The sequence below is a fragment of the Ochrobactrum chromiisoli genome, from assembly GCF_026241335.1.
Lineage (GTDB): Bacteria > Pseudomonadota > Alphaproteobacteria > Rhizobiales > Rhizobiaceae > Brucella > Brucella chromiisoli.
Genome location: NZ_JAPHAV010000001.1, coordinates 402,436 through 517,778 on the forward strand (window position 1 = coordinate 402,436; position 115,343 = coordinate 517,778).

Sequence of the window (115,343 nt, forward strand, 5' to 3'; positions counted from 1 at the left end):
ATTGATCGTGCAACGGCCTACGCAGCCGAAGATGCCGATGTGACGCTGCGCCTCTGGCAGGTGTTGAAGCCACGTCTCGCCGCAGAAGGCCTTGCATCGGTTTATGAACGTCTGGAGCGGCCGCTGGTCGATGTGCTGGCCCGTATGGAAGAGCGCGGCATTTCGGTTGACCGGCAGGTTCTCTCGCGCCTGTCCGGCGATCTCGCGCAGTCTGCTGCGCGTTATGAAGATGAAATCTACGAACTGGCTGGCGAAAAATTCAACATTGGATCGCCAAAGCAGCTTGGCGATATTCTGTTTGGCAAGATGGGGCTTCCGGGTGCCTCCAAGACCAAAACCGGTCAGTGGTCCACGTCGGCGCAGGTGCTCGAAGATCTGGCTGCGGAAGGTCTGCCTCTGCCGCGTAAGATCGTTGACTGGCGTCAGCTGACCAAGCTCAAATCCACCTATACCGATGCGCTGCCGGGCTTTATTCACCCACAGACCAAACGCGTGCATACCTCTTATGCAATGGCGTCCACATCAACGGGGCGGCTGTCTTCGTCTGAGCCGAACCTGCAGAACATTCCGGTGCGCACGGCTGAAGGCCGCAAAATCAGAACGGCGTTCATCGCTGAACCGGGTAACAAGCTGATTTCTGCCGATTACAGCCAGATCGAATTGCGTGTTTTGGCGCATGTTGCTGATATTGCGCAGCTGAAACAGGCTTTTGCAGATGGCATCGATATTCATGCCATGACCGCTTCGGAAATGTTCGGCGTTCCGGTCGAAGGCATGGCTCCCGAAGTGCGCCGTCGCGCCAAGGCGATCAATTTCGGTATCATTTACGGCATTTCGGCTTTTGGCCTCGCCAATCAGCTTTCCATTCCGCGTGAAGAAGCAGGGCAATATATCCGCACCTATTTCGAGCGCTTCCCGGGCATCAAGGATTATATGGAAGCGACCAAGGCTTTTGCGCGCGAACATGGTTATGTCGAAACCATCTTTGGCCGCCGCGCGCATTATCCTGATATTCGGGCTTCCAATCCGCAGGTTCGCGCCTTCAATGAACGCGCAGCAATCAATGCCCCTATTCAGGGCTCGGCTGCCGATATTATCCGCCGTGCTATGATCCGTATGGAAAATGCACTCAGCGATGAGAAGCTCAGCGCACGTATGCTCTTGCAAGTCCACGATGAATTGATCTTCGAAGTGCCTGAAAATGAGGTCGAGAAGACAATCCCTCTCGTGCGGCATGTCATGGAAAATGCCGCCATGCCTGCCGTGTCGCTTTCTGTGCCGCTACAGGTCGATGCGCGTGCAGCGCATAACTGGGATGAAGCGCATTGAGGGCTTAGCCGGTTGACCTGAGAGGTCTGACACGATAGGTAAGCGGCAATTCTGTTGCTTCGGTAGTCGTCAGTGGGTTTGTGGCCAAAGGGTTTGCGGCCAAGGGTGTCGACTTGTGAAGCTTTTTTGAAAGTTAATCATGTCTCTGCCTGAATCCATTGCTCCGGCTCTCTCCGGAGCATTAACCGCTCGCGGTTACAACACACTCACCGCTGTTCAGAACGCTGTTCTGGCACCGGAAACACTTCACGGCGATCTGCTCGTTTCCGCACAGACCGGCTCCGGCAAGACCGTTGCTTTCGGTCTTTCCATGGCTTCCACAATCCTTGGTGATGAGCTGCGCTTCGCGAATGCGGGCGCACCACTTGCCATGATTATTGCGCCAACGCGTGAGCTGGCTTTGCAGGTTCAGCGCGAACTGGAATGGCTTTATGCCGATACCGGTGCGCGTATCGCTTCCTGTGTTGGCGGTATGGATATCCGTTCTGAGCGCCGCGTGCTCGAACGCGGTTCGCATATTGTTGTCGGCACGCCGGGCCGTCTGCGCGATCATATTACGCGCAATGCGCTGGATATGTCGCAGCTGCGCGTTGTTGTGCTTGATGAAGCCGACGAAATGCTCGATATGGGCTTCCGTGAAGATCTCGAATTCATTCTGGGCGAAGCACCGGCAGACCGTCGCACATTGATGTTCTCGGCAACCGTACCAAAGCCGATTGCACAGCTTGCCAAGCGTTTCCAGAAAGATGCGCTGCGCATTTCTGCTGCCGGTGAAGCCGGACAGCATGCGGATATTGATTATTTTGCGATGCCGGTTCCACCGCAGGAACGCGACCACGCGATCATCAATACGCTTCTTTATTATGATGCACAGAACTCGATCATTTTCTGCTCAACCCGTGAAGCGGTGAAGCATATGGCGAGCCGCCTTTCCAATCGTGGCTTTGCAGTTGTGGCCCTTTCGGGTGAATTGAGTCAGGCCGAGCGCAACAACGCGCTCCAGTCGATGCGTGATGGCCGTGCCCGCGTTTGCGTTGCGACCGATGTTGCAGCCCGCGGTATCGATCTGCCCAATCTTGATCTCGTGATCCACGCTGATTTGCCAAACAATGCGGAAACCATGTTGCACCGTTCGGGCCGTACCGGCCGTGCGGGCCGCAAGGGCACATGCGTTCTGGTGGTTCCTTTCTCGCGTCGCCGCATTGCAGAACGTCTTTTGCATATGGCAAAGCTTGATGCCCAGACTGTTCCGGCTCCCGGCATTGCAGCAGTTCAGGCCAAGAATTACGAACGCATTCTCAACGGCAGCGCTCTCAGCCAGCCCGTGGAAGAAGAGCATCAGGATCTGTTGAAGGCATTGACCGAGCGTTATACGCCCGAACAGATCGCGAGCGCTTTCCTTAATCGTGAACTCGCAGCACTCCCTGCCGCCGAAGAAGTTTCTGATGCACCGATTCATCCGGTTGGCAGCAAGAAGCCGCGCGAGCGCGGTGATCGTCCAGAACGGGGCGAGCGCTTTGATCGTGGCGAGCCGGGTGAACGTTTCGACCGCAATGCGCGTTTTGATGGCGTTTGGTTCTCGGTTTCTGCCGGTCGCAAGCATCGTGCCGATCCAAAGTGGCTGTTGCCGCTGATCTGCAAGGCTGGCGATGTTTCCAAGCGTGAAGTCGGTTCGATCAAGATTTTCGACAATGAAACCCGCTTTGAAATCGTCGCTTCAAAGGCTGATGAATTCCGTCGTTCGGTTGAAGAACGCGGCACGGGTGAAAAGGGTCTTGTCATCCGCCCAGCCGTTGCAGGCGCTGGTGGTGATGCAACGCCTCGCGAAGGCAAGCGCGATTTCAAGCCGCGCAGCGACAAACCAAGAAGCGATTTCCGTGATGGCGCAAAAGGTGGCTGGTCAAAGCCAAAGGGCGACTTCAAGAAAGATGGTTTCAAGAAGGACGGCAAGAAATCCGGCGAAGGCTTTTCCAAGAAGCCACGTAGTGCCTGATTGTTCTCAATGAAAAGGCCCCGCTTGCGGGGCCTTTTCATTGATCCAATATGCAAAAAGCCCCGGAAGATTTTGTCTTCCGGGGCTTTATTTTTAACTACACGTCCAGATTGGCAACGCTGAGTGCATTTTCCTGAATGAACTCGCGGCGCGGCTCGACTTCATCACCCATCAGGCGTGAGAACAGCGAATCTGCATCGGTCGCGTCATTGACCTTAACCTGCAACAGCGAACGAACATTTGGATCGAGTGTGGTTTCCCAAAGCTGTTCGGCGTTCATTTCGCCCAAGCCTTTGTAACGCTGCAACGTCAGGCCCTTGCGGCCTGTTGCGAAGATCGCGTCCAGCAGCGCCATCGGGCCGGAAAGCGTTTCCGACTTGTCCTTGCGGCGCAGAACTGGCGGTTCGGCAAAAATTTCCGATAGGCGCGAAGCCACGCGGTCGATCTGACGGGCATCGGCAGACCCGAGCAGGGCCATATCGAGAATGGCAACATCCTTCACACCACGCACCATGCGCTCAAAGCGATAGCCGCCGTCTTCGGTGACATGCGCCGTCCAGCCACGCTCGGTTTCTTCCGAAATCATGTCGAGGCGCTTGGCAACGATATCTGCGGAAGTGTGCGACGTTGTGTCGTTTGCGCTGGCACTCGGGTTGAGCAGGCCGGCAATCGCGGCCTGTTCAACGACACTGCGGTCATAGCGCGTATGCAGACCCGAAAGAAGCTGACGCAGCGTGCGCGCATCATCAACCACCGACCGAAGGTCCGGTCCGGCGCGGACTTCGCCGCTGCTGATCGCAAGCGCCGCTTCTTCAAGACCGGTTTCGATGAGGAAATCCTCAAAGGCCGCTTCGTTCTTGATATATTGCGAGGACTTGCCGCGCGACACCTTATAGAGCGGTGGCTGTGCGATATAAATATGGCCGCGTTCAATCAGCTCGGGCATCTGACGGAAGAAGAAGGTCAACAGCAGCGTCCGAATATGCGCACCGTCGACGTCAGCATCCGTCATGATGATGATTTTGTGGTAGCGCAGCTTGTCAGGATTGAAGCCGTGCGCCTCATCCTTGCCGATCGACGTGCCAAGCGCTGTGATCAGTGTGCCGACCTGATCGGACGAGATCATGCGGTCAAAGCGCACGCGTTCCACATTGAGGATCTTACCGCGCAGCGGCAGAATCGCCTGATTCTGGCGCGAACGACCGCTCTTTGCGGAACCGCCAGCGGAATCACCCTCGACGATGAAGATTTCTGACTTTGCAGGATCACGTTCCTGACAGTCGGCCAGCTTGCCGGGAAGCGACGTCACGCTCAGATTGCTTTTGCGGGTGATGTCGCGTGCCTTGCGGGCTGCTTCGCGAGCGGCGGCTGCCTGAATAACCTTTTCAACAATGATCTTGCCGCCGGATGGGTGCTCTTCCAGCCAGGTTGAAAGCGCTTCATTGACGAGGCTTTCCACCACTGGACGCACTTCCGAGGAAACCAGCTTGTCCTTGGTCTGCGACGAGAATTTTGGATCGGGAACCTTGACCGAAAGAACGGCGGTCAGACCTTCACGGCAATCATCGCCGGTCAGGCTGACCTTTTCCTTCTTGGTCATGCCGGACGAATCCGCATAGCCCGTCACCTGACGTGTCAGTGCGCCGCGGAAACCGGCCAGATGGGTGCCACCATCGCGCTGTGGAATGTTGTTGGTGAAGCACAGCACCTTTTCGTGGTAGGAATCATTCCACCACATCGCGACTTCAACGGTCATACCGTCTTTTTCGCTTTTGATATAAATCGGTGTTTCCAGAAGCGATTTCTTGCTCTGGTCGATATATTTCACGAACTCAACAACACCACCGTCATAGTGCAGTTCCTGCTCCTTGACGTCGGCATGGCGGCGATCAGAAAGCAGGATGCGCACACCGGAATTCAGGAATGCCAATTCACGCAGACGACGCTCCAGCGTGTCATAGTCAAAATCAACCATGGTGAATGTTTCAGGCGAGGGCAGGAAGCTTACTTCGGTGCCTGTATCGCTGCCAGCATCACCGGTAACGATGAGCGGCGCATCGGCAACGCCATGTGTGAAGGCCATTTCGTGAATTTTGCCAGCGCGGCGGATTTTCAATCTCAGCCAGATTGAAAGCGCGTTCACAACCGAGACGCCAACGCCGTGCAGACCACCGGAAACCTTATAGGAATTCTGGTCGAACTTACCGCCAGCATGGAGCTGGGTCATAATGACTTCGGCAGCCGAAACGCCTTCTTCCTTGTGAATGTCAGTCGGAATGCCGCGACCGTTATCGGTTACGGTGCAGGAGCCATCGGCATTGAGTGTGACGGTGACAAGCGTTGCATGTCCCGCCAGCGCTTCGTCAATGGCGTTGTCCACGACTTCATAGACCATGTGATGCAGGCCTGAGCCGTCATCCGTATCACCAATATACATGCCCGGACGCTTGCGAACTGCGTCGAGGCCTTTCAGAACACGAATGGAATCCGCGCCATATTCGGCGGGGGCTTCGGAATTCATCTCTGGAGTCTCGCTCATGAAAATCTTTCGAAAATGCGCCGCGAATGCAGCCTTAAAGCCTGCTGCAATGGCAGCATCAAATACCCTGTCGAATCACACGACAAACATGGCTTTAATATAGGCGTTAACGGCGATTTTTCCAAATTTTGGGGTCAAATTTGCCGGGGATTCCACTCATTTGGTGCAGGATGAAGCGTCAGGGTGGTGCGCAATCTCTGGAAGTGCCACAATTGCCCCTTATATGCTTATCTGACGGGGACATTCTCGACACGAGGAGCACGTCATGGAAAGCAAAATTGCGATGAAAAAAGCCGCCAGCCCTTTCGTGCCGCCCGCACCGCGCCCGCGCGAAAAGCCGGTTGGGCGCTTCGAGATGATGCGTGTGGTTTACAAGAACCCGCTCGAATTGTGGGGTGAGCCTTCCTATAACGAACCTTGGGTTTCTGTAAGCTGGCTGGGTATCAAAACCATCATAGCCAATGATCCCGGCCTCATCCGTCATGTGCTGGTCGATAATGCTGCAAACTATCCAATGTCTGCCATCCGCCAGCGCGTGCTCCGCCCGCTTCTGCGCGATGGATTGCTGACTGCCGAGGGCCAAGTCTGGAAGCGCTCGCGCAAGGCAATGGCGCCGGTCTTTACCCCGCGTCATATCGGCGGTTTTGCGCTCGCCATGCGCGATCGCTCCCGCCAGTTTGTCGAGCGTTACAAGACCAACGGCATCATCACCGATGTCGCGCACGACATGACGCTGCTCACCTATGACATTCTCGCGGAAACGTTATTCTCCGGCGAAATTGCCGGTGATCCGAATGATTTCGCCCGCCAGATCGACAAGCTTTTTGAAACCATGGGCCGCGTCGATCCATTTGATCTTCTTGGCTTGCCCGAATGGCTGCCACGCTTCACGCGATTACGCGGCAACAAATCGCTGAGTTTCTTCCGCGAACTGGTTTCTGATACAATCGCCTTGCGCAAAACACGCATGGATAAAGGCGAAGACGTTCCGAATGATTTCCTGACCTTGCTTTTGCGCGCCGAGGGACGGGACGGTTTGAGTCGCTCGGAAATTGAAGATAACATCATCACTTTCATTGGGGCGGGGCATGAGACCACGGCCCGTGCGCTTGGCTGGACGCTCTATTTGCTCGCCAAGGCACCGCAGGAACGCGCGCGTGTTGAGGCTGAGATCGATGCATTTTTTGCAGGTGGTGGACATGATCTGCCGCCGCAGGAGTGGCTGGCAAAATTGCCGCTGACGCGTGCAGCTTTTGAAGAAGCAATGCGGCTTTATCCGCCAGCGCCGTCAATCAACCGCGAGGCCGCAACGGATGACACCTATGGAGATTTGAAAATTGCCAAGGGAACGGCTGTTCTGGTGATGCCGTGGGTGATCCACCGTCACAGGCTTTACTGGGATCAGCCGGATGCCTTCATGCCTGAACGCTTCTGGCCCGAAAACCGCGACAAACTTGATCGCTTTCAATATCTGCCATTTGGTGCAGGTCCGCGGGTCTGCATCGGTGCAAGCTTCGCGCTTCAGGAGGCGGTTATCGCGCTTGCAACCTTGCTTGATGGCCGTCGTTTCGACGTGCTGGAGACGACAAAGCCATGGCCGGTGCAGAAACTCACAACCCAGCCACAGGGCGGTCTGCCGATGAAGGTGGTGAGGCGTTAGGCGACGCCAATGGCGATCCGGGCAAGACGCGGATATTCGGGATCAGCCAAATTACTGAGGCTTTCAAGGTCATCGGGACTGAACCATCCAAGCTCAGAATGTTCATCGCAAACGTTTCGCGGTTCGCCACCGTCCCATTCCGTAATCTGATAAATATGGCTGATGGAATCGCCGTATAGGTCCGGCCTTTTCTCATCCACTGCGCCGATCTTCTGAAACTGCGTTGGACGAATGCCGAGTTCTTCGCCCATCTCCCGAACCAGCGCCTGTTCCAGTGTTTCACCGGGCTCAACATGACCTCCCGGCGCATCCCAATGATTGGGCCACGCCTTCTTCCACGGTGAGCGCAGGCCCATCAGAATTTTTCGCTCGTCATTGACCAGCATGGCACCTACCGTGACAACTTTATCCTTCATCCTGGCGCTCCTGTCATAGCGATGCGTTTGTCAGTCAACTTAACAGCGGGCTTACCAACGCACATCGCCAATTTTTAACGGCCAAGATGTTTGGAATGCCATTGGAGATGCTCATCCATGAAGGACGAGATGAAGAAATAGGAATGGTCATAGCCTTCGCGCATATTGAGCGTGAGTGGGATGCCAGCTTTCTTGCAGACTTCTTCCAATAGCCAAGGACGCAGACCTTCATCGAGAAAACCATCTGCGGTTCCCTGATCGATCAGAAATTCTGAAAAGCGCGCGCCATCCTCAATCAGCAACGTCGCGTCATAGGCGCGCCATGCGCGTTTTTCAGAACCGAGATATTTTTCAAGCGCAGGCTTTGACCAGTCGGCTGTTGAAGGCTGCACGATGGGAGCGAAAGCAGATGCAGATTTGAAGCGCTCAGGATTTTTCAACGCAATCGTTAATGCACCATGTCCGCCCATCGAATGGCCGGTGATGGCCTGACGCGCCATGTCGAGCGGGAATTCTTGTGCCACCAGCTCGGTCAGCTCCTTGGTGATGTAGCTATACATCTGATAGTTCTTGGCAAAAGGCTCCTGCGTGGCATCGACATAAAAGCCAGCACCTTTGCCAAACTGCCAGTTCTGCGGCTCGTCAGGGACATCTTCACCGCGTGGGCTGGTATCCGGGCAAATAACGGCAATTCCCAATTCGGAAGCCATTTGCCGATATTCACCCTTGTCCATTACATTCTGATGCGTGCAGGTGAGGCCGGAGAGATACCACAGCACAGGCACCGGACCGTCCTTGGCCTGTGGCGGCAGGAAAACGGCAAAGGTCATTTCGCACTGATTGGTTTCGCTTTTATGACGATAGACGCCCTGTGTTCCACCAAAGCATTTTGCAGTTGAGATCGTTTCCATGAATAATCCTAACTCCCAAGCGCCACGACCACATTCACCGTCGCCGCGACAAGGACCGTATTGAAAAAGAATGAAACGACGCTGTGCAGAAGCGTTACTTTTCGCATCGCGGTCGTCGTGACATTGGTGTCGGAAGTCTGTGCCGTCATGCCGATGGTGAAGGCGTAATAGGCGAAATCCCAGCCGGATGGCGCGGGCGTCTCAGGAAATGCAAATCCACCTTTCACGCGGCTGGCATGGGCTGAATCTTTTCCGGCGGGTTCTGTTGGTTGCCAAAACATATGAGCGTAGTGAATCGCCGTCATCATGTGGATTGTGCACCATCCCAGCGGTACCGCGGCAAGCGTCATAATCAGCGAAAACAGATCGGCTTGGGGTTTCTGATTGATCAGAACGAACAGCGACACGATCGCCACAACAACGGTGGCAAAAGTCACCAGAAAAATGATCCAGGTAGGCTCATCCGCTATTGCTGCATGTTTTTTAAGATAGGACGCTGTGAGCTTGGGTAAAGCCACAAGCGCCAGAACGAGATAGAGCACAAAGAAACAGTTGGCCCCGATGACCGGGGCGAGCGGACTGTTTAAAAGCCAGGCAATAATGAAGATTGCCGCACCGCCAATGGCTGCCAGATAAAAGGACATATGGCGGTGTAGCAAAAGCATCAGGCGGCACTTTCCTGTGGTGTAAGCCGCATGTCGACATGCGGAATACCGTCTTCGAGATATTCTTCCGAAACAGCGACAAAGCCGAATGAGCCATAGAATTTCTGCAAATGGCTCTGTCCGCCAAGCTCGATGGCAATGCCCGGAAAACGCGCCTGTGCAAAGACAATCGCCTCTTTCATCAGCCGCTGACCAAGCTTGTAACCACGATAATCCCGCGCCACGACGACACGTCCGATTTTCACCGGCTTGCCATCCTTCTCTGGCGGCAGAACCCGCAAACTTGCTGCAAGTTCTTCACCATCGAGAATGCGTAAGTGAAACGCGTCGTAATCCTTGCCGTCGATTTCGGGGTATGGGCAATTCTGCTCCACCACAAAAACGTCCACGCGCAGCTTCAGCATCGCATAAAGCGCGCGCGGGGTCAGCTGGTCGATTTCATCCCAATGGGAAATGAAACGCTTTTCACCCATCAGTACACAATCACCGAGCGGATGGACTTGCCTTCATGCATCAGATCAAACGCCGTGTTGATCTCATCAAGCGGCATGGTGTGGGTGATGAGGCTGTCGATGTCGATCTTGCCTTCCATGTACCAGTCAACGATTTTCGGCACGTCGGTACGACCGCGTGCGCCGCCAAACGCCGTACCCTTCCAGACGCGTCCGGTGACGAGCTGGAATGGACGTGTCGCGATTTCCTTGCCGGCTTCGGCCACGCCGATGATGATCGATTCACCCCAGCCGCGATGGCAGCATTCCAGCGCCTGACGCATGACATCGGTGTTGCCGGTGGCATCGAACGAATAATCGGCGCCGCCGTCCGTCAGGTCTTGAATGGCTTGCACGACCTTGTCATTGCCGATTTCGCGCGGGTTGATAAAGTCGGTCATGCCGAATTTCTTGGCCATTTCCACCTTGGATGGATTGATGTCCACACCAATGATCTTGTCTGCACCAACCATGCGCGCGCCCTGAATGACATTGAGGCCAATGCCGCCAAGACCGAACACAACAACATTGGAACCCGGACGAACTTTTGCCGTGTAAATAACCGCGCCAATGCCGGTGGTGACGCCGCAACCAATATAGCAGATTTTGTCAAAAGGCGCGTCTTCGCGAACCTTGGCAACTGCGATTTCCGGCAGAACGGTGAAGTTCGAGAAGGTCGAGCAGCCCATATAATGGAACACTTCGCCGCCGTCGCATGAAAAGCGGGTGGTGCGGTCTGGCATCAGGCCCTGACCCTGCGTTGCGCGGATCGAGGTGCATAGGTTCGAACGCTGCGACAGGCAGGTTTTGCACTGGCGGCATTCCGGCGTGTAAAGCGGGATCACGTGATCGCCCGGTTTGACCGAGGTCACACCGGCACCCACTTCGCGCACAATGCCAGCACCTTCATGGCCTAGGATTGCCGGAAACTTGCCTTCTGAATCAAGACCGGAAAGCGTGTAGGCGTCGGTATGGCAAACGCCGGTCGCCATGATTTCGACCAGCACTTCGCCAGCGCGTGGGCCACCGATTTCAACGGTTTCGATGGTGAGCGGCTTTTTTGCCTCCCAGGCAACGGCTGCGCGTGATTTCATGTTTGCAATCCTTTTTTCCGTGCGACCTATTTCAGATAAGTGCGCAAAATCCGCATGATTTCGTCGATCTCTGCATCGGGATCAGCCACAGCATTTTGCGCTATCGTTTCGCGTGCTTTTCCGAATGTCTCGCGAAAATGGCTTTCCAGCACTTCCGCCATCAATCCGTTGGCAGCCCCGCGCATTGCTGCAATCTGCTGCAAAAGGGCCGCACATTCCGTACCTTCTTCCACCGCACGCTCCAGCGCCTCGGCCTGCCCTTTAATACGGCGCAGGCGCGTCAAAGCGCGCTTCTTGTCTTCCGGTGAATGCGGCATGGAATCTCCCGATTTTCACGAAGCCTATATACTATAGGGGAGTATGTCAATTGCTCCCGAATTGCCTTTTGTGAGCATGGTTTTCTCAGCAATTGGCGTGGCCCGGATTTTATAGCATTTCCAGCAAAAGTGCGAAGTGGTTTTGCATCGGATAATGCGTAAAAACAAACAGTTACAGCGGTTCAATCTTAACTGGAGCTGCTGTAAGCCTCAAGCTTGAGATGCAACAGCGGATAAGGGCGTCCCTGATCATCCGTTTCCGAACGACCTGTTTCGACAAAACCCACATGGCGATAAAAGCCTAAGCCTTGCGTGTTCTGCTCGTTCACATCAACGGTTAGCGTGCCGCGTTTTTTCGCGTGCGCAATCATATGTTTGCCAATACCCTTGCCGCGCTGATCGGGCGAAATGAACAGGCTGTCGATATTGTTATCGGTCATGCCCATGAAGCCGACCGGTTTGCCCTCATCCTCGATAACATCGACTTCCACATTTGGCAGATATTGTTCGCCGACCAGCTTTTCGATCTCATCGAAATCTTCACGGCTGAGAAAATCGTGCGTTGCCAGCACGCTTGCGCGCCAGATAGCCGTAAGGGCAGGGGCGTCGGCAGGTTTGGATTTTCGGATATGGATCATCGTCGCTCCTTGTGTGATAAGCACCAAAGCAACGCCTTTATAATACGGAATTTCATTTGACGAGTCTGCCCGATCTTCCCGTTATCCGCATTCTGCCGCAACTGGATGCCGCTTTTGCCAATGATGCAAGTGCAGTTCTGGTTGCCCCTCCCGGCGCGGGTAAGACAACGCTGGTGCCACTGCATTTTTTAAATGCAAGCTGGCGCGGCGATGGCATGATTGTGCTGCTTGAGCCGCGCCGACTGGCAGCACGCGCGAGCGCCCGCCGTATGGCGCAGATCTTGGGTGAAGAGCTGGGCGAAACGGTCGGCTATCGTATGCGCCTTGAAAGCAAGGTCTCGGCCAAGACCAAAATCCTCGTCGTTACCGAGGGCGTTTTCGCACGCATGATCCTTGATGATCCCGATCTTAAAGGTGTCGCCGCAGTCCTGTTTGATGAGTTTCACGAGCGTAGCCTTGATGCTGATTTTGGTCTGGCGCTGGCGCTTGATGTGCAGACCGCTCTGCGTGATGACCTCAAGATACTCGTCATGTCGGCAACGCTGGATGGTGCGCGGGTAGCCTCACTTTTAGGTGATGCGCCGATTATTGAGAGCGAAGGTCGCGCGTTTCCTGTCGATATTCGCCACCGCGAGCGCAAGCCGGATCAGCGCATTGAAGATGCGATGGTAAGCGCCATCCGTGAAGCGCTGGCGGACGAAACGGGCAGCATTCTCGCTTTCCTTCCCGGTCAGGGCGAGATCGAACGCACCGCAGCAAGCCTGGAAAAATTCCTGCCTGCCAATATCATTCTCGCGCCGCTTTATGGCGCAATGGAGGGCCGAGATCAGGATGCGGCAATCAAGCCAGCGCCCACAGGTTTCCGCAAGGTCGTGCTGGCAACATCCATTGCCGAAACCTCCATCACCATCGATGGGGTTCGGGTGGTGATCGATTCTGGCCTTGCCCGCCTGCCAAAATACGAACCTGCTACGGGCCTCACGCGTCTTGAGACGGTGCGCACGTCACGCGCAAGTGCTGATCAGCGGGCTGGTCGCGCCGGTCGTACCGAGCCGGGCATCGCTATTCGCCTCTGGCATCAGGGTCAAACGGCGTCACTCCCTGCTTTCTCGCCGCCCGAAATTCTGGAGGCCGATCTTTCCGGCCTTGTGCTTGATGCGGCTGCTTGGGGCGTGACCGATCCAGCAACTTTGTCGCTGCTCGATAAGCCACCCGCACCCGCGCTCAAAGAAGCCAAAGCGCTGCTCGTGCGGCTTGGTGCGCTGGATGATGACGGACGCCTAACCGCCGATGGCGAGGCCATGCGCTCACTGGCACTCCCTGCGCGTCTGGCGCATATGGTGGCGGAAGCGGGAAAACGCGGCGAGGCTTTGCGGGCAGCAGAACTCGCCATGCTTTTGACCGAGCGTGGTCTTGGTGGCAATGAAACCGATCTCGATACGCGCATGTCGCGGTTCCGCAATGATCGTTCTGATCGCGCGCACCGCGCAAAAAATCTCGCGAAGCGACTGACAACCAATGTGCCCAACAAAGGCGAAGCAGCAGGTTCAAGTGTTGGTCGTATGTTGATTGACGCCTATCCAGACCGTATCGCTAAGGCGCGTGGCGCAACGGGGCAATTTCTGCTGGCCAATGGGCGTGGTGGCGAAGTCGATCCAGCGATCAGCCTCAGCCGTGCGCAATGGCTGGTGGTGGCCGATATGTCGGGTAAAGCAGGCCGTGCGCGTATCTTGTCTGCGGCAGAAGTGTCAGAGACGGAAATCCGTGCAGCCCTCGGCAATAAGATCGAGAGCGGACGACAGATCGTCTATGATGCGGACAAGAACGCGCTGCGTGCGCGTGAAGCCGTGCGCATCGGCGCGATTGCTTTGTCGGAGAAGCCATTGGCTGCGCCTTCGGGTGCGGTTGCTGATGAGGGCGTCATCGCTGCCGTGCGCGAGCATGGTTTGCAGATTCTGCCATGGGGCAAAGAAGCCGAAATTCTGCGCCGTCGTCTCGGCTGGCTTTATCGCGGGCTTGGCGATCCATGGCCATCGATGGATGACGACAATCTTGTTGAACGTCTTGATGACTGGTTGCTGCCATTTCTCACAGGCGAGGCGCAACTCGACCGCATCCCGGCGCATGTGCTGAAAAACGGTTTGATGAGCCTTGTGCCGTTTGACCTGCAACGCAGCGTCGATCAGCTGGCACCGACGCATTTTGAGGTGCCGACCGGCTCGAATATTCCGATCCGTTATGATGCGGATGAGCCGATCCTGGCCGTTCGTGTACAGGAGTTATTCGGGTTGAGCATTCACCCGGCCATTGCCAATGGCAAAGTACCGCTCCTGCTGGAGCTGCTTTCGCCTGCCCATCGACCAATCCAGATCACGCGCGATCTTCCGGGCTTCTGGGCTGGCTCATGGGCCGATGTGCGCACCGACATGCGTGGTCGCTATCCGCGTCATGTCTGGCCGGAAGATCCGGCCAATGCGCAAGCGACGCGCAGAGCAAAACCGCGCGGCACTTGATGACGATCAAGAATGCAGAACCACGTGAACCTCATCCTGATCGCGGATGTTGAGGCTTTCACGGATACGCTTTTCTGAGATCAGCTCAAGGCAATCGTGCATATGCGATCCGATACGCCGGAAAACCCACACATTCATGGAATGGGAATGCGCGTGAAGCGTGGCCCGCCAAGCCTGCCCTGTGCCGCGGCGCGGCTTGAAAAGCTTGCGCCGCAGGCTGTTGTTCGCAATTTCGTGCTGTGGGATAACGATGCTCGGTGGAACGAGGCCGCGATCCAGCGCCTTTAGCTGTTTGCGATGGCTTCGCAGAATGGGTGGATATTCCACGATCTGCACATTCAATGAGCCGGAAGCAAACCGATCCGGCCAGTCGCTAGGTGCATTCAAAAGTTTTTTCTTACCCGGAATAACAAGCTCTGAATGCCTGCCCAAGCCTGATGATATCTTCCCCCTGAAGATAACCATGCGTGCCCTCCTACGCTTGTTATTGGGTGTTATAAATTATTCACAAAATTGACACAATTTATCTGGGCGCGCCCTGAAGGCAACGTGATTGCGCTTAAAGCCCAGTAAACTAAGGGGTATCCGTCATTGCTTGTTAAGCTGCGACTGGATGACACAGTTCTGCTTGCATGAATATTTGCGCTGTCGCATAAGAAGCCAAAAGCGGTTTTGTTCTCGTCAGCTTTTTTGATCGGTATTTTTGAGCACAAAACTGTTTCACATTTTCTGGAATGTCTGGGAGTGGCTATGCACGCAGAATTCGATAATCGCGCTTCCAATCTCTCACGCAGGCCACGTCTGACTACATTGGTGCGTTTGCGCTGGTTGGCTATTGCGGGGCAGACAGCGGCAGTTTTGTTCGTGGCGCTTTATCTGCAATTCAGCTTCGCAATCAGCATTTGCCTCGCCTTGATTTCATCTTCAGCCTGGCTCAATCTCTATCTGGCTTTTCGCTTTCCAAACAATCATCGGCTCAATCCCGATGCTGCAAGTCTGGTGCTGGCTTTCGATATTCTGCAATTGGCGGGGCTGCTTTATCTCACCGGTGGTTTGCAGAACCCGTTTATCATTTTGATGATTGCGCCTGTCATTATCTCGGCGACATCGCTTTCGGTCAGGCATACCTTGGCGCTGGCATTGCTGGTGGTTTTTTGCACCACGTTTTTGTTGATGCATCACCGCCCTTTGCCCTGGTATCCGGGTGAAACACTGGTTTTGCCGTTTCTTTTTGTGGGCGGCATCTGGTGCGCCATCATTTCGGCGCTGGGCTTTACCGGCGTCTACGCCTATCGCATCGCCGAAGAAACCCGACAGTTAGGCGACGCTTTGACGGCAACGGAACTCATACTCCAGCGTGAGCAGCATCTGACCGCGCTTGACGGGCTTGCCGCTGCTGCCGCCCATGAACTGGGAACACCCCTTGCCACCATCACACTTGTGGTCAAGGAAATGCAGCGCACCTATGCAAAAAAGCCCGATAGCGACCCCGCATTGGCGGAAGATATTGCGTTGCTGCAATCGCAGGCAGCGCGCTGTCGCGAAATTTTGCAGCGACTGACCAGCCTGTCTTCGGAAAATGAAGAACATATGTCACGTTTGCCGTTCTCGTCGCTGATCGAGGAAGTGATTGAGCCGCATCGCAACTTTGGTGTTGCGCTTGAGGTTACAAAGATTGATGGACCCAAGCCTGAACCGGTTGTGCGTCGCAACCCGGGTCTGCTTTATGGACTTGGCAATCTGGTGGAAAATGCCGTCGATTTTGCAAGCGACAAGGTGAGCGTGACCTGGGGTTGGACCGACGCTCATGTGACAGTGACCATCGAAGATGATGGCGAAGGGTTCAAGCCGGAAATTCTTGACCGAATCGGTGAGCCCTACATGACCAGTCGCGACAGCACGCATAATGGCGGTGGCGGACTTGGTCTGGGGCTATTTATTGCGAAAACCTTGCTGGAGCGTTCGGGCGCGCAGATCAGCTTCAGAAACCGCAAGAATCCGGGACAGGGTGCGGAAGTGAAGGTGGTTTGGCCACGCGCCGCCTTCATTGTAAGCCAATGAAACCATTCAATATTCTATAAACCTGCGCCGTGAATTTCTTTTATATAAAAAGAAAAGGCTGTTTTGATCTTTGAGTCTTTGCTTCAAAAGCACGTGTAAATACAAGGATTTGCCTGCCTCTAATATGGCATTTTTTTGTTCGGATTGCCTCAACAATTCAATGGCTATTTGACTTTTTGACGCAGGGGTATCAATAAGGGAATAAAAATACAGGCAGGAAGCACCCATGGAAGACTTGAAGCAGGAAGACACCGAAGCCATTGGCAACGATCCCACCCTCCTTCTGGTTGATGATGACAAGCCTTTCTTGCAGCGTCTGGCGCGTGCCATGGAAGGCCGTGGCTTTCAGGTGACGACTGCAGAATCGGTTGAAGAAGGTATTGCTGCAGCGAAAGCCGCAGCACCCGCTTATGCTGTGGTCGACATGCGCCTTGGCGATGGAAATGGCCTTGATGTCATCGAAGCCATTCGTTCGCGCCGCACCGATACGCGTGCAATCGTGTTGACCGGCTATGGCAATATCGCGACGGCTGTGAACGCAGTGAAGCTTGGTGCAATCGACTATCTTTCCAAGCCTGCCGATGCCGATGAGGTTTTCGCGGCTCTGACCCGGCGTCCGGGCGAAAAAGTCGCGCCACCGGAAAATCCGATGTCTGCCGACCGGGTTCGCTGGGAACATATTCAACGCGTTTATGAAATGTGTGAGCGCAATGTTTCCGAAACGGCGCGCCGTCTCAATATGCATCGCCGTACTTTGCAGCGGATTCTGGCCAAGCGCGCGCCGCGCTAGTCAGTTGGGTTAATCAATGTCTGTCTCGGGGACATTGAGACCTGCAAGCTCTGCTATCGTCAGGCGTGCAGCACCCGCTCGTGCGAAGCGCAGCATCAGCGCCTTGCGGGTCGCGCCGGGAAGCTTGTGTTCCGGCGCATCGCGTAGAATTTCAGCCCCATAACCATCCGATAAGATAAAGCCGCAATCGTCCGGGAAGATGTCGCGTGGCACAGATGGATGTGTCGCAAAAAACAGCCGGTCGCAATAGGCGCGATAGTCCGGCCATTTCCGATCTGCCTTCCAGTCTTCGATGGATGATTTAATCTCAACAATCCAGATTTCGCTTTTGCGACTGACAGCGATCAGATCAGCACGCCGTCCTGAAGCAAGTGGCAATTCGGGCAGCGTTGCCAATCCCATGTCCAGAAACAGGCGTTGTACACCGCGACGCACGAGCATCGCGTTTTCAGATTGCCTTCCATCGGAAAGCGGGTGGGTTTTGTGGGGAATCACGATTGGCATGGCTGTATTGTGCGCTCCTGCCCGCGTGTCGGGCAAACACAAAACACAACCGCGAGGAAAATGGCAAAAAAGAGGCTGCTCATAAATTTTTAAATCACGGTTAACGGCTGGTTAAGAATCCTCCCGCATATTTGCGACCAAGAGAGCAATGCGCTCGTGTTTTTGCTATTTTGGTCTGGGGGAAATTCATGAAGTCTCGCGTCTTGCAACTGGCCGCAACGCTGCTTCTGGGCGGAATGCTCGCCGGCTGTTCCACTGTTGGTGGCACATTCTATACGGCATCCTATTCGTCGGTCAGCGATGCTGGTTATACAATTCCCGCCATTCCGAATGAAAAAATCCCGCAGCAATATCGTCGCCAGATCGTCAAATATCAGACCAACGAAGCGCCGGGCACGATTATCATCGATACGGGCGAGAAGTTCCTTTATCTGGTGCAGCCGGATGGCAAAGCGATGCGTTACGGCATCGGCGTGGGTCGCGAAGGCTTCGGCTGGTCGGGAACAGCGCGTGTTGCCATGAAGCGTGAATGGCCGACATGGACGCCACCAGCGGCTATGATCAAGCGTCAGCCGGAGCTGGCGAAATATCGCAACGGCATGCAACCCGGTCTCAAGAACCCGCTGGGTGCACGTGCGCTTTATCTCTACAATAAGAGCGGCGACACCGGCTATCGTATTCATGGAACGCCGGAATGGTGGTCGATCGGCAAGGCGATGTCATCAGGCTGCGTTCGCATGATGAATCAGGATATTCTAGATCTTTATGAGCGTGCCGAACAAGGAGCCAAGGTTATCGTCCGATAAGATAAGATATAAAAAGGCCGCTGAAAAGCGGCCTTTTCGTTAGCAGTTATAAAGACTTAAATCTGCTCGACCTGCTGCACTTCCGGTACGAAATGGCGCAGAAGGTTCTGAATGCCGTGCTTGAGCGTCGCCGTCGATGACGGGCAACCGGAGCATGCACCCTTCATGTGCAAAAACACGGTCCCGTTTTCAAAACCGCGGAAGGTGATATCGCCGCCATCCTGTGCCACAGCCGGGCGGACGCGGGTTTCGATCAGCTCCTTGATCGTTTCAACGATCTCAACATCGGCTTCATCGAAGAATTCTTCTTCATCATGAGCATCCCCGGCGGCTGCACCGGCATTGCCAGCCATGGCAGCTGCGCCCGACATGAAATGTTCCATGATCGTGCCCAGAATAGCCGGTTTCAGATGCTGCCATTCGCCGTCTTCCTTGGTGACTGTGATAAAATCATAACCAAAGAAAACGCCGGTGACGCCCGGAACTGCGAACAGCTTGGCTGCAAGCGGCGATGTATTGCCTGCGCTTGCGGCATCGCGGAAATCCGCAGTACCCTCTGGCATGACCACTTTACCCGGCAGAAACTTGAGGGTTGCCGGGTTTGGTGTAGTCTCGGTCTGGATGAACATCGTCGTTCTCCGCTTTCACTGTCTGAAATTTTTCGTAAACATGGATAGGCGTAAAGGCAGATTTTGCCAAGAACGGTCCTACATAATCTATCATCAATATAGGGTGATTAGGTCACCGCATCAATGTCTTCATCGGAAAGACTGGATGGAATGACGGTCACAGGGATCTGGAACTGGGCGCGATTGGCAATAGACTGGACGAGAGGGCCGGGGCCGTCTTTGCCGGAACCTGCCGCCAGCACAAGAATGGCTATGTCTTGATCTTCTTCAATGAGGCTAGGCAATTCATCACTGATCAACCCTTCGCGGATGATCAGCTCCGGCTCAATGCCCTGTTCTTCACGCACTTTGGCTGCGAATTTTTCAAGCGTCGAGCGTGCACGTTCTTCAGCTTCAGCACGCATAATTTCGCCAACGCCCAGGATTTGTTGAAAATCGGAATTGTCGATGACAAAAAGCATGACCAACGCGCCATTTGAGTTTTTGGCGCGGCGCGCGGCATAAGCAACGGCACGCCCGCATTCAGGCGTCTCGTCAATCACGGCAAGAAACTTGCGGCGGTGACCGGCTTCCCGGCTAAGTCGTTTTGATACCATGGCGATAATGTGGCATTCTAAGACGTCGCCTGCAAGCAGGCGACGTCAGAATATTACACGTCATATTTATCAGTCTTGCAGCCAGCCGATGATGTCGCGCACATGACGCATATTGGTTTCTGCAACCGTTCTTGCGCGTTCGCCACCATCTTTCAGAACACTGTCGATATAGGCAGGATCAGCCACCAGACGACGCATTTCATGGGTGATTGGCGATAGTTTTGAAACAGCCAGATCAGCAAGAGCTGATTTAAATTCGGAGAACTGACGTCCACCGAATTCACCCAGAATGTCTTCCTTCGACTTTGAAGAAAGGGCTGCATAGATACCGACAAGGTTGTCCGCTTCCGGCCGTCCGGCCAGGCCATCAATTTCCGAAGGCAAGCCTTCCGAGTCGGTCTTGGCCTTGCGGACCTTCTTGTTGATGGTGTCTTCGTCATCAATCAGATTGATGCGCGACAGATCCGACGGATCAGATTTCGACATCTTCTTGGTGCCATCGCGCAGCGACATGATGCGCATGGCCGGACCCGAAATCATCGGCTCGGTCAGCGGGAAGAAGCCGGAAACCTGCTCGTCTCCCACCTGCATATCCACGCCGATACCGAGTGACGCGATGCGGTCGGAATAATCATTGTTGAATTTTTGGGCGATGTCGCGCGTCAGCTCCAGATGCTGTTTCTGATCTTCGCCCACAGGCACATGCGTTGCGCGATAAAGCAGAATGTCAGCCGCCATCAGGCTTGGATAAGCGAAGAGGCCGAGCGAAGCATTTTCGCGATCCTTGCCAGCCTTGTCCTTGAACTGCGTCATGCGGCTCATCCAGCCGATGCGCGCCACGCAGTTGAACACCCATGCAAGCTCGGCGTGCTGCATCACGCGGCTCTGGTTGAAAACGATGCTACGCTTGGGGTCGATACCGGCGGCAAGGAAGGCAGCCGTGACTTCGCGTGTTGACTGAATGAGTTCGAGCGGATCGGGTGAGACGGTCAGCGCGTGCATATCGACCACGCAATAAATGCATTCCTGTGTTTCCTGCACCTCGACCCACCGCTTGATGGCACCCAGATAATTACCAAGGTGAAGGTTTCCGGTCGGTTGAACGCCGGAGAAGACAAGCGGCTTAAACGTGCTCATGATATGATCCTGATGTTGGCCTTCGCCGGTGGAGAGCGAAGGGTATTTATTATGATGCGGTGTTTTCGCAGAGCTGTGATTGCCTTTCAAGGCAATTATTCTTGATTGTCAGACTGTTTCTTTGTGCCACCACGCTTGATGCCGCGACGGATCATAGCCGTGTTCGCGCCGCCCAGTCCGAAGGCCAGACTAAAGTAGACGACCATGGCGCCTGCAACCATTGCCGCGACAGTTCCGGCGCGCACGCCAAAAGACGATGCCGATGACAACTCATGGGCAAAATAGCCAAGAGAAAAATGAATGCCCAAAGCCATGACAGCGGCTGCAATCAACAGGCGTGGAATACGCGTGAGAAGCGCAACATCATTGCCCCAATGACCGCGCTTCACCAGCGTTGCAAACAAAAGCGCTGCATTCACCCAGCCTGCGGTGATTTCTGCAATGGCGATGCCGCTCGGCCCCATGCGCGAAAACAGCGTGATCGCAAGTGTGATGTTCACAGCAACCGAAATGGCTGCGAAGATCATCGGCGTTCGGGTATCTTCGCGGGCAAAGAAGCCCGGAATAAAAGCTTTGATCAGCACATAGGCAGGCAGGCCGATGCCATAAATTGCCAGAATATTGGAGACGACAAGTGTCGATTCCGCACTGAACTGCCCGCGTTCAAACAGCAGTCGAACGATTGGTTCCGACATCACCAAAAGGGCTGCTGCTGCGGGAAGCGTGAGAAACAGCGTGAACTCGACCGAGCGATTTTGTAGGTTTGCGGCCTCCTGCATATGCCCGCCGCGCAACGCGCGCGACAATTCCGGCAGAAGCACGGTTGCAACCGCAATGCCCACCACGCCAAGCGGCAACTGATAAATGCGATCAGCATAGACAAGTGACGAGACAGCCCCTTCCATGCCTGACGCAATATTGGTGTTGATCAGCAGATTGATCTGCGTGATGCCGCCGGTAATAGCGGCAGGAAGTGCGAGCACCAGCAGTCGTTTGACACCGGGTGTGAGGCGCGGACGACGAAAGCCGATTTTGATGCCAGCAACGCGCACATCGATCCAGACAATGGCAAGCTGCACAAGCCCCGCCGCCATCACCCCCCACGAAAGCGCATAGCCGACAGCCAGCGCGTCATAGCCCTGCCACCATGCGAAAGCCAGAACAGCAATCAGGATGATGTTGAGAAAGACTGGAGCTACGGCTGCTGCAAAATAGCGATGCAGCGAATTGAGCATACCTGCCATCATCGAAGCCAGCGACATACAGGCGAGATAGGGAAACATGATGATCGCCAGCCGCACCGTATTGTCGAATTTTACCGGATCATCGGTGAAGCCCGGCGCAATGACCGTGCGCACGATAAATGGCATGGAGATTTCCATGACGATGGTGATGAAAAGCAGCACCGTGAACAGAACGCCGAACACTTCTTCGGAAAAGCGGCGCGCGCCATCCATGCCGTTTTTTTCGATTTCCTTGGCAAAAAGCGGCACGAAGGCGGCGTTGAATGCGCCTTCGGCAAACAATCGGCGAAATGTGTTCGGGAAACGGAAAGCCGCATTGAACGCATCCGCAACCGGTCCGGTGCCAAGCGCTGCCGCCATGAACATTTCACGCGTGAAGCCGAAAATGCGGCTCATCAGCGTGCCAGACGCAACGGTTGCGAATTTCTTGACCAAACTCATTGACTAAAAAACCTATGCTGCTGCGCGACCGTTGGTCTTGGCGGTGTTTTCGCCGCTAAGCACGGCAATAAGCTTGCGCCTGATATTGCCCTGACGCGTTGCGTTTGAAATTTTGTGTCCCACGAGATCCGTGACATAGAAACTATCGATGACCTTCTCGCCAAAGGTGGTGATGTGGGCTGAAGCAATATCCAGTGACAAGTCGGAAATAAGGCCAGTCAGTTCCGATAAAAGACCGGGCCGGTCAAGACCTTCCACTTCGACAACAGTGAATTTGTCGGAGAGTGTGTTGTTAATCTCCACATGCGGCTCGACTTTGAAGGCTTTGGTGCCCCTCTTGGGCTTTGTGCGTTTGGCCAGCACATCCGGCAGATGAGCTTTGCCGGACAGCACATCTTCGATCACCTTGCCAACCCGCTCCGCACGGCGGCGTTCGTCTTCGTCGGTATCGAATTCGCGGCTGATCAGGATCGTATCAAGCGCGCGTCCATCGCCGGTGGTGAAAATCTGCGCGTCGACAATATTGCCGCCAGCCGCCGCGCAGGCACCGGTGATAATCGACAGAAGGCGTGGATGGTCGGGTGCAAGGACGGTAATTTCCGTCACTGCCTCAAATGTGTGTGGTTTGGCCATCGTGGCAAGGACGCGACCATTGCGATCTGTTTCGCGGATGAAATGCGCATGGCGCACCTGATCGTCGAGGCTGACGGTCAGGAAATAATTGGTGTAATGCAGGCCAAGATAGGCATCGCGCTCGGCTTCTGGCCAGTCGGCAAGCTTTTCAGCCAAAGCCGCGCGCGCCTGCCGGTCACGGTCTGCGCGCGGGAGTTCCGAGAAGCCCCCTGTCAGCACCAGTTCTGTTTCGTAAAAAAGTGTGCGCAGAAGCTGGCCTTTCCAGCCATTCCACACACCGGGGCCAACACCCTTGATGTCGCAAACAGTGAGGATCAGAAGCAGCCTGAGCCGTTCCATTGTCTGCACGGTATCGGCAAAATCGACAATCGTCTTGCGGTCATTGAGATCGCGCGATTGTGCAACCATGCTCATGGTTAGATGTTCGCGCACCAGCCATTCTACGGTTTTTGTTTCGGACGCGGACAGGCCAAAACGCGGGCAGAGCCTGCGTGCAATGCGGGCACCGGCGATAGAATGATCTTCAGGTCTGCCCTTGGCAATATCATGCAGGAGTAAAGCGACATACAGCACGACGCGATCCCGCCGCATGGCGCTGACGAGATGATTGGCCAGCGGATGCTCGTTTTCCAACTCGCCATGTTCAATCTCGGAAAGCACGGCTATACAGCGCAGAAGATGTTCATCGACCGTATAGTGATGATACATGTTGAATTGCATCATCGCGACGATCTTGCCAAAATCCGGGATGAATTTACCAAGCACGCCGGATTCATTCATGCGCCGCAGGATGAGTTCTGGATTGCGCGGCGAGGTCAGCACTTCTAGAAACAGCTTGTTGGCTTCCGGGTTTTCGCGCAACTCGGCATTGATCAGTTTCAGCGAGCGGGTGAGCTGCTGCATGGCATCAGGATGGAACTCCAGTCCCAGCTTGTCTGCCAGATGAAAAATCCGAATGATATTGACCCGATCGCGTTTGAACACATCGGCATCGGCAATGTTAATGCGATGGTTTTCTGAGACAAAATCATTGCTTCCGGCAAGTTTACGCTTGCGGCGTGAGAAGGTAAGGAAGATGCGGTTAAAGCCCGGCACGTGCTTGGCCTGTTCCTCTTCCAGCGCCGCACAAAGAATGCGCGTCAAATCGCCGACATCCTTGGCGACCAGGAAGTAATGCTTCATGAAGCGCTCGACATAGTTCTGGCCAGGATGGGCGGTATAGCCCAGACGCTGCGCGATTTCCGGCTGAATGTCGAAGGACAGGCGTTCTTCTGCCTTGAGCGTCGCAAAATGCATATGGCAGCGCACCGCCCAGAGGAAATCTTCTGCCTTGTTGAACAGCTTGAGTTCTGCGCGTGAAAGCACGCCAAGCTTGACCAGTTCTTCCTTGCTTTTGACACGGTAGAAATATTTGGCGATCCAGAACAATGTATGCAGATCGCGCAGGCCGCCTTTGCCTTCCTTGACGTTTGGTTCGACCAGATAGCGGGTTTCACCTGCCTTTTTGTGGCGATTGTCGCGTTCGGCAAGCTTGGCCTGAATGAATTCAGGGCCGGTATCTTTGACCACTTCTTCATCAAAACGCGTGTTGAGCGCATTGAACAGATCGCGATTGCCGATGATGAAACGCGCATCCAGAATGGCGGTGCGGATCGTCATGTCTTCGCGCGAAAGGCGGATGCATTCATCGATATTGCGCGTGGAATGGCCGACTTTCAGGCCCATATCCCACAGCATATAGAGCATATATTCGGCGACCTGCTCGCCCCATGGCGTCTGCTTATAGGGTAGCAGAAACAAAAGATCGATGTCGGAGCCGGGAGCAAGTCCGCCGCGCCCATAGCCACCAACGGCGACAATCGCCATGTTTTCGGCTTTGGATGGGTTCGTCATCGGATAGGCTTTGGTGCTGGCAAACTCAAACAGCACGCTGATCAGCGTATCCATGAGATAAGACAGGCGCCGCGCGCAGAGCGTGCCGCCGCCATCTTTCATCAGCAGGCTTTCAGCATTGGCGCGACCGCGGATCAGAGCGTCTTTGAGCGCATGAAGCACAACCTTACGAACAGGCAGGCTTTGATAGCTTTCATCGGCTGAATCCGCCAGCTCATTGAGCTTGCGGCGAAGGGCTTCGGGATTGACGATTTCTTCAAGCTTCAGGTCGTGTGCGCTCATGCGGCTTGTATGTCCGGCTTTGGGGAAGGGACTTGCGATGACGGAACTATCCTATAGCCGGTTTTAAATTGTATGAATATTCAAAAGAAGGGGCCGGGCATTGCCCGGCCTTTCGCTGTTTCAGTTACCGGCATTATAGGCGGTAATCGCTGCCATATTGACGATGTCGGTATCTTTTGCGCCAATGCTCACGATCTGCGCTGGTTTGTCGAGGCCGACCAGCAGAGGGCCGATGATGGTCGCGCCACCCAGTTCCTGAAGCATATTGGCTGCAATCGATGCCGAGTGATTGTCTGGCGTGACGATGACATTGGCAGGGCCCGACAGGCGGATGAATGGATACTGGTCCATCAGTTTCGGGTTGAGAGCAACATCCGCGCTCATTTCGCCATCAAATTCGAAATCGACATGACGGGTGTTGAGAATGCGAACCGCTTCCTGAATGCGCGCCGAGCTTTCGCCACCCATATGGCCAAAGGTCGAAAAGGCGGTGAGTGCAACACGTGGCACATAGCCCATCCGGCGTGCCATGCCCGCGGCTTCCACCGCAATGTCAGCCAGTTCTTCAGCCGTTGGCTTTTCGTGAACAGCAGTGTCGGCGATAAACACCGTGCGGCCACGACAGAGCGCAATGGAGACACCGACCAGACGATGACCCGGCTTTGAATCAATCACGCGACGCACATCTTCAAGACCGGTTGCATAGTTACGGGTGATGCCCGTTACCATGCCATCCGCATCGCCAAGGGCAACCATACAGGCCGCAAAATGATTGCGGTCATTGTTGATCAGGCGGTGGCAATCGCGCGTCAAATAGCCTTTGCGCTGAAGTTTCGCATAGAGATAGTCGGCATAGACCGCGTTGCGGCTCGACAGACGCGCATTGATGATTTCAATGCCCGGACGATTAAGATCAAGACCAGCTTCCTTGGCGGTTTCGGCAACACGCTCTTCGCGCCCAACCAGAATGGCAGTGCCAAGCCCCTGATTGACGTAGGAAACAGCCGCACGCATGGTTGGCTCTTCTTCACCTTCGGCAAAGACGATGCGCTTTGGCTGACGGCGCACGCGCTCGTAAATGCCGCGCAGCGTGGAGGCAATCGGATCGCGGCGGGCGAGCAGTTCCTGCTTATAGGCTTCGATGTCTTCAATTGCGCGCCCGGCGACACCTGTTTCCATCGCGGCCTTGGCCACCGCCGCCGAAACGGTTGCGAGCAGACGCGGATCGAACGGAACCGGAATGATATATTGCGGACCAAAGCGCGGACGGCTGCCCTGATAGGCGGCCACCACATCATCCGGCACGTCTTCGCGGGCCAGTTCTGCGATTGCGTAAACCGCTGCAATCTTCATTTCGTCATTGATCGTGGTGGCACGCACATCGAGTGCGCCACGGAAAATATACGGGAAGCCCAGCACGTTGTTGACCTGGTTCGGATAGTCCGAACGGCCGGTGGCAACGATGGCATCATCACGCACTTCCGCTACGTCTTCTGGGGTCACTTCCGGGTCCGGATTGGCCATGGCGAAGATGATCGGATTTGGTGCCATTGAGCGCACCATTTCCTTGGTCAGCGCGCCTTTTGCCGAAACGCCGAAGAAGATGTCAGCATCTTTCATCGCGTCTTCGAGCGTGCGCTTGGACGTCTTGATGGCATGGGCCGACTTCCACTGGTTCATCCCTTCTTCGCGACCCTGATAGACGACGCCCTTGGTGTCGCAGAGGGTTACGTTTTCGGACGGGAAGCCGATGGCCTTGATCAGTTCAATACAGGCAATGCCTGCCGAGCCAGCACCATTGCAGACAAGCTTGGTATTCTTGATGTCGCGGCCCGTCAGGTGCAGCGCATTGATCATGCCAGCGGCGGCAATGATTGCCGTGCCATGCTGGTCATCATGGAAAACCGGAATATCCATCACTTCGCGCAGACGCTGTTCGATGATGAAGCAATCCGGAGCCTTGATGTCTTCGAGATTGATGCCGCCGAACGATGGGCCGAGATAGCGCACCGCATTGATGAATTCATCAATATTCGTGGTATCGACTTCCAGATCAATGGAATCGACATCCGCAAAGCGCTTGAAAAGGACGGCCTTGCCTTCCATTACAGGCTTGGAAGCCAGCGCGCCAAGATTGCCAAGGCCCAGAATGGCGGTGCCGTTGGAAATGACCGCAACCAGATTGCCCTTGGCGGTATAATCATAGGCGGTGGCGGGATTTTCCGCGATTGCCTTGACGGGTACTGCGACGCCCGGGGAATAGGCCAGCGAAAGGTCGCGCTGCGTGGTCATTGGCTTGGTGGGATTGATTTCCAGCTTGCCGGGGCGACCATGAGCGTGAAAGTCGAGTGCTTCCTTCTCACTGGCTGTGGGTGTGCGTTCTGGCGTGTTGCCCTTCGGCGTCGAGACTGGCATGTTCCCTCCGGTTTCTTCTGCGGGACGAATTCGATAACGCCAGTCCGCGGGAGTGTAAACAACGCATTTTGGAATAGATATTGATCCTAAAAAGCATGATATGGATATTATTATGTCTTTAAATGGATTTAAATCGCAATAAATGAAGGTTTGGCATGGAAGCGAAGGTCGAAGAAAAACAGTTGGAAGCGGGAGAAAATACCGCGCAGGAAACCGCTGTTCGCCTCACGCCCATGATGGAGCAGTATATTGAGATCAAAGCCGCGAATGTTGATTCGCTGCTTTTCTACCGCATGGGCGACTTTTACGAGCTGTTTTTTGACGATGCGGTTGAAGCTTCCAAGGCGCTCGGCATCACTTTGACCAAGCGCGGCAAGCATTTGGGCGACGATATTCCGATGTGCGGCGTGCCGGTCCATGCCTCTGATGATTATCTCCAACGCCTGATCGCCAAAGGTTATCGCGTTGCAGTTTGTGAGCAGATTGAAGACCCGGCGGAAGCCAAAAAGCGCGGCTCAAAATCGGTGGTCCGCCGTGATGTGATCCGGCTTGTAACCCCGGGTACGATCACCGAAGAAAAGCTGCTCGATCCGTCGGAAGCCAATTATCTGATGGCGCTTGGCCGCACCAAAGGCGACGGTGCGCTGGCCCTTGCATGGATTGATATTTCAACCGGCACGTTCCGCGTTGCTGAGACAACGGAAGATCGGCTTTTTGCCGATGTTGCCCGTGTTGACCCGCGTGAACTGGTCGTCGCTGATACGGCCTTTCATGATGCAGACTTGCGCCCGATTTTTGATCTGATTGGAAAGTCGGTTGTGCCGCAGCCTGCGACACTGTTTGACAGCGCTGCCGCTGAAACCCGCATTCAGCGTTATTTCAATGTCGCAACCCTTGACGGTTTCGGACAGTTCAGCCGCTCCGAACTGTCTGCCATTTCCGGTGCCATTGCCTATATTGAAAAGACGCAGATTGCCGAGCGTCCGCCTTTGATGCGACCAGAGCGCGAACATGAGGGCGGTACGATTTTCATCGATCCGGCCACCCGCGCAAGCCTCGAACTTGCCCGTACCATGTCGGGCAATCGCGAGGGCAGTCTGCTCAAGGCCATCGACCGTACGGTGACGGGTGGCGGCGCGCGCTTACTTGCAGAGCGACTGACCGCACCTTTGACTGATCCAAAGGCGATTGCGCTGCGCCTTGATGCTGTTTCATGGTTTCTGAGTGAGCAATCGCTCTGCGAAGGGCTTCGGCTAGAGTTGAAAGGCGTGCCGGATATGCCGCGCGCGCTTTCACGACTTGCGGTGGGTCGCGGCGGGCCGCGTGATCTTGGCGCTTTGCAGCGCGGTTTTGAAGCGGCGAACGGCATTGCCTCGCTTCTTGAAGGCACCATTCTGCCGGATGAACTGGCACATGCGCGCGAAGCCATTGAGACATTGCCTGTTAGCTTTGCGGCCCATATCGACCGCGCGCTTGCCGACGAGATGCCGCTTTTGAAGCGCGACGGCGGTTTTGTACGCGAAGGCTATAATGCAGAACTCGATGAAATGCGCGCTCTGCGTGATCAGTCACGCCGCGTCATTGCCGGGCTTCAGGCGGATTATATTGAGGAAACCGGCATTAAAACGCTGAAAATCAAGCACAACAACGTGCTTGGTTATTTTATCGAAGTGACCGCCAATAATTCCGGCACCATGACGGACAGTGATGAAGCCAAGGGCCGCTTCATCCATCGCCAGACCATGGCCAATGCCATGCGTTTTACAACAACGGAACTGGCAGAACTGGAAAGCAAGATCGCCAATGCAGCTGATCGGGCTTTGTCGATTGAGCTGGCAATCTTTGAGGAACTGACGGCGGAAGCCGTCAGCCATGCGGACAGCATTCGTGCGGCGGCAGTCGCCCTTTCAGTGTTTGACGTTTCTGCTTCGCTTGCCGTTCTTGCCGAAGAGCAGGGCTATTGCCGCCCGCTGGTCGATGACAGCCTGTCGTTTAACATTGTCGCGGGTCGCCATCCGGTGGTTGAGCAGGCATTGCGCCGTCAGGCGGCTAATCCCTTTGTGGCCAATGATTGTGATCTCTCACCGCAATCAGATGGTGGCAATGGCGCGATCTGGCTGCTGACCGGCCCGAATATGGGCGGTAAATCGACCTTCCTGCGCCAGAATGCCTTAATTGCGATTCTTGCGCAGATGGGTTCGTTTGTGCCTGCGGGTTCTGCGCAGATTGGTGTTGTTGACCGACTGTTCAGCCGCGTCGGTGCATCGGATGATCTGGCGCGGGGCCGTTCGACCTTCATGGTGGAAATGGTTGAAACCGCCGCCATTCTCAATCAGGCGGGCGAGCGTTCGCTGGTCATTCTCGATGAAATCGGTCGCGGCACAGCAACCTTTGACGGGCTTTCGATTGCCTGGGCGGCGGTCGAATATCTGCATGAGAAAAACCGCTGCCGTGCGTTGTTCGCGACACACTTCCATGAAATGACGGCTTTGTCTGAAAAGCTTGATCGGCTGTTCAATGTCACCATGCGGGTCAAGGAATGGGACAATGATGTCGTCTTCCTGCATGAAGTGGCAAAGGGCGCGGCTGACCGTTCCTATGGCGTGCAGGTTGCGCGCCTTGCCGGTCTGCCGGAAGCTGTCGTCAATCGTGCGCGCGATGTGCTGCATCAGCTGGAAGCCGGTGAAACATCCGGCAAGGCTGACAAGCTGATTGATGATCTGCCGCTGTTTTCTGTTATTCTGCAACAGGAAAAACCCAAGCCGCAGGCAGCCACAAAAGACAGTGAACTCGCCAAAGCCGTCGCTGAAATCAGCCCCGACGAGCTGACGCCGCGTGAAGCGCTTGAGCTGATCTATAAGCTTAAAGAGCTTTCAGGCAGGGCGTAAAATCAAAAAGGCGAAGCTGGTGCTTCGCCTTTTCTTTTATACAAAGCGGTTAGCGTCCGCGCCGTAATAAGTAATGTAGCGGCTGGAAATGCGCTCAATCGGCAGGATGATGAAAACATCCGTGGTGCCAAAAGCTTCATCGATCACTGCGCCATCACCAATCATCGCACCAAGGCGTAAGTAGCCTTTCACCAGCGGTGGCATCGAGAAGAGTGCTACCTTGGTGTTGATCGCTTCCTTTGGCATCAGATCCATCGGCTGATAGCGATGGGGGAGTGCGCGCACGTCCCAATCCGGCGTTGCACGGCAATTCTGGTACAGGAATGAAAGCCCCAGCGCATGTGCGGCAGGCACGGCACCATGGAACGATGCACAACCAAACATCACATCAATCGAATGGCGACGGCAATAGGCCCACGCACCCTGCCAGAGCAACTCAACCGTGCGCTTGGAACGGTATTCCGCTTTAACGCAGGAGCGTCCAAGTTCGAGAAGCTTGAGGTCGGGACGCGACAGTGCAAGACGCTGCACGTCATATTCGTCGGCTGAATAGAAGCCGAGTGACTTTTCAGCCTGATCGCTGCGCATCAGGCGATAGGTGCCGACGATCTGCTTGTGCTCAGGCACAGGCAGCGCAGTGTCATAAACCAGAAGATGATCGCAAATGGCATCGAACCGGTCGGCGTCTCTCAATTCAACTTCTTCAATGGTTTCCTTGCGGGCGCCCATCTCTTCGAAGAAGACACGAAACCGCAATTCCTGCGCAGCTTCAATCGCTTCGCGGGAGTTTGCAAGTCGTACTTCAAGTGAACCAATGCGTCCCAATACAATGGGGTCACCATTGGTTTCAAAAAGTGCCTGCTGTGCTTCTATACCCGACATGATCGTATCATCGATGATTTGCTGGCTCATTCCAAGCAGTGTTGACATGATGATTCGCTCCTGATCCTGTTATTCACGCATTCCTGAATGGTTTGCAGTGGCAACGGATGATTTGTTTCATTCTCGCCATAGCAATAGAGTGTCAGTGCTACGTGAGGATGACAGAAGCGTGTCACCAATGTGTCAATCGCTGTGAGTGGCGCTTATCCCCTTCAAAAAATTGTTAAATTTGAAATTCAAACTATGACAAAGGGTCATTTGGATCAAGTGCTGCGCTTTGCGTGCAAGAAAGAGCCTATCTCGCTGCCTTTCTTTCACGCCGCCATCCAAGAAACTCTTCGAGAATGATCAGGCCCGCGCCGATGGTAATGAAAGCATCCGCGAGATTGAAGACGGCAAAAGACCATGTCGGCAGGTGGAAGAGAATGTAATCCACGACATAGCCATGCATGACGCGGTCGATCAGGTTCCCGATCGCACCACCCACCACAAGCGCAAAGCCATAACGCGCAAAGACCCGGTTGGCCGGATTGGTCCACCAGAGGTAAAGCACGAAAACAATGACGGCGGCAGTGATTGCGACCAGTCCCCAGTCATGCAGCCATGCCAGCATCGAAAACGCGATGCCTTCATTATGCGTGCGAAACAGCGCAAGAAACGGCAGCAGGTCAATCTGTTGCCCATAGCCCATGCGGGTTTCGACAAGATATTTGACGCCCTGATCAATCAGGACTGCGATGATGACAACGAGAAACGACGACAAAACCGCATGACGCTTCATCCGCTGACCCTTTCATCAAGCGTGAGCGCCTCGCGGCGAATTTCATAAAGCATGACACCCGTGGCAATCGCCAGATTGAGCGAATCTGCGCGGCCTGCCTGTGGGATGCGTGCAAGCTTGTCGCAGCTCTCAGCAAGTGTGTCCGGTAGACCCTGCTGTTCATTGCCCATCATCAGAATGACCGGCTTTTTGGCATAAGGGATGGTGCGATAATCGACAGCACCTTTGAGATGGGTGCCAACGAGGAGGCCCGAAAAGCCTTTGCGCCAGCTGAGAAACTCAGTTTCCGTTGTCTTATAGAGCGGCATTGAGAAGACCGAGCCCATCGTGGCGCGCACGGTTTCAAGCGAATAGGGATCAGTGGTATCACCAATCAGGATGATGCCCTTGGCACCGACCGCGTCAGCGGTGCGGATAACCGTACCGAGATTGCCGGGATCGCGCACGCGATCAAGTGCGATGTAAACATCGTCGCCTTTTGGCCTGAGGTTTGCAAGCTGCTGATATTGCTGCTCGAAAACACCAACCACCATCTGCGGATTATCGCGCCGCGTGATCGCAGCCATGATCTTTTCGGTCACTTCGAGCACCAGTCCGCCTTTTGCGAAGGTACGCGCTGCAACCTGTTCGACCATTTTGTTGCCTTTGCCGGACTTGGCAAACACCAGTGTCTTGATGCGCCAGTCCTGTTCAAAGGCATCAATCACCAGCTTCAGACCTTCAGCCAGAAACACGCCCTGCTGATCGCGAAATTTTTTCAGCGCCAGCGAGCGCAGGTCTTTGACAATCGGATTGGTGAGGCTGGTGACTTCCTTCACCTGTCCCACGCGAGGACTTGAATGCATATTGCCGCTTTTGGAGAAATCGTCATTTCGGCTCATTTTGCTACCCAGCGGCTGAACATGGAGGTGGAAAGTGCGCGTTGGCTTGCACGTTCACGAAGAATAAGTTCGCCCGATTCGACCGTCCCGCCAAGGCCGGTAAAACGGTCGCGCACCAGTTCATGAATGGCGAAGAAGGATGCTCGGATCGAATAGGCAGTCAGAATGACGGCCAGCGCGTTTGGCGTGAGAATGGAACGGCAGGTATCGACCATGGCAGGCAGATGTTCGAACAACTGCCAGACTTCGCCGTTCGGCCCACGGCCATAGGCGGGCGGATCAAGCAGGATGATGTCGTAGAAACTGCCGCGGCGCTCTTCGCGCGCGACAAATTTCATAGCGTCTTCGCAGATCCAGCGGATCGGCTTGTCGGAGAGGCCTGCCATTTCCTGATTTTCGCGTGCCCAGATGATCGCCTTCTTGGAGGCGTCAACATGGGTGACTTCAGCACCGGCGCGCGCTGCAACGAGCGAGGCTACACCCGTATAGCCGAACAGATTGAGCACTTTTACCGTGCGGCCCGCCTTGGCTGCTTCACGGATCAGACCGTCCATATAAGACCAGTGGGCAGCCTGTTCCGGAAAAACACCGACATGGCGGAACGACGTGAAGCGGCCATGAAACGAAATGCCGTCATGCTGCATCGGCCATGTTTCGCCTAGGGGCACTTTTGGAAACGCCCAGCGTCCCATGCCTTCTTCATCGGTGTTGCCGGTAAAGACCGCATCAGCCGTATCCCATTCGCTCTTAGGCAAGCTTGGGAGCCAGATTGCCTGACCTTCCGGGCGAATGATGCGATAAGGGCCATATTGTTCGAGCTTGAGACCGTTGCCGCTGTCGAGCAGCGCATAGTCATCCGATGGCGCGGTTTCGAGAATAACCGGTGCGCGCTCGCCCGGACGCGCACCTGCATAAGCTTTGATTTCGCGCTGAGGGGCAGCAATCTGCTTTTCTTCAGCGGGCTTTGGCGTGGCTTTTGCAAATTGCGGACGCGGCTTTTTGAAGAACGCAGCCTTGCTGTCCGGCTTGTTCTCCTGCCTTGCTGCTGAACGCGGTTCATCATGCTTTGCACGGCCTGAACCGCGTTGCTCTTTACCGCCTGTCGGCTTTTTGCCTTTTGCTTTTGGCGCCTTCACCCGAAACTCCGTGATCTATTTGGCCCGTAGGTAGGCCAAATAGTACCGGAACGAAAGTGAAAAAGAAAAGCGAGTGCTATCGGAGAGTAGAAACTGCGTTTGAGGCATGGCGCTTTTCAGCCGTTTCGGCACGTTCCAGAAGCAGCGACGCTTCCTTTTTATAATGGCGTCCGCGGCGGCGATGCTTGCCTTGCGTCAGCCATGTCACAGCCGCGCCGATTAGCGCACCAAGGATAAGCGCCCCAAACAGCCAGATAAACAACGGTGCCTGATAGGTCAGCGCCGGATTGCCGGGATTAAACGGGTCAATTGTCAGACCGACCGTTTCACGGTTGGCAACCGAAAGCGCGATCAGAATGACCGCCAACGGTACTAAAATGACAATCGTGATAACGCGCTTTGCCACCATGATGGATTAGATGGCGCCGTTGAGACGGTCGCGCAGCTCTTTACCGGTTTTGAAGAACGGCACCCACTTTTCTTCGACTTCAACCGTATCGCCGGTGCGCGGATTGCGACCGCTGCGGGCAGGGCGGTTTTTTACCGAGAAAGCGCCGAAGCCGCGCAATTCCACTCGATTTCCCTCGGCAAGTGCGCTGGTGATCTCATCAAAAACCGCGCCAACGATATTTTCAACATCGCGCTGGAAAAGATGCGGATTACGGCTGGCGATAATCTGAACGAGTTCGGATTTGATCACGGCTTTAAACCCCTGTGTTTTCGTTGTCCGCCAAAGGACTCACTTATTTGCCGGGGTGATACCCGACGTTCCATCAACGTGCCAAACCGAAAGAAGTCCGTCAAGGAAGATACGATCATTTGCGATCTCCTTTAGCAATCCATCGGCCTGCTGCGGTACGCCAAGAAGACGCGCACCGGCGTGAATAATCAGATCACGCAGCGAAAAACCTGTGTCGCTGCTTTCCGGCTTCCATTCGAGCTTGGGCAAATCTTTCGACACGCCCTTGCTGTCTAGCCATGCCACAGCTTCTTCTTCACCGCCCAGTCCGTCAATCAGCTTGTTTTGAACGGCCTGACGTCCGGTGAAAACAGCACCATTGGCAAGTGCAAGCGCTTGTTCATGCGTGAAAGAGCGGCGTTCCTGCACGATTCCCACGAACCAATCGTAGGAATCCATGATCATATTGCGGATCATCGCCTTGGCTTCTTCGCTTGCGGGGCTGAAATAATTTGGCTCAGCTTTCAGCGGCGACGACTTGATCGCCTCGACTTTGACGCCAATCGTATCGAGAAGTTTTGAAAGGTCGGGATATTGGAACAGCACACCGATTGATCCGACGATGGACGTCTGGCGCGCAATAATATGATCAGAAGCGCTGGCAATCATATAACCAGCCGATGCTGCAAGTGTCCCAACCTGGGTTACGACGGGCTTTTTTTCGGCAATTTTCCGAACTGCCTCATAAATTGATTCGCCACCAACAGTGGTGCCGCCGGGTGAATCAAGGATCAGAATAACCCCTTTGACCGCATCGTCATTGGCAATTTTATTGAGGCGCTTGAGCAGTTCTTCATTCTCGAAAATGGTGCCTTCAATGCGAACTTTTGCAACATGTGGCGTGGCAAAATTCGGGCCGCGCATGGAATAGGAGGCAATGCCAGCAATCAGTGCCGCCAGCAAAAGCAAAAAAGCAACGCGCCAGATGGTGAGCTTTCTGCGCAGTTTGCGTCTTTCGATCAGTGCTTCGGCATCATGAGCCATGCTTATCCATCCACTTCATACAGTATCACAAACCTCTTTTAATCTATGGCTGGCAATAGGGAAAGGCGGCAATCATTTTATCCCAATTGATCCGAGACTATAATCAAAATCAGTTTTATGTTAACAATGAAGTGATCAGCTTTTTACCTGCATTTTGGGGGCTAAAACATACGTTTTTCGGCCATTTTTTAGTGTCCCGTCACATTTGCATGGCAGGTGCGTTGTTTTGCGGTCTGTAATAGACTTGAGTGTCGGGCTATTGCATCCCAAATAAGCCATATTGAACGAAGACAGCATCAGATGAAAATGTTCATTCCTGATGTTCGTGTAAACAGTTGAGCAATAAACGGACATTAAAAACGCCGACGATTAACATTAAATGATCGAAAGATATGATGAGCGCTGACACACCACATATACATGCTTCGCAAGGCGCTGCCACCGCAGCCCCAAAAGGCGCAGGCATGCATTTTGGAGCGTCTGAAAAGGCTGCTTCTGTTTTTCGTTCGGCCCAGCGGCACTCGATCCGCGTGCGCGTGCTTAAAGCAGCTCTGCCTGTTGCAGCCATTGCGCTTGCAGCCGTGTTTTCCTGGTACACATTTCTGGCAACGCCCTCAGCGCCTGTGAAGGTTGAGGTCAACAATGGCGGCGAGGCTGGAAAGCTTGTGATGAGCAATCCGCAGCTTAACGGCTATACCAAAGACAACCGCCCCTATTCGATGATTGCTCAAAAGGCTGTGCAGGACGCCAAAAACAGCGGTTCGATTGCGCTTGAGGGCATTTCTGCAGAGCTCCCCGTTGGCGAGAATGGCAGCGCCAAGGTTGAGGCTGCTTCCGGTGTTTACGACAATGCGAACGGTCGTTTGCAACTTGATAAGGATTTTACTGTTACGACAAACGAAGGCTTGCGCGCTGTCATGCGTTCTGCGGATGTTAATCTCAAGAGCGGTCAGGTGACGACGGATAAGCCTGTCGATATTCGTAATGGTAGTACACAGATTAGCGCTGACAGCATGCAGATCAAAGAGAGCGGCAAGATCGTGATCTTTGAAAACAAGGTGCGTGTTGTCATTGACGGTGGCGCGGTTTCAGGTGACAACACGCCTGGTTAAAATCGTATTGCCGCTGACTTTGGGCTTCGTTTCTTTCTGCGCAGTCAGATATTTGTATCTGGCTGGGTTCAGTTTAAGATCGGCGTCTAGTGATTATTGCTTGAGGTGGCGGTCTGAAAGGTTGATAGACTTTTCGGACGGGTTTATGCGTCGGGCATTGAATTTTATGCGCTCGGCCTGATTCCTTGGATGGGATATGTAGGGGAGCTAAAAAACATGGAACGCGAGACGGTCAAGATGAACAAGAGCATGAAGACCCGCAGTTTGCGGATAGGATTTGCGGCTTTGGCGCTTGGCCTGCTTGTTGCGCCGGTTTCCGTTCAGGCTCAGGATAGCCAGCAGGTGCCTTTTGGCAGTCTCAAGCTTTCCGGCGGCAAGGACCCGATCAAGATTGATGCCGACAAGCTTGAAATGCTCGATAAGGAAGGCAAGGCCATTTTCACGGGCAATGTTTCCGTGATGCAGGGCGATGCGCTTCTGAAGTCGGGCAAGATGATTGTCTTTTATAATAAGGACGCGCAGGGCGGAGGCACACAGCCCGCAGGCGGTACTGCCGGTTTGAGCGGATCGGGCATTGATCGCCTTGAAATCAGTGGCAAGGTTTATCTGAAATCCGGCACGCAGGTCGCAACCGGTGACACCGGAACCTATGATGGCAAAAGCCAGGTCATGGTGTTGCAAGGCCAGAAGGTCGTTCTGACCGATGGCGATAATGTTGCAACCGGCTGCAAGCTCACAGCCCATATGGACACCGGCAAGGCTTTCCTCGAAAGCTGCAAGGGCCAGAGCAAGGGCCGCGTCTCCATCATCATGGCGCCCGGCGATAAACAGCAGGGCGGTGCCGCGCCCAAATCGAATTAAGCGGAGCGTGCGTGGGATTGTTCTCGAACAAGAAGGCCGAAGAGTCGCAGACCGTTTCCGAGGATGTTGAAGGCGTCATGCCATCGCAGCCTGGCAAAGTGGCCCGTCTCAAAGGGACTTTGGTTGCCCGTGGCCTATGCAAAAGCTATCGCGGACGACAGGTTGTCAACGGCGTGTCATTTGGTGTGCGCGCTGGTGAAGCTGTGGGCATTCTTGGCCCCAACGGTGCCGGTAAGACCACCTGTTTCTATATGGTGACAGGCCTTGTTCCGGCGGATGCCGGTGCCATTGAGATCGATGGTTATGATGTAACTTCAATGCCGATGTATCGCCGCTCGCGTCTTGGTATCGGTTATCTGCCACAGGAAGCCTCGATTTTCCGTGGCCTTTCTGTTGAAAACAACATCAAGGCCGTGCTGGAAGTTGTCGAAAAAGACCGCAAGAAACGCGCGATAGAACTCGATGCCTTGCTCGAAGAGTTTCACATTGCGCATCTGCGTAAAGCACCCGCCATTTCGTTGTCTGGCGGTGAGCGTCGCCGTCTGGAAATTGCCCGTGCGCTCGCATCGCGCCCGAATTTCATGTTGCTTGACGAACCCTTTGCCGGTGTTGATCCGATTGCGGTTTCCGATATTCAGCAGCTTGTGCGTCATCTGACCAGCCGTGGCATCGGCGTCCTGATCACCGACCACAATGTGCGTGAAACGCTCGGCCTGATTGATCGTGCCTATATCATCCATGCGGGGCAGGTTCTGACTCATGGCCGTCCTGCGGAAATTGTCGCCAATCCTGACGTGCGCAGGCTCTATCTCGGCGATCAGTTCACCCTCTGATTCAATCTGATTGCAACGTGTGCTCTGAAATCGCAGTCCATGCGTTTTCTTTCCTGCGACTATTTTCCACTTTTGCCCGTAAAACGCACATTCTGAATTGACAAGCAAGGTTCGTACCAGTTTTGATGACTGACACGCCTTGATTGAAAAGAAATTTGGAAATGGCGGTTTTGCCAGCCTTTGATGTGTTGGCAGGGGGAAACCGGGGGAATTACACAACGCATGGCCCTATCGCCGAAGCTTGATTTTCGCCAGTCGCAGTCGCTGGTGATGACGCCTCAGCTGATGCAGTCTATCAAGCTGCTTCAGATGACGCATGTCGAGCTGGATCAGTTTCTTAATCTTGAAATTGAAAAAAATCCGCTGCTGGACAGAATAGAGGCAGCGAATGATGATTTTTCAGACGCAGAGCCTCAACGCGACAATGAGGATGCTGGCGCATCTGATCCCACAGCAGATGACGACTGGTTCAAGACAGAAGCTGTCGAGGATGCGCAGGGGCTCTCATCTGCTTTCGACAGTTCGCTGGAGAATATCTTTCCCGATGATCCGGGCCGCAGCGATGATGCACATATGGACGTTGCCGCACAGTGGAAGACGTCCGCAGGCGAAACTTATAGTGCAGGCGGCAGCTATGACATTGATCAGGTTACGGCAAGTCGCATCTCGCTGAGCGCGCATGTTGCCGAGCAAATAGCAATGACATTTGCCAGCGTCCCTGACCGCTTCATTGCAACCGCTCTGGCCGATGCTTTGGATGAGAGCGGTTATCTGCGTGCTGATGTGACATTGCTTGCCCAGAATCTTGGCGTTGAGACAGGCCATGTCGATCGCATTCTTCATGAAATGCAGAGCTTTGATCCTGCTGGACTTTTTGCGCGTGATCTGCGCGAATGTCTCGCCATACAGCTTCGTCTCAAGGATCGGTTTGATCCGGCGATGGAAGCCCTGGTTGACAATCTTGACCTGCTCGCGCGGCGGGATTTTGCAGCGCTTAAAAAGCTTTGCGGGGTCGATCAGGCCGATATTCTCGATATGCTCAATGAGATTCGGATGCTTGATCCCAAGCCTGGAACCCAGTTTGAGGTTTCGGTGGCGGATGTCATCATCCCGGATGTGCTGGTGGCGATGGTGCGTGATGGAACCTGGGGGATTGAGCTTAATCCAGCCTCACAGCCCCGATTGATCGTGAATAATGAATATTATGCTGAAGTCAGCCCTTCCATCAAAGGTGAGGAAAAGGCATTTCTGGCTGATTGCATGCAGTCGGCCAACTGGCTTATGCGCAGCCTCGATCAGCGGGCGCGCACGATCCTGAAAGTGGCGCAGGAAATTGTGCGTCAGCAGGATGGATTTCTGCGTCACGGCGTAACGCACCTCAAGCCGCTTAATCTGCGCACCGTGGCCGATGCCGTTGGCATGCATGAATCAACGATCAGTCGCGTGACGGCCAACAAATTCATGGCAACACCGCGCGGCGTGTTTGAACTGCGCTATTTCTTCAATGCATCCATCGCTTCTTCCGAAGGAGGCGATGCGCATTCGTCCGAGAGTGTGCGGCATCGTATCCGTCAGATGATCGACGCGGAAAAGCCTGAGGATGTCTTATCCGATGATGCGATCGTTGATGCCTTGAAAAAGGACGGCGTGGATATTGCACGCAGAACGGTAGCGAAATACCGCGAAGCGATGAATATTCCATCATCGGTTCAACGCAGGCGGGAAAAGAAAGCGCGATTGTCTGCGCGCTAAAGTTTATCTGGGGGAGCTTTCGCAAAAAATGGCTGCCAGAAGCTGTGATTGACAATTAACCTTTAAGCCAATAGAAGCCCCGCTCGCGTTAGGATACGCATTTGTAAAGGTCGGCATTTTGGTGTCTGGCCGACAAAACGAAAGGCTCGGTAATATTTCGGGAAACGCTTCCGCGTTTCCGGCGTTACATAAAAGAACGATGTGCAGCGATCTTCTCATTCATGTGTTTTGAAGGCACATGGGGGAAATAAATTCAAAAGCCGCTTTGGAGCAGATATTCGGTCGGGTGTTTTGGCACGGTGTCCGAATTTGTGAAACGGGGCTTGAAAATAGCACAGGACGAAAAGCAAATTTGATGCTGGTTCGCTTTGCGCTTCGCTCACCTTGTGGTTAGACTGCGTCCTGTTGTGTAACGCAAATGAGGTGTACCAAATGACTCTGCGTGTATCTGGAAAGCATATGGACGTCGGCGAGGCTTTTACGACCCGGATCATTGATCGGGTTAATGAAGCGGTCGGCAAATATTTTGATCATGGCTTTTCCGGGCAGGTAACGGTCACCAAGTCCGGATCGCGCTACAGCGCAGATTGCACTTTGCATCTTGATAGCGGTGCCACTCTTCAGAGCACCGGGGATGCACAGGACCCGCAATTGGCGTTCGATGCGGCTGCAGAAAAGATTGAAACACGCTTGCGTCGGTACAAGCGTCGTTTGAAATCCCGCCCTGCGACTGCACCAAATGCGATCTATGATGATGTGGCATATCGTGTTATGGCACCGCTGCCGGAGGAAGAGGAGGATCTTCCGGTGGATTACGCGCCAACTATTGTTGCGGAATCGTCTGTCGCTCTTCGCACCCTTTCGGTCGCGTCGGCGGTTGTGGAACTTGACCTGATTGAAAATCCGGTTCTGGTCTTCCGCAATGCAGGCAATGATGAAGTGAATATCGTCTACCGTCGTGCGGACGGGAATATTGGCTGGGTTGATCCGTCAACGGTGACCCGTCAGTCCGCACCACGCGCCTGACGGCAAACCGAAGCGCACGCAGTCTTTCTCGCTGTCGTGCGCTTCTCTAAACCGGGCCCAAATGGCCTGATTGAAGAAGGAACGGAGAGAATGGATCTTAGTGATCTGATTCAGCCTGGGGCGATTATCCCGGCGCTGAAAGCCAGCTCCAAAAAGCAGCTTTTGCAGATTCTGTCTGAAAAGGCTGCGGAACTGACCGGTCTCCCGGAGCGTGAAGTTTTCGAAACGATTCTCCAGCGCGAACGCCTTGGTTCTACAGGCGTTGGCAATGGCGTTGCCATTCCTCATGGTAAGCTCGCAAGCATCGACAAGATTGCAGGGATTTTTGCGCGCCTTGAAACGCCAGTGGATTTTGAAGCATTGGACGATCAGCCCGTTGATCTTGTGTTCTTGCTTCTGGCACCTGAAAATGCAGGTGCCGACCATCTGAAGGCCCTGTCGCGTATCGCTCGCATGTTACGCGATGCCGACACCGTGGCAAAGCTGCGCGGAACCCATGATGCGCAGGCACTTTATTCATTCCTGACATCGCATCCGGCGTCAAACGCCGCCTGAGGTCAAATAAGCGTCTGTTAAAAAAACCGCTGTTCTCACTGAACGGCGGTTTTTACTTATTCTAGCATCTTGCGGGCCAAGAATTCATCCTTCATTCTTTCGATTTTCAAATTGGAACAAAAGTTTAACCAAAATCTTCGCCCAGCTAGTTTATCGATCTTATTGTTTAAGCTGCCAATGCTTCGTAAAACCAGCAAAGTCTTTGGTCCATTTACGAAAAAAGCTGCTGGTTACCAGCTTTTTAAAAGACTTAGAAACGTGTTCAAGTTGAAGACTGGAGCCTACGCATGAAGTTTCGTATTGCCCGCCCGTCTGATGCTGCAATATTGGCAGCTATCTCAATTGAAGTCTGGTTGGGGACCTATATCAGGCGGGGGGTAAACGCGTTTTTTGCTGATTATGCACTAAATGAGTTTACATCCGATAAGTTCGCCACGCTGCTCGATGATCCCCAAGAACATATTATCGTGTCAGAGAATGAAGATGGTATCGATGGATTTATTCGCATCAGCGGTGGGAAAGCGGCTCCTGTCGCAGATTGTTCCACTATGGAGATTTCCACCCTGTACGTTCAGCCCCGTCACCACGGCAGGGGGCTCGGAGGACTGCTGTTGGAACAGGGGCTGAAATATGCGCGAGATGCCGACAGTCCATCGGTCTGGTTGACGACCAATTCTGAAAATAGCCCCGCCATAGCCTTCTATCTTAAGCACTGCTTTGAAAAAGTTGGAACTACGCATTTCCGCATTCAGGATCAAGTCTATCTGAACGATGTTTTCAGGCTTGGCCTCAGGCAGGAAATAAAAAGACCACGGGACAGCAATAAGCCTTATGACTGCTAAAGTGCCGTTTTGTTACAACTGAGACCGGCACCCTTTTACGGAAAGCAGCAATGCCGGTCCGTTGACGGACCGGCATCACGCAAAGAATTTAATGCAGCATAACCGTGCGCAATTCATGTTCATGCGCGCCCTGCAAGGCGGTGGCACGGACATCGGACAGGACGATAGGCTCGCCGCTGGCGCCAAACAGCGCCCAGATTTCTATACCTGGAGCAATCGGGGGGAGGGCCGGGAAGGTGCGGGTGAGATCGTCGGAACGAATCTTGCGCACATAAGCCACTTCACCTTCACCCAGATGAGCGAATTCATGTTCCGTGAGGATGTGTCTGTTCATCATCGTAGCCTCCGTTTTCGCGGCATATCATTTGCGATCATGGCGCTTAAGAGCTTAATAAATCCCTATAGCAGTTTTTAGTTGAACATAAGCTGAACCAGCTTCACTCTTTCACTGCTATATTGATACGTTTGATCAGCCGTTCTGGTTCAGGTCGATCAAGATCAATGGCGAGAAGTCCATTTTTCAGTTCACACCCGACAACCCGCATACCATCGGCCAGAACAAAGACGCGTTGAAACTGACGCGCAGCAATGCCGCGATGCAGAAATTCGCGCTCCGTATCGTCGTTTTGGCGTCCGCGGATGACAAGCTGATTGTCTTCCGTCATGACTTCAAGATCGTCGCTGGCAAATCCTGCAACTGCAAGCGTGATACGCAGGCGTTCAGAGCCAGTCTCGCCACGCAGACGTTCTATATTATAAGGCGGGTAACCATCACCGGATTTGGCAATCCGTTCCAGCGTCTTTTCCATTGTGTCGAATCCGAGCAAAAGCGGGCTCGAAAACGGGGTAATTCTTGTCATTGCATCAGTCCTTATCGAAGCGACCGTCTTGGAAAGAACCCTTGCGGCGTATCTTTCACTCAACTGATATGGCTTGTGAAAGGTCCGACTTCAAGAGCCGAAGTCCAATTCCTCCCATCACACTGTAAATCCGATGGGTTCGATGCAAAACTTGTCAATATGTGTGGAAAAACATGAGAGTGCGACCGCCCTCTTGGGCGCACAAAGCTCGTTTTAACGCCGTGCTTCGCTCAGCGCGTGGCCAAAAGCCGTTGCAAAGCTTTCGCGATCATCCGGATTGAGAAAGCCGCCGATGAGAACGCGATACGGGCGGCTTTCCACATGCATGGATGTAATGCCGAATTCCGGCTTTCGTGCTATTGTGAACCGTGCCCGGAACGGATGAAACTCATGTTCGATCAATTTTCCTGAAGGCTCAAATTTGCGGATATGCAGGGCCGCGCGTGAAACGGATATTTCCTCGCGCGCTTTCGCCGTATGGTAATTCCAGCGAAAAGCCAGATAGATCAGCAAGACATCAAGACCAAAAAAGCCGATGATCGGCCATGCACCGATTGACCAGAACAGAACGCAGACAAACAGCCAGCAACTGATCAGCCCGCCCATCAGTACCCGAAAACCCGTTTTCCCCAATGAGCGATAGGGCGTCAGCAGGGCTTTAAAAATTGGGGTGTCAAACGCGTCTGGGTTTGCGCCGTCTGGATGGTGCATGGATTTCACGACCATTCCGGTCGCCTCAATTTGCGGAGTGTTTGGGGGCTGCGTCAAGCTGTGAACTGTTTTCCGCGGATGCAGCCAAGTATAGAGGCAAAATGGAAAACGCCAAAATCAAATCCTCCGTGACTGTAAGCGCGCCCACGCGCCGCGCGCGCCGTGTGGCTGGTACGCTTTATACGGCTGACGAGATTCACGAAATTTTCCGCCGCTTTTCCATTATTCGCCCTGAACCCAAGGGCGAGCTTGAGCATGTGAATGCTTTCACGCTGCTGGTGGCTGTGGCCTTGTCAGCGCAGGCAACCGATGCGGGGGTGAACAAGGCAACCCGAGCGCTTTTTGCCATCGCTGACACACCGCAAAAGATGCTGGCGCTGGGCGAAGACACGGTTGGCAACTATATCCGCACCATCGGCCTTTGGCGCAACAAGGCGAAGAATGTCATTTTGCTGTCTGAAGCGCTGATCCGTGATCATGGCGGCGAAGTGCCGGATGATCTTGATGCGCTGGTGAAACTGCCCGGCGTTGGCCGCAAGACGGCCAATGTCGTGCTGAGCATGGCCTTTGGTCATGCAACGATGGCGGTGGACACACATATCCTGCGCATTGGCAACCGGATCGGGCTTGCAACGGCCAAGACGCCGGATGCGATGGAAGCCATTCTGATGCGGATTATCCCGAAAGAATATCTCTTCCATGCGCATCACTGGCTGATCCTGCATGGACGCTATACCTGTAAGGCACGCAAGCCCACATGCGAGAATTGCGTGATTGCCGATATCTGCAAATTTCCGGGAAAGACGTGCGATATTCCTGCGGCGCTCATTGCGCTATCGCCGCAGCCTTAAAGTCTCTTTTGCAGAAATTGCCTTGTGCAGATGGATCATCATGGCAGCTGCAAAAAGCGGTGTCAGCAGATTGAGCAGCGGGATCGCAAGAAAGGCCGCGATGACCAGCCCCGCAAGGAAGACTGTCACACCATATTGCGAGCGTAACGCTTTCGCTTCCGCTTCTGACCGGTAGCGCATGGCGGCAAATTCAAAGAACTCGCGCCCCAGCAGATAGGCATTGATCACGAAAAAGGCGATCAGGTTGACACCCGGCACAAACAGCAGAAGCAGCGCTATAATATTGCCGAGAATGACCACGCCTAAAAATTTGAGCGACGCCACAACGGCGCGTCCGAGCGGTAACGCTGTGCCTTGAGGTTCACCCGGATAATCCTCGCGCTCGACCACATCAGCAACATCATCAAGGAAAATGCCAGCAACAAGAGCTGTGACGGGCGCGATCATCAAAGCAAGAACGAGCGCCAACCCAAGACCTGCAACGATAGCCGCAACAATGCCAAGCCAACCGGCCCAATCGGGCATTCCGGGCAGGATTTGCTCCATCCAGGGCCAAGCCAAAGTAAAAAATATTTGACGAATGGTGACCCATAGCCCGACGAGCAGGAGAAGCGTCAGCCCCAATGTTTTCCATAAAACAGAACGAAATTCCGGCGTTGGAAGGCGCTTTAACGCTTTTAGTGCCGCTTCAATGATCATTCAGGTCCACTTTCCGTGATCTCACAGGATCAAAATAGGAATATCAGCGCTGCTGTGCAATATGCGCTACCCACAGAAGGCAGGCTTAACAGGGTAGTCAAAAGACTTGCAAAAGGCTAAACCCGCCCCACATGACTGCCGCCGTACCGCTTGTCTGAATGTCTCGGACAGAGGCGGGCAGCAGACAAAAGGGGAGCCCCAGATCAAGCTCATGGCTACATTCGACGTTCTTTGCATTGGCAATGCCATTGTCGATATTATCTCGCGCACAGAGGATGCATTCCTTGAAACAAACGGCATCATCAAAGGTGCCATGAACCTGATTGATGGTGACCGGGCAGAATTGCTTTATAGTCGCATCAAAGGTCAGGTCACCGAAATGTCTGGCGGCAGCGCAGGCAACACGGCGGCTGGCGTTGCAAGCTTTGGCGGTCGCTCCGCCTATTTTGGTAAAGTCGCAACCGATCATCTAGGCCGCGTCTTTGCGCATGATATTCGCGCGCAGGGTGTCGCTTTTGATACGCGTCCTCTGGAAAAGGGATCGCCGACAGCGCGTTGCACGATTTTCGTTACTCCGGATGGCGAGCGTTCGATGAACACCTATCTTGGTGCCTGCGTCGAGCTGGGGCCGGAAGATATTGAAACCTCGAAGGTAGCGGACGCTAAGGTCACTTATTTCGAGGGTTATCTGTGGGACCCACCCCGTGCCAAGGAAGCCATTGTTCTGGCCTCCAAGATTGCCCATGAACATGGCCGCAAGGTCGCCATGACGCTTTCTGATCCATTCTGTGTTGATCGCTATCGCGAGGAATTCCTTGATCTGATGCGTAAAGGAACGGTCGATATCGTTTTCGCAAATGAAGACGAGGCCAAGTCGCTTTATCAGACCCACGCGCTGGATGACGCCATCGAATCGTTGCGCAAAGACTGTCCGCTGGTCATTGTGACGCGTTCGGAAAAAGGTGCGGTGGTCATCACTGAAGACCAGACTCTTGTCGTTCCGGCGATCGAAATCGAAGAGCTGGTCGATACGACCGGCGCGGGTGATCTCTACGCTGCCGGTTTTCTGTATGGCTATACCAATGACCGTTCGCTGGAAGATTGCGCCCGTCTTGGTTCGCTTGCAGCCGGTATGATTATTCAGCAGATGGGCCCGCGCCCACTGGCCAATCTTCAGGCCGTGGCGGCTCAGGCCAAGCTTATCTGATTATTCATCCGGTCTTACAATCCGGTCGCGCTTGAGCTCTTCTTCAGTGCGACCGGGGCGGCTTTTATAAACTGGCAGATTCCAGCCGAAATAGAGCGCCCCGCCGCGCACGATGAATGCGGTGAGCGCCGCTGAGAGGCCTGCAAAAACCGGGTCAACACCAAAACGTTCCAGCAAGACATAGAGACATGCACCGGCCAGTGCTGCGCTGACATAAATTTCCCGTCGCATCAGAACGGATGGCTCACCGGCCACCATATCGCGCAAAATTCCGCCAAGAGTTGCTGTGAAAATACCCGTAACGATGGCGACGGACGGCCCAAAGCCAAGCGCAAGCCCTTTGGCCGCGCCCACAACCGTATAGGCTGCCATACCGATAGCGTCACACCAAAGCAGAAGCCGGTAGCGCGATTCGAAGAGATGCGCCGTGAAATAGACGATGATGGCGGCCGATGTGCCAGCCAGCAAATAGAACGGTTCAATCACCCAGAACACCGGTGCGCCCAGAAGCAGATCGCGAATCGTCCCCCCACCAATACCTGTTATATTGGCGAGAAAGATGAAGCCGATAATGTCGAGCTGGCGGCGTGAGGCGGCAAGCGCGCCGGTGGCGGCGAAGACAAACACACCTGCAAAATTTGCAAAATCAAAGATCGTCACGCATGTCTCCCGACTGACATTCTGTCGATATTCCGATGGTTAGGGACAAAAAGAAAGAGCGGCGATAAACCCGCCGCTCTTTGTTTGAATAGGTGTCAGCAATAGATAGGCTTAGGCATCGCCCTCAGGTGTCGCAGTGTTTTCCGCCGCAACCTTTGGACCGCCCTTCGAAACGCCAACCATGGCCGGACGCAGCACGCGATCACCAATGGCGTAGCCTGCCTGAACAACCTGAACAACGGTGTTGTTCGGAAGCTCGGGATTTGGAACTTCAAACATCGCCTGATGGAAGTTCGGGTCGAACTTCTGACCTTCTGGATCAAGCTTCGTTACGCCGTGGCGTTCCAATGCCTGCAGCATGGCGCGCTCGGTCATTTCCACGCCTTCGGCCAGCGACTTGAGATTGGCATCGCTTTCCAGTGCGTCTGCGGGGATCGCATCCTGTGCGCGGCGCAGATTGTCGGACACTGAGAGCATATCGCGGGCAAAATTCGTCACGGCATAGGTGCGCGCGTCCTGAACATCGCGCTGGGTGCGCTTGCGCAGATTTTCCATCTCGGCAACCAGACGCAGCATCTGGTCTTTCAGCTCTGCATTGTCAGCTTCCAGCGCTGCAATGGTGTTGGCGGCCAGATTTTCAGCGTCAACAGTTGCGTCTTCTTCGACCTCAGCGCGTGCCTCAGCCTTGCGGCTTTTCAGAAAATCATCGGCAGCACGCTTCAGCGCATCACGATCACGAGGATTGTTGATATCGCGCTGCTCAAGATCGGGGTTTTCAGGTGTGTTTTTTTCATCAGCCATAATGCTTCTTCCGTCTTGAAGTGTGTTTGCCCGGATATTGAGTTTCGCGGGATTAAAATCAAGGTCTAATTTCCCGGCCTTGTTAAGTCTGACACTTATATCAGGAATTAACGCAACAATCGGGAGACAATTTGCGCAGTATAATCGACCATTGGCACGATGCGCGCATAGTTTAGCCGGGTCGGGCCAATGACACCCAAAGCACCAACGATGCGCTGTTCGCTGTCACGATAAGGGGCAACCACCAGCGAAGAGCCGGAAAGGGAAAACAGTTTGTTTTCCGAACCGATGAAAATCCGCACCCCGGACCCCGATTCAGCCAGATCAAGCAACTGGATCATACCATCCTTGGTCTCTAAATCATCAAACAGATGCCTGAGACGCTCAATATCTTCCTGCGCATGAATGTTTTCAAGTAGATTGGCTCGGCCACGCACGATCAGCCGAGCTGGCTGATCCGAGCCTGCGCCACTCCAGACTGCTATGCCTTGCTCAACCAGTTCCTGCGAGAGCTGATCAAGCTCCAGCCTGGTTTCTTCCGACAGCTTTTCGAGCTCCGACTTTGCTTCCGACAGTGTGTGGCCATGAATATGCGCGTTAAGAAAGTTGGAAGCTTCCACCAGTTGCGATGCGGAAATGCCAGCTGGCAGATTGATGACGCGGTTTTCGACATCGCCATTTTGCATCACCAGCACCGCAAGCGCACGCGTCGGCTCTAAACGCACGAACTCGATATGTTTGAGCGCGCCTTCCGTCTTGGTTGCAAGCACAAGGCCTGCGCCGCGCGACAGGCCGGAGAGAACCTGACTGGCTTCGGTGAGCACGCTTTCAACTGAATTGTTCGTGCCGGCCGAGCGAACCTGTGCCTCAATGGATGAGCGTTCATCGGGCGGCAGATCACCCACTTCCATGAATGCATCGACAAAGAAACGCAGCCCGATCTGCGTCGGTAGACGCCCGGCGGAAATATGCGGGGCATAAATCAGGCCGAGATGTTCCAGATCGCTCATCACGTTGCGAATGGTGGCGGGTGAAAGACTCCGTGGCAACAGACGCGATAAATTGCGCGAACCGACCGGATCGCCATCATTGAGATAGCTGTCGACGATCAGCCGGAATATATCGCGCGACCGTTGATCGAGCGAACTGAGCAACTGATGTTCTGGTGACTTGATCATGGTCTGAATGCGAACCCTTTGAATTGAAGGCTCTAAATATAAGGCGGCGCGCCGAAGCGTCAAAGGCCTAAGCGCATTCTAACAGGTGCTCTCAACACTTGTATCGTTATTAATGGCGAAATTTCTTTCTATTTGCTACCGAGCAGCCTAAAAAGCCGCAACGAAAATCGAAGTGAGGAATTACCATGCGTCCATCCAAGCGCGCTGCTGACGAAATGCGTGCCGTGTCTTTTGAGCGCGGCGTCTCCAAACATGCGGAAGGCTCGTGCCTTGTGAAGTTCGGCGACACCCACGTCCTGTGCACGGCAAGCTTAGAGGAAAAGGTTCCGGGCTGGATGCGCAATTCCGGCAAGGGCTGGGTCACGGCAGAATATGGCATGCTGCCACGCTCGACCGGTGATCGTATGCGCCGTGAAGCAGCAGCCGGCAAGCAGGGCGGACGCACGCAGGAAATTCAGCGTCTGATCGGCCGTTCGCTGCGCGCTGTCGTTGACTTGCAGGCACTTGGCGAATTTCAGATCACAGTCGACTGCGATGTCATTCAGGCTGATGGCGGCACTCGCACCGCTGCTATCACGGGTGGTTTCATCGCTCTGCATGATTGTCTGCGCTGGATGGAAGCGCGCCAGATGATCCGCATCGAAAAAGTGCTCAAAGATCATATTGCAGCTATTTCCTGCGGCATTCACGAAGGTCAGCCTGTGCTTGATCTCGATTATGCGGAAGATTCGGCTGCTGAAACCGACAGCAATTTCGTCATGACCGGTAAGGGCGGCATTGTCGAAATTCAGGGTACGGCTGAAGGGGCACCATTCTCGGAAGAAGAGTTTGCAGCGCTCATGAAGCTTGCACGCGGCGGCATTAATCAGCTCGTTGAGTTGCAGAAGGCAGCACTTGCCTGATAGGGAAGGCCATCTCCATTGAAGAGGTGGCCGAAAATGCAGGCATCCCGTATTCTTGAAACCGCGCTCTATGTCCGTGATGTTGCTGAGGCGATTAAATTCTATCGCGACATTATCGGGCTCGAGCCGGTGGGCAAGGTCAGTGAACGCAATGCATTCTTCCGCTGTGGCGATGGCATTCTGCTGTTGTTTAAAGCGGAAGAAACGCTGAAACCAGCGGCACCCGGATCGTTGCCAGTGCCACCGCATGGAACGAGTGGGCCGGGGCATATGTGCTTTGCGGCCACGCGTGATGAGATTGACGACTGGCGCAAGCATCTTGCGATGCACGGCATCGCAATTGAGTCTGAATTAGAATGGCCTAACGGCGCGCGTTCGATTTATTTTCGCGACCCTTCCGGCAATTCGCTGGAATTCGCCGAGCCGAAACTTTGGAGTTAAAGCATGATCCCGAAAAGTGGCATCCGGTTTTCGGATAAGATCATGCGTAAAAAGGTAGAACTGAAATGAGAAACCTCGAAAAAGGCAAACTGATCGTTGCATCGCACAATGCAGGTAAGCTGCGCGAGTTTGATGGACTGATTGCCCCGTTTGGCTTCGAGGTCAGCTCTGTTGCGGCTCTTGGCCTGCCGGAGCCGGAAGAAACCGGCACAACCTTCGAGCAGAATGCTTACATCAAGGCGCTTGCTGCGGCAAAAGCCACTGGCCTGCCGTCGTTGTCCGATGATTCCGGCCTGATGGTTGATGCGCTGGATGGTGAACCCGGCGTTTACACCGCTGATTGGGCTGAAACCGAAGACGGCACGCGTGATTTTAACATGGCGATGCGCAAGGTCGAAGATCTTTTGCAGGAGAAGGGTGCTCTCACGCCTGCCGATCGCAAGGCGCGCTTTGTTTCTGTGATCTGCCTTGCATGGCCGGATGGTGAAGCACAATATTATCGCGGTGAAGTCGAAGGTACACTGATCTGGCCGCCACGCGGCGATATTGGCTTTGGCTATGATCCGGTCTTCAAGCCGGAAGGTTATGAGAAGACCTTTGGTGAAATGACGGCTGACGAAAAGCATGGCTGGAAGCCGGGTGATGCGTCAGCCCTTTCGCATCGTGCGCGTGCTTTCAAGCTGTTTGCTGAAAAAGCGCTCGGCGTTGTTTCGGATGCGGTTGAATGAACCATCATTTTTCTCCATCTGCTAAAAGTGTCGATATTCTGCCGATAGCACGTGCAGATGGAGAAACGGCGTTTGGCGTTTATCTGCACTGGCCATTTTGCCTCGCCAAATGTCCTTATTGCGACTTTAACAGTCATGTGCGCCATCAGCCGGTTGATCAGCCGCGCTTTGCTGAAGCTTTTAACCGCGAGATGGACACATTGCGCGCCCGCACAGGCCCGCGCACCGTCACCAGCATCTTTTTGGGCGGCGGTACGCCGTCGCTGATGCAGCCCTCGACGGTTGGCAGCCTGCTTGATGGTATTGCGTCGCGCTGGACTGTCGCGCCTGATATTGAAGTGACACTGGAAGCCAATCCGACAAGCGTGGAGGCTGATCGTTTCCGTGGCTATCGTGCTGCGGGCGTCAATCGTGTCTCGCTTGGCATTCAGGCGCTTAATGATCCTGATCTGCGCCGTCTTGGGCGTATGCATTCGGTTGAAGAGGCCAAGGCGGCAATCCGGCTTGCGCGTGAAATTTTCCCGCGTCTGTCTTTCGATCTCATCTATGCGCGGCCCAATCAGACGATTGAAGCCTGGCGTGAGGAGCTGAAAGAAGCCATTGGTCTGGCTGCCGATCATCTCTCGCTCTACCAGCTGACAATTGAAGAAGGCACGCAGTTTTATAATCTCTGGAAGGCGGGCAAGCTCACCACGCCGGACCCGGATCACGCGGCTGCTCTTTACGAAGAAACGCAAAAGATCACAGCGGAACATGGTCTTCCGGCCTATGAGATTTCAAACCATGCGGTGCCGGGGCGCGAGTCGCAGCACAATCTGGTCTACTGGCGCTATGGACAATATGTCGGCATTGGTCCCGGTGCACATGGCCGCTTTATCGAAAACGGCTTGCGCACGGTCACAATGACAGAAAAGCATCCTGAAACATGGCTGGAAAAAGTGGCAACCCATGGCCACGGTATTGTCGAGGAAGAGCATCTCGACGGTGAACCGCAGGGCGATGAGTTTCTGATGATGGGCTTGCGGTTGCGCGAAGGCATTGATCTTGCGCGTTATCAGGGTCTGACAGGCCATGATATTGATCGCAAACGCCTTGAACGACTGATCGCATCGGGCATGATTGAAAAAATGGATGGTAGCTTCATCCGTGCAACGCCGGATGGTGCGCTGGTGCTTGATGCGCTTGTGGCGGATTTGGCGGCTTAGGAAATTAGATGAGTGAATTTTTGGACGAACAGAAACGCGAATTTGTCGTCGGTGGCACTGCCCAGCGTGCGCGTCCGATCGAACCCGCGCTCTATATCGTCTCGACCCCGATTGGTAATCTTGGCGACATGACGCTGCGCGGGCTGGAAGTGCTGGCAAGTGCCGACATTGTGGCCTGTGAAGACACCCGTGTGACCCGTGTGCTGCTTGATCGCTACGGCATTTCGCGCCGTCCCATCAGCTATCATGAGCATAATGCTGCTGAGGCAGGCGCAAAGCTGATCGCAGCCCTTGAAAGCGGAAAAAGTGTTGCGCTGGTGTCCGATGCAGGCACACCGCTGGTTTCCGATCCGGGCTTCCGACTTGTCGGCGAGGCTCGCGAGGCGGGTATCCGCGTGGTGCCTGTTCCGGGTGCATCTGCGCTTCTTGCAGCACTCGCCGCGTCCGGCCTGCCAACAGATTCTTTCATGTTCTGTGGCTTTTTGCCGGTCAAACACGGTCAGAAGACATCCAAGCTCGAAAGCCTCAAGAATATCGAAGCAACGCTTGTGTTCTATGAATCGCCCAACCGTACCGCCACAACACTTGCCGATATGTCAGAGGTTTTTGGCGATGCGCGTGAAGCAGCTCTTTGTCGCGAGCTGACCAAAGCTTATGAAACCATTGTCACGGCGACGCTTGGTGAGTTGAAACAGCAATTTGATGGCGAAGACCGTATTCGCGGTGAAGTCGTGCTGCTGGTTGGCCCACCTTCTGGCGAAGCTGGTCCGCAGAGTGAAGAAGACATCGACAAGCTGCTTCTGTCGCTCGTGCAGGAATTGCCACCATCGAAAGCGGCAGGTGAAGCGGCAAAAATGACCGGCGGGCAGAAGTCGGTTCTTTATCAGCGTCTGATGCAGTTGAAGGCGCAGGGCTGATGAGTGAGTTCCGCGAGAAAAAGCGCATGGCTTTCTTTCGCGGACACAGCGCCGAGCGGCTGGCTGCGCTTGCACTGATGCTTAAAGGCTTTCGCATCGTGGCGCGCCGCTATCGCACGCGGCTTGGCGAGATTGATCTGATAGCCCGACGCGGCAACCTTATTCTCATTGTTGAAGTCAAAGCACGGATAAGCGTTGAAGCAGCGCAACTTGCCGTTACGCCGCAGGCCATGCGCCGTATCGAGGCGGCTGCCGATATGTGGCTGCAACGCCAAAAGGATTACGCACAATTATCGCTGCGCTTTGACCTCGTAGCTGTTCTGCCACGTCGCTGGCCAAAGCATATTCCAGCCTTTTTCACATCCGGCACGTATCACTAAGTCAATGTAAATCCTATAAAAATTATGGGATATAATTTGCAGCTTTTAGGAATTAAAATCCTCAAAATCTGTTTTTTGAGAAAAAGTGATGCTCCGCGTGATTTGCGCGCGCAAGCCCGTTTCTTATAAATTCTGAGCAGTCCGGGGATAATGCCAGCAGTCTTAAAAAGGATACTGCTGTGGCTCTTTCGTCCCAACGACTTCTGGCTGATTTTCCTACCTTCTTCCGTGTTTCGGAAGAGGTGGTTGTTGTCGTCGGTGGTGGCGAAGAAGCGCTCAACAAAGCACGGCTCGTGGCCCAGACGTCCGCTCGTTTGCGTATCGTTGCGGAAGAGTTTGAGCCAGCTTTGGTGAGCTTTATCGAAAGCCACGGTGCAGAGCGCATAACAGAAGCTTTTGAACCAAAGCACCTCGAAGGCGCGAAGCTGGTTTTTGTTGCCACGGGTAGCGAGTCTCAGGATCGCGCAATTGCAGCACAAGCGAAGGCGCAAAAAATCCCGGTCAATGTTGTTGATCGTCCGGCACTCTGCGATTTTCTGACCCCTGCCATCGTCAACCGTGCGCCGATTGCAATTGCCATTGGCACCGAAGGCTCAGCTCCGGTTCTGGCGCAGATGGTGCGTGCGCGCATTGATGCGGCCTTTTCACCACGCCTTGGTGAACTGGCGCATTTTGCCGAAAGCTGGCGTCCGCTGGTCGAAAAGATTTTACCGAAAGGTTTGGCACGCCGCAGTTTCTGGCGCGGGTTCTTTTCTGGCTCCGTTGCGCGCGCCGTTGAAAATGGCGACCGCGAAGAAGCTTACAAAGCTGCAAATGAGCTAATCGAGAGGCCGCAAGGTGCTGCTGGCTATGTCTGGCTTGTTGGTGCTGGTCCAGGTGCAGAAGATTTGCTGACCTTGCGCGCGCATCGCGTGCTAATGGAAGCCGATGTCATCGTGCATGACGCACTGGTGCCGGAAGGCGTAATTGCCATGGGGCGTCGCGATGCAGAGCGTCTTTCGGTCGGCAAGCGCAAGGGATGCCATTCCAAGAGTCAGAACGAGATCAATGAACTGCTCGTCAACCTTGGTCGTGAAGGCAAGCGCGTGGTGCGTCTGAAAGCGGGCGATCCGCTGGTTTTTGGTCGTGCGGGCGAAGAAATGGCAGCATTGCGTTCAGCTGGTATCGGCTTTGAAATCGTGCCGGGCATAACGTCTGCTTTCGCAGCCGCTGCCGATATGGAACTGCCGCTCACCCTGCGTGGTGTGGCCTCCTCACTGGTGTTCACAACGGGCCACGATATGGCAGGTGATGTGCTGCCGGGCTGGGCCAAGCTTGCCGTCTCCGGCGCAACAATCGCCGTTTATATGGGCTCAAGCGTTGCTGCCTCTGTTGCAAACCGTCTGATCTCTGCGGGTCTGCATGAAGACACGGCGGTGGCTGTTGTTGAGAATGCCAGCCGGAAGGATAAGCGGCTGTTTCATGGAACATTGAAAGATCTGCCATCGCTGGAAGAGCGCAAAGAGCTTGCAGGTCCAGTCATGGTTATCATCGGCGATGCTGTTGCAGGTGCCGCTATCGACAAAGCAGAAGCATTGGCGCGGAAGCCTGTGCCAGTGGCAGCTTAAATCAGGAGTTGGGAAAATGGTTGTAAAAGTTCTCACCGCAAACCGGCTCATTGATGGACAGGCCGTGTGGCTTGGCGCTGACGGATCATGGCAGGAAACCATTGAAGGTGCGCTGGTTGCGCGCCACGCGGAAGCCGTCTCAGCGCTTGAAGAAGCGGGTAAGGTTGCCGCGAAAGCCAATCTGGTTGTCGATGTGAATGTGATTGATGTCGAAGAGCGCGACGAAGGGCTTTATCCCATTCGCCTGCGCGAGCGCATCCGGCTCTCCGGCCCCACCATCATTACGCTTGGTCAGCCATCACTGAAAATTGCTTCCTGATCTGAATATCGGAAATCACTATGTATCGTTATGATGAATTTGACCGCGATTTTGTTGCGGCCCGTGTTGCACAGTTCAAGGATCAGGTCGGGCGTCGCCTTTCTGGCGAATTGACGGAAGATCAGTTCAAGCCGCTGCGTTTGATGAACGGTCTTTATCTGCAATTGCATGCCTATATGCTGCGTGTTGCGATCCCTTACGGCACATTGTCGAGCCGCCAGCTGCGCAAGCTTGGCTCGATAGCCCGCGATTATGATCGGGGTTTTGCCCATTTCACGACCCGTCAGAATGTTCAGTACAACTGGCCAGCCCTGAAAGATGTGCCGCAAATTCTCGAAGAGCTTGCCGAAGTCGAAATGCATGCGATCCAGACGTCGGGCAACTGCATTCGCAATGTGACGGCCGATCATTTTGCTGGTGCAGCCGCTGATGAAGTTGCCGATCCTCGCCCCTTTGCAGAAATTCTGCGTCAGTGGTCCTCGCTGCATCCGGAATTTTCCTATCTGCCGCGCAAGTTCAAAATTGCGATTGTTGGCTCCGAGCATGATCGTGCGGCCATTCAGGTGCATGACATCGGCTTGCAGCTTAAAAAGAATGAAGCAGGTGAACTTGGTCTTGCCGTTTATATTGGCGGCGGGCAGGGGCGCACGCCGATGGTCGCGAAGAAGATCCGCGATTTTCTGCCGCTCGAAGACATGCTGACCTATGTGACGGCGATTGTCCGCGTCTATAATCTCTATGGTCGCCGCGATAATAAATATAAGGCACGCATCAAGATCCTCGTTCATGAAACAGGCGTCGAGCCGCTGGTTCAGGAGATTAACGCTGAATGGGAACAGATCCGTTACAGTGATTTGCGGCTGCCGCAGCACGACATTGATGCGATTGAAAGCTATTTCCGGATGTCGGATCTTCCGCAACGTCCCGAAGGGTGGGAAATTCTGGCGGTCACGCAGAAATCCGACGCCGATTTTGCCGCCTGGACACAGCGCAATGTTACGCCACATAAGAACCCGGACTATGCCGTCGTCACGATTTCGCTGAAACCCATTGGCGGGATTCCCGGCGATGCCAGCGCCGAGCAGATGGAGCTGGTTGCGGATATAGCGCAAACCTATTCGTCTGATGAAATCCGCGTCAGCCACGAGCAAAATCTGGTTCTGCCGCATGTTGCCAAGGCTGATTTGCCAGCCGTCTATGATCTGCTTGCGTCCGATGGTCTGGTGACGGCCAATGCTGGTCTCATCACCGATATTATTGCCTGCCCGGGCCTTGATTACTGCGCGCTTGCCAATGCGCGGTCGATCCCTGTTGCACAGCGTATTTCAGAGCGCTTTGGCGACCAGCAGCGGCAGCTTGAAATCGGTGATCTCAAAATCAAGATTTCCGGCTGCATCAATGCCTGTGGTCATCACCATGTCGGCCATATCGGTATTCTGGGCGTTGAGAAGAAGGGCGAAGAACTTTATCAGATCACGCTTGGCGGTTCCGGCGATGAGCATACGTCGATTGGCGACATTACTGGACGCGGTTTCTCATCCGAAGAAGTGGTCGATGCGATTGAAACCGTTGTCGATACCTATCTTGGGCTTCGTGAAAATGCGGACGAAACCTTTATCGCTGCCTATCGCCGTGTTGGTATGGAGCCGTTCAAACGCGCGCTCTATGGCGAGGTGAGCCGTGCAGCTTGATGCGGATGAACGTGCTCAGGCGCAGGCCCGTTTGCTGGAGGCAAGCCATGGCGCTTCGACCCCGCAGGAGGTGATTGCGCTCAGCACGCGAGAATTGTTCGAAGGCGGAATTGCTGTCGTTTCATCGTTTGGTGCGGAATCGGCTGTGCTGCTGCACATGATTTCTAAGGTTGATCCGGCCATCCCGGTTCTGTTTCTCGATACGGGCAAGCATTTTCGTGCAACGCTTGATTATCGCCACGATCTTGCAGAGCGTTTGGGTCTTCTCGATGTGCAGGACATTCTGCCGCTTGAGGAAAGCGTGAAAGCGGATGATCCGTTCGGCGCATTGTCGATGACCGACAAGGACCACTGCTGCTTCATTCGCAAGGTGGAGCCGATGGCGCGCGCGGTTTCGCCTTATCGCGCATGGATGACAGGCCGGAAGCAGTTTCAGGCTTCGACCCGCAATGCTTTGCCAGTCTTTGAATCAGTTGGCCCGCGCATTCGCATCAATCCGCTTGCGCGCATGAGTTCGGACGATTTGCGTGCCTATGCGCAATCCCATGACCTTCCTGTGCATCCGCTGACAGAACAGGGCTATCGGTCCATCGGCTGCATGCCCTGCACACGTCCAGTCAATGATGGTGAAGATCAGCGCGCCGGACGCTGGGCTGGATCGGAAAAGACCGAATGCGGCATCCATCTGACCGGCCTCACGGACAGCTTGAAAAACCTTGGAGCTTTGGACCAGAAATGAGCGAAACCAAACTTTGGTCCGAGCAGGGCTTTCGTGAAGACCATTATATTTTTGCGGATGATCTTGAAGCCGCAGGCGATGCACCCGCAATCATCATCCCTCTGGCCATCTGGCTGGGGCTTGATGAAGAACTGCTTCGCGCCTCCAATCGCCGCATTGGTGTTTTGGTTACGCCGGGCGAGAAGATCGAGCCACTGCTTGATCGTCTCGACAGTCTGCCGGTGATTGCCCTGCAATTTCCAGCTTTCAATGATGGTCGCTCCTACTCAAAAGCAGAAGTTTTGCGCCGCGCAGGTTTTGCGGGTGAATTGCGTGCAACGGGCGACGTGTTGATCGATCAGGCAGCTCTTATGCTGCGCACGGGTTTTGACAGTCTGCAAGTGACCAACAAAGTCGCACAAACCCGCCTTGGCGAACAGCGACTTGTGGATACGCCCGGCTATTATCAGCCCGGTCGCGGTTCGGTGCAGCAGGAGGGTGGATTCGCCTGGCGGCGTGTTAAATCGCAGGCATAAGCGTTTTGTGGTTTTGCTTGTCGGCTTGATGAGGTAGATACGCGTCAATAATTTTTGGAGACATGACGTGATCCGCCACATTGTTTTCTTCAGCGTTAAGTCTGATCAGGATGTCGAAACCGTCCGTAAGGGTCTGGAGCAGTTGGGCACCATTCCTTATTCGGACGTATTTGAAGTTCTGCCGAATTCGAAGGTAGACCCGATGGGCAACGCGATTGATCTCGTTGTTTATGCCGAGTTCAAGGATGAAGAAGCGCTTTTCGCTTATAAAAACCATCCGACCTACGACGCAGCCACGCAATATGTGCGCCCGATGCGTGAACTGCGTTTTTCTGCCGATGTCGAGAGCGACAAGAGTTAATCAATCTGCGGTGGTGCCTGCAACGGCAGGCCACCAAACAAGTCTGGTTCGAGCGATGTTCTGGCGCGTTCGATATTGAGCAGACGCAGCTTGGTCACTGTGCCGCCAGCAGCCGAAAAGCCGCCGATCTTGCCATTGGAGCCTAACACCCGATGGCAGGGCACAATGATCGGAAATGGATTTTTGCCAAGCGCATAGCCAACGGCCTGCGAAAGACTGACATCGCCAAGCCTGCGTGCGATTGCGCCATAGGTGATGGTCTCACCCGCTTTCAGTTTCAGCAGGATTTCATAGACTTTTCGGTTGAGGTCTGGCACAGAATCAAGCGCCAGCGGCGTTTGCGAAAAGTCTGGATCGCCACCTTCAAGCAGCACACGAACCTTATCGATAGTTTCCGCGACATAAGGGGGCGGGTTGGATACCTCTGTATCCGAAAAGCGCGACTGAAGCCGATAACGCGTTTCGTTTTCATCGGCATCGCCGATTTCCACGCCGATTATTTTGCCCTCATGCCAGGCCATGCCACACGGGCCGATAGGCGTGTCGAATATGTTGATACCGGTCGAATCCATGAACAACGATATAGCATAATTCGCAACAATTGCTGCGGATGGTGTTGCGAAATGGTTGAAGAACGCAGCAAATAATGATTGTGTGGAAACAGCCGCCATGGGCGCGACCATGGGTCATGTCTTTAAATGGCCAGATGATTGAGCAATACCTTCCGGCGCGCGTTTGATGTGATCGGAACGAGGAATTTGAGATGGACGATTACGAACGCTATGCCACAGGGCTGATGATCGTTTTTGGTGCGCTGATTGTCGGCGCGCTGATGGCAGCCAATCTTTATCATGGCGACAAGCCCGGCTTTCTTTTCGCACTGGGTGCGGCGGTGGTGGGCTGGTTCTCTGCCTTTGCCGTGCTTTTTGATAAGCCGCGTGTTTATGGCGTCATGATCGCTATCGCCATCGGTCTCGTCGCTGCTTCGATTGGTGCTTTCGTAACCTGATTTTTGCGATATATGCTCATAAAAAGCCCCGGATTTCCGGGGCTTCTTTGTTTAGATATATGGTGAGTAGCACTGGCGGCGTGGGCCGTAATTGGGCTGGAACGTATTGTCGTAAGCCCGATAAGACCGATAACGGTTATAGCACCAGCGTACATGCGCATTGCCGCCGCCGCGATAGACTGGTGCCGGGCGATAGCGCGGTGGGTGATGACGGTAGCGTGGCGGTGGTGGCCCCCAATTCCGGTAATGCGGCCTGTATCCATCCCGATAACGCGGGTGATGGTGTCGCCAATGACGGCGGTCTCCACGATAATCGTAATATTGAACATTCTCGATTGGAGCCTGTGCACCATGGCTGACGGCTGGGGCTGTAAGTGTTGTTGGTTGCGCAGCATTGGCGCTTGCAGTGACACCAGGCACGCCTATGCCGAGTGACAGACACGCTGCGAAGAAGGAAGATGCAAATTTCTTCATCGGTTTCTCCCTGATAAAGTGGTTTTTATCAACGTCCCTGACGTGATTTTGCTCCCGCAATGTGGCGGGTAGGTGGCTCACAAAACTCACTTTTTCTTCAAGCTGGCAACAGTTCGGTGAAGGTGGACACGTTCGCTCAAAGCGCGCCGTTATAATTGACATAAAGATATGTTTATGTCATTAAGCGGTTCTTATGTGCGGCCCGTTCGCTCAGAGCGATCAGGCATGCGCCCAAGAAAGCAATCTGCGCATCGCGTTTTCAGAAAATCCTTTGTGGATTTCGGGTGGTGTTGTAGCGATGAAGCGTATCAGAATACAGGCGGTAATCCCCTATGACGTCTTCCCTTGATAATCTTTTTGGTTCAGCGGCTGCAAAGCCGGACGGTTCGGAAGTGCTTGCTGCGCTGACCCAGGCCGCAAGTGAGCGCATTCTGATTCTCGACGGGGCTATGGGTACGCAGATTCAAGGGTTAGGCTTTCACGAAGAGCATTTTCGCGGCGAGCGCTTCGGGGCCTGCGATTGCCAGCTTCAGGGTAACAACGACCTTCTGACGCTCACCCAGCCAAAGGCGATTGAAGAAATTCACTATGCTTATGCCATGGCTGGCGCTGATATTCTTGAAACCAATACATTTTCTTCGACCACCATCGCGCAGGCTGATTATGGCATGGAAGATGCCGTCTATGAGCTGAACCGTGATGGCGCGCGCTTGGCACGTCGCGCAGCAATTCGTGCGCAGCAAAAAGACGGTCGCCGCCGCTTTGTTGCTGGTGCCTTGGGGCCCACAAACCGAACTGCATCGCTGTCACCGGATGTCAACAATCCCGGCTATCGTGCCGTCACCTTCGATGATCTACGCGTTGCCTATGCCGACCAGATTTGCGGGCTGATCGATGGTGGATCCGACATTATTCTCATTGAAACGATCTTCGATACGCTGAACGCCAAGGCCGCTGTCTTTGCGGCCGAAGAAGTGTTCATTGAGAAGGGCGTGCATCTGCCGATGATGATTTCCGGCACGATCACCGACCTTTCGGGCCGCACACTTTCCGGTCAGACGCCAACGGCGTTCTGGTATTCGCTGCGCCATGCCAAGCCTTTCACCATCGGGCTGAATTGCGCGCTCGGTGCCAATGCGATGCGCGAACATCTCGCGGAAATCGCTGGCATTGCCGATACATTTGTCTGCGCCTATCCGAATGCTGGCTTGCCAAACGAGTTCGGCCAGTATGACGAAAGCCCGGAAGCCATGGCAGCTCAGATTGAGGACTTCGCCCGCGAAGGCCTCGTCAATGTGGTGGGTGGCTGCTGTGGTTCGACGCCGGAACATATCCGTGCAATAGCCGCTGCTGTTGCCAAGCATCCACCGCGCAAGCCGGTCAAGGTGCCGCCGCTGATGCGTCTGTCGGGCCTTGAGCCTTTCATGCTGACCAAGGATATTCCTTTCGTCAATGTCGGCGAGCGTACCAACGTTACAGGCTCTGCCCGTTTCCGTAAGCTGATCAAGGCCGGAGATTATTCCACAGCGCTTGATGTGGCGCGTGATCAGGTGGAGAACGGCGCTCAGATCATCGACATCAACATGGATGAAGGTCTGATCGACTCGCAGCGAATCATGGTTGAATATCTCAACCTGATTGCGGCAGAGCCGGATATTGCGCGCGTGCCGGTGATGATCGACAGCTCTAAGTGGGATGTGATCGAAGCAGGCCTGAAATGCGTTCAGGGCAAGCCCATCGTCAATTCGATTTCGCTCAAAGAAGGCGAAGAAGCCTTCCTGCATCATGCGCGTCTGGTGCGTGCTTACGGTGCGGCAGTTGTCATCATGGCATTTGACGAAACCGGACAGGCGGACACGGAAGAGCGCAAGGTCGAAATCTGTACCCGCGCTTATAAGATTTTGACCGAGCAGGTGGGCTTCCCGCCCGAAGACATCATTTTCGATCCGAACGTCTTTGCGGTCGCAACCGGCATTGACGAGCACAATAATTATGGCGTCGATTTCATCGAAGCCACGCGCAAGATTACCGAGACCTTGCCGCACGTCCATATTTCGGGCGGCGTCTCAAACCTGTCTTTCTCGTTCCGCGGCAATGAGCCGGTGCGCGAAGCCATGCACGCCGTCTTCCTTTATCATGCCATTCAGGTCGGCATGGATATGGGTATCGTCAATGCGGGTCAGCTGGCGGTCTATGACACGATTGATCCCGAATTGCGTGAAGCCTGCGAAGATGTGGTGCTGAACCGCCGCGATGACGCAACGGAGCGACTGCTCGAAATCGCTGAGCGTTTTCGCGATAGCGGAACCAAGGAGGCCAAGGCTCAGGATTTAAGCTGGCGCGAATGGCCGGTGGAAAAGCGTCTGGAACATGCGCTGGTCAACGGAATTACCGAATATATCGAAGCCGATACCGAAGAAGCGCGGCAGGCAGCTGCGCGTCCGCTGCATGTTATCGAAGGTCCACTGATGGCCGGCATGAACGTGGTTGGCGATCTGTTTGGGTCCGGCAAGATGTTCCTGCCGCAGGTGGTTAAATCCGCTCGCGTGATGAAGCAGGCAGTGGCTGTGCTTTTGCCTTACATGGAAGAAGAAAAGCGCCTGAGCGGCGGTGAAGGTCGCCAGAGCGCCGGTAAGGTGCTGATGGCTACCGTGAAGGGCGACGTGCATGACATCGGCAAGAACATTGTCGGCGTGGTCCTCGCCTGCAACAATTACGAGATCATTGATCTCGGCGTGATGGTGCCAGCGCAGAAAATCCTCGAAACCGCAAAGGCGGAAAATGTCGATGTGATCGGCCTTTCCGGGCTGATTACGCCGTCGCTCGATGAAATGGTGCATGTGGCGGCTGAAATGGAACGCGAAGGCTTCAATGTGCCGCTTTTGATCGGTGGCGCTACGACCAGCCGTGTGCATACGGCGGTAAAAATCCATCCGCGTTATGAGCAGGGACAGGCGGTCTATGTGATCGATGCCAGCCGCGCAGTGGGCGTTGTCTCCAATCTGCTGTCGCCTGAAAACAAGGATGCCTATGTTGAAGGTATTCGTGCTGAATATGCCAAGGTCGCAGCCGCGCACGCCCGCAACGAGGCGGAAAAGAAGCGTCTGCCGCTGGCTCGCGCACGCGAAAACGCCCACAAGCTCGATTGGGATGCCTACACGCCGCCAAAGCCGACCTTCCTTGGCACCAAGACCTTCGAGAACTATGATCTCGCAGAGATTGCGCGTTATATCGACTGGACGCCATTCTTCCAGACATGGGAGATGAAGGGCCGTTATCCCGCCATTCTTGAAGATGAAAAGCAGGGCGAAGCAGCGCGTCAGCTATGGGCGGATGCGCAGGCCATGCTTGCAAAGATCATCGATGAGAAGTGGTTTGCACCGCGTGGCATAATCGGTTTCTGGCCTGCCAATACGGTGGGTGATGATATCCGTCTCTTTACCGATGAAAGCCGCAAGGAAGAGTTAGCCACCTTCTTCACATTGCGCCAGCAATTATCAAAACGCGATGGCCGTCCGAATGTCGCCATGTCCGATTTTGTGGCCCCTGCCGATAGCGGCAAGCAGGATTATGTCGGCGGCTTCGTCGTCACGGCAGGCATTGAGGAAGTGGCAATTGCCGAACGCTTTGAACGCGCGAATGACGATTATTCGTCCATTCTTGTCAAAGCACTGGCTGACCGTTTCGCCGAAGCCTTTGCCGAACTGATGCACCAGCGCGTTCGTAACGAGTTCTGGGGCTATGCGCCGGGTGAAGATCTGTCGAATGACGATCTGATCCACGAGCGTTATGCCGGTATTCGTCCGGCACCGGGTTATCCGGCACAGCCTGATCACACCGAAAAGAAGACCTTGTTCGAGCTGCTGGATGCAACAGCGCAAACCGGCGTCGAACTGACGGAAAGCTATTCCATGTGGCCGGGTTCGTCTGTGTCTGGCCTCTATATCGGCCACCCGGAAAGTTATTACTTCGGCGTTGCCAAGGTCGAGCGTGATCAAGTCGAAGATTACGCGCACCGCAAGGGCATGAGCGTTGAGGAGGTCGAGCGCTGGCTTGGCCCGATCCTCAATTACATTCCCGGTCAGGCACCGGAGCCGGTTGAAGCGGCAGCCTAGCGCATTTCCAATGTTTCAATCAAAACAGGAATGACTTCGAACCCGAAATGAGCGCAGAGAGTTGCTTCAAAGTGATGCGCATTTCGGGAAAGATGCGCGTTAAAATAAATGATTAAAGTGCTTAATTGCTCCAATCAGATTGAAGCCATTCTAATCTAGGTCGAGTGGCCTGATGCAGAAGAGCATCAGTTCCTTTTTATGTTCGGAGATTCTGGTCTATCTGCTCGGCTCGTTTGTCAAAAAATCTCGAAAACGAAAAGCATTTCCTTCACCCTGTCTCCCCATATTTAAGCAAATGACCCTACATCCATCTCGTTAAACGAGAGCATAATTCTTTTTGGAGTGAAACGAGGTGCGATAAAATTATGCTTAAAATTAAAGGATTTATCGAGAATCTCTGTTTCAATTAGAATGGAATTCTCCTTGAGAAGGATTTTTTCCGCATATATTAAAGATATACTAATTTAGATCTTGCGATGCGTAATCTTTGTATTTGTATTTACTAAAGTCCGATAATACCTGTAATAAATAATTGTTTTATGTTATTATCGTAGGATATTATAATAGTTATAGGTAGATGGTCCGAGAATCATATGTTATGTTGAACAGGTGGCTTACGGTATTGTGGTCTATAAACACACATACGGGTTCCGGCGCCATAGAATCCTAAAAAAATTGATATTTGTTTTTCCTGGTCGATCCATTCGGCCCAGAATGTGCCTGCTTGAATAAAATTCACGTGAATAATCCGGTTCATCGAAACAATATTAGGATTCCAGCTATGAATTGCGAAGTTTTTTACGACACGCTTCAGTCATCTGATAGTGCGGATGATTTGTTCGAGCATATCAAGTCCTATGCAGCACAGTTGGGCTTTTCCTACGTGTCTTATGCAATGTGCGTACCGTCTCTTGATAGCATTTCGCGCTGGATACGCTATGAGACGACGCCAGTGGCTTGGCAGAAACATTATGCTTTAAAGAAATACGTCGAAATTGATCCCGTTGTGCGCCGTGGAATGAACAGCATTGAACCGCTGGTATGGTCGCAAAGGCTGTTTGCGGAAGCACCCCAGATATGGGCGGACGCGCAGGAGTTCGGTCTGCGGTCGGCTATTTCGCAGCCAAGCTGGGCAGCGCAGGGCGTTTTTGGGATTCTCACATTTCTGCGGGAAAAGCCTTCACTTTCAGAAGGTGAGGTCTCCATGCTGCGCAGACAGATGCAGGTCGTTGCCAATCTTCTCCATCTTGCCATGTATGAGCATCTTGATGTTCCAAGCATCAATTGTGTAGGCGAGGTTAATCTCACCGCGCGCGAACGTGAAATTCTGCGTTGGACAAGCGAAGGCAAGACCGCCGAGATTATCGGAACAATTCTCAGCATCTCGACCCGAACAGTCAATTTTCATATCAGCAATGTTCTCTCCAAACTTGTTGCGGTCAACAAGGTGCAGGCCGTAGCCAAGGCACGCACTTTTGGTCTTCTATAACGGCTCTTAATCCTTCGGCGGTTTGGTTCGAAGGATGTTCATGCCCTTCAGAATTTAGCTTAATACTATAAAATTTGTAGTATTTTCCGTAACTTGAGCCAGGATTTGACTTTTCGCTTCAGCGCAAGTTTCTTCCTCCAACGGGCTTAAAACAGGCACGTTTTCGCTTAACGCCCTCGCAATACGCGATAGCATACTTTTCCTTTTGTTCTGTCTTTCACGACAATGCGCTCACAGTGGCTTAGCCACATCTGCGCCGGACCAAGGCTCGCGCCATCCTCCCGCCAGTTTATTTAAGATTAAGCCGGTTTCCCGGGAGAAACAGACGTGCATCATGCATCCCTGACCAAAAACCTGACACATCTTCAGCGCTTGGAAGCAGAAGCAATTCACATTTTTCGCGAAGTTGCCGCGACCTTTGAAAATCCGGTCATGCTTTATTCGGTGGGCAAGGATTCCTCCGTTATGCTGCATCTGGCGATGAAGGCATTCTATCCCGCGCCGCCGCCATTCCCCTTCCTGCATGTCGACACGACGTGGAAATTCCGCGAAATGATCGAATTTCGCGATGCACAGGCGCGCGAAAAGGGTTTTGAGCTGCTGGTTCATATCAATGAAGATGGCGTGCGGGATGGTGTTGGTCCATTCACGCATGGCTCAAACGTCCATACCCATGTCATGAAGACGGTTGGTCTCCGTCAGGCTCTCGATAAATATAAGTTCGATGCCGCCTTTGGCGGTGCGCGCCGCGATGAGGAAAAGTCGCGCGCCAAGGAGCGCATTTTTTCATTCCGCAATATGCAGCACGGCTGGGACCCGAAGAACCAGCGGCCGGAAATGTGGAAGATCTATAATACCCGCATTGCAAAGGGTGAATCGATCCGCGTCTTCCCGCTTTCCAACTGGACCGAGCTCGATATCTGGCAGTATATTTTGCAGGAAAATATCCCGATTGTGCCGCTCTATTTTGCAGCAAAGCGCCCTGTGGTCGAGCGCGACGGCATGTTGATCAAAGTCGACGATGACCGCATGACTTTGCGCCCCGGCGAAACGGTCGAGGAACGGCTGGTACGCTTCCGCACACTTGGCTGTTATCCGCTGACGGGCGCGATTGAATCACGTGCCACCAATCTTTCTGACATTGTTGAAGAAATGCTGATCGCCCGTACATCCGAGCGTCAGGGCCGCGCCATTGATCGCGATGAAGCGGGTTCCATGGAAAAGAAGAAGCGCGAGGGCTATTTCTGATGAATGCCTTATTAGAGTCTTCTGTAACAAGTGCAGCTGTGAGCGATTTTCTCGCCGATCAGGAACGCAAGACGCTGCTCCGTTTTCTCACTTGCGGTTCAGTCGATGATGGTAAATCCACGCTGATCGGGCGGCTGCTTTATGACACCAAGCTGATCTTTGAGGATCAGCTGGCGACGCTGAAGAATGACAGCCGCAAATTCGGCACCACGGACGACGATTTTGACTTCGCGCTGCTGGTCGATGGTCTGGAAGCCGAACGCGAGCAGGGCATTACCATCGATGTGGCCTATCGCTTTTTCTCAACGCCGCGCCGCAAATTCATCGTGGCCGACACGCCGGGCCATGCGCAATACACGCGTAACATGGCAACAGGCGCGTCAACCGCTGATCTGGCGGTGGTGCTGATCGATGCGCGGCAGGGCGTGTTGACACAGACACGCCGTCACAGCTTCATTGCTTCGCTGTTGGGCATCCGGCATATCGTGGTGGCGGTCAACAAGATCGATCTGGTTGATTTCTCGCAAAGCGCTTTTGATCATATTGTCGCTGATTATATGAGTTTCGCCAAAGATTTGGGCTTTGCCAGCATTCAGGCAATTCCGCTCTCAGCGCGCTTTGGCGATAATGTCAGCAGCCATTCCCCACGAATCCATTGGTATGAAGGGCCGTATCTGCTGGAACATCTGGAAACGGTGCGTCTTGATGGGGATGCAGTCGGCAAGCCTTTTCGCTTTCCGGTGCAATATGTGAACCGGCCAAACCTTGATTTCCGCGGCTTTTCCGGCACCGTTGCCTCCGGATCGATTGCTGAAGGCGATACCGTCGTGGTCGCAAAGTCGGGCAAGCAATCGAAGGTGAAACGCATCGCCACCTATGACGGCGACTTGGCCCGTGCAACCGAAGGGCAGGCGGTTACGATTGTGCTGGAAGACGAGATCGAAGTCTCTCGCGGCAATATGCTTGTGGGTGCAGAATCGCGCCCGGAAGTGGCCGACCGTTTCAGTGCCAATATCGTCTGGTTTGGCGAAGAAGTCTTGCAGCCAGGGCGCTCCTATCTGCTGCGCACCGAAACCGACCAGACGCCGGTGACGATCAGCGAGATTAAATATCGCACCGATGTGAATAGTTTCGCGCGAGAAGAGGCGACACGGCTTGATTTGAATGAAGTTGGTCTTTGCCATCTTCAAACAGCGGATCAGATTGCTTTCGACCCCTATTCGGACAACCGCGTGACGGGTGTTTTCGTGCTGATTGATCGTCTCACCAATGCGACGGTGGGCGCTGGTATGATCAAAGAGGCGCTGCGTCAGGCAACCAATGTGCATTTGCAGGCTTTCGATCTTGATAAACAAGCGCGTGCGGAACAAAAATTCCAGAAACCAGCGGTGCTCTGGTTCACAGGCCTGTCTGCTTCTGGCAAATCGACCATTGCCAACCGGCTTGAACAGCGGCTTCATGCGTTGGGCAAGCACACCTATTTGCTGGATGGCGATAATGTCCGTCATGGCCTTAACAGCGATCTTGGCTTCTCTGATGAAGACCGGGCCGAGAATATCCGCCGCGTTGGCGAGGTCGCGGGGCTTATGGCCGATGCCGGGTTGATCACGCTGGTTTCTTTCATTTCGCCGTTCCGTTCCGAACGCGATCGCGTACGCTCGCTTCTGCCTGAGGGTGAATTCATCGAAATCTTTGTCGATACGCCGATTGAAGAATGCATGGCGCGTGATCCGAAGGGGCTTTATGCGCAGGCTCTGCGTGGCGAGATCAAGGCATTCACCGGCATCGATTCGCCCTATGAAGCGCCGTTTTCGCCGGAGCTGCATCTTCACACCGCAGGTCGCGACATTGACGAACTCGTTGCGGAGGTGGAAAAGTATCTGGCCGAACGTGGTATTATCGGCAGCTATGGCAGTGATTCCTGGTCGATTTGAGAAATGACAACAGCAACCTTCCCCAAAGCCGATCCAAACAGCAAAGCTTTGCTCAAAGTACTTGAGGATACAGCCCTTGAGGCTGGTCGTGTCATTATCAAACATTACACGGATGGCTGTGCGGTTCATTCCAAGAAGGATCAATCGCCGGTAACGGAAGCAGATCACGCGGCAGAAGCGATTATCCTTTCTGCCCTTGCGTCTTTCGCACCGGGCATTCCGGTGGTGGCCGAGGAAGAAGCCGCCGCAGGGCGTCTGCCAGAACAGCTGGGTGAGACATTCTTTTTGATTGATCCGCTTGACGGTACGCGTGAGTTTCTGCTGCGTAATGGCGATTTTACGGTGAATATCGCACTCATTGAGAATGGCGTGCCGGTGCTGGGCCTCGTCTATGCCCCGGTGCGCAACCTGCTTTATGTGGGTGGCCGTGACGGTGCGCAGGAAGTGGTCACGTCCGCCGATCATCAGATTATCAGCAGGCGTCCGATTGCTGTCCGCATTGCACCGCCTGAAAAGGTAGTGGTTTGTAGCCGCTCTCACCTGACGCCTGAAACAGAAGAGTTTCTGAAACGCAATCACGGTGGCAAATGTGTTTCTGTCGGCTCATCACTCAAATTCTGCATGATCGCACGTGGCGAGGCTGATCTTTATCCACGCTTCGGTCCGACGATGGAGTGGGACACGGCAGCCGGTGACGCCGTTCTGCGCGCGGCAGGTGGCATGACGACGACATTTGATGGCAAACCGATGATCTATGGCGCGCGTTCTGATGGAACGGTCAAAGGTTTTGCGAACCCGGATTTTGTGGCTTTTGGCGCAGGAGAAGCACCTGTTTTTGCATCGATAAGCCAGCTAATCAGGTGACAGGCAAAAATAGCTGAAAAAAAGCGGGATGTTCCCCTTGCGGGTTCAAAAGAGCGGCGCTATAAGCCGCTCACAGCCGGACGATAGAGTCTTGGTTTTATGGTCGCGGAGCGTAGCGCAGCCTGGTAGCGCACCTGATTTGGGATCAGGGGGTCGGAGGTTCGAATCCTCTCGCTCCGACCATTTTCTCCCCTTCGACACGCCCTCAAGCATTTCCTGTTTTGACTGGATCATTGGAAATGCCCTATCTATTTATTTTCACGCATTATCCCACGCAAAGCCGCTTCGCACTTTTGCTGGAAATGCTCTAGTTTGATTTGCCGAAGACTGACATCCGCATAAACTCCCCGTTATATTCAGCGATTTCGACCAACCTGGGCCTGTCGAGAATTTCGACTTTTGACGCCTTGAATATTAAAAGTCCTTCTTCGCGCAGTTCGCGCAGCATGCGGTTGAGATGAATTGGCGTTAATCCAAGCGCATCAGCCAGCTGGTATTGCGTCAAGGGGCAGTAAAACGCGTCCGGTTCCTCGCTCATACCGCAGGCACGTACGCGGTCTGCCAGCTCCAGCAAAAGATGTGCTGTGCGGACAAAAGCGCTCCGGCATCCGACATTGGTCAGATGCTCCACCAGCATAGCGCGTTGTCTTGAGAGCATTTCAATGAAGATCATGCCGAGCCGCGGCATTTTCCAGATGGTTTCTCCAAGCGACGTCAGCGGTATCTCGTAAGCTGACATCGGGGTGATTGTCTTAATCGTGTTGTAACTATAGCCGTCAGCGGTTCTCAGCCCGATAAAATCACATCGCATCGGAAAGTCGATGATCTGACGTTCGCCACCCGAAAGGTCACGATAAACACATCCCCAGCCTGAACGCACCAGATGGATGCTGCGGACCGACGCACCCTGATTGATGATGACGGCATCTGCCGGGTAACTGGCTTCGGTGATTGTCAGTGACAGAAGGGTTTCTTTTTCCTGCACGTTGAGTTTGGCCAGGATTGGAGGCGATTCCAATAAGCTGACCAAGCCGTCAATCATGAGGGCTGTGGTGTTTTGGTTCCCACTTTGCATCCGCCGCCTATGCCCCACGAAAGTTATAGAATTTATAACTTTCAGTTCCCGAAGTCGTTCTTATGGTCAGCTTATTTTTTTATAAAACGCTAACATAAGTTAATGACACGTTTATTTAACAATAGCAATATTTAGACCAGTCTTCATCATGATTAGCAATAAAAACCAGAATAAACTGTCGTAGTTTTTGTCATGCCTAGTGTTTTGCGTTGAATGCAAACCTGAGTAACAGGGGAAACTAAAGCAATGTTTGAAGTTAGGGAACTGTCTTTATGGGCCGCCCCCGATGGGGCAGGGAATGGAACTTCGGTTATCGGCGGCGCAAGAATAAGGGACCGAGAATATGCGGCCGGTTTGCCTGTGCAGAGTGAGCCTCATCTGATGCTGGTCTGCAAAAGCAATCTGGAGCGTGAGTGCCTCTTCAATGGGCTGGTGATGAACGGGTTTAAACTGCCTGTCGTCAGCTATGCCGCAGTCGATAAGAATATGCCGTTAAACGGCGCAATCGTCGTTCTCATGCATATTGGTTCTAAGCGGCTTGCTGATCCTTTTTTTTCTGACGAAATTGAGGCGACAGTCAAAGCCTGGCATCCGATACCCGTTGTCCTTCTTGCTGAGCGCGAAGAGTGGCAGCAGGTACTCCGCGCTATGGAACTGGGCGCGCGCGGTTATATCCCAACATCGGTTGATATAAAGATTTGCGTGGAAGCGATCCATCTTGCAATGGCCGGTGGCATGTATGTGCCTGCATCCATGCTCATGAAACCTGCGGCGCAGAATATGGATGATGATGTGCTGGGGGAATTGCTGACTGCGCGTGAGGTTGAGGTCGTTCATGCAATCAGGGTAGGAAAGTCCAATAAAATTATCGCTTTTGAGCTTGGAATGAGCGAAGGCACGGTAAAAGCGCATGTTCATAATATCATGCGAAAGATCGGGGCTGCAAATCGAACGGAAGTTGTCTGCAAGCTCCATCAGATGTATGGAACTCAATTGAACGCAGAATGAAGGCCTGTCCAATATTCGAACATGAATACACAAACAAAAAATGCGGTATTATCCAATAGCTGCGTTTTGACGGGGTCGCGTTGTTGGAGGAAATAAGTATATTTTTCAAAAATTAGAATAAGCTAGGTTTATGTGCACCCAGAAGAAAGAGTAGGGTGTGTGTCTGATGGATTGTAAAAATCAACAAGCGGTGTGGAGAGACAATGAGTTTCTCCCTGATTTTTCATCAAGCGGTTGCTTTCTTTAGCAAAACAGCGAAATTACGAACCTGTTATAAGAACAATTCTATTGCCGGGAACAAAATGCAGCTTACCCCTCGTCACAATGCAATTCTGGATATCGCCCGCAGGCAGGGGCAGGTTCTCGTCGATGATCTGGCGAGTGTTTTCGATGTAACGCCGCAGACGGTGCGCAAGGATCTCAATGATCTGTGCAAGGCGCGTTTGCTGCGCCGTATTCATGGTGGTGCGCTTTATCCATCCGGCGTGGAAAACATGGAATATGAAGCGCGGCGCCGCATTGCAGCGCATGAAAAGGAGCTCATCGGTCGTGCGGCCGCTGAAATGATTCCCGATGGTGCGTCGCTGTTCATCAATATCGGCACGACCACCGAGGCTGTCAGCCACGCGCTCATTGATCATAACAATCTGATGGTCATCACCAACAATATCAATGTCGCCAATACCCTGCGCGTTTATCCCGAGATTGAGGTCATTATTGCTGGCGGCGTTGTGCGTGCGTCCGATGGCGGTATCGTCGGGGAGGCGGCGGTTGATTTCATTCGGCAGTTCAAGGTCGATTACGCAATCATCGGCGCGTCGGCAATCGATGAGGATGGTGCGCTGCTGGATTTTGATTTCCGCGAAGTGAAGGTGGCACAGGCGATCATCGCCAATGCGCGCCACGTCATTCTGGTGAGCGACTCGACCAAGCTGGAGCGAGCAGCGCCCGTTCGTCTCGGACATATTTCGCAGGTTCACAGCTTCATCACCGATCGATGCCCCTCACAGCAATTGCGCGATTTGTGCCGTGAAAATGAGGTCGAACTCATCGAAACGGTGAAAGAAGCCTTCGCAGAACAGAAAGAATCGTAGTTTCGTTTCATTTTCGTTTTGCTTTCGTATTAAATCAATTATATTCGCTTTGGTGATCGGAGAGGATCTTCAGGTTTCGCCATGGCACAAGATAAAATATTCGACATTTTCGTAATTGGCGGCGGCATCAATGGATGCGGCATCGCAAGAGACGCGGTTGGTCGTGGCTTTAGCGTTGGGCTTGCCGAGATGAACGATCTGGCAAGTGGCACCTCGTCGCGTGCCACAAAGCTCATTCATGGCGGTTTGCGCTATCTGGAGCATTACGAATTCCGCTTGGTGCGCGAAGCGCTGATGGAGCGCGAGGTGCTTTGGGCCAACGCGCCGCATCTGATCCACCCGATGCGTTTTGTGTTGCCTTATCATAAGGGCGGGGTCCGCCCGGCATGGCTTTTGCGTCTTGGCCTGTTTCTCTATGATCACTTAGGTGGCCGCAAGAAGCTGCCAGCCACGCGCACACTTGATATGCGCACCGATCCCTCGAGCGCACCTTTGAAGCCGCTTTTCACCAAAGCTTTCGAATATTCCGATTGCTGGGTGGATGATGCGCGCTTTACAGCGCTGACTGCGCGCGATGCGGCTGATCGTGGTGCGATGATCCGCACGCGTGCAAAGGTGGTCTCGGCGCGCCGCGATCATGAAGCATGGACGGTAACGCTTGAAAATATCGATACCGGTCTGCGCGAAGAGTTTCGTTCGCGTCTCTTGGTCAATGCTGCCGGTCCATGGGCGGATAAGGTATTGGAAGGTGTCGAAGGTGATCGCCAACTGCACAATGTGCGACTGGTGCAGGGCAGCCACATCGTGGTGCGTCAAAAGTTCTCCGACCCGCGCTCCTATTTCTTCCAGAACAATGATGGGCGTATCATCTTCGCTATTCCTTATGAGGATGATTTCACGCTGATTGGCACCACAGATCAGGATTATAAGGGCGACCCGGCCAAAGTCGCAATCAGCGACCAGGAAACCGATTATCTCTGTGCTGCGGCAAGTGAATATTTCCGCGAGCCGGTGCGCAGAGAGGATATTGTCTGGACCTATTCCGGCGTGCGCCCGCTCTATGATGATGGGGCCAGCAAGGCACAGGAAGCAACCCGCGATTATGTGCTCAAAGAAGATGCGCCGCAGGGTGCCGCACCACTGATCAATGTGTTTGGCGGTAAGCTGACCACAGCCCGCAAACTGGCCGAACATATGCTTGAGAAGATCGAGCATCATCTGGGCAAAAAGGGCGCGCCATGGACCCATGCAGCTTCTCTGCCGGGCGGTGATTTTGAAGCAACGGCTTTCGATCAGGAGCTTGAAAAGCTAAAAGCGGATTATCCGTTCTTGTCAGTACCCCATGCCCACCGCCTGTTTAAGCTTTATGGAACCCGCGCGCGCGTTCTGCTGGGAAAAGCGACGTTATTGGCCGAGCTTGGACAGCATTTTGGCAGCGATCTTTACGAGACTGAAGTGCGCTATCTCATGGAGCATGAATGGGCGCATACGGCAGAAGATATTCTCTGGCGCCGTAGCAAGCTTGGCTTGCGTTTGAGCGTAAACGAGGTTGCTGCTCTCGAAACTTTTATCGAAGCTACCAAAGTCGCGTAACGGTTCGCTTGCAACCTGTCCTATAAAAAGTCATTATCCTTCCATTCGGCGGTTTCCAGCCTTTCTGGGAGGAAAACATGGGTGCACCGCAAGACCGAGTTCATGCTGACCGTATTCAGTCCGCTATTGATACGGGCGGTGCTGCGCGTTCGGCGCTGGTCGCCTCATGGCGACGGTCTTCGCGCCTCTATGGGCTTGATCCTGCGGAAGTGGGGGCTGTTCAAACGCTTTCCGATCATGAATTGCGCAATGCGCGTCAGCGTATGGAACGCGTGATCAGCATCGCACAGGCCAGCATGGACCGCCTTTATATGGCGGTTGGTGGCGTGGGCTGCTGCGTGCTTCTGGCTGACAGTCAAGGCGTGCCGGTTGAGCGCCGTGGTGCGGCGGGTGACGACGATACGTTTTATGACTGGGGCCTATGGACGGGTGCGGTCTGGAGCGAAGCGGTCGAGGGCACCAATGGAATTGGCACCTGTCTTGCCGAACAGCGCGCTTTGACCATTCATCGTGACCAGCATTTTCATACGCGCAATATTGGACTTTCCTGCACGGTAGCACCCATTCATGACCATCAGGGCCGTCTGATGGCGGCACTTGATGTTTCGTCCTGTCGCAGTGATCTGACAGAGGCTTTCGTACAACTGATTTCAGTCGCGGTCATTGACGCTGCACGGCGGATTGAAGCCGAGAATTTCCGGCAGGCTTTCCCGGATGCGCGCATTATGCTGGCCCCAAGTGCTGACCGCACCGGCGGCGCACTGATTGCGGTTGATAAAGACGATCTGGTGATCGGTGCCACGCGCGCAGCCCGCCTTTCGCTCGATTTGACCGATGATGCTCTTGCGACCGCCTTGCCTGCGGCTGATCTTCTTGGCTGGAATGCCGATCCGCGTGAGGATATGGCAGAGTCTGAACGAAGCGTCATTCTCCGTGCCATCGCGCGTGCCGAAGGCAATGTTTCATCGGCAGCCAAGCTTCTGGGCATCAGCCGTGCCACGCTTCATCGTAAGCTTAATCGCCTTAAAATCACACGGCCAAATTAGTTTTTCCAATGTGTCTCATTATTGAGACACATTGATGCAGCATATTACGAGGCGCTGGATGACTCCTCCCAAGAGCCGCGCCACATTGTGTCTGAAACGCCGTAGGAGCGGCGTTGAATTTCGGGAGGAATACCATGAACAAGGTTGAATTTCATCGCTCCGTAAAGCCGGAGTTTGCCAAACGTTATGGCAATTTCATCGGCGGCAAATGGGTAGAACCCAAGTCGGGCCGCTATTTCGAAAATACATCGCCGGTCAATGGTCAGGTGCTTTGCGAAGTCGCGCGTTCTGAAGCGGCGGATGTTGAAGCAGCCCTTGATGCAGCGCACGCAGCAAAAGAAGCCTGGGGCAAGACAAGCCCTGCTGAACGCGCAGTGATCCTCAACAAGATTGCTGATCGTATTGAAGCCAATCTGCCAAAGCTCGCGGCTGCCGAAACATGGGACAATGGCAAGCCGATACGTGAAACCACCAATGCCGATCTGCCGTTGGCCATCGACCATTTCCGCTATTTTGCCGGTGCAATCCGTGCGCAGGAAGGTGGCATTTCCGAAATCGATCACGATACGGTTGCTTATCATTTCCATGAGCCACTCGGTGTTGTCGGCCAGATCATCCCATGGAATTTCCCGCTTTTGATGGCTGTGTGGAAGCTCGCACCAGCCCTTGCCGCCGGTAACTGCGTGGTGCTCAAGCCTGCTGAACAGACACCTGCTTCGATCCTCGTTCTGATGGAAGTCATCGGCGATCTGTTGCCTGATGGTGTGCTGAATGTGGTCAATGGCTTTGGTCTTGAAGCGGGCAAGCCGCTGGCCTCAAGCCCGCGCATCGCCAAGATCGCCTTTACGGGTGAAACGACGACTGGCCGTCTCATTATGCAATATGCCAGCCAGAACCTCATTCCAGTGACGCTGGAACTGGGTGGCAAGTCGCCAAACATCTTCTTCTCCGACGTGACAGCCGAAGATGATGATTATTTTGACAAGGCAATTGAAGGCTTTGTGATGTTCGCGCTTAATCAGGGCGAAGTCTGTACCTGTCCAAGCCGTGCGCTGATCCATGAAAAGATCTACGACAAGTTCATGGAACGGGCATTGAAGCGCGTTGAAGCCATCGTGCAGGGTGATCCACTTGATCCGGCAACCATGATCGGTGCGCAGGCCTCCAGCGAGCAGCTTGAGAAGATCCTCAGCTATATCGATATTGGCAAGCAGGAAGGCGCGGAAGTGCTGACCGGTGGTGGACGCAATGAGCTGGCCGGTGATCTCGCAGGTGGCTATTACGTCAAGCCGACCGTGTTCAAGGGCAACAACAAGATGCGGATTTTCCAGGAGGAAATTTTCGGTCCTGTTGTGTCGGTCACGACCTTTAAAGACGACGCCGAAGCGCTCGCGATTGCCAATGATACGCTTTATGGCCTCGGTGCCGGTGTCTGGACCCGTGACGGCACGCGCGCCTATCGCTTTGGTCGCGCCATTCAGGCTGGCCGCGTCTGGACCAACTGCTATCACGCCTATCCGGCGCATGCGGCATTCGGCGGTTACAAGCAGTCGGGTATCGGTCGCGAAAACCACCTCAAGATGCTCGACCACTATCAGCAGACCAAGAACATGCTGGTGAGCTACAGCCCGAAGAAGCTTGGCTTCTTCTAAAAGAACAAAATGGTCCGGGATATTCAATCCCGGGCCGTTTTCCTTGTTTCCTCCCAGGAAAGGGTCGGGTTGGCCGGCCTCGGTGCCTGCCAATCCGACCCGTTACAGCGCATCCCGAAAAGTGTGAAGCGGTTTTCTGGAAAAGATGCGCGATATAAAACAGAAGGATGTTTTCGAAATGGCTAAGACAATGAAAGCTGCTGTGGTTCGCGAGTTTGGCAAGCCGCTGACCATTGATGAAGTGCCAATTCCGGTGCCGGGCGATGGTCAGATTCAGGTAGCAATTCAGGCATCCGGCGTGTGCCATACCGATCTTCATGCTGCTGAAGGCGACTGGCCGGTAAAGCCAAACCCGCCATTCATTCCGGGTCATGAAGGCGTCGGTTTTGTCTCTGCCGTGGGCAAGGGTGTCAAGCATGTGAAGGAAGGCGATCGCGTCGGTATTCCATGGCTTTACACGGCTTGCGGTCATTGTGTGCATTGTCTTGGTGGTTGGGAAACGCTCTGCGAAGAGCAGCTCAATACTGGCTATTCAGTCAATGGCGGCTTTGCTGATTATGTGGTTGCCGACCCGAATTTCGTTGGCCACTTGCCAAAAAACATCGAGTTTAACGAAATTGCGCCGATCCTCTGCGCAGGTGTGACGGTTTATAAGGGCCTCAAGGTCACCGACACCAAGCCGGGCGACTGGGTGGTGATTTCCGGTATTGGCGGGCTTGGCCATATGGCGGTGCAATATGCCAAGGCCATGGGGCTTAATGTGGCTGCCGTTGATATTGATGACAAGAAGCTTGATCTTGCGCGCAGGCTTGGTGCGACGGTCACGGTCAATGCCAAGACGCATAATGATCCGGCAGCTTATATCAAGAAAGAAACCCATGGCGGCGCGCAGGGCGTGTTGGTGACAGCTGTTTCGCCAAAGGCTTTTGAGCAGGCCATCGGCATGGCTGCACGTGGTGGAACAATCGCATTGAATGGTCTTCCGGCTGGCGAATTTCCGCTGTCGATTTTCAACATGGTGCTCAATGGTGTGACCGTGCGCGGCTCCATCGTTGGTACGCGTCTTGATTTGCAGGAATCGATCGACTTTGCAGCAGATGGCAAAGTTAAGGCGACCATCCGCACCGATAAGATCGACAATATTAATGCGATTTTTGATGAAATGCGCGCAGGCCAGATCGAAGGCCGCGTGGTTATGGACCTGACGCAGTAATCGGTCCATACTATCATCAGAGCCGCCGTAGCAATGCGGCGGCTTTTGTATAGCATAATCCGACCGGAGCGGAGTGAGGATCGATAAGATTATGCTTCAAGCAAAAGACTGTAGAGCGCCGATCTGATTTTATCAGATCGAAACGCGCTCTGTGGGAGGAGGATCCATGCCGCAAGTCTTGGAACAACAGCAGGTCACAGCGACCGATGCAGCGCTGGAGCTGATCGCTGAATTGCAGGCTGAATATGGACCGATTATGTTCCACCAGTCTGGCGGTTGCTGCGATGGGTCATCGCCGATGTGCTATCCGCAGGGCGATTTGCTGCTGTCTGACGCTGACGTGAAGCTCGGCGAAATCGGCGGCGCACCATTTTATATCAGCGGTTCGCAATATGAGGCATGGAAACACACTGAACTGATCATTGATGTCGTTCCCGGACGCGGCGGCATGTTCTCGCTCGATAATGGTCGTGAAAAGCGCTTTCTCACCCGCTCAAAGATATGTTTGATTTAACTCTTTGCGTTAAATAGCAAAGCAGCTAGTAGATGATGCATATCACTTGGGAGAGAGTGCATTCCGGCCATGGCCGCATCCAATAAAAGAGCAACCATCCATGATGTGGCGCGTCTTGCCGGCGTGTCGATCAAAACCGTTTCGCGTGTTTATAATGACGAGCCGAATGTCCGCGACACGATCCGTGAGCGGGTAAAAGAGGCGGGTGCTGAATTGCGCTATCGCCCCAATGCCGCAGCGCGCAATCTGGTAGAGCGCCGCTCGCATCTCATCGGGCTTTTCTTTGAAAATCCGAGCCAGAGCTATGTCACGGAATTGCAGATCGGCGCGCTGGATCGTCTGCGCGGCACCCGCTACCGGCTTCTGATATTCCCCGTCGAGAACCGTGCAGATATTCGCGGCTCGCTGATCGAAACAGCGCACGCGTCCGGTCTTGATGGGATTATCGTAACGCCCCCCATGTCGGACGATCCGGAAATTTTGCAGGAGTTGATTGCATCCGCGATGCCGTTTACGCGTGTGGCGGGTGATTTTGGCGTGCATCCCACAGACAGCATTGCGATTGACGATGAGAAAGCAACCTGCGATCTCATGCAATATCTGCTTGATTTGGGACATAGGAAGATTGCAATCGTCCTTGGCGATCTTACGCATCGTTCAGCGCAGTTGCGCGTTGAGGGCTATCGCAAGATGCTGGATCAGGCGGGTATTACGCATAATTCTGATTATGAAGCGCAAGGCGGCTTCAGTTTCGCAAGTGGGTTGGAAGCAGGGCGAAAACTTTTATCGCTGCAAGACAGGCCGACGGCTGTTTTTGCCTCCAATGATGATATGGCGGCGGCGGTTCTTCAGATTGCCTATGATTATAAGATCGCCGTGCCTGACAATTTGACGATCGTAGGTTTCGATGACAGTGCCATTTCGAGCATGGTTTCGCCGCAGATTACCACCGTGCATCAGCCAATCCGCGAAATGACCTATGACGCAGTGGATATGTTGCTCAGCCAGATTGAAACCGGCGAAGCATCGCCTTCACGCCATATCGATTACAAGCTGATTATTCGGCAATCATCAGGCAAGGTTTCCAATTAAAAAATGGGCCGGTTTCCCGGCCCATTTTCTTTATGGCAGTTCAAGCCCTTTGGTCAGTTCCAGCGCCTGCCGTTCGAACAGACGGCGATAGATACCGCCGGGCTTGCGGATAAGCGCATCGTGATCGCCTTCTTCCAAAATTTGGCCCTTGTCGAAGACCAGCAAGCGGTCAAGCGCACGAACCGTTGAAAGCCGGTGTGCAATCACGAGCGTTGTGCGACCGATCATCAGCCGTTCCATAGCCTGCTGGATCAGCACTTCCGATTCTGAATCAAGGCTTGATGTCGCCTCATCCAGAATAAGGATCGGTGCATTGGCCAGAAACGCACGGGCAATCGCCACACGCTGACGTTCACCGCCCGAAAGCTTCACACCGCGCTCACCGACAAGTGTCGCATAGCCCTTTGGCAGACGCATGATGAAATCATGCGCGCTTGCAAGCTTTGCAGCTTCTTCAATCTCCGCCTGTGTTGCACCGGGGCGGGCATAGGCAATGTTTTCGGCCAGTGTGCGGTGAAACAGGATCGGTTCCTGCTGCACGATAGCAATCTGCGATCTAAGTGAAGCCTGTGTAACTTCGGCAATGTTCTGTCCGTCAATGCGGATCTCACCGCCACTGACATCATAAAGACGCTGGATCAGCTTGACGAAGGTCGTCTTGCCCGAACCTGAATGACCAACCAGACCAATCCGTTCACCGGCTTCGATCCTGACCGAAAAGTCGCGATACAGTGCTGCATCATGATTGCCATAATGGAAGGTGACGTTATCAAACGTGATCTCGCCATTTCCGATCCTGATTGCGCCAGCACCGGACCTGTCGGCAATGCCGTAAGGCTCGGCCTCAATCTGAACCAGTTCTTCCATGTCGTTGACCGAACGCTGTAGGTTGCGGATATGCATACCCACATCACGCAGATAGCCCTGCAACATGAAGAAGGCCGTCAGAACGAAGGTGATATCACCCGCCGTTGCCTGCCCTTGGCTCCAGAGATAGAGCGCAAAGCCAATCACCACACCGCGCATGATGAGCAGGTTTGCACCTTGAATAAAGCCGTTGAGCGTGCCGATCAGCCATGTGCGGCGTGTGCGCGAGCGCCATTTGGTAACGACTCGTGCAAGACGTCCGTCTTCGCGTGCTTCGGCACCGAATGCCTTCACAACCGCATTGCATGAAATGGCATCGGCCAGAGCACCGCCAAGTCGTGTATCCCAGCTGTTGGCAAGTGTTGCCGCAGGCGCAACAAAGCCCAGTGAAATCACAATCGTGCAGACGATGAAAAGCACAGAGCCGATTGCCACCAGCACGCCCATCATTGGCCAGTACCATGCAAGCAGTGCAACCGAGCCGAACAGCATCAGGATTGATGGCAGAAGCGCAAGCAGCAGCGTGTCATTGAGCAGATCAAGCGCCCACATACCGCGCGAAACCTTACGCACGGTCGATCCGGCAAAGGCATTGGCATGCCAGTCGGTCGAAAAGCGTTGCAGCTTGTGAAACGCGCTCGCGGCCATGTCACTCATGATCTTCAGCGTGAAGTCCGTGATGACATAAAAGGTCAGCTGACGTGTGATGAGCGCCAAAGCACCCAGCGCAAGCAGCATGATCAGCGCATGAATGGCTGCATCCCACGCCCCATCCTTGCCGAGTGAAAGGGCATCAACCAGCCGCCCTGAATAGAGCGGTGTGAGAACATCTGCGGCTGTTGCAAGCAGCATGCTGATGATGATCAGCGTCAGCCGCAGAGGCTGACTTCGCCAGTGGCTGAAGGTGTAGCCGAGGACGCTGCGGAAAACAGGCCCCCGGAAATTGATACGAAACCGGGCCATATGAATATTACCAGACCGCACAAGCGCGGATTCTGGTTCCTTTAAAAGCATTTTCAGCAAGAAGTGCGATGCGGTTTTGCGCCGGCACATGCGTGAAAACGAAGACAAAACAAACAGCTGCTAAGAGCTGCGGCAAATTTGGAAGTGTTTAGGAATGCGCCCTTTGGGAAAGGACAGTGAGGCCTTAGCCTCTATTGCGGGCCAAGGACTTAAAGCTCGGAAGCGCCCGCGTTGACACCGGGCACCGACGGAAATGGATAGACACGCATCTCATACCTCTTGCCAGTGTTTCAGATGTGTGCACAATAAATGAGCAAATCTATTTGCCAAGTGGCAAAATGCAGAAATTTGTTTTCGGCCTATTGAGTGTGGCAAAAATGCTGCCTTACAGCTTTCGGGGCCATGCGGCGAGCTTGCGCGCAAAATGCGCGATTGTTGCATGCAGGATCATGGTGAAGGCGGCCAGCACAAACAGGCTTGCAAACATCAGATCGACCTTGGCGCGGCCGTTAGCCAGCAGCATCAGATAGCCAAGGCCTTTCGATGCTCCCACCCATTCGCCGACCACAGCACCGATGGGCGCATAGACGGCTGCAAGGCTTAATCCTGACGCAAGCGAAGGGAAAGCTGCGGGAATGCGCACGCGAAACAGAATCTGCAAGCGTTTGGCACCGAGATTTTCAGCGGCATTGATCAGTGTCTGATCGGTTCGCTGCATTCCATCAAGAAAAGTGGAGGCGACTGGAAAGAAGATCATCAAAATGGTGACGGCAATTTTTGATGCCGGTCCATAGCCGAGCCAGAGGGTGAGGATCGGGGCCAGCGCAAAGATTGGAATCGCTTGAGAGAACACCAGCATGGGCATGACGAGCCGTTGTGCGATCGGCGACATCATCAGCGCGATAGCTGTGAGCACGCCAATGGCGGAACCCAGAAACAGCCCGCCCAGCACTTCGCCAAATGTCACGACGGCATTATCGGCAATCAGCTGCGCATTGGTAATCAGCGACTGCACAACGTCGAGCGGACCGGGCAGGATGAAGCGCGGCATCTGCCAGATGCTCACCACGGCCTGCCACAATATCAGCACAGCAATCGCCGACGAAAATCCGTCGGCGATGCGTTTTTTGCGCGAGCGAGGTATCACGCTCGTCATGCTCCTTTAAGGCCCATCGACCAGAAATCTGCTTCAAGCCTGCTGGCGGTTGCAAAAATCTGGCAGAGCTTTGGCCAGCGCGGACTGTTCTCGAAATCCGGGCCGAGGCGGTTCATTGCGGCCTGATCAAAAAGCCTGCCAACCGTGTGGCACATTTCCTGATAATCAGCGCCTGCATATGTGTCGATCCATTCCTGATAGGGCGTGCCGGTATGGGCAGTGGCCGCGAGATTGACGCCGATCTCGCCATAGCCATGCGCGCAGGGCACAAGTGCGGTCAAGAGGTCGAGGAAATCGCCTGCCTGTCCGCAATCGAGCACGTAACGCGTATAGGCGAGGTTTTCCGGCTCTTCACGCGTGTTGTAAAGATCGTCTTCACTGATGCCTTCGCGTGCACAGATGCCGACATGCAGCGGCAGTTCCGTGACAGTTAGTCCATGCATGATTTCGGCACAGAGCCGCGTTTCCTGCAAGCTGCCTGCCTTCACAACACCCAGCGCAAAGGCGCGGGCATAGTGATGCAGATAGACATAATCCTGCCTGAGATAATGCAGGAATGCCGATTTCGGCAGCGTGCCATCGCCCAGTCCGCGCACGAATTCATGATCGATATAGGGAGCCCAGTCTTCAAGCGTTGCGGCACGCAGGCGGGTGAATAGTTCGGATGAATAAAGCGGTTGAGTGGTCGTCATGGCTTGTCGCCTTTCGCATTCACATCAATCGCCAGTTTCTCAACCGGCAGGATCGAAGGCACGAGACCGTTTTCGTTGAGATAGGCTTCGTAGCGGTTCCAGCGTCCGTAATCGAGACTTGCGGGCGAGCGTGAGAAACGGGCCACTGTGTCTTTCCATGCGCGCTGGTTCAGTTCGCCTTTGAGTTCAGAACTATAAGACGCAAACAGATCGTAGCTTTGCTCCGGATGATTGACGATATATTGCGCGGCTTTTTCGGTGGCTGCAAGGAAGCGCGAAATCCTCTCCTTTTCCGCAGCATCGAGTTTGTTTGCATTGGCAACATAGACCAGCTCGTCATAGACCGGCACGCCTTCTTCCTCGACGAAGAAGCATTTGCCAGCAACCCCTTCAACCGCCATCTGGTTGAGTTCGATGTTGCGATAGGCGCCCATCACGGCATCGACCTGCTTTGACATCAACGCCGGTGCCAGAGAGAAATTCACATTGATCAGCTCGATATCAGAAAGTTTTATGTCGTGATTGCCGAGGATTGTGCCGAGCAGTGTTTCTTCAACGCCGGCTACCGAGAAGCCGATCTTCTTGCCTTTGAGATCGGCAATTGCATTGACGGAACCATCGTCACGCACCATCAGGCAGTTGAGCGGGGAATCGATAAGAGTACCAACGCGGATCAGCGGAATATCGGCGTGGACATCAAGATGCACCTGCTGCTGATAGGAAATTGCGAGATCAGCCTGTCCAGCCGCAACCATTTTGGGCGGCACGGATGCATCCGCAGGGGCGATGATTTCCACATCAAGACCCGCATCCTTGAAGTAACCGAGCTTGTCGGCCACGATAATCGGGCCATGATCAGGGTTTACATACCAGTCGAGTATGAGTTTGAATTTGTCGTTTGCTTCTGCTGCCTGCGCTGTCATCAGGGCGAACGAAGCCGTGGCGCTGAAAAGCGCAGCAAAAATTAGTTTTTTCAATGTTTCCTCCTGAAACTAAATTACATAGGCGCGTGTAACTTCGATCCATTCCCGCACGCGGGCTTCGGGATCGGGATTGAGAGTGATGTCGGTGACGACTGAAACAATGTCAGCACCTGCATTAAAGACGCTCGGCGCACGATCCACATTCATGCCGCCAATGCCAACGAGCGGAATATCGCCGAGGGTGGCTTTCCATTGACTGACGCGGTCCAGTCCTTGTTCATGCCATTTCATCTTTTTTAGAATGGTCGGATAGACCGGACCGAGTGCGATATAGGCAGGCCGTAGCGCTAATGCGCGATCAAGTTCTGCCTCATCATGGCTGGATACACCGAGCTTCACGCCGCTCGCGTGGATTGCATCAAGATCGGCGTCATCAAGGTCTTCCTGACCGAGATGGATGAAGTCGCAGCCTTCCTCAATAGCCAGTTTCCAGTAGTCATTAATGATGAGCTGGCAATCATAGCGGGCGCAGATGTCGCGGGCTGCGCGGATTTCGGTGCGCAATTCGCTATCGCTCTTATCCTTGATGCGCAGCTGCACGAGTTTGATGCCAAGCGGCACCATGCGCTCACACCAGCTGGCGCTGTCAAAGATCGGGTAGAACGGATCAAGGGCCATTACACAAACGCCTTTCCGATAAGGGGGGTGGAGGGGGCAGCCATGTCGCGGGCTTCAATCGGGTCCGCTTCATAGGCGATGCGACCGGCTTCAACAGCGAGCGCAAAAGCGCGGGCGATGGCGGCGGGATCACCCGCTTTGGCAACGGCGGTGTTGATCAGCACGGCATCAAAGCCAAGCTCCATGGCGGTTGCAGCGTGCGATGGCACACCAATCCCTGCATCCACAACCAGTGGAATATCGGGGAAATGCGCGCGCATGGTTTTCAGCGCATAAGGATTGTTGAGACCGCGACCTGAACCAATCGGCGCACCCCAAGGCATCAGCACCTTGCAGCCTGCCTCAATCAGTTTTTCCGCCACCACCAGATCGTCATTCATATAGGGAAAGACGTCAAAACCGTCGTCGCAGAGAATACGCGCTGCTTCGACCAGCCCGAATGGATCGGGTTGCAACGTGTCGTGATCGCCGATGACTTCAAGCTTGATCCAGTTGGTGCCGAAAACTTCCCGCGCCATTTTTGCCGTGGTCACAGCTTCCCGCGCCGTGTGACAGCCTGCCGTGTTGGGCAGAACCGACACACCCAAATCTTTGATGAGGGTCCAGAAGTCCTGACCTGCACGCTGGTTCCCGCTCTCGCGCCTAAGCGAGACCGTCACGATTTCCGTCTTGGACGCGCGAACGCTGTCGGCAAGAATAGCGGGTGATGGATATTGCGCCGTTCCCAAGAGCAGGCGGCTATCAAATGTTTTTCCGTAAAATTCCAGCATCTTAGCCTCCCTGCATGGGGGCGAGAACTTCGATACGGTCGCCTTCGGTGATCAGGGTTTCCTCGCGCTCGTCGCCTGCAATGAATTCACCGTTGAGCGCGGTTGCCACCACCGCCTCATCAAGTTCGATTTCTGCAAGCAAAGCGAAAAGATTGGTGCTCGTGGTCTCAAAGACCTCGCCATTCAGAACAATGGTCATGCCATTTCCTCTAAAAATTCTTGTCCTTGTTCGGCCCCGGTTGCTGCTGCAACCGCCATGCGTGCAACCGCAGGCGAGAGCAGAAAGCCGTGCCGGTAAAGCCCGTTGACATAGATTGTTTGGCCACGCTTGCGCACACGCGGCAGATTGTCGGGGAAGGCGGGGCGGGCATCGACGCCGGTTTCCAGAATTTCTGCCTCGCCAAAGGCAGGATGCAGTGCATAGGCGGCACTTAGCATTTCAAGTGTCGAGCGAACGCTGATACCGCCCCGTTCATCGCTTTCGATCATGGTTGCGCCGATCATGTGGATGCCGTCGCCACGCGGTACGATGTAAAGCGGAATGCGCGGATGCAGCAGGCGCACAGGACGCGAAAGATTGATGTCGCGCGAGCGGACAATCAGCATTTCGCCCTTCACACCGCGCAGATCGGTAAGCTGATCGCGTGCTGCCAGACCACGTGCATCAACCGTTATATCTGTGTCGATTTTGACGTCTTTCGCATCTTGTCCGAGATGAAAGACCACGCCTTTCTTTTGCAGGTTTTCGGCAAGCTCAATCAGTGTTTCCCGTGGGCTGAGATGGCCTTCTTGCGCAAAGAAAAGCCCCTGCCGGAAACGGCCTGCAAGGTCCGGTTCCAGTGCATCAATCTGTTCTTGATCAATCGTATCAAAGGCTTGGGTGCGACGGGCAAAGCGGCGAAGCTCGGTTGCATCGCGATTATGCGATATGACCAGCGTGCCCTTGCGATGGACCGTTGAGACATGCCGTTCCCACCAGCCAATCGCCTCTTGTCCCAGTCTGACGACGGGTTCTTCCGCACTCTCGCCTTCGCACCATGGTGCCAGCATGCCGCCTGCAAACCATGAGCAGCAGTCAGCGCCGATTGCGGTGCTTTTCGCAATCACGGTGACAGCATGTCCCTGATCGTTAAATTCCGCAGCGCAAGCGAGACCAGCAACGCCAGCGCCAATGATGGTGACGCGCATCACACTGTCTCCCATAAATTATGAAAGTGATGCACGGGCCCATGGCCGCTGCCGACTTGCAAGCTGTTTGCCGCTCGGATGGCCGCTTGCAGGTAGCTGTGCGCTTCTTGAAGTGCCTGTTCTAAGACCAAGTTTTTGCCAAGGCCGGCTGCAATGGCTGACGAAAGCGTGCAGCCTGTACCGTGGGTGTTCTGTGTGTCGATACGTGGCGCTTCCAGTCGGATTGTCGGCAGATCGGTACGGATGAGGAGGTCAGTGCAGACGTCGCCTTCGGCATGTCCGCCCTTCATGAGCACGGCCTTTGCGCCGAGCTTGAGCAGGGCGCGCCCCTGTTCTTCCGCCTCATCGTCATTGCGCGCAGTTGCACAATCGAGCAGGCAGGCAGCTTCCGGCCTGTTGGGCGTCAGAACGCTTGCAAGTGGGATCAGTTCATCGCGCAATGTCGAGATCGCGGCCTCGCTTAAAAGCCGGTCGCCGGATTTCGCGACCATCACCGGATCAAGAACCACCGGTCTGGAGAATGATGCAAGGCCCTTGGCGATGGCCAGAATGGTTTGCGGCACGGAAACCATACCGATTTTGACGGAAGCCACATTGAGATCGCTGAAGACGGCATCGATTTGCGCAGCAACGATTTCAGACGGAATGTCATGGACAGCTGTGACGGCCAGTGTGTTCTGCGCTGTGATTGCGGTGATCACGCTCGCGCCATAGACGCCGAGCGCTGAAAAGCTCTTGAGATCAGCCTGAATGCCCGCGCCGCCGCTGCTGTCGGAGCCGGCAATCGTCACGCAGATAGGCACGGATGCGCCACTGCTTGCTTTGGTTCGGGAGAGGCTTTGTCTTAAGTCCATCATGTCGTCTCTCATTCCGAACGGAAAATTGAGACGTCATGAACTTGCTTTTGGGGCTTTGCCCCATGGAGGATATTTCCTCCTTGTTCGCGACGCGCCAAACTCCGTTCCCTACGCAGGTATTACCCGGATCAGGTTCAATGGGTTAACGCGATCAGCGTCTCTCAGCCTCTGATGAGGCACCCCAACGAATTTTGTGCTTTAGGCATAGGACGGAACGGCAGGTGGGTCAAGCAGCCTTAAGAATTGCAATCTGCAAATAAATTTATAAGCACCCCAATTTTCTATATGACTTTTTAAATAACCATGCGTTAAATCAATGCAGGGGAGAATGTCGTCCATTGCAGACGACTTACTTTATTCCTGGAGACATCCTCTCGCGGGGAGATTGGATCAGGGCCAGTCTGATGAGGGGACAATGATGAGGAATCGGGAAGCCGGTGGGGCTCACTCGGACGCTGCTTTGGTGCGCACATCCGAAGAGGATTTTCGCATTCTCTTTACAACGCACCCGACACCTATGTGGGTGTATGATCCAAAGACATTGCGTTTTATCGTGATGAATGAAGCGGCTTACGCGCTTTATGGATACCCGGCTCACAAAATACCTGAGATGACGGTTCTGGATATTCGTCCGCAAGCCGAGCGGGACCGGATGCTGGATGCTGTGCGCAGTGGAAGTGATCTGGAGCGGCCCGAAGGCTGGCAGCACCTCAAAGCCAATGGCCAGATCATTGATGTTGTGACCTATGGGCGTGAGGTCATCTTTGAAGGCAGGCGGGCAATTCTTGCGATCGTGCAGGATATGACCGCGCTTGAGGAGGCCAACCGTCAGGCGAGCCATACCCAGTCGTTGCTTGATGGCCTTATCGACAATATGCCGCTTGGCGTCTTCATCAAGGACATGCAGGACAAAGGCCGTTACCTTCTCTATAACAAGGCTGCATCCACGATAAGCGGTTATAAAATTCAGGATGTAATTGGCTCAATTGATACGGAAGTTTTCCCACGTGAGGAAGCAAAGCTTCTGACGCAGCAGGATCGTCTGGCGATGCGCCGCGAGGGTGTTTTGACCCTTGAGCGTGATATTCGTAGCGCGGACGGGACGCCACGCAGGCTGCGGATCATCAAGCGTCCAATCCCACCCGTTGATGGTGGCAGTTCACGTTATCTGATTGGGCTCATGGAAGATATTACCGAGCGCACACAGACCGCACAGCGCATGACACATGTTGCCATGCACGATAGTCTGACCGATTTGCCGAACCGCGCCTATTTTTCACAATATATTGAAACTATTCTGAAAAAGGGTGAGCGCGCACCGGCATTTGCGCTGTTCTATCTTGATATCGATCACTTTAAGACCATCAACGACAGCAGGGGCCACCAGATCGGCGATTTGCTGCTCACGCAGGTGGCCGCACGCCTCAAGAGCATCACAACCTGCGAGCAGTTTTTGGCGCGTTTGGGTGATGATGAGTTCGCCTTTATCTTCCGCAGCGATACGATTTCCCAGATTGCAATGTTTGCTGATTGCCTTCTTTCGTCCTTTCAGGATCCATTTGATCTTGGTGATACAATGGAATTCGTCTCTTGCAGTGTTGGCATCGCCCATGCCCCTTTGCATGGCGAGGATCCTGACGCGCTGATGCTGAGTGCTGATCTTGCGCTTTATGCTGCCAAGGCTGATGGCCGCAGGACGTTCCGTTTCTACCAGCATTCGCTGCGACTGGCCGTCGAAAAGCGCCACGCCATGACTTCCGATCTGCGGATGGCGTTGGCCGCGCAGCAGTTTGAGCTCCATTATCAGCCGATTTTTAATCTCGAATCAGGGCGTATATCCGGTTTTGAAGCTTTGCTGCGCTGGCGTCATCCATCGCTGGGCATGGTGTCGCCGGTCGAATTTATTCCGGTTGCGGAGGAAGCCGGTCTGATAGGGCCGATCGGAGACTGGGTGCTCAGGCAAGCTTGTCGCGAGGCTGCATCTTGGCCAGCCGATATCAAGGTTTCCGTCAATCTTTCTCCGGTGCAGTTCAATCAAAGCTTTCTGCTTGATTCGGTGACAGATGCTCTTGACGCTGCGGCTCTGTCTCCAGCGCGTTTGGAACTTGAAATCACGGAATCGGTGTTTCTTAAAAACAGCAAACATAACATTGAACTCTTATTCGAGTTGCGTCGTTTGGGCGTGCGGATTGCCATGGATGATTTCGGAACCGGCTATTCATCGCTAAGTTATCTGCGCTCGTTCCCGTTCGACAAGATCAAGGTGGATCGCAGTTTCGTGTCGGGTATCGAGCTTGATACCCGCGATCTTGCGATCATTCAGGCCGTGGCCACACTGGGTGCTGGCTTTCAGATTGTCACGACGGCCGAAGGCGTGGAAACCACGCAGCAACTTGAATGTTTGCGAAAACAGAATTTCGGTGAAGTACAGGGCTTTCTGATGGGGCGTCCGATGCCTGCAACTGAGGTGCCTGAATTCATTCAGACCCGCTGCGGATCGATTCTCGCTGCAATGCATCCTCAAAACGAAATGGTCGTCTGAAAATCATTTCGGTATAAGACTTGACCTTCCAACGGTTGGAAGGGTTATGTATTCATGCAACTCACGAATTCGCTCTTGATAAAAGAGCTGGAAGGGATTGCCATGAACAAGCCAGTCAAACCCGAAAACACAAGTTTCGCTATTCCCGTCGAGGGGATGAGCTGCGCCTCCTGCGTGTCTTCCGTTGAGAAGGCAGTCGCGAAAGTGCCGGGCGTCGACAAGGTGTCCGTCAACCTCGCAACCGAGCGCGCCGATGTGACCTTCAAGGCTGCGCCTGACATGCCCGCTGTCATCGATGCGATCCGCAAGGCGGGTTATGATGTGCCATCGGGAAGTGCCGATCTTGCCATTGAAGGCATGAGCTGCGCTTCCTGTGTGAGCAAGGTTGAAAAGGCATTGAATGCGGTGCCGGGCGTAACCCGTGCCAGCGTTAATCTTGCGACTGAACGCGCGCGTGTTGAACTTGCGGGGCAGGTGCCACTGGGCGACCTTATCAAGGCGGTTGAAAACGCGGGCTATGAAGCCCGTTCTCTCGAAGAAGCGCTGAGCGATGCGAAGCAGGAAACGCAATCCGACAAACGCGATGCCGAAGCGCTTGATCTGAAAAAGAACGCTATCTTTGCTGCGGTTCTGACACTGCCGGTTTTCATTCTGGAGATGGGATCGCATCTTATTCCAGCGGTGCACATGCTGGTCATGGATATGATTGGAACGCAGAACAGCTGGTATTTCCAGTTTGTGCTGACCATGCTTGTGCTTTTTGGCCCCGGCATGCGCTTTTTCAAAAAAGGTATCCCAGCCCTTCTGCGCGCAGCCCCCGATATGAACTCGCTGGTTGTGGTCGGCACAACTGCCGCCTGGGGCTTTTCGGTTGTTGCGACCTTCTGGCCAGATATTCTGCCTGTCGGTACGGTCAATGTTTACTTTGAAGCTGCTGCCGTCATTGTCACGCTGATTCTGATTGGTCGCTATCTGGAAGCGCGCGCCAAAGGCCGAACTTCGGCGGCAATCAGCCGTCTCGTTGGCTTGCAGGCGAAGTCAGCACGCGTCGTGCGCAATGGTGAAACAGTTGATGTGTCGCTGGAAGATGTGCGCGCTGGTGATATTGTGCAGGTGCGCCCGGGTGAGAAAGTTCCGGTTGATGGTGCGGTGATCGAAGGCTCGTCCTATGTGGATGAATCGATGATTACCGGCGAACCTGTTCCTGTTGCCAAGGATGCGGGTGCAGAAGTTGTTGGCGGCACGATCAACAAGACGGGCGCCTTCACCTTCCGCGCCACAAAAGTTGGCCGGGATATGGTCATTTCGCAGATCGTGCGCATGGTCGAAGATGCACAGGCCGACAAGCTGTCCATTCAGGCGAAGGTCGATAAGGTCACTGGCTGGTTTGTGCCAGCCGTTCTGGCTGCGGCGGCTCTTACCTTCATTGCATGGCTTGTTATCGGTGGCACGGCCATGATGGGCTATGCGCTGGTCGACGCCATTGCGGTTGTTATCATCGCTTGCCCATGCGCTATGGGCCTAGCCACCCCGACTTCAATCATGGTCGGCACAGGTCGGGCCGCTGAATTTGGCGTGTTGTTCCGCCGTGGTGATGCGCTGCAAACCTTGCGCGATGCCTCGGTGATTGCGGTTGATAAGACCGGAACGCTGACACAGGGAAAGCCAGCACTGGCGCATTTTGCTGTCGTTGATGGCATTGATCAGGACGAAGCGCTGGCGCTGGTTGCAGCGGTGGAAGTGCGCTCCGAACATCCGATCGCCGATGCCATTGTGGTGGCTGCAAAGGAAAAGGGCCTGAAGCTCGCCGATGTTTCTGCCTTTGAATCCGTTCCGGGTTTCGGGCTGAAAGCCACTGTATCGGGCCATGAAGTTGCCATTGGCGCTGATCGCTATATGCACAAGCTTGGGGCTGATGTTGCAGTCTTTGCCGATGATGCAAGCCGTTTGGGGGATGAAGGCCAGACCCCGCTTTATGCGGCAATCGACGGCAAGCTGGCGGCAATCATCACGGTTGCCGATCCGATGAAGGAAACCACGCCTGCCGCGATTGCCGCCATGCATGAGCAGGGGCTGAAAGTGGCAATGATTACCGGCGATAATCGCCGCACTGCCCAGGCGATTGCCAAGCGCCTTGGCATTGACGAAGTGGTTGCGGAAGTGCTGCCCGATGGCAAGGTTGAGGCTTTGAAGCGGCTGTCGGCTGGCGGCAAGCGCATTGCCTTTGTGGGTGATGGCATCAATGATGCTCCGGCGCTGGCTGCTGCCGATGTGGGCATTGCGATTGGCACCGGCACAGATATTGCGATTGAAAGCGCGGATGTCGTGCTTATGTCGGGTGACTTGCGTGGCGTGGTAAACGCGATTGCCATCTCCAAGGCAACGATCCGCAACATCAGCGAAAATCTGTTCTGGGCCTTCGCCTATAACGTGGCGCTGATCCCTGTTGCAGCGGGTATTCTTTATCCGTTTACCGGCACACTTCTTTCGCCGATGTTGGCGGCAGGTGCGATGGCGCTTTCCAGCATTTTTGTTCTCAGCAATGCGCTGCGCCTCCGGAGCTTCAAGAGCCCGATGGCTTGATCCTTTACCCTTGATCGGCAACCCTCTGGGTTGCCGATAGGTCTTTGGTTCTTTTACATGGTCGCCTCTGGATTTTTCCTTTTGCCGCCTATTTGTTTGGGCAGGCAGTGTTGTGTTGCCTGCAAAGCCATTTGCTGCAACACTTCCACCAAAATCAGGAATACCTCGAATTTCTCTATCCGTGCAGCTTTAGTCAGTCGAACTGCGATGCACGGCAGGGCCATGGTCACTACTCGAAGGGGGTAATGTCTTGCTTGTTTCTCTGACGGCTATTTTACTTTTATTGATAGGTCTTGGACTGGGTGCCGCAGGCATCTACCTTGTCACGCTGGGCGGCAGCTGGTTTTTCGTCATCGCTGCCATTGGCTTTCTTCTGACGGGCTTTTTCCTCCTCAAGAGAAGCGCAATTGCGCTTTGGATTTACGCGCTCGTCATTCTCGGCGCACTTGGCTGGGCTGTGTCTGAAGTCGGCTTCGACTGGTGGGGCCTTGGTTCAACAGGCGGCGTTATCGTTCTGCTTGGTCTATGGCTACTCACGCCATGGATCAGAAAACCACTCAATGGTGGCGGTTTGCCACTGACCATTGCCACACTGGCGGCTTTGGTGGTCGCCGGTTATTCGATGACGCAGGATCCGTGGAATATTTCGGGCGACCTGCCCACCGAAAAGGTGGTTTCATCACCTGATTTGGGTGGCAATGTGCCGGATGGCGAGTGGCATCAATATGGCCGTACGCCTTATGGCCAGCGCTATTCGCCCCTCACACAAATAACGCCGGAAAATGTTTCCAAGCTGCAAGTTGCCTGGCAATATCAAACCGGCGATGTGAAGCAGCCACAGGATGTGGGCGAAACCACCTATCAGGTGACACCGCTGAAAATTGGCGATTCCCTTTACCTCTGCACGCCGCACAACTGGGCGATTGCGCTGGATGCGGCAACCGGCAAGGAAAAGTGGAAATTCGATCCCAAGGTCGGCTTCAATACGGACCGTCAGCACCAGACCTGCCGCGGTGTGAGCCACTGGAAAGATTCGACCGCAGCCGCCGGTGCCAAATGTTCCGAACGCGTTTATCTGCCGACTTCGGATGCGCGCCTGATTGCGCTTGATACGCAGACGGGTGAAATTTGCACCGATTTTGCCAATGGCGGCACGCTCGATCTTGGTCAGGGCATGAAATATAATCCGGCCGGCTATTATTATTCGACCTCGCCGCCGGCAGTCGTTGGTGACAAGATTATCGTCGGCGGTGCGGTCAATGATAATTATTCGACCGAAGAACAGTCGGGCGTTATCCGCGCCTTCGATATTCGCACCGGTGATCTCTTATGGAATTGGGATTCGGGCAATCCTGATGTTACGACGCCTTTGCCGGAAGGCCAGTACTACACGACGAACTCGCCCAACAGCTGGTCAGTTTTCAGCGTCGATGAAGGGCTTGGCCTGATCTTCATTCCGCTGGGCAATCAGGTTCCTGATCAGCTTGGCATGGATCGCAGCGATCATGTTGAGAAATACTCGTCGTCTATTGTCGCCCTTGATGTGAATACGGGACAAGTCAAGTGGGTGCGCCAGACGGTTCACCACGATCTTTGGGATATGGACGTTCCTGCTCAGCCGGTTCTGCTGGAGATCAACGGTGTACCGGCACTGGTTGGTCCAACCAAGCAGGGCGATATTTATGTGCTGGACCGCCGAACGGGTGAGCCAATCATCCCGATCAGCGAGATTGCAGCACCAACAGGCGCGATTCCGGAAGATCATACATCCCCAACGCAGCCGATCTCTGATCTGACATTCAGCCCGGCACCGCTTACAGAAAGCAGCATGTGGGGCGTGACCCTGTTTGATCAGCTGGCATGCCGCATTGCTTTCCGCCAGCATTTCTATGAAGGCCGTTACACGCCGCCTTCACTGAAGGGCACCATTGTCTATCCGGGCAATTTCGGTGTCTTCAACTGGGGCAGCGTTGCGGTCGATCCTGTGCGTCAGGTTATGTTCGGTATGCCGACTTATCTGGCCTTTACCTCAAAGCTCGTCCCACGTGCGGATGTTCCGCCACGCGGTCAGGATGAGAAGGGCAGCGAACAGGGTCTGAACCGCAATGACGGCGCACCTTATGGCGTCTTTATGGGGCCATTCGTCAGCCCGCTGGGCATTCCGTGCCAGACACCGCCATGGGGCTTTGTTGCGGGGGTTGATCTGCGCACCGGCAAAATTGCCTATAAGCACCGCAATGGGACAATCGAGGATATGGCGCCTGTTCCTCTGCCGCTTAAAGTTGGTGTTCCCGGTATTGGTGGCCCGATGATTACGGCTGGTGGCGTGGTGTTCCTTGGTGCAGCCGTGGATGACTATCTGCGTGCTTATGATCTCACCAATGGCAAGGTGCTTTGGGAAGCACGCCTGCCTGCGGGTGGTCAGTCAACACCAATGACCTATACCGTTGATGATGAGCAATATGTGCTGATGGTTGCCGGTGGTCATGGTTCGGTGGGCACGAAGCCCGGCGATTATGTGATCGCTTACAAGCTGCCGAAATAACACCGCTTATCAAACGAAAACGCCGGTATTTCCCGGCGTTTTTTCGTTCAAAGCTTTCCGTGCAGCAGTTCACCTTTTCGTGGCATTTTTCGGTGGGACTGTTCGGCGTTGCTGTTGGCCAGCTCCTGAATGATCGGGCAGTCGGGGCGATTATCCCCATGGCAGTTATGCGCGAGGTGACGCAACGTGTTGGCCATGTCCTGAAGCTGGCGCATCTTGGCCTCCAGTTCTTCAACATGAATAAGCGCAACCTTCTTCACATCCGATGATGCACGATTGCGATCCCGCCAGAGCGCGAGCAGTGCTTTGATCTGATCGACCTGAAATCCGAGATCACGGCTTGAGCGAATAAAGCGCAGCGTTTCGACATCTTTTTGCGTGTAGACGCGATAGCCGGAACTGGTCCGATCGGCGGCGTCGATCAGTCCGATGGCTTCATAATGGCGGATCATTTTCGCCGATATGCCCGATGCGGTGGCTGCCTGTCCGATATTCATCCCGTTCCTCGCCGCTTATAGAGCATTTCCTGTTTTGATTGAATTATTGGAAATGCTTTCTCTTTGCCAGCATATAGGAACGCTTACTCGCTATTTATAGATCTAACCCGGAATTTGTCCCATACGTTTTGCAAGCAGACGTTCAAGCGCCTGAAAGCCATCGAAAATCAAAATAGCAAGCGCGGCCACCACCAGACCGCCTTGCATAATGAAAGCCAGATTGTTGGAAATTAGCCCGGCGATGATGACTTCGCCGAGCGTCTTTGCTGCGACCGTGGAGCCGATTGTGGCGGTTGCAAGTCCGATCACCGCAGACAGCCTGATGCCGCCCAGAATGACCGGTGTTGCAAGGGGCAATTCCACTTTTACAAGGCGCTGCATGCTGGTCATTCCCATGCCGCGGGCAGCTTCGACCACGGGCGCGGGTAGGGTGGTCAAACCTGTGAGCGTATTCTCAAAAATTGGCAACATCCCATAAAGAAACAGGGCGATAAGTGTTGGCTTATCGCCAAAACCAAACACCGGAACGGCAAGGGCGAGCACGGCAACAGGCGGAAAGGTCTGCCCGATATTCACAAGGCTTCGTGAAAGCGGAAGAAACTCCGCACCCGATGCACGCGTAACCCCGATTGCCATTGCAGTGGCGATGAGCGCTGAAGCACATGTTGCAGCGGCGACAAGCCCAAGATGCTGCAATGTCAGGGTCAGCAGACTTGCGCGCTCATAAATGACCGGTGCGCCTTCATTGACAAGCGGACGCAACAGCGGTTCGAACATATGCGGATGCAAAAGAAACAGCAACAACACGACAAAAAGCAGCAGGCGCGGCGCGAGATACACAAGAAACTTCATCTGGGACGCTCGGCCTGATGCAGAAGTGTTTCCAGCGTCACGCGGCCCAGAGACCTGCCGTCATGATCGTGAACCGGCAGCGCTTTACGCCCTGACCAAAGCAGCTCCGCCAGTGCATCGCGCAGCGACGCTGTGACGGGAAAGGCTGCGCCTGTGGCGTCTCCCGGTTGCAGCACCGTTTTAAGGTCGGTTAATGACAAAAGCCGGAACGGGCGTTCACCGGTGCCGACCAGACGCTCCACGAATTCGCTTGTCGGATGTGCGAGGATTTCCGCCGGTGCGCCATATTGCAGCAACTTTCCATCGTCCATCACCGCAATACTGTCGCCAAGCGAAATCGCTTCCTCCATATCATGCGTAACCAGCAGGATGGTCGTGCCAAGACGTTTTTGGATGGCTTTGAGATCTTCCTGTGCCTTCAACCTGACAATGGGATCAAGTGCTCCGAAAGGTTCGTCCATCAGCAGAATATTCGGGCTTGCTGCAAGGGCGCGGGCCACCCCGACACGCTGCGCCTGCCCGCCTGAAAGCTCATGCGGATAACGGTCGCGATAATCTTGCGGCGCAAGCTGGAATAATTCGAGCAATTCATCGACACGGGCTTCTATACGGCTTTTTGACCAGCCTAAAAGAACAGGAACCGTGGCGATGTTTTCGGCGACGCTGCGATGGGGGAAGAGCCCATGTTGCTGGATGACATAACCGATACGCCGCCGCAGTTCATAGCCTGGCACATCGTGAATAGTTTGGCCGTCAATGCGGATTTCGCCATGTGTTGGCTCCTCCAGCCGGTTGACCATGCGCAGCAAGGTTGTTTTGCCCGAGCCGGACGTTCCGACAATCGCTGCAATGCTGTGCGGCTTGATCATGAAGCTGACGCTGTCAACGGCTGCCCGTCCGTTATAAAGCTTGGTAATGCGGTCAAACTCGATCATGCGGTTTTCTCTTTTTGGGCAATGTCTATGATGGTATCGAGAATGACACCCGCAGCAAAGGCCAGCAGAACGGTGGGGAGCGCGCCCAAAAGCACGAGATCCATGGCGTTCTGTCCAATGCCTTGAAACACGAAAACGCCAAAACCGCCGCCGCCGATCAATGCAGCAATGGTGGTCAGTCCGATATTCTGAATCATCACGATGCGAATGCCAGTCAGAATGACCGGAAAAGCCAGAGGCATTTCGGTTTTAAAAAGGCTTTGCAACCGCGTCATGCCCATGCCGCGCGCCGCATCGGTGATGGGTGCAGGAACATTGGTCAGGCCTGTCACGGTATTGGCAACAATTGGCAGCAGCGAATAAAGAAACAGCGCAACAAAGGCTGGCGCGGCACCAATGCCGCGAATGCCAAGGCTGGCCGCCCACGGAAACTGCATTGCAAACCAGCCAAGCGGAGCGATCAACAGCCCGAAAAGCGCCATGGACGGGATTGTCTGCACGATGTTGAGACTGTTGAGAACATATGCGCGCAATCTGGGCAGGCGATAGCAGACGAGACCGAGGGGGACGCCGATCACGGTTGCGGCAATAAGCGATCCCAGGGCCAGTTCCACATGTCGGCGCGCTTCGTTCCAGAAACTCTGTGCCCGGCTTTGATATTCCTTCATAAAGGAAATGTTGTCCCAGAGCGTAGACGATAACAGCAACCCCAAGAGCACGGTTGCAAAAAGCAGCAGCCCGATGCGGGCGAGCGGTTGCATCTGCAAGCGCACCAGACTGTCAGCCACATAAAGCCCAGCCATGAAAAGCAAAAGCCAGAAGCCTGAGGCGGGCGAAACACGGGCATAGGCGTTGCCCTCCGGCATGAGGTGGGACGCCGCACTTCCCAGCGCCACAAGCAAACATGCAAGGGCAATGCTGCTTGCGGCAAGCCTGAGAAGCCGGGTGTTGACAAACAGCGCAATCATCAGGCTTGCTACAAGGACCGCGAGAAGCACCGCGCTCACTGAACTTGGCAAGGCATCCAACAGGAAGCGTGCCTCTCCCTGCACAATACGGTTTGGACGCAATGTCGCAAAAGGCAGCAGCACTCCGCCCATGCCCAAGACCGCGAAAACCAGTCCGAGTTTGTCAATCAAACGTTTTTCAGTCCCGTGCGATGGGCGGTGATGTGTGATTGTGTCTGACAAGAATTCGCTGCCCTGTCAGCTTAGTTGATAAAGCCGTTTTTCTTGAGAAAGTCTTCAGCAACGGCCTTTGCCGGCTCCCCGCCAAGCTGGACACGACCATTGAGGTCCTGAAGTGTGGTGAGGTCGAGTTTCTCAAAGACCGGCTTCAACAAAGCTTCAATTTCGGGATTCTTCTTAAGGACGTCTTCGCGAATAATCGGCGCTGGCTGATAGACTGGCTGAACGTGCTTATCATCCTCTAGCACCACCAGACCCGAAGGGGCGATGCCGCCATCGGTGCCATAAACCATAGCCGCATTTGCCCCGCTTGTCTGACTGGCTGCCGCTGAAATTGTTGCTGCCGTATCGCCGCCAGAGAGCGTAATGAGCTGATCGGGTTTAAGCGTGAATGCATAGGCCGTTTGGAATGCGGGCAAGGCCGCAGCCGAATTGACAAATTCAGACGATGCAGCAAGCACCACCTTGCCGCCATCGGCGGTGTATTTCCCGAAATCGCTCAAGCTTATCAGCTTGTTTTCGTCGGCGATATCCTTGCGAATGGCAATGCCCCAGGTGTTATTGGCAGGCGAAGGCGTAAGCCAGACAATTTTATTGGCATCATAATCAAGCTTTTTGGCTGTCTCATAAGCCTTGAGTGGATCTTTCCAGAGCGGATCATCCGCCTTGTTGAAAAAGAACGCGGCATTGCCGGTATATTCAGGATAAATATCGATTTCCCCAGCCGTTATGGCCTGACGAACAACAGGCGTGGCTCCAAGCTGGATGCGGTCCTTGGTTTCAATATTGTTGGCGTTGAGAACCGCGATGATAATATTGCCAAGCACGCCACCTTCGGTATCGATCTTGGAGGATACGACAACCTGTGCCTGCGCCACGCTCGCGAGCGCGCTTGCACCGGCTAAAAGGGCGAGTGCGAAAGCAGACCCCTTCAAAAGGCTTTGATAAAACATGTTTCTTTTCCCACTGCGCTGGTTTCATTCCATGTCGGATAAACTATGGCACGCGGGCAAAAAGAAAAGTTTATATAAAATTCCCTCCTGACAACAGTCTGGCAGGAGGGACCAATTCAAGTCAAAAGATCAGGCCGCGAAATCGTTTTGCGTGCCGTGTGCTTCGATAGCCTGCGCAAGACGTTCCAGCGCATGAACATAAGCGGCGGTTCGAAGACTGACATTATGTTGTTTCGCGTGGTTCCAGATGGCGCGTCCCTCGCGTTCCATGATGGTTTTGAGGCGTTCATGGATTTCTTCGAGCGTCCAGTAATAACCCTGACGATTCTGAACCCACTCGAAATACGAAACTGTCACGCCACCGGCGTTTGCCAGAATATCCGGCAGCACAATCGTGCCGTTCGCAGCCAGAATCTTGTCAGCCTCAGCGGTCACAGGACCATTGGCAAGTTCGACAATCAACTTGGCTTTGATGGAACCGGCATTCTCGGCATGGATCATGTTTTCCATCGCGCTTGGCACCAGAACATCGCAATCCACGGCAACCAGTTCACTGGCGGTAATGGCTTCATGCCCCCTGGTGCCAGCGGTGGAAACAACCGATTTGTTCTGTGCCTTGGCTTCCAAAAGGGCATCAAGATCAAGCCCATCAGCGCAGTAGACGGCTCCTGATGAATCCGAAACGGCAACGATCTTGTGGCCATCGCTGGCCATCAGCTTTGCAATAAACTGACCGGCGTTGCCAAAACCCTGAACCGTGACGCGAAGCTGCTTTGAGAGGCCGAGGTCATCTGCAAGATGGCGCACCAGATAAAAGCCGCCGCGTGCTGTCGCATCGTTACGACCCAGAGAACCGCCCAATGCCAGCGGCTTGCCGGTGATAACAGCGGGCGAAGACTGGCCGACGATCTGCGAATACTCGTCTGCCATCCAGCCCATAATCATTGAGTTGGTGTAAACGTCGGGTGCCGGAATATCGCGATCTGGGCCGATAATGCCGGAGAAAGCCTGAATATAGGCGCGCGACAGACGCTCCAGTTCAGCTTTCGAGAGCTGACGCGGATCAACCTGAATGGCACCCTTGCCGCCGCCATAAGGCAGGTTCATGACCGCGCATTTGAAGGTCATCCAGAAAGCGAGCGTTTCGACTTCTTCAGCGGTTGCTTCGGGATGGTAGCGAATGCCACCTTTGGTCGGTCCGCGCGTGTCGTCATAACGGCAGCGCCATGCAAGAAAGGATTTGCGCGATCCATCATCCATGCGGATCATCAACCGCACTTTCATGGTTTCGCGGGCGTATTTCAGCTTTTCGATAACATCCGGATCGATATTGATATGACTTGCAGCCTCATCAAGACGAACGAGAGCGCTTTCGAGTATATTCTCCTTAGTCATAAAATCACCTTTCTTGCTTTTATCCCTCTTTAAAGGGGTGTTTATGAGCGCTTGAGTAGCGCTTCACGCAATAAAAGAAAAGAGAAAAGGACAATATTGTTGTCCTATTAGTATGAAATCTTTTTGAAGATTTCTAATGTGGTGTCTTTTACGAAATACGAAGAACGAAAGGCCCAAAGGCCTTTTGGCGACAATGTCGCGAAATGGTGGTCATGTCGTATTTGTGTCGTCTTTTGACGCAAGTCTGCTGTCGATTTTATGCGCTACCCAATACAAATATCGTCAGAGGTTTTTCATGCGCCACAGGAGAGCATGAACCGTAAGACTGGTGGTTTGTATATGTCCCGCTTTTCGTTAGCTTCCATCGTTGGCAATGCGCTGTCCGGCAACAAGAACTGGAAACCGCAATGGCCGAATGCCGAACCCAAGGCCGAATATGATGTGATCATTGTCGGTGCTGGCGGGCATGGTCTGGGTGCAGCCTATTATCTGGCGAAAGAACACGGCATCACCAATGTTGCGGTGATTGAAAAAGGGTGGCTTGGCGGCGGCAATACTGGTCGAAACACCACCATTATCCGCTCCAACTATCTCTATGACGAGAGCGCACATCTTTACGAACATGCGATGAAACTGTGGGAAGGGCTGAGCCAGGACCTCAATTATAACGTTATGTTCTCGCAGCGCGGCGTGATGATGCTGGCGCACACCGTGCATGATGTGCAGAGCTTCAAGCGGCACATCCATTCCAACCGTCTCAATGGCATCGACAATGAATGGCTGACCAAAGAGCAGGCGAAGGAATTCTGCCCGCCGCTCGATATTTCAGCCAATGCGCGGTATCCTGTTGTTGGTGCCAGCTTGCAGCGACGCGGTGGTGTTGCCCGTCACGATGCTGTTGCATGGGGCTATGCACGCGGCGCAACTGAACGCGGCGTCGATATTATTCAGAATTGCCCGGTAACGGCTATTCGTCGCGATGCCTCTGGTCGTGTGACCGGCGTTGAAACGCCGCGCGGTTTGATCAAGGCAAAGAAGGTCGCAGTGTCGGCGGCAGGTAGCACTTCCGTCGTGATGGATACGGCCGGTGTGCGTATGCCGCTTGAAAGCTATCCGCTACAGGCGCTTGTATCCGAGCCGGTCAAGCCGATCTTCCCTTGCGTGGTCATGTCCAACACGGTCCATGCCTATATCAGCCAGTCCGACAAGGGCGAACTGGTGATTGGTTCGGGCACTGACCAGTATGTCTCTTATAGTCAGCGCGGCGGTCTGCCGTTGATCGAGCATACGCTGGCTGCCATCTGCGAAGTTTTCCCGATTTTTACCCGTATGCGCATGTTGCGCAAATGGGGTGGTATCGTTGATGTTACGCCGGATCGCTCGCCGATTATCGGCAAAACGCCGGTGCCGGGCCTTTATGTCAATTGCGGCTGGGGCACGGGCGGCTTCAAGGCGACGCCGGGTTCTGCCAATGTCTTTGCGCATACGATTGCCCGTGACGAACCGCACTGGATCAATGCACCGTTTACGCTTGAACGCTTCACCACCGGTCGCCTGATCGACGAAGCGGCTGCTGCCGCTGTGGCGCACTAAGGAATAGGGGAAACACAAAATGCTTCTTATCCGTTGCCCTTATTGCGAGATGGAACGTCCTGAACTGGAATTCGCTTATGCAGGTGAAGCGCATATCGCGCGTCCAGCCGACCCCTCGACGCTTTCCGATGATGAATGGCGTGATTTCCTGTTCACACGCTCCAATCCACGCGGCACCCATTATGAACGCTGGCGGCATATCAATGGCTGCGGTCGCTTCTTCAATGCGGTGCGTGACACGGTGAGCGACAAGTTTGTCACCACCTACAAGGCCGGTGAACCCCGTCCTGCTTTGGCAGAAACTCCGGCTGCGGAGACAAAATAATGACCGATATGCGCATTCATAACAAAGGCCGTGTCAATAAGGCCAAATCCGTACGGTTCAGCTTCAATGGCAAATCCTATGCGGGTTTTGAAGGCGACACGCTGGCCTCCGCTTTGCTTGCCAATGGCGAGCATCTGGCCGGTCGTTCATTTAAATACCACCGTCCGCGCGGTATTCTTTCCGCAGGTTCCGAAGAGCCGAATGCGCTGATGGGCGTCTCAAGAGGACCGGGTCGCTACGAGCCGAATACCCGCGCAACGGTTCTCGAACTCTATGAGGGTCTGAAGGCCGAAACGCAGAACCACTGGCCGTCGCTGAAACACGATGTCGGCGCGATCAATGATGCGCTCTACATGTTCTTCTCGGCAGGCTTTTACTACAAGACCTTCATGTGGCCGAAGAGCTTCTGGAACAAGGTCTATGAGCCTTTCATCCGTGGCGCTGCCGGTCTTGGCAAGTCGCCATCCGAACCGGACCCAGACACTTATGCCAGCCGCTATGCTTTCTGCGACGTGCTGATCGCTGGCGGTGGACCTGCCGGTCTGGCTGCCGCGCTTGAGGCCGCAAAGAGTGGTGCGAAGGTTATTCTCGTTGACGAACAGGCCGAATTTGGCGGCTCGCTTCTGTCGGAACCAGAGCCGGTCATCAATGGCCGCGCAAGCTGGGACTGGCTCAGTGAAACTATTGCGGTCCTTAAAGCCAATCCGAATGTCACGCTTTTGCCGCGCACAACTGCCATTGGCTATTATCATCAGAACATGGTCGGGCTTTGCGAGCGCCTGACCGATCATCAGGCAAAGCTCGCCACCAATGCCCCGCGTGAACGCATGTGGCGCGTGCGTGCCAAGCAGGTGGTTTTGGCGCAGGGCGCGATTGAAAAGCCGCTGGTCTTTGCGGGCAATGACCGCCCCGGCGTGATGCTGGCTTCCGCTGCCCGCACCTATCTCAACCGCTATGGCGTCAAGGTCGGCAATCAGGCGGTTGTCGTCACCTCGCATGACAGCGCATGGCTTGCAGCTTTTGATCTCGCGGTTGCAGGCGTGAAAATTCCGGCCATCATCGATGTGCGTTCAAGCGTTGCCGACAGCCTTATCAATCGTGCAAAAATGCTCGGCATTGAAACGCTCACGGGCTGGACTGTGACGGACACAGGCGGTCGCCATCGCGTATCGTCGGTGCGCGCTAATCCGGTTTCCAATGGTTCGGTCGGTGCTGCGCGCACGATTGCCTGTGATGCTCTGCTGATGTCGGGCGGCTGGAATCCGAGTGTGCATCTTTTCTCGCACACCAAAGGCTCGCTGATCTGGGACGAAGCACGTCAGATCTATCTGCCGGGCGAACGCACCGAGGAAAGCCGCTGTGCCGGTGCTGGTAATGGCAATTTCGATTTGCAGGCCGCTCTTCGTGAGGGTGCGGAAGCGGGTGCTGCCGCTGCGAAGGATGCAGGCCATAAAGCCAAGGCATCCGAATATGCGGTTGCCGGTGATTTCATCTGCGATGGCATCAGCGTGCGCGAACTGCCAACGGATCGCGATCCGGGCAAAGCCAAGGCTTTCATCGATTTCCAGAATGATGTGACCGCCAAGGATATTCGTTTGGCTGTGCGCGAAGGCTTTCACTCCATCGAACATGTCAAGCGCTATACCACCAACGGCATGGCGACCGATCAGGGCAAGACGTCGAACATCAACGGTCTGGCTGTAGCAGCCGATGCGCTCAAGCGCCCGACACCGCAGGTTGGCCTCACCACCTTCCGTCCGCCTTATACGCCGACGACCTTTGGCGCTTTCTGCGGTTACAATCGCGGCAAACTGTTTGATGTCACACGCAAGACACCGATTGATAGCTGGGCCGAACAGCATGGCGCAGCTTTCGAGCCGGTTTCGCTGTGGCGCCGCGCATGGTATTTTCCGAAAACCGGCGAAAACATGCATCAGGCCGTAGCGCGTGAATGTCGTGCTACACGTGAATCATTGGGCATGTTCGACGCTTCAACGCTCGGCAAGATCGAAGTGGTTGGCCCGGATGCGGCCGAATTCATGAACCGTATGTATACCAATCCATGGACGAAACTTGGTATCGGTCGCTGCCGTTATGGTCTGCTGCTCGGCGAAGATGGCTTCATCCGCGATGACGGTGTTGTTGGTCGTCTGACACAGGATCGTTTCCATGTGACCACCACGACCGGCGGTGCAGCTCGCGTGCTCAATATGATGGAAGATTATCTCCAGACTGAATGGCCGGACTTGAAGGTCTCGCTCACATCGACCACTGAACAGTGGGCTGTGGTCGCAATCAATGGCCCGAATGCACGTAAGCTCATTGAGCCAATGGTTGAAGGTCTGGATATTTCCGATGAAGCTTTCTCGCATATGTCGGTCGCGGAATGCAAATTCCTCGGCGTACCGGCGCGTCTGTTCCGCATGAGCTTCACCGGCGAACTCGGCTATGAAATCAACGTGCCCGCTCGTTACGGTCTTTCGCTGTGGAAGGCGCTTTATGAAGCGGGTCAGCAATATGACATTACGCCTTATGGCACCGAAACCATGCATGTTCTGCGCGCGGAAAAAGGCTATATCATTGTCGGTCAGGATACGGACGGCACGGTAACACCGGATGATGCAAGCCTTGGCTGGGCTGTTGGCAAGCAGAAACCGGATTTCGTCGGCAAGCGTTCGCTGACACGCCCCGATATGCTGAAAAAGGATCGCAAGCATCTGGTCGGCCTTCTAACCAAAGATCCAAAGCTGGTGCTCGAAGAAGGTGCACAGATTGTCGCTGATCCAAAGCAGGCCGTTCCGATGACGATGCTTGGCCATGTCACGTCGTCTTACTGGAGCGAGGCGCTGGGCCGGTCTATCGCCATGGCTGTGGTATCGGGTGGCAAGGATCGTATGGGCGAAACGCTTTATATGCCGATGCCGGATAGTAGCGTACATGAAGCAGTTGTTTCGGGCATGGTTTTCTATGATCCCGAAGGCAAGAAACTGAACGGATAAGGATTGAACCATGCTTGTTGAGACAAAACCTTATTCGAACCGCAAGGTTGTCATTCCCGGTCGTCTGGAAATCTTTGCTGCAGAAGATGCAGCCCGTTTCATTCTGCGCATTGCGCCTGAAAAACTGGGCTTGGCTGAAAAGGCGCTGGGTGCAAAAATTCCGGCAAAGATCGGCGATCTTATCCGCACGGATGATATTGCGGTCGCCTGCCTTGGGCCGGATGAATGGTTTATCTGGGCTGATGAAAGCAGAGGCGCAGCGATTACGCAGGCTTTCGCAAAGCTTTATGAAAATGAGCCGCATAGCCTGACGGAAGTCAGTCACCGTGAAACCGGCATCGATATTTCCGGTTCCAAGGCCGAATGGTTGCTCAATGCCGCTTCGCCGCTTAATCTTGCCGAGATGGGGCATCCGGGTGCTGCGCGAACAATCTTTGATCACGCCCAGATCATTTTGTTGAAATGGGATGCTGATCATTACCGCATCGAAGTGTGGAACTCGTTTGCGGATCATGTGTGGACCTTGCTGGAACTGGCCAGCAATGAAGTCTGATTGATCCCCTGTGTTACTGAAAACGCCGCCCAACCGGGCGGCGTTTTTGTATTCTGCGCTTCATTTCGGTCTTGCCTTCCATTAATCCATATGTGAAGACTATATTCACATAAGAAATTCATGAGGAGGGGATTTCCCAATGTCGGAAAGCGAACTGCCGCTGAGCGGGCTTGTCGTTGTCGATATGAGCCAGTTTCTGTCGGGGCCTTATTGTTCGTTGCGTCTGATGGATCTGGGCGCACGTGTCATCAAGATTGAACGGCCCGATGGCGGCGACCTTTCGCGCAGACTTTATCTGAGCGACACGGAAATCGGCGGCGATTCCACGATTTTTCATGCGATCAATCGCGGTAAGGACAGTCTTGCGATTGACCTCAAAAATCCTGACGATCTCAACGCGCTGAAGAAACTTCTCACACAGGCTGATGTGCTGATCCAGAACTTCCGTCCCGGTGTTATTAAGCGTCTTGGCCTTGATTACGAGGCAGCGAAAGAAATCAATCCGCGTCTCGTTTATGCATCGATCAGCGGCTATGGCGAAGAGGGCCCATGGGTCGGGCGTCCGGGACAGGACTTGCTGGCGCAGGCGCGTTCGGGCCTGATGTGGCTCAATGGTGATGAAGGGCAGGGGCCGGTCCCCTTTGGTCTGGCGGTTGCGGATATGCTGGCAGGGGCTGCGGCAGCACAAGGTATTCTCGCTGCACTGGTCCGCCGTGGCATCACCAACAAAGGTTCGCATGTCGAAACCAGCCTTCTCGAAGCACTGGTTGATTTCCAGTTTGAAGTGCTGACCACCCATTTGAACGATGGTCGTCGTCTGCCAAAGCGTTCTGAGTTCCGCAGTGCCCACGCTTATCTTTCAGCACCCTATGGGGTTTATCCGGCGTCGGACGGCTATCTGGCGATTGCCATGATGCCGATTGCGAAACTCGCACCCCTGCTTGAAACAGATACACTTACGCCTTTCATGGACGATCCGAAGACCGCATTCGCGAAGCGCGATGAAATCAAACGTCTGATTGCTGCGCGTATTGCGGAGAAAACCGTCGATGAATGGCTCGCCATTCTGGAACCGGCCGACATCTGGTGTGCCCGCGTTCTCAACTGGGAAGAACTGCTCAAAAGCGAAGGGTTTTCAACCCTCGACATGCTGCAAACAGTCACCCGTGCGGATGATGTTTCCATCACCACGACGCGTTCGCCGCTGCGCATCAATGGGCAGCGCCCGAAGGTCGCACGCGCCGCGCCGCGCATTGGCGAGAACAGCAAGCAAATTCGCGAGGAATTCGGACTATGAGCACGATTAAGCTGAAAGGCATGACCTGGAGCCACCCGCGCGGCTATGATCCGATGGTTGCGGGTGCTCAACAATGGCTTGCTGACAAGGGCGTTGAAATCGAGTGGGAAAAGCGCTCGCTACAGGATTTCGAGACCTTTCCGGTTGAGGAACTGGCGCGCAATTTCGATATGATCGTGATCGACCATCCGCATGTCGGCCAGATCACCAAAGAAGGCTGTCTGCTGCCGCTTGATGTGCCGGGGCGCGAAGCGGAACTTGCGGCGCTTGCCGATGGCTCCGTGGGCCAATCTTTTCCAAGCTATAACTGGCAAGGCCGGCAATGGGCATTTCCAGTGGATTCAGCGACACAGGTTCAGGCATGGCGTCCTGACCTGATGGATGATCCGGCCATTTCATGGGGCGAAGTGCTGCGTCTTGCCCGCGCTGGCAAGGTGCTTTTGCCCTTGCGCTCACCGCATTCGTTGATGAGCTTTTATACACTCGCCGCCAATGCCGGAACACCTTGCTCAGTGGAAGGCGAACTGATCTCTGTTGAGGATGGCTCACACGCTTTCGAACAACTGCGCGAACTGGCTTCGTTGGTTGCGCCTGAATGTCTCGGCATGGATCCGATTGCCGTGTTTGAAGAAATGGCAGCGCCGGACTCTGAAATCGCCTGCTCCCCGCTGATTTACGGCTATGTGAATTACGCCATGCCGGGCTTCCGTGACCGGCTGATCCGCTTTGCCGATATTCCATCGGGGCCGGCGGGTGTTGCGGGTTCTGCTCTGGGGGGCACGGGCATTGCCGTTTCAGCCTTCAGCAGGCATCCGCAAGCCGCGATTGATTTTGCTTACTGGATTGCAAGCGGTGACGTGCAAAAGGGGCTTTATGCTGCTTCCAACGGCCAACCGGGGCATGCGGGAGCCTGGGAAGACGATGCAGTCAATGCTGCGACGTTAGGCTTTTATCGCGACACCCGCTCGACGCTGGAAGGCGCATGGGTGCGTCCGCGTCACGATGGCTATATGCCGTTTCAGGAAGCGGCCTCCGAGCGCATCAACAAGGGCTTGCAGCAAAACGAAAAGGCGGAACATGTCGTCGCCGATCTTAACCGGCTTTTCCGCGCAAGTTTTTAATCAAAAAATATTGGGCTGGCGATCAACTCGCCAGCCCAATCAGTTTATAGCTTCCAAAGGCGCCTTGCATTATCCGCAAGCAGCAGCGCCTTTTCGTCTTCGCTGCATCCTATAATCAGCGCATGGGTTGTCGCCACCCATGTGGAAAGACCGGCATCGACATTGCTCGCTAAGGTGCAGACCGGCCAATCGCTGCCCCACACGATCCGCTCCCAGCCGAAGGACTGAATCACATGCTCGGCATAGGGGCGCAGGGTCTCGACCGTCCAGCATTCAGGCTTTGCATAGGCGACCACACCTGAAATCTTGGCGACCACATTATCGCGCTGCGCAATCTCGGTGATGCCCTTCTGCCAGACTTCCAGCGCGCCCGATTTGATGTCCGGCACGCCGCAGTGATCAAGCACGAATTGCAGGTCCGGTGCGAGGTCGGCCAGTGCCAGAACCTTGTCAATCTGATGCGGGAGTGCGCAGAGATCAAAGGTCAGGCCCGTGCTTTGCAGCCGCTTGATATTTTCGCGAAACAAAGCACCTTCGGACAGTTCGTCCGGCACCACATGCAGCACACGGCGAAAACCTTTGATAAAGGGATTGCGCAGGCTCTGCTCCAGATACGCGGCAAATCCCGGTTCCTCCGGGCGACATGAGGCTATTGCACCTTTGATGAAGCCACCATTGGCGATGGAAATATCCTGAATATGCTTGGTTTCAGCTTCAATCGCATCCGCTGCAACGTCCACTTCCATATGCAATGCGGCATGAATGCCGCAGCGTTCTGCCTGTTGTCTGTATGTCTCAAACAGGAAGTCGCGGTTGAGCGCAGGCACGTCCGCAAGCCATGGATAATTGAGCGTGCTTTTGTCAATCAGATGCAGATGCGTATCGATAATCATAAAAACTCTCCTCCGATTGCATAATTTCAAAAAAGAAGAGAGTTTTCAAATACGAATTTACTCTTTAGCCTTAATCAGTTGTGCCAATATCTGATCCGACGAGCCTGGACAGATCTTTGACGGTTTTTTGCAGCAGGCTGATGGTCTGGGTAATGTCAGGCGCGGAAGCTGAATTCACCAAAGTCACATAGGGGCAGGTGAGGGCTGCAATACAGGAACCATCCGGCCCGAGAATGGGTGCGGAGAGGTTATAGACGCCCGCAACCTGTGCACTGGGCATCATTTCATAGCCGCGCTCACGGATTTGGTCGAGCCGCTCATAGAAGCTTTCATCGAGATTGCCGCTTTCGCCGTGTTTGACATATTCGGCGATCATCATCTTGCGCTCTTCCGGTGTGCGGAAGGCGAGCAGCACATGACCGGACCCTGTGTCAAACAGGCTGATATGTGAGCCGACGCGGATCGAAATACCCCAGTATTCCGGGGCTTCCTGCTGCGCAATCACCACAACGGAACCGCGATCAAACACGGCCAGCTGATTAGCCTGTCGTGAGCGATCCGCAAGTTCGCGCATGAAAGGGGTGGCAAAGGAAGCAAGTCTGCGTACCGGCGCATGAAGATGCGCAAGGCCAAACAGCTTGAGCGTCAGCGAATAGCGGTCACCTTCGAGCTTGGTCACGTAACCACGCTTCACCAGACGGTCCAGCATCCGGTAAAATTCGTTGGGGCTGCGGTCGAGATATTTGGCAATCTCGGCCTGACTCAAACCTCCATCGACACTGGCCAACAATTCGAGAATGTCCAGTCCTTTGTCGAGTGCAGGAGCGCGATAACGATCGTCTGTTTCCAAGTTCAGTCCCCTTATGAATATCTCATTTTATATGCGAATACCGCCGGCGATGAAAGACGGGATCATATCGAAAGCGCCTTGACCCATTGTGAATATTATGTTTGCATATAAATATAGAATTCACAATTGGGGGCGGATATGGGAGTGTCCGTCATGAGGAGGAAAGCATGAGGAATTTTACGACTTCTGTGCTGGCAGGTTCTGTTCTGCTGGCGACAGGGATGATTTCTGCGGGGGCGGCCGATCTTCCGGGTAAATTCGAAGGCGTTACAATCAACGCCAAGCTGATTGGTGGCCAGCAATATGAGGCGCTTTATTCGCGGATCGCTGAATGGGAAAAAGCGACCGGCGCAAAGGTCAATATTCTCTCCAAGAAGAACCACTTCGAGCTCGACAAGGAAATCAAGTCGGACATTGCATCCCGCTCCATCAACTGGTGCGTCGGCTCCAACCATTCCTCATTTGCCCCGCAATATCCTGACCTTTATGCAGACCTGAACGGCTTGCTTCCCAAAGAGGAACTGGAAGGCTTTGTTCCGTCCACGATCAAAGCTTCCACACTCAACGACAAGCTGGTTATGCTGCCGCGCGCGCAGTTTGACGTTTCGGCGCTCTATTATCAAAAGAGCCTTTACGAAGATGACGCCAAGAAGGCGGCTTTCAAGGAAAAATACGGCTACGATCTCGCACCGCCTAAGACCTGGAAAGAAGTGTCCGATCAGGCGGTATTCTTTGCTGATCCACCGAATTTCTACGGCACACAGTTTGCAGGCAAGGAAGAAGCCATCAATGGCCGCTTCTATGAAATGCTGGTCGCTGAAGGCGGCGAATATCTGGATGCTGACGGCAAACCAGCTTTTAACTCAGAAGCCGGTGTACGTGCGCTCGACTGGTTTGTTAATCTCTATAAAGACAAGGCTGTTCCGGCTGGCACCACCAATTATCTCTGGGATGAGCTGGGTGCTGGCTTTGCGTCGGGCACCATTGCGCTCAATCTGGACTGGCCGGGCTGGGCAACCTATTTCAACGATCCAAAGTCGTCGAAAGTTGCTGGCAATGTCGGCGTTGTGGTTGCACCTGAAGGTTCCGCTGGCAAGCGCACGGGCTGGTCAGGTCATCATGGCTTCTCAGTCACAGAATCCTGTGACAACAAGGATGCTGCTGCATCGCTTGTCTGGTTCCTGACCAATGAAGACTCGCAGAAGCAGGAATCAGCCGCAGGCACGTTGCCAACTCGTACTGCTGTCTGGGATTATGTGATCGAGCAGGCCGCTTCTGATCCATATAAGAAGGAAGTGCTCTCCGTGTTCCAGGAAACGGCAAAGACCGCGTTCCCGGTTCCGCAGACCCCATCATGGATCGAGATTTCCAATGCTGTCTATCCTGAACTTCAGGCAGCTATCCTTGGCGACAAGACCTCACAGCAGGCACTTGATGATGCAGCCAAGAAGGCAACGCTGATCCTTGAGGATGTAGGCGAGCTGTAACCTCGTTTAATACCCCCGTGGCTCGCCTTTGGAAAACCAATGGCGGGCCGTTTTGACAGGGTTTCCCGCTGATACACCGCCTCGGAAGAACAATGTTTAAACGAATTTCCCCGCCGGTTTTGCTTTTGCTTCCGGCCTTCATCATTCTCGCAGCGGTGGTTTTGTTTCCCCTCGCGCTTTCACTTTATTCAAGCTTCACGCCTTTCCGGCTGACGCGTCCTGACAGCCTGTTTACCTTTATCGGCCTGCGCAATTATCAGCGCATCATGACCGACTGGGTGTTCTGGGCTGCATTCATTCGCACGGTGATCTTCCTCACCATTGCGCTCAATCTGGAAATGCTGCTCGGCCTTGGTCTGGCGCTGCTCATCAACAAGGCCACCCATGGCCAGCGCCTTTTGCGCACACTGATGATGTTCCCGATGATGTTCTCGCCGGTTCTGGTCGGCTTCCAGTTCAAGTTCATGTTCAACGACAATATTGGTCTGGTGAACAATGCGCTGCAATCGTTAGGCATCACCAGTCAGGCTATTCCGTGGCTGATCGACGGCAATCTGGCGCTGTTTGCCATTCTGCTGGCAGAAGTCTGGATGTCCACTTCCGTATTCGCGATCCTCATTCTCGGCGGTCTTCTGTCGATGCCGCAGGATCCTGTGGAAGCGGCGCGTGTTGACGGCTGCACACCATGGCAGACCTTCCGCTATGTCATCTGGCCCTATCTGATGCCATTTGCGTTCATCGCGATGACCATTCGTTCGCTCGATGTGGCACGCGCTTATGACATCGTGAAGATTATGACCGATGGTGGACCGGCACGCCGCACCGAGCTGATCTGGACGCTGGTCGGACGCACCGCCTATTCGGATGCGCAGATGGGGCTGGCCAATGCCATGGCCTATGTCGCGATCCTGCTTTCGATCCTCTTCACCGTAATGTTTTTCCGCAAGCTGGCAGCCGCACGCACGCAAATCGGAGCGGAGTGGTAATCATGGCTCACGCAACACTCTCTAATGATCAGCATCGCCTGCTGCGCCGCGTCAAAAAAGTCGCCTATCTCATTGGCCTGTTTCTGGCGATGGCGATCATCTGTCTTCCGGGTTTGTGGATCGTGCTTTCGTCGTTGCGTCCCCCCGTTGAAATCATGGCAAAGCCTCCGGTCTGGATTCCGCAGGAAATCACGC

The 115,343-nt window shown here is 54.2% G+C and carries 106 protein-coding genes, 1 tRNA gene and 1 riboswitch (2 of these 108 only partly in view); of the genes, 56 read left to right on the forward strand and 51 right to left on the reverse strand.

Annotation, left to right across the window (positions count from 1 at the left end; all coding sequences use genetic code 11):
* Positions 1-1,329, forward strand: the final stretch of a protein-coding gene (gene polA, locus OPR82_RS01930) for a DNA polymerase I (RefSeq protein ID WP_265982693.1). It extends 1,602 nt beyond the left edge of the window; 1,329 of the gene's 2,931 nt are visible here — the last part of the coding sequence; the start codon falls outside the window, past its left edge; it ends in the stop codon at positions 1,327-1,329.
* 139 nt (positions 1,330-1,468) lie between these two features.
* Positions 1,469-3,322 carry a DEAD/DEAH box helicase gene (locus tag OPR82_RS01935; RefSeq protein ID WP_265982694.1) on the forward strand — a complete coding sequence of 618 codons (1,854 nt, stop codon included), beginning with the start codon at positions 1,469-1,471 and terminating at the stop codon, positions 3,320-3,322.
* 97 nt (positions 3,323-3,419) lie between these two features.
* On the opposite strand, the gene gyrB is transcribed toward OPR82_RS01935, so the two are convergent.
* Positions 3,420-5,861, reverse strand: a complete 2,442-nt coding sequence (gene gyrB / locus OPR82_RS01940; protein ID WP_265982695.1) for a DNA topoisomerase (ATP-hydrolyzing) subunit B — start codon at positions 5,859-5,861, stop codon at positions 3,420-3,422.
* A gap of 283 nt (positions 5,862-6,144) precedes the next feature.
* On the opposite strand from gyrB, the gene OPR82_RS01945 reads away from it, so the two are divergent.
* On the forward strand, positions 6,145-7,521 hold the full coding sequence (locus OPR82_RS01945; protein ID WP_265983820.1) for a cytochrome P450: 1,377 nt from the start codon (positions 6,145-6,147) through the stop codon (positions 7,519-7,521).
* Here the strand turns inward: OPR82_RS01945 and OPR82_RS01950 are convergent.
* The 7 genes from OPR82_RS01950 to OPR82_RS01980 form a co-directional block, all read right to left on the reverse strand.
* Positions 7,518-7,937, reverse strand: a complete 420-nt coding sequence (locus OPR82_RS01950; RefSeq protein ID WP_265982696.1) for an NUDIX hydrolase — start codon at positions 7,935-7,937, stop codon at positions 7,518-7,520. The genes OPR82_RS01945 and OPR82_RS01950 overlap by 4 nt on opposite strands.
* Before the next feature lie 74 nt (positions 7,938-8,011).
* Positions 8,012-8,848 (reverse strand): S-formylglutathione hydrolase, encoded by an 837-nt coding sequence (fghA, locus tag OPR82_RS01955; protein ID WP_265982697.1) that lies wholly within the window; start codon positions 8,846-8,848, stop codon positions 8,012-8,014.
* A gap of 8 nt (positions 8,849-8,856) precedes the next feature.
* Complete coding sequence (locus tag OPR82_RS01960; RefSeq protein WP_265982698.1) at positions 8,857-9,513, reverse strand: DUF1345 domain-containing protein; 657 nt, start codon at positions 9,511-9,513, stop codon at positions 8,857-8,859.
* Positions 9,513-9,986 carry a GNAT family N-acetyltransferase gene (locus OPR82_RS01965; protein ID WP_265982699.1) on the reverse strand — a complete coding sequence of 158 codons (474 nt, stop codon included), beginning with the start codon at positions 9,984-9,986 and terminating at the stop codon, positions 9,513-9,515. Before OPR82_RS01965 ends, OPR82_RS01960 begins: the two co-directional genes overlap by 1 nt.
* Entirely contained in the window at positions 9,986-11,098 is a 1,113-nt protein-coding gene (locus OPR82_RS01970; RefSeq protein WP_187543493.1) for an S-(hydroxymethyl)glutathione dehydrogenase/class III alcohol dehydrogenase, read from the reverse strand. The genes OPR82_RS01965 and OPR82_RS01970 overlap by 1 nt, the downstream gene beginning before the upstream one ends.
* 26 nt (positions 11,099-11,124) lie before the next feature.
* Positions 11,125-11,415 carry a metal/formaldehyde-sensitive transcriptional repressor gene (locus OPR82_RS01975; protein WP_265982700.1) on the reverse strand — a complete coding sequence of 97 codons (291 nt, stop codon included), beginning with the start codon at positions 11,413-11,415 and terminating at the stop codon, positions 11,125-11,127.
* Between the two features lie 188 nt (positions 11,416-11,603).
* Positions 11,604-12,053 carry an acetyltransferase gene (locus OPR82_RS01980; RefSeq protein ID WP_265982701.1) on the reverse strand — a complete coding sequence of 150 codons (450 nt, stop codon included), beginning with the start codon at positions 12,051-12,053 and terminating at the stop codon, positions 11,604-11,606.
* A gap of 56 nt (positions 12,054-12,109) precedes the next feature.
* Here OPR82_RS01980 and hrpB point away from each other — a divergent pair, with 56 nt between their 5' ends.
* Positions 12,110-14,566, forward strand: coding sequence for an ATP-dependent helicase HrpB (hrpB, locus tag OPR82_RS01985; protein WP_265982702.1), 2,457 nt, complete (start codon positions 12,110-12,112; stop codon positions 14,564-14,566).
* A 6-nt stretch (positions 14,567-14,572) separates the two neighbouring features.
* On the opposite strand, the gene OPR82_RS01990 is transcribed toward hrpB, so the two are convergent.
* Entirely contained in the window at positions 14,573-15,031 is a 459-nt protein-coding gene (locus OPR82_RS01990; protein ID WP_265982703.1) for a DUF120 domain-containing protein, read from the reverse strand.
* 285 nt (positions 15,032-15,316) lie between these two features.
* On the opposite strand from OPR82_RS01990, the gene OPR82_RS01995 reads away from it, so the two are divergent.
* The gene (locus tag OPR82_RS01995; RefSeq protein ID WP_265982704.1) at positions 15,317-16,627 is read left to right on the forward strand and encodes an ActS/PrrB/RegB family redox-sensitive histidine kinase; all 1,311 of its coding nucleotides are present in this window, start codon (positions 15,317-15,319) and stop codon (positions 16,625-16,627) included.
* A gap of 226 nt (positions 16,628-16,853) precedes the next feature.
* Positions 16,854-17,417: a global response regulator transcription factor RegA gene (gene regA / locus OPR82_RS02000; protein ID WP_024898183.1), complete on the forward strand. Its 564-nt coding sequence runs from the start codon at positions 16,854-16,856 to the stop codon at positions 17,415-17,417.
* Positions 17,418-17,426: 9 nt separating this feature from the next.
* On the opposite strand, the gene OPR82_RS02005 is transcribed toward regA, so the two are convergent.
* Entirely contained in the window at positions 17,427-17,921 is a 495-nt protein-coding gene (locus OPR82_RS02005) for an MmcB family DNA repair protein (protein WP_265982705.1), read from the reverse strand.
* A gap of 188 nt (positions 17,922-18,109) precedes the next feature.
* Between OPR82_RS02005 and OPR82_RS02010 the strand changes: the two genes are divergently transcribed.
* The gene (locus tag OPR82_RS02010; RefSeq protein WP_265982706.1) at positions 18,110-18,727 is read left to right on the forward strand and encodes a L,D-transpeptidase; all 618 of its coding nucleotides are present in this window, start codon (positions 18,110-18,112) and stop codon (positions 18,725-18,727) included.
* A gap of 56 nt (positions 18,728-18,783) precedes the next feature.
* Here OPR82_RS02010 and OPR82_RS02015 read toward each other — a convergent pair whose 3' ends face one another.
* The 6 genes from OPR82_RS02015 to OPR82_RS02040 all read right to left on the reverse strand — a co-directional run bounded on the left by OPR82_RS02015 (position 18,784) and on the right by OPR82_RS02040 (position 27,997).
* Complete coding sequence (locus OPR82_RS02015; RefSeq protein WP_265982707.1) at positions 18,784-19,356, reverse strand: NifU family protein; 573 nt, start codon at positions 19,354-19,356, stop codon at positions 18,784-18,786.
* A gap of 107 nt (positions 19,357-19,463) precedes the next feature.
* Complete coding sequence (locus OPR82_RS02020; protein ID WP_265982708.1) at positions 19,464-19,952, reverse strand: universal stress protein; 489 nt, start codon at positions 19,950-19,952, stop codon at positions 19,464-19,466.
* Between the two features lie 69 nt (positions 19,953-20,021).
* Positions 20,022-21,089, reverse strand: coding sequence for a tryptophan--tRNA ligase (gene trpS, locus OPR82_RS02025; RefSeq protein WP_265982709.1), 1,068 nt, complete (start codon positions 21,087-21,089; stop codon positions 20,022-20,024).
* A 95-nt stretch (positions 21,090-21,184) separates the two neighbouring features.
* The gene (murJ, locus tag OPR82_RS02030) at positions 21,185-22,774 is read right to left on the reverse strand and encodes a murein biosynthesis integral membrane protein MurJ (RefSeq protein ID WP_265982710.1); all 1,590 of its coding nucleotides are present in this window, start codon (positions 22,772-22,774) and stop codon (positions 21,185-21,187) included.
* 12 nt (positions 22,775-22,786) lie between these two features.
* Positions 22,787-25,582: a [protein-PII] uridylyltransferase gene (locus tag OPR82_RS02035; RefSeq protein WP_265982711.1), complete on the reverse strand. Its 2,796-nt coding sequence runs from the start codon at positions 25,580-25,582 to the stop codon at positions 22,787-22,789.
* A 120-nt stretch (positions 25,583-25,702) separates the two neighbouring features.
* Positions 25,703-27,997: an NADP-dependent malic enzyme gene (locus OPR82_RS02040; protein ID WP_265982712.1), complete on the reverse strand. Its 2,295-nt coding sequence runs from the start codon at positions 27,995-27,997 to the stop codon at positions 25,703-25,705.
* Positions 27,998-28,152: 155 nt separating this feature from the next.
* On the opposite strand from OPR82_RS02040, the gene mutS reads away from it, so the two are divergent.
* Complete coding sequence (mutS, locus tag OPR82_RS02045) at positions 28,153-30,885, forward strand: DNA mismatch repair protein MutS (protein WP_265982713.1); 2,733 nt, start codon at positions 28,153-28,155, stop codon at positions 30,883-30,885.
* A gap of 36 nt (positions 30,886-30,921) precedes the next feature.
* On the opposite strand, the gene OPR82_RS02050 is transcribed toward mutS, so the two are convergent.
* The 7 genes from OPR82_RS02050 to sppA form a co-directional block, all read right to left on the reverse strand.
* On the reverse strand, positions 30,922-31,815 hold the full coding sequence (locus OPR82_RS02050) for a GNAT family N-acetyltransferase (RefSeq protein ID WP_265982714.1): 894 nt from the start codon (positions 31,813-31,815) through the stop codon (positions 30,922-30,924).
* Positions 31,816-32,062: 247 nt separating this feature from the next.
* Entirely contained in the window at positions 32,063-32,548 is a 486-nt protein-coding gene (gene lspA / locus OPR82_RS02055) for a signal peptidase II (protein WP_265982715.1), read from the reverse strand.
* Entirely contained in the window at positions 32,545-33,429 is an 885-nt protein-coding gene (locus tag OPR82_RS02060; protein WP_265982716.1) for a TrmH family RNA methyltransferase, read from the reverse strand. Before OPR82_RS02060 ends, lspA begins: the two co-directional genes overlap by 4 nt.
* A complete protein-coding gene (locus OPR82_RS02065) occupies positions 33,426-34,565 on the reverse strand; it encodes a class I SAM-dependent methyltransferase (protein WP_265982717.1) in 1,140 nt (379 codons plus the stop codon). The genes OPR82_RS02060 and OPR82_RS02065 overlap by 4 nt, the downstream gene beginning before the upstream one ends.
* Positions 34,566-34,641: 76 nt before the next feature.
* Positions 34,642-34,974 carry a LapA family protein gene (locus OPR82_RS02070; protein WP_265982718.1) on the reverse strand — a complete coding sequence of 111 codons (333 nt, stop codon included), beginning with the start codon at positions 34,972-34,974 and terminating at the stop codon, positions 34,642-34,644.
* Positions 34,975-34,980: 6 nt separating this feature from the next.
* Positions 34,981-35,265: an integration host factor subunit beta gene (locus tag OPR82_RS02075; RefSeq protein WP_265982719.1), complete on the reverse strand. Its 285-nt coding sequence runs from the start codon at positions 35,263-35,265 to the stop codon at positions 34,981-34,983.
* A 39-nt stretch (positions 35,266-35,304) separates the two neighbouring features.
* The gene (sppA, locus tag OPR82_RS02080) at positions 35,305-36,288 is read right to left on the reverse strand and encodes a signal peptide peptidase SppA (protein ID WP_265982720.1); all 984 of its coding nucleotides are present in this window, start codon (positions 36,286-36,288) and stop codon (positions 35,305-35,307) included.
* A gap of 395 nt (positions 36,289-36,683) precedes the next feature.
* Here sppA and lptC point away from each other — a divergent pair, with 395 nt between their 5' ends.
* From lptC to OPR82_RS02115, 7 genes are all read left to right on the forward strand, one after another.
* Positions 36,684-37,400 (forward strand): LPS export ABC transporter periplasmic protein LptC, encoded by a 717-nt coding sequence (gene lptC / locus OPR82_RS02085; RefSeq protein ID WP_265983821.1) that lies wholly within the window; start codon positions 36,684-36,686, stop codon positions 37,398-37,400.
* A gap of 216 nt (positions 37,401-37,616) precedes the next feature.
* Positions 37,617-38,261, forward strand: a complete 645-nt coding sequence (locus OPR82_RS02090) for an LptA/OstA family protein (RefSeq protein WP_265982721.1) — start codon at positions 37,617-37,619, stop codon at positions 38,259-38,261.
* An 11-nt stretch (positions 38,262-38,272) separates the two neighbouring features.
* Positions 38,273-39,094 (forward strand): LPS export ABC transporter ATP-binding protein, encoded by an 822-nt coding sequence (gene lptB / locus OPR82_RS02095; RefSeq protein ID WP_396995875.1) that lies wholly within the window; start codon positions 38,273-38,275, stop codon positions 39,092-39,094.
* Positions 39,095-39,316: 222 nt separating this feature from the next.
* The gene (gene rpoN / locus OPR82_RS02100) at positions 39,317-40,846 is read left to right on the forward strand and encodes an RNA polymerase factor sigma-54 (protein WP_265982722.1); all 1,530 of its coding nucleotides are present in this window, start codon (positions 39,317-39,319) and stop codon (positions 40,844-40,846) included.
* Between the two features lie 432 nt (positions 40,847-41,278).
* Positions 41,279-41,872 (forward strand): ribosome hibernation-promoting factor, HPF/YfiA family, encoded by a 594-nt coding sequence (hpf, locus tag OPR82_RS02105; protein WP_265982723.1) that lies wholly within the window; start codon positions 41,279-41,281, stop codon positions 41,870-41,872.
* Positions 41,873-41,962: 90 nt separating this feature from the next.
* On the forward strand, positions 41,963-42,427 hold the full coding sequence (ptsN, locus tag OPR82_RS02110; RefSeq protein WP_265982724.1) for a PTS IIA-like nitrogen regulatory protein PtsN: 465 nt from the start codon (positions 41,963-41,965) through the stop codon (positions 42,425-42,427).
* Positions 42,428-42,714: 287 nt separating this feature from the next.
* Positions 42,715-43,269 carry a GNAT family N-acetyltransferase gene (locus OPR82_RS02115; RefSeq protein ID WP_265982725.1) on the forward strand — a complete coding sequence of 185 codons (555 nt, stop codon included), beginning with the start codon at positions 42,715-42,717 and terminating at the stop codon, positions 43,267-43,269.
* Positions 43,270-43,357: 88 nt separating this feature from the next.
* On the opposite strand, the gene OPR82_RS02120 is transcribed toward OPR82_RS02115, so the two are convergent.
* The 3 genes from OPR82_RS02120 to OPR82_RS02130 form a co-directional block, all read right to left on the reverse strand.
* Positions 43,358-43,603, reverse strand: coding sequence for a BQ00720 family protein (locus tag OPR82_RS02120; RefSeq protein WP_265983824.1), 246 nt, complete (start codon positions 43,601-43,603; stop codon positions 43,358-43,360).
* A 103-nt stretch (positions 43,604-43,706) separates the two neighbouring features.
* Positions 43,707-44,129, reverse strand: a complete 423-nt coding sequence (locus OPR82_RS02125) for an Hsp20 family protein (protein ID WP_265982726.1) — start codon at positions 44,127-44,129, stop codon at positions 43,707-43,709.
* 213 nt (positions 44,130-44,342) lie between these two features.
* The gene (locus OPR82_RS02130; protein ID WP_265983825.1) at positions 44,343-44,840 is read right to left on the reverse strand and encodes a DUF2244 domain-containing protein; all 498 of its coding nucleotides are present in this window, start codon (positions 44,838-44,840) and stop codon (positions 44,343-44,345) included.
* A 101-nt stretch (positions 44,841-44,941) separates the two neighbouring features.
* On the opposite strand from OPR82_RS02130, the gene nth reads away from it, so the two are divergent.
* Positions 44,942-45,691, forward strand: a complete 750-nt coding sequence (gene nth / locus OPR82_RS02135; RefSeq protein ID WP_265982727.1) for an endonuclease III — start codon at positions 44,942-44,944, stop codon at positions 45,689-45,691.
* Here nth and OPR82_RS02140 read toward each other — a convergent pair.
* On the reverse strand, positions 45,674-46,390 hold the full coding sequence (locus OPR82_RS02140) for a sulfate transporter family protein (RefSeq protein ID WP_265982728.1): 717 nt from the start codon (positions 46,388-46,390) through the stop codon (positions 45,674-45,676). The two genes, nth and OPR82_RS02140, sit on opposite strands and share 18 nt — an antisense overlap.
* Positions 46,391-46,601: 211 nt before the next feature.
* On the opposite strand from OPR82_RS02140, the gene OPR82_RS02145 reads away from it, so the two are divergent.
* A complete protein-coding gene (locus tag OPR82_RS02145) occupies positions 46,602-47,597 on the forward strand; it encodes an adenosine kinase (protein WP_265982729.1) in 996 nt (331 codons plus the stop codon).
* Here OPR82_RS02145 and OPR82_RS02150 read toward each other — a convergent pair whose 3' ends face one another.
* From OPR82_RS02150 to hrcA, 3 genes are all read right to left on the reverse strand, one after another.
* Positions 47,598-48,257, reverse strand: a complete 660-nt coding sequence (locus tag OPR82_RS02150; RefSeq protein WP_265982730.1) for a trimeric intracellular cation channel family protein — start codon at positions 48,255-48,257, stop codon at positions 47,598-47,600.
* 111 nt (positions 48,258-48,368) lie between these two features.
* Positions 48,369-49,058, reverse strand: coding sequence for a nucleotide exchange factor GrpE (gene grpE / locus OPR82_RS02155; protein WP_265982731.1), 690 nt, complete (start codon positions 49,056-49,058; stop codon positions 48,369-48,371).
* Between the two features lie 107 nt (positions 49,059-49,165).
* Positions 49,166-50,236: a heat-inducible transcriptional repressor HrcA gene (gene hrcA / locus OPR82_RS02160; protein ID WP_265982732.1), complete on the reverse strand. Its 1,071-nt coding sequence runs from the start codon at positions 50,234-50,236 to the stop codon at positions 49,166-49,168.
* Positions 50,237-50,421: 185 nt separating this feature from the next.
* Between hrcA and rph the strand changes: the two genes are divergently transcribed.
* From rph to OPR82_RS02220, 12 genes are all read left to right on the forward strand, one after another.
* Positions 50,422-51,138 (forward strand): ribonuclease PH, encoded by a 717-nt coding sequence (gene rph, locus OPR82_RS02165; RefSeq protein ID WP_265982733.1) that lies wholly within the window; start codon positions 50,422-50,424, stop codon positions 51,136-51,138.
* A gap of 36 nt (positions 51,139-51,174) precedes the next feature.
* Positions 51,175-51,579, forward strand: a complete 405-nt coding sequence (locus OPR82_RS02170) for a VOC family protein (protein ID WP_265982734.1) — start codon at positions 51,175-51,177, stop codon at positions 51,577-51,579.
* Between the two features lie 65 nt (positions 51,580-51,644).
* Positions 51,645-52,307, forward strand: a complete 663-nt coding sequence (rdgB, locus tag OPR82_RS02175) for an RdgB/HAM1 family non-canonical purine NTP pyrophosphatase (protein ID WP_265982735.1) — start codon at positions 51,645-51,647, stop codon at positions 52,305-52,307.
* On the forward strand, positions 52,304-53,512 hold the full coding sequence (gene hemW / locus OPR82_RS02180; RefSeq protein ID WP_265982737.1) for a radical SAM family heme chaperone HemW: 1,209 nt from the start codon (positions 52,304-52,306) through the stop codon (positions 53,510-53,512). The genes rdgB and hemW overlap by 4 nt, the downstream gene beginning before the upstream one ends.
* An 8-nt stretch (positions 53,513-53,520) precedes the next feature.
* Positions 53,521-54,429 carry a 16S rRNA (cytidine(1402)-2'-O)-methyltransferase gene (rsmI, locus tag OPR82_RS02185; protein WP_265982739.1) on the forward strand — a complete coding sequence of 303 codons (909 nt, stop codon included), beginning with the start codon at positions 53,521-53,523 and terminating at the stop codon, positions 54,427-54,429.
* Positions 54,429-54,809, forward strand: a complete 381-nt coding sequence (locus tag OPR82_RS02190) for a YraN family protein (protein ID WP_265982741.1) — start codon at positions 54,429-54,431, stop codon at positions 54,807-54,809. Before rsmI ends, OPR82_RS02190 begins: the two co-directional genes overlap by 1 nt.
* Before the next feature lie 179 nt (positions 54,810-54,988).
* Positions 54,989-56,416, forward strand: coding sequence for a siroheme synthase CysG (gene cysG / locus OPR82_RS02195; RefSeq protein ID WP_265982743.1), 1,428 nt, complete (start codon positions 54,989-54,991; stop codon positions 56,414-56,416).
* Positions 56,417-56,432: 16 nt separating this feature from the next.
* Positions 56,433-56,735, forward strand: coding sequence for a DUF2849 domain-containing protein (locus OPR82_RS02200; protein WP_265982744.1), 303 nt, complete (start codon positions 56,433-56,435; stop codon positions 56,733-56,735).
* Positions 56,736-56,755: 20 nt separating this feature from the next.
* Entirely contained in the window at positions 56,756-58,426 is a 1,671-nt protein-coding gene (locus tag OPR82_RS02205; RefSeq protein ID WP_265982745.1) for a nitrite/sulfite reductase, read from the forward strand.
* Positions 58,416-59,165: a phosphoadenylyl-sulfate reductase gene (locus tag OPR82_RS02210; RefSeq protein ID WP_265982747.1), complete on the forward strand. Its 750-nt coding sequence runs from the start codon at positions 58,416-58,418 to the stop codon at positions 59,163-59,165. Before OPR82_RS02205 ends, OPR82_RS02210 begins: the two co-directional genes overlap by 11 nt.
* Positions 59,162-59,680, forward strand: a complete 519-nt coding sequence (locus OPR82_RS02215) for a DUF934 domain-containing protein (protein WP_265982749.1) — start codon at positions 59,162-59,164, stop codon at positions 59,678-59,680. Before OPR82_RS02210 ends, OPR82_RS02215 begins: the two co-directional genes overlap by 4 nt.
* 67 nt (positions 59,681-59,747) lie before the next feature.
* Positions 59,748-60,041, forward strand: a complete 294-nt coding sequence (locus OPR82_RS02220; protein WP_265982751.1) for a Dabb family protein — start codon at positions 59,748-59,750, stop codon at positions 60,039-60,041.
* Here OPR82_RS02220 and OPR82_RS02225 read toward each other — a convergent pair.
* The gene (locus OPR82_RS02225) at positions 60,038-60,613 is read right to left on the reverse strand and encodes a methylated-DNA--[protein]-cysteine S-methyltransferase (RefSeq protein ID WP_265983826.1); all 576 of its coding nucleotides are present in this window, start codon (positions 60,611-60,613) and stop codon (positions 60,038-60,040) included. The genes OPR82_RS02220 and OPR82_RS02225 overlap by 4 nt on opposite strands.
* Positions 60,614-60,804: 191 nt before the next feature.
* Between OPR82_RS02225 and OPR82_RS02230 the strand changes: the two genes are divergently transcribed.
* Entirely contained in the window at positions 60,805-61,050 is a 246-nt protein-coding gene (locus OPR82_RS02230) for a hypothetical protein (RefSeq protein WP_134153770.1), read from the forward strand.
* 51 nt (positions 61,051-61,101) lie between these two features.
* Here the strand turns inward: OPR82_RS02230 and OPR82_RS02235 are convergent, their stop codons facing one another.
* Positions 61,102-61,524, reverse strand: coding sequence for a BA14K family protein (locus OPR82_RS02235; RefSeq protein WP_265982754.1), 423 nt, complete (start codon positions 61,522-61,524; stop codon positions 61,102-61,104).
* A gap of 332 nt (positions 61,525-61,856) precedes the next feature.
* Here OPR82_RS02235 and metH point away from each other — a divergent pair, with 332 nt between their 5' ends.
* From metH to OPR82_RS02265, 6 genes are all read left to right on the forward strand, one after another.
* The gene (gene metH / locus OPR82_RS02240; protein ID WP_265982757.1) at positions 61,857-65,639 is read left to right on the forward strand and encodes a methionine synthase; all 3,783 of its coding nucleotides are present in this window, start codon (positions 61,857-61,859) and stop codon (positions 65,637-65,639) included.
* 781 nt (positions 65,640-66,420) lie between these two features.
* The gene (locus OPR82_RS02245; protein ID WP_265982759.1) at positions 66,421-67,128 is read left to right on the forward strand and encodes a LuxR family transcriptional regulator; all 708 of its coding nucleotides are present in this window, start codon (positions 66,421-66,423) and stop codon (positions 67,126-67,128) included.
* Positions 67,129-67,455: 327 nt separating this feature from the next.
* Positions 67,456-68,376 (forward strand): sulfate adenylyltransferase subunit CysD, encoded by a 921-nt coding sequence (gene cysD / locus OPR82_RS02250; RefSeq protein ID WP_265982760.1) that lies wholly within the window; start codon positions 67,456-67,458, stop codon positions 68,374-68,376.
* Complete coding sequence (gene cysN, locus OPR82_RS02255; protein ID WP_265982761.1) at positions 68,376-70,310, forward strand: sulfate adenylyltransferase subunit CysN; 1,935 nt, start codon at positions 68,376-68,378, stop codon at positions 70,308-70,310. The genes cysD and cysN overlap by 1 nt, the downstream gene beginning before the upstream one ends.
* Before the next feature lie 3 nt (positions 70,311-70,313).
* Positions 70,314-71,174, forward strand: a complete 861-nt coding sequence (cysQ, locus tag OPR82_RS02260) for a 3'(2'),5'-bisphosphate nucleotidase CysQ (protein WP_265982762.1) — start codon at positions 70,314-70,316, stop codon at positions 71,172-71,174.
* Between the two features lie 106 nt (positions 71,175-71,280).
* A tRNA-Pro gene (locus tag OPR82_RS02265) sits at positions 71,281-71,357 on the forward strand.
* Positions 71,358-71,481: 124 nt separating this feature from the next.
* Here the strand turns inward: OPR82_RS02265 and OPR82_RS02270 are convergent.
* Positions 71,482-72,249 (reverse strand): Crp/Fnr family transcriptional regulator, encoded by a 768-nt coding sequence (locus tag OPR82_RS02270; RefSeq protein ID WP_265982763.1) that lies wholly within the window; start codon positions 72,247-72,249, stop codon positions 71,482-71,484.
* Between the two features lie 246 nt (positions 72,250-72,495).
* Between OPR82_RS02270 and OPR82_RS02275 the strand changes: the two genes are divergently transcribed.
* The 8 genes from OPR82_RS02275 (at position 72,496) to OPR82_RS02310 (ending at position 81,461) form a co-directional block, all read left to right on the forward strand.
* Complete coding sequence (locus tag OPR82_RS02275; protein ID WP_265982764.1) at positions 72,496-73,257, forward strand: response regulator transcription factor; 762 nt, start codon at positions 72,496-72,498, stop codon at positions 73,255-73,257.
* 302 nt (positions 73,258-73,559) lie between these two features.
* Positions 73,560-74,351 (forward strand): DeoR/GlpR family DNA-binding transcription regulator, encoded by a 792-nt coding sequence (locus OPR82_RS02280; protein WP_265982765.1) that lies wholly within the window; start codon positions 73,560-73,562, stop codon positions 74,349-74,351.
* Between the two features lie 81 nt (positions 74,352-74,432).
* Positions 74,433-75,944 carry a glycerol-3-phosphate dehydrogenase gene (gene glpD, locus OPR82_RS02285; RefSeq protein ID WP_265982766.1) on the forward strand — a complete coding sequence of 504 codons (1,512 nt, stop codon included), beginning with the start codon at positions 74,433-74,435 and terminating at the stop codon, positions 75,942-75,944.
* A 77-nt stretch (positions 75,945-76,021) separates the two neighbouring features.
* On the forward strand, positions 76,022-76,990 hold the full coding sequence (locus OPR82_RS02290) for a GAF domain-containing protein (protein ID WP_265982768.1): 969 nt from the start codon (positions 76,022-76,024) through the stop codon (positions 76,988-76,990).
* 134 nt (positions 76,991-77,124) lie between these two features.
* Positions 77,125-78,642: an aldehyde dehydrogenase gene (gene adh / locus OPR82_RS02295; protein ID WP_265982769.1), complete on the forward strand. Its 1,518-nt coding sequence runs from the start codon at positions 77,125-77,127 to the stop codon at positions 78,640-78,642.
* A 178-nt stretch (positions 78,643-78,820) separates the two neighbouring features.
* A complete protein-coding gene (adhP, locus tag OPR82_RS02300) occupies positions 78,821-79,855 on the forward strand; it encodes an alcohol dehydrogenase AdhP (protein WP_265982770.1) in 1,035 nt (344 codons plus the stop codon).
* Between the two features lie 166 nt (positions 79,856-80,021).
* Positions 80,022-80,369, forward strand: coding sequence for a DUF779 domain-containing protein (locus OPR82_RS02305; protein WP_265982771.1), 348 nt, complete (start codon positions 80,022-80,024; stop codon positions 80,367-80,369).
* A gap of 69 nt (positions 80,370-80,438) precedes the next feature.
* Positions 80,439-81,461, forward strand: coding sequence for a LacI family DNA-binding transcriptional regulator (locus OPR82_RS02310; protein WP_265982772.1), 1,023 nt, complete (start codon positions 80,439-80,441; stop codon positions 81,459-81,461).
* A 30-nt stretch (positions 81,462-81,491) separates the two neighbouring features.
* On the opposite strand, the gene OPR82_RS02315 is transcribed toward OPR82_RS02310, so the two are convergent.
* The 9 genes from OPR82_RS02315 to thiD all read right to left on the reverse strand — a co-directional run bounded on the left by OPR82_RS02315 (position 81,492) and on the right by thiD (position 89,552).
* A complete protein-coding gene (locus tag OPR82_RS02315; protein ID WP_265982773.1) occupies positions 81,492-83,291 on the reverse strand; it encodes an ABC transporter ATP-binding protein in 1,800 nt (599 codons plus the stop codon).
* 385 nt (positions 83,292-83,676) lie between these two features.
* Entirely contained in the window at positions 83,677-84,447 is a 771-nt protein-coding gene (locus tag OPR82_RS02320) for an ABC transporter permease (RefSeq protein ID WP_265982775.1), read from the reverse strand.
* Positions 84,444-85,139 carry a thiaminase II gene (tenA, locus tag OPR82_RS02325; protein ID WP_265982777.1) on the reverse strand — a complete coding sequence of 232 codons (696 nt, stop codon included), beginning with the start codon at positions 85,137-85,139 and terminating at the stop codon, positions 84,444-84,446. Before tenA ends, OPR82_RS02320 begins: the two co-directional genes overlap by 4 nt.
* Positions 85,136-86,116, reverse strand: a complete 981-nt coding sequence (locus tag OPR82_RS02330) for an ABC transporter substrate-binding protein (protein ID WP_265982779.1) — start codon at positions 86,114-86,116, stop codon at positions 85,136-85,138. The genes tenA and OPR82_RS02330 overlap by 4 nt, the downstream gene beginning before the upstream one ends.
* 15 nt (positions 86,117-86,131) lie before the next feature.
* Positions 86,132-86,740: a thiamine phosphate synthase gene (locus OPR82_RS02335; protein WP_265982781.1), complete on the reverse strand. Its 609-nt coding sequence runs from the start codon at positions 86,738-86,740 to the stop codon at positions 86,132-86,134.
* The gene (locus tag OPR82_RS02340) at positions 86,740-87,510 is read right to left on the reverse strand and encodes a thiazole synthase (protein WP_265982783.1); all 771 of its coding nucleotides are present in this window, start codon (positions 87,508-87,510) and stop codon (positions 86,740-86,742) included. Before OPR82_RS02340 ends, OPR82_RS02335 begins: the two co-directional genes overlap by 1 nt.
* 1 nt (position 87,511) lies before the next feature.
* Positions 87,512-87,709 (reverse strand): sulfur carrier protein ThiS, encoded by a 198-nt coding sequence (gene thiS / locus OPR82_RS02345; RefSeq protein WP_265982785.1) that lies wholly within the window; start codon positions 87,707-87,709, stop codon positions 87,512-87,514.
* The gene (gene thiO, locus OPR82_RS02350) at positions 87,706-88,698 is read right to left on the reverse strand and encodes a glycine oxidase ThiO (RefSeq protein WP_265982786.1); all 993 of its coding nucleotides are present in this window, start codon (positions 88,696-88,698) and stop codon (positions 87,706-87,708) included. Before thiO ends, thiS begins: the two co-directional genes overlap by 4 nt.
* Positions 88,698-89,552: a bifunctional hydroxymethylpyrimidine kinase/phosphomethylpyrimidine kinase gene (gene thiD / locus OPR82_RS02355; protein WP_265983827.1), complete on the reverse strand. Its 855-nt coding sequence runs from the start codon at positions 89,550-89,552 to the stop codon at positions 88,698-88,700. Before thiD ends, thiO begins: the two co-directional genes overlap by 1 nt.
* A 91-nt stretch (positions 89,553-89,643) precedes the next feature.
* A riboswitch (TPP riboswitch) is annotated at positions 89,644-89,749 on the reverse strand.
* Positions 89,750-89,973: 224 nt separating this feature from the next.
* On the opposite strand from thiD, the gene OPR82_RS02360 reads away from it, so the two are divergent.
* Positions 89,974-92,097, forward strand: coding sequence for a sensor domain-containing protein (locus OPR82_RS02360; protein WP_265983828.1), 2,124 nt, complete (start codon positions 89,974-89,976; stop codon positions 92,095-92,097).
* 102 nt (positions 92,098-92,199) lie between these two features.
* Complete coding sequence (locus OPR82_RS02365; RefSeq protein WP_265982788.1) at positions 92,200-94,680, forward strand: heavy metal translocating P-type ATPase; 2,481 nt, start codon at positions 92,200-92,202, stop codon at positions 94,678-94,680.
* A 53-nt stretch (positions 94,681-94,733) separates the two neighbouring features.
* Here the strand turns inward: OPR82_RS02365 and OPR82_RS02370 are convergent, their stop codons facing one another.
* Positions 94,734-94,904, reverse strand: coding sequence for a hypothetical protein (locus OPR82_RS02370; RefSeq protein ID WP_265982790.1), 171 nt, complete (start codon positions 94,902-94,904; stop codon positions 94,734-94,736).
* Between the two features lie 26 nt (positions 94,905-94,930).
* Here OPR82_RS02370 and OPR82_RS02375 point away from each other — a divergent pair, with 26 nt between their 5' ends.
* Entirely contained in the window at positions 94,931-97,225 is a 2,295-nt protein-coding gene (locus OPR82_RS02375) for a glucose/quinate/shikimate family membrane-bound PQQ-dependent dehydrogenase (RefSeq protein WP_265982792.1), read from the forward strand.
* 47 nt (positions 97,226-97,272) lie between these two features.
* On the opposite strand, the gene cueR is transcribed toward OPR82_RS02375, so the two are convergent.
* From cueR to OPR82_RS02405, 6 genes are all read right to left on the reverse strand, one after another.
* Positions 97,273-97,722, reverse strand: a complete 450-nt coding sequence (cueR, locus tag OPR82_RS02380) for a Cu(I)-responsive transcriptional regulator (protein WP_265982793.1) — start codon at positions 97,720-97,722, stop codon at positions 97,273-97,275.
* 102 nt (positions 97,723-97,824) lie between these two features.
* Positions 97,825-98,574: an ABC transporter permease gene (locus OPR82_RS02385; protein WP_265982795.1), complete on the reverse strand. Its 750-nt coding sequence runs from the start codon at positions 98,572-98,574 to the stop codon at positions 97,825-97,827.
* Entirely contained in the window at positions 98,571-99,509 is a 939-nt protein-coding gene (locus tag OPR82_RS02390) for an ABC transporter ATP-binding protein (RefSeq protein ID WP_265982796.1), read from the reverse strand. Before OPR82_RS02390 ends, OPR82_RS02385 begins: the two co-directional genes overlap by 4 nt.
* Positions 99,506-100,609 carry an ABC transporter permease gene (locus OPR82_RS02395; RefSeq protein WP_265983830.1) on the reverse strand — a complete coding sequence of 368 codons (1,104 nt, stop codon included), beginning with the start codon at positions 100,607-100,609 and terminating at the stop codon, positions 99,506-99,508. The genes OPR82_RS02390 and OPR82_RS02395 overlap by 4 nt, the downstream gene beginning before the upstream one ends.
* Positions 100,610-100,719: 110 nt before the next feature.
* Complete coding sequence (gene osmF / locus OPR82_RS02400) at positions 100,720-101,649, reverse strand: glycine betaine ABC transporter substrate-binding protein OsmF (protein WP_265982798.1); 930 nt, start codon at positions 101,647-101,649, stop codon at positions 100,720-100,722.
* Between the two features lie 129 nt (positions 101,650-101,778).
* A complete protein-coding gene (locus OPR82_RS02405) occupies positions 101,779-103,044 on the reverse strand; it encodes a Glu/Leu/Phe/Val family dehydrogenase (RefSeq protein ID WP_265982800.1) in 1,266 nt (421 codons plus the stop codon).
* 339 nt (positions 103,045-103,383) lie between these two features.
* Here OPR82_RS02405 and OPR82_RS02410 point away from each other — a divergent pair, with 339 nt between their 5' ends.
* From OPR82_RS02410 to OPR82_RS02435, 6 genes are all read left to right on the forward strand, one after another.
* Entirely contained in the window at positions 103,384-104,637 is a 1,254-nt protein-coding gene (locus OPR82_RS02410) for a sarcosine oxidase subunit beta family protein (protein ID WP_265983831.1), read from the forward strand.
* 19 nt (positions 104,638-104,656) lie between these two features.
* Positions 104,657-104,962 carry a sarcosine oxidase subunit delta gene (locus tag OPR82_RS02415; RefSeq protein ID WP_007873390.1) on the forward strand — a complete coding sequence of 102 codons (306 nt, stop codon included), beginning with the start codon at positions 104,657-104,659 and terminating at the stop codon, positions 104,960-104,962.
* Complete coding sequence (locus OPR82_RS02420; RefSeq protein ID WP_265982803.1) at positions 104,962-107,961, forward strand: sarcosine oxidase subunit alpha; 3,000 nt, start codon at positions 104,962-104,964, stop codon at positions 107,959-107,961. The genes OPR82_RS02415 and OPR82_RS02420 overlap by 1 nt, the downstream gene beginning before the upstream one ends.
* A 10-nt stretch (positions 107,962-107,971) precedes the next feature.
* Positions 107,972-108,514, forward strand: coding sequence for a sarcosine oxidase subunit gamma (locus OPR82_RS02425; protein ID WP_265982804.1), 543 nt, complete (start codon positions 107,972-107,974; stop codon positions 108,512-108,514).
* Positions 108,515-108,653: 139 nt separating this feature from the next.
* Positions 108,654-109,811 (forward strand): CaiB/BaiF CoA transferase family protein, encoded by a 1,158-nt coding sequence (locus OPR82_RS02430; RefSeq protein ID WP_265982805.1) that lies wholly within the window; start codon positions 108,654-108,656, stop codon positions 109,809-109,811.
* Positions 109,808-110,932 carry an extracellular solute-binding protein gene (locus OPR82_RS02435; protein ID WP_265982806.1) on the forward strand — a complete coding sequence of 375 codons (1,125 nt, stop codon included), beginning with the start codon at positions 109,808-109,810 and terminating at the stop codon, positions 110,930-110,932. The genes OPR82_RS02430 and OPR82_RS02435 overlap by 4 nt, the downstream gene beginning before the upstream one ends.
* 44 nt (positions 110,933-110,976) lie before the next feature.
* Here OPR82_RS02435 and OPR82_RS02440 read toward each other — a convergent pair whose 3' ends face one another.
* Positions 110,977-111,825 carry an amidohydrolase family protein gene (locus OPR82_RS02440; protein WP_265982808.1) on the reverse strand — a complete coding sequence of 283 codons (849 nt, stop codon included), beginning with the start codon at positions 111,823-111,825 and terminating at the stop codon, positions 110,977-110,979.
* A gap of 70 nt (positions 111,826-111,895) precedes the next feature.
* Positions 111,896-112,690: an IclR family transcriptional regulator gene (locus OPR82_RS02445; protein ID WP_265983833.1), complete on the reverse strand. Its 795-nt coding sequence runs from the start codon at positions 112,688-112,690 to the stop codon at positions 111,896-111,898.
* Positions 112,691-112,842: 152 nt separating this feature from the next.
* On the opposite strand from OPR82_RS02445, the gene OPR82_RS02450 reads away from it, so the two are divergent.
* The 3 genes from OPR82_RS02450 to OPR82_RS02460 form a co-directional block, all read left to right on the forward strand.
* Positions 112,843-114,162, forward strand: coding sequence for a type 2 periplasmic-binding domain-containing protein (locus tag OPR82_RS02450; protein ID WP_265982809.1), 1,320 nt, complete (start codon positions 112,843-112,845; stop codon positions 114,160-114,162).
* 92 nt (positions 114,163-114,254) lie between these two features.
* Entirely contained in the window at positions 114,255-115,148 is an 894-nt protein-coding gene (locus OPR82_RS02455; protein ID WP_265982811.1) for a carbohydrate ABC transporter permease, read from the forward strand.
* Between the two features lie 2 nt (positions 115,149-115,150).
* Positions 115,151-115,343 carry the 5' end (the start) of a carbohydrate ABC transporter permease gene (locus tag OPR82_RS02460; RefSeq protein WP_265982813.1) on the forward strand. Its footprint extends 686 nt past the window's final position, so only the first 193 of its 879 coding nucleotides appear in the window; its start codon is at positions 115,151-115,153; its stop codon lies beyond the right edge, outside the window.

What these genes read in the sequence shown, in the direction of transcription:
- OPR82_RS01995 (WP_265982704.1), top strand. Translation starts at nt 15,317, where the DNA reads ATGCACGCAGAATTCGATAATCGCGCTTCCAATCTCTCACGCAGGCCA.
- OPR82_RS02235 (WP_265982754.1), bottom strand. Translation starts at nt 61,524, where the DNA reads ATGAAGAAATTTGCATCTTCCTTCTTCGCAGCGTGTCTGTCACTCGGC.
- thiS (WP_265982785.1), bottom strand. Translation starts at nt 87,709, where the DNA reads ATGACCATTGTTCTGAATGGCGAGGTCTTTGAGACCACGAGCACCAAT.
- OPR82_RS02215 (WP_265982749.1), top strand. Translation starts at nt 59,162, where the DNA reads ATGAGCGAAACCAAACTTTGGTCCGAGCAGGGCTTTCGTGAAGACCAT.
- OPR82_RS02320 (WP_265982775.1), bottom strand. Translation starts at nt 84,447, where the DNA reads ATGACGAGCGTGATACCTCGCTCGCGCAAAAAACGCATCGCCGACGGA.
- OPR82_RS02315 (WP_265982773.1), bottom strand. Translation starts at nt 83,291, where the DNA reads ATGGCCCGGTTTCGTATCAATTTCCGGGGGCCTGTTTTCCGCAGCGTC.
- OPR82_RS02405 (WP_265982800.1), bottom strand. Translation starts at nt 103,044, where the DNA reads ATGACTAAGGAGAATATACTCGAAAGCGCTCTCGTTCGTCTTGATGAG.
- OPR82_RS02340 (WP_265982783.1), bottom strand. Translation starts at nt 87,510, where the DNA reads ATGCTGGAATTTTACGGAAAAACATTTGATAGCCGCCTGCTCTTGGGA.
- OPR82_RS01970 (WP_187543493.1), bottom strand. Translation starts at nt 11,098, where the DNA reads ATGAAATCACGCGCAGCCGTTGCCTGGGAGGCAAAAAAGCCGCTCACC.
- OPR82_RS01990 (WP_265982703.1), bottom strand. Translation starts at nt 15,031, where the DNA reads ATGGTTATCTTCAGGGGGAAGATATCATCAGGCTTGGGCAGGCATTCA.
- OPR82_RS02440 (WP_265982808.1), bottom strand. Translation starts at nt 111,825, where the DNA reads ATGATTATCGATACGCATCTGCATCTGATTGACAAAAGCACGCTCAAT.
- OPR82_RS02370 (WP_265982790.1), bottom strand. Translation starts at nt 94,904, where the DNA reads ATGGCCCTGCCGTGCATCGCAGTTCGACTGACTAAAGCTGCACGGATA.
- OPR82_RS02425 (WP_265982804.1), top strand. Translation starts at nt 107,972, where the DNA reads ATGCTTGTTGAGACAAAACCTTATTCGAACCGCAAGGTTGTCATTCCC.
- cysQ (WP_265982762.1), top strand. Translation starts at nt 70,314, where the DNA reads ATGACAACAGCAACCTTCCCCAAAGCCGATCCAAACAGCAAAGCTTTG.
- OPR82_RS02245 (WP_265982759.1), top strand. Translation starts at nt 66,421, where the DNA reads ATGAATTGCGAAGTTTTTTACGACACGCTTCAGTCATCTGATAGTGCG.
- OPR82_RS02280 (WP_265982765.1), top strand. Translation starts at nt 73,560, where the DNA reads ATGCAGCTTACCCCTCGTCACAATGCAATTCTGGATATCGCCCGCAGG.
- OPR82_RS02225 (WP_265983826.1), bottom strand. Translation starts at nt 60,613, where the DNA reads ATGGATTCGACCGGTATCAACATATTCGACACGCCTATCGGCCCGTGT.
- OPR82_RS02230 (WP_134153770.1), top strand. Translation starts at nt 60,805, where the DNA reads ATGGACGATTACGAACGCTATGCCACAGGGCTGATGATCGTTTTTGGT.
- OPR82_RS02455 (WP_265982811.1), top strand. Translation starts at nt 114,255, where the DNA reads ATGTTTAAACGAATTTCCCCGCCGGTTTTGCTTTTGCTTCCGGCCTTC.
- OPR82_RS01950 (WP_265982696.1), bottom strand. Translation starts at nt 7,937, where the DNA reads ATGAAGGATAAAGTTGTCACGGTAGGTGCCATGCTGGTCAATGACGAG.
- cysN (WP_265982761.1), top strand. Translation starts at nt 68,376, where the DNA reads ATGAATGCCTTATTAGAGTCTTCTGTAACAAGTGCAGCTGTGAGCGAT.
- thiD (WP_265983827.1), bottom strand. Translation starts at nt 89,552, where the DNA reads ATGGACTTAAGACAAAGCCTCTCCCGAACCAAAGCAAGCAGTGGCGCA.
- OPR82_RS02190 (WP_265982741.1), top strand. Translation starts at nt 54,429, where the DNA reads ATGAGTGAGTTCCGCGAGAAAAAGCGCATGGCTTTCTTTCGCGGACAC.
- OPR82_RS02125 (WP_265982726.1), bottom strand. Translation starts at nt 44,129, where the DNA reads ATGACAAGAATTACCCCGTTTTCGAGCCCGCTTTTGCTCGGATTCGAC.
- lptC (WP_265983821.1), top strand. Translation starts at nt 36,684, where the DNA reads ATGAGCGCTGACACACCACATATACATGCTTCGCAAGGCGCTGCCACC.
- OPR82_RS02005 (WP_265982705.1), bottom strand. Translation starts at nt 17,921, where the DNA reads ATGCCAATCGTGATTCCCCACAAAACCCACCCGCTTTCCGATGGAAGG.
- regA (WP_024898183.1), top strand. Translation starts at nt 16,854, where the DNA reads ATGGAAGACTTGAAGCAGGAAGACACCGAAGCCATTGGCAACGATCCC.
- gyrB (WP_265982695.1), bottom strand. Translation starts at nt 5,861, where the DNA reads ATGAGCGAGACTCCAGAGATGAATTCCGAAGCCCCCGCCGAATATGGC.
- OPR82_RS01980 (WP_265982701.1), bottom strand. Translation starts at nt 12,053, where the DNA reads ATGATCCATATCCGAAAATCCAAACCTGCCGACGCCCCTGCCCTTACG.
- OPR82_RS02040 (WP_265982712.1), bottom strand. Translation starts at nt 27,997, where the DNA reads ATGCCAGTCTCGACGCCGAAGGGCAACACGCCAGAACGCACACCCACA.
- OPR82_RS01935 (WP_265982694.1), top strand. Translation starts at nt 1,469, where the DNA reads ATGTCTCTGCCTGAATCCATTGCTCCGGCTCTCTCCGGAGCATTAACC.
- osmF (WP_265982798.1), bottom strand. Translation starts at nt 101,649, where the DNA reads ATGTTTTATCAAAGCCTTTTGAAGGGGTCTGCTTTCGCACTCGCCCTT.
- lspA (WP_265982715.1), bottom strand. Translation starts at nt 32,548, where the DNA reads ATGAAGCGTCATGCGGTTTTGTCGTCGTTTCTCGTTGTCATCATCGCA.
- adhP (WP_265982770.1), top strand. Translation starts at nt 78,821, where the DNA reads ATGGCTAAGACAATGAAAGCTGCTGTGGTTCGCGAGTTTGGCAAGCCG.
- OPR82_RS02415 (WP_007873390.1), top strand. Translation starts at nt 104,657, where the DNA reads ATGCTTCTTATCCGTTGCCCTTATTGCGAGATGGAACGTCCTGAACTG.
- grpE (WP_265982731.1), bottom strand. Translation starts at nt 49,058, where the DNA reads ATGGCTGATGAAAAAAACACACCTGAAAACCCCGATCTTGAGCAGCGC.
- trpS (WP_265982709.1), bottom strand. Translation starts at nt 21,089, where the DNA reads ATGAGCACGTTTAAGCCGCTTGTCTTCTCCGGCGTTCAACCGACCGGA.
- mutS (WP_265982713.1), top strand. Translation starts at nt 28,153, where the DNA reads ATGGAAGCGAAGGTCGAAGAAAAACAGTTGGAAGCGGGAGAAAATACC.
- cueR (WP_265982793.1), bottom strand. Translation starts at nt 97,722, where the DNA reads ATGAATATCGGACAGGCAGCCACCGCATCGGGCATATCGGCGAAAATG.
- OPR82_RS01965 (WP_265982699.1), bottom strand. Translation starts at nt 9,986, where the DNA reads ATGGGTGAAAAGCGTTTCATTTCCCATTGGGATGAAATCGACCAGCTG.
- OPR82_RS02430 (WP_265982805.1), top strand. Translation starts at nt 108,654, where the DNA reads ATGTCGGAAAGCGAACTGCCGCTGAGCGGGCTTGTCGTTGTCGATATG.
- OPR82_RS02035 (WP_265982711.1), bottom strand. Translation starts at nt 25,582, where the DNA reads ATGAGCGCACACGACCTGAAGCTTGAAGAAATCGTCAATCCCGAAGCC.
- OPR82_RS02115 (WP_265982725.1), top strand. Translation starts at nt 42,715, where the DNA reads ATGAAGTTTCGTATTGCCCGCCCGTCTGATGCTGCAATATTGGCAGCT.
- OPR82_RS02420 (WP_265982803.1), top strand. Translation starts at nt 104,962, where the DNA reads ATGACCGATATGCGCATTCATAACAAAGGCCGTGTCAATAAGGCCAAA.
- OPR82_RS02305 (WP_265982771.1), top strand. Translation starts at nt 80,022, where the DNA reads ATGCCGCAAGTCTTGGAACAACAGCAGGTCACAGCGACCGATGCAGCG.
- OPR82_RS02450 (WP_265982809.1), top strand. Translation starts at nt 112,843, where the DNA reads ATGAGGAATTTTACGACTTCTGTGCTGGCAGGTTCTGTTCTGCTGGCG.
- rpoN (WP_265982722.1), top strand. Translation starts at nt 39,317, where the DNA reads ATGGCCCTATCGCCGAAGCTTGATTTTCGCCAGTCGCAGTCGCTGGTG.
- hrcA (WP_265982732.1), bottom strand. Translation starts at nt 50,236, where the DNA reads ATGATCAAGTCACCAGAACATCAGTTGCTCAGTTCGCTCGATCAACGG.
- murJ (WP_265982710.1), bottom strand. Translation starts at nt 22,774, where the DNA reads ATGAGTTTGGTCAAGAAATTCGCAACCGTTGCGTCTGGCACGCTGATG.
- OPR82_RS02120 (WP_265983824.1), bottom strand. Translation starts at nt 43,603, where the DNA reads ATGAACAGACACATCCTCACGGAACATGAATTCGCTCATCTGGGTGAA.
- OPR82_RS02310 (WP_265982772.1), top strand. Translation starts at nt 80,439, where the DNA reads ATGGCCGCATCCAATAAAAGAGCAACCATCCATGATGTGGCGCGTCTT.
- hemW (WP_265982737.1), top strand. Translation starts at nt 52,304, where the DNA reads ATGAACCATCATTTTTCTCCATCTGCTAAAAGTGTCGATATTCTGCCG.
- OPR82_RS02205 (WP_265982745.1), top strand. Translation starts at nt 56,756, where the DNA reads ATGTATCGTTATGATGAATTTGACCGCGATTTTGTTGCGGCCCGTGTT.
- OPR82_RS02145 (WP_265982729.1), top strand. Translation starts at nt 46,602, where the DNA reads ATGGCTACATTCGACGTTCTTTGCATTGGCAATGCCATTGTCGATATT.
- OPR82_RS02020 (WP_265982708.1), bottom strand. Translation starts at nt 19,952, where the DNA reads ATGGTATCAAAACGACTTAGCCGGGAAGCCGGTCACCGCCGCAAGTTT.
- OPR82_RS02395 (WP_265983830.1), bottom strand. Translation starts at nt 100,609, where the DNA reads ATGGGCGGAGTGCTGCTGCCTTTTGCGACATTGCGTCCAAACCGTATT.
- tenA (WP_265982777.1), bottom strand. Translation starts at nt 85,139, where the DNA reads ATGACGACCACTCAACCGCTTTATTCATCCGAACTATTCACCCGCCTG.
- OPR82_RS02130 (WP_265983825.1), bottom strand. Translation starts at nt 44,840, where the DNA reads ATGCACCATCCAGACGGCGCAAACCCAGACGCGTTTGACACCCCAATT.
- OPR82_RS02275 (WP_265982764.1), top strand. Translation starts at nt 72,496, where the DNA reads ATGTTTGAAGTTAGGGAACTGTCTTTATGGGCCGCCCCCGATGGGGCA.
- fghA (WP_265982697.1), bottom strand. Translation starts at nt 8,848, where the DNA reads ATGGAAACGATCTCAACTGCAAAATGCTTTGGTGGAACACAGGGCGTC.
- OPR82_RS02360 (WP_265983828.1), top strand. Translation starts at nt 89,974, where the DNA reads ATGAGGAATCGGGAAGCCGGTGGGGCTCACTCGGACGCTGCTTTGGTG.
- rdgB (WP_265982735.1), top strand. Translation starts at nt 51,645, where the DNA reads ATGAGAAACCTCGAAAAAGGCAAACTGATCGTTGCATCGCACAATGCA.
- OPR82_RS02270 (WP_265982763.1), bottom strand. Translation starts at nt 72,249, where the DNA reads ATGCAAAGTGGGAACCAAAACACCACAGCCCTCATGATTGACGGCTTG.
- OPR82_RS01960 (WP_265982698.1), bottom strand. Translation starts at nt 9,513, where the DNA reads ATGCTTTTGCTACACCGCCATATGTCCTTTTATCTGGCAGCCATTGGC.
- OPR82_RS02070 (WP_265982718.1), bottom strand. Translation starts at nt 34,974, where the DNA reads ATGGTGGCAAAGCGCGTTATCACGATTGTCATTTTAGTACCGTTGGCG.
- hpf (WP_265982723.1), top strand. Translation starts at nt 41,279, where the DNA reads ATGACTCTGCGTGTATCTGGAAAGCATATGGACGTCGGCGAGGCTTTT.
- OPR82_RS02410 (WP_265983831.1), top strand. Translation starts at nt 103,384, where the DNA reads ATGTCCCGCTTTTCGTTAGCTTCCATCGTTGGCAATGCGCTGTCCGGC.
- thiO (WP_265982786.1), bottom strand. Translation starts at nt 88,698, where the DNA reads ATGCGCGTCACCATCATTGGCGCTGGCGTTGCTGGTCTCGCTTGCGCT.
- OPR82_RS02365 (WP_265982788.1), top strand. Translation starts at nt 92,200, where the DNA reads ATGAACAAGCCAGTCAAACCCGAAAACACAAGTTTCGCTATTCCCGTC.
- rsmI (WP_265982739.1), top strand. Translation starts at nt 53,521, where the DNA reads ATGAGTGAATTTTTGGACGAACAGAAACGCGAATTTGTCGTCGGTGGC.
- OPR82_RS02290 (WP_265982768.1), top strand. Translation starts at nt 76,022, where the DNA reads ATGGGTGCACCGCAAGACCGAGTTCATGCTGACCGTATTCAGTCCGCT.
- sppA (WP_265982720.1), bottom strand. Translation starts at nt 36,288, where the DNA reads ATGGCTCATGATGCCGAAGCACTGATCGAAAGACGCAAACTGCGCAGA.
- glpD (WP_265982766.1), top strand. Translation starts at nt 74,433, where the DNA reads ATGGCACAAGATAAAATATTCGACATTTTCGTAATTGGCGGCGGCATC.
- OPR82_RS02015 (WP_265982707.1), bottom strand. Translation starts at nt 19,356, where the DNA reads ATGTTCATCCAGACCGAGACTACACCAAACCCGGCAACCCTCAAGTTT.
- OPR82_RS02435 (WP_265982806.1), top strand. Translation starts at nt 109,808, where the DNA reads ATGAGCACGATTAAGCTGAAAGGCATGACCTGGAGCCACCCGCGCGGC.
- OPR82_RS01975 (WP_265982700.1), bottom strand. Translation starts at nt 11,415, where the DNA reads ATGCCGCATTCACCGGAAGACAAGAAGCGCGCTTTGACGCGCCTGCGC.
- OPR82_RS02010 (WP_265982706.1), top strand. Translation starts at nt 18,110, where the DNA reads ATGAAGTCTCGCGTCTTGCAACTGGCCGCAACGCTGCTTCTGGGCGGA.
- OPR82_RS02385 (WP_265982795.1), bottom strand. Translation starts at nt 98,574, where the DNA reads ATGAAGTTTCTTGTGTATCTCGCGCCGCGCCTGCTGCTTTTTGTCGTG.
- metH (WP_265982757.1), top strand. Translation starts at nt 61,857, where the DNA reads ATGACGTCTTCCCTTGATAATCTTTTTGGTTCAGCGGCTGCAAAGCCG.
- OPR82_RS01945 (WP_265983820.1), top strand. Translation starts at nt 6,145, where the DNA reads ATGAAAAAAGCCGCCAGCCCTTTCGTGCCGCCCGCACCGCGCCCGCGC.
- ptsN (WP_265982724.1), top strand. Translation starts at nt 41,963, where the DNA reads ATGGATCTTAGTGATCTGATTCAGCCTGGGGCGATTATCCCGGCGCTG.
- nth (WP_265982727.1), top strand. Translation starts at nt 44,942, where the DNA reads ATGGAAAACGCCAAAATCAAATCCTCCGTGACTGTAAGCGCGCCCACG.
- OPR82_RS02335 (WP_265982781.1), bottom strand. Translation starts at nt 86,740, where the DNA reads ATGGCCCTTGATCCGTTCTACCCGATCTTTGACAGCGCCAGCTGGTGT.
- adh (WP_265982769.1), top strand. Translation starts at nt 77,125, where the DNA reads ATGAACAAGGTTGAATTTCATCGCTCCGTAAAGCCGGAGTTTGCCAAA.
- OPR82_RS02170 (WP_265982734.1), top strand. Translation starts at nt 51,175, where the DNA reads ATGCAGGCATCCCGTATTCTTGAAACCGCGCTCTATGTCCGTGATGTT.
- rph (WP_265982733.1), top strand. Translation starts at nt 50,422, where the DNA reads ATGCGTCCATCCAAGCGCGCTGCTGACGAAATGCGTGCCGTGTCTTTT.
- OPR82_RS02140 (WP_265982728.1), bottom strand. Translation starts at nt 46,390, where the DNA reads ATGATCATTGAAGCGGCACTAAAAGCGTTAAAGCGCCTTCCAACGCCG.
- OPR82_RS02050 (WP_265982714.1), bottom strand. Translation starts at nt 31,815, where the DNA reads ATGTCAACACTGCTTGGAATGAGCCAGCAAATCATCGATGATACGATC.
- OPR82_RS02390 (WP_265982796.1), bottom strand. Translation starts at nt 99,509, where the DNA reads ATGATCGAGTTTGACCGCATTACCAAGCTTTATAACGGACGGGCAGCC.
- OPR82_RS02090 (WP_265982721.1), top strand. Translation starts at nt 37,617, where the DNA reads ATGGAACGCGAGACGGTCAAGATGAACAAGAGCATGAAGACCCGCAGT.
- OPR82_RS02060 (WP_265982716.1), bottom strand. Translation starts at nt 33,429, where the DNA reads ATGAGCCGAAATGACGATTTCTCCAAAAGCGGCAATATGCATTCAAGT.
- OPR82_RS02200 (WP_265982744.1), top strand. Translation starts at nt 56,433, where the DNA reads ATGGTTGTAAAAGTTCTCACCGCAAACCGGCTCATTGATGGACAGGCC.